This is a genomic window from Mesorhizobium sp. LSHC412B00, assembly GCF_000503035.1.
Lineage (GTDB): Bacteria > Pseudomonadota > Alphaproteobacteria > Rhizobiales > Rhizobiaceae > Mesorhizobium.
In genome coordinates this window covers 343,764-455,706 of record NZ_AYWB01000003.1, presented here as the reverse complement: position 1 = coordinate 455,706, position 111,943 = coordinate 343,764, and the positions used below count along the sequence as shown (strand labels likewise).

115 protein-coding genes, 1 tRNA gene and 1 pseudogene (1 of these 117 running past the window's edge) are annotated in these 111,943 nt (G+C 62.6%); 58 read left to right on the top strand and 59 right to left on the bottom strand.

All coding sequences use genetic code 11. The annotated features are described in order from the left end of the window. Positions 1–47: 47 nt before the first annotated feature. The 4 genes from X757_RS155970 to X757_RS155985 all read right to left on the bottom strand — a co-directional run bounded on the left by X757_RS155970 (position 48) and on the right by X757_RS155985 (position 3,102). On the bottom strand, positions 48–656 hold the full coding sequence (locus tag X757_RS155970; RefSeq protein WP_023691231.1) for a hypothetical protein: 609 nt from the start codon (positions 654–656) through the stop codon (positions 48–50). Between the two features lie 237 nt (positions 657–893). Then, entirely contained in the window at positions 894–1,544 is a 651-nt protein-coding gene (locus X757_RS155975) for an OmpA family lipoprotein (protein WP_023667470.1), read from the bottom strand. A gap of 151 nt (positions 1,545–1,695) precedes the next feature. Next, a complete protein-coding gene (locus X757_RS155980) occupies positions 1,696–2,064 on the bottom strand; it encodes a GFA family protein (protein WP_023667471.1) in 369 nt (122 codons plus the stop codon). Positions 2,065–2,211: 147 nt separating this feature from the next. Then, positions 2,212–3,102, bottom strand: coding sequence for a LysR family transcriptional regulator (locus tag X757_RS155985; protein ID WP_023681487.1), 891 nt, complete (start codon positions 3,100–3,102; stop codon positions 2,212–2,214). A gap of 103 nt (positions 3,103–3,205) precedes the next feature. On the opposite strand from X757_RS155985, the gene X757_RS155990 reads away from it, so the two are divergent. Further along, a complete protein-coding gene (locus tag X757_RS155990; RefSeq protein ID WP_023667473.1) occupies positions 3,206–4,075 on the top strand; it encodes an NmrA/HSCARG family protein in 870 nt (289 codons plus the stop codon). Between the two features lie 54 nt (positions 4,076–4,129). Here X757_RS155990 and X757_RS155995 read toward each other — a convergent pair whose 3' ends face one another. The 5 genes from X757_RS155995 to X757_RS156015 form a co-directional block, all read right to left on the bottom strand. Beyond that, complete coding sequence (locus tag X757_RS155995) at positions 4,130–4,525, bottom strand: hypothetical protein (RefSeq protein WP_023667474.1); 396 nt, start codon at positions 4,523–4,525, stop codon at positions 4,130–4,132. 288 nt (positions 4,526–4,813) lie between these two features. Next, positions 4,814–5,233 carry a GFA family protein gene (locus tag X757_RS156000; protein WP_023667475.1) on the bottom strand — a complete coding sequence of 140 codons (420 nt, stop codon included), beginning with the start codon at positions 5,231–5,233 and terminating at the stop codon, positions 4,814–4,816. A gap of 106 nt (positions 5,234–5,339) precedes the next feature. Further along, positions 5,340–6,471 (bottom strand): peptide chain release factor 2 gene (gene prfB, locus X757_RS156005; protein WP_155922402.1). Its coding sequence is split into 2 segments (ribosomal slippage): positions 5,340–6,404 and positions 6,406–6,471, totalling 1,131 coding nucleotides; the frame shifts between segments, so codons are not numbered across the junction. 130 nt (positions 6,472–6,601) lie between these two features. Continuing rightward, positions 6,602–9,058, bottom strand: a complete 2,457-nt coding sequence (locus X757_RS156010; protein WP_023725771.1) for a penicillin-binding protein 1A — start codon at positions 9,056–9,058, stop codon at positions 6,602–6,604. Positions 9,059–9,268: 210 nt separating this feature from the next. Then, positions 9,269–10,528: an N-acetylmuramoyl-L-alanine amidase gene (locus X757_RS156015; RefSeq protein ID WP_023725770.1), complete on the bottom strand. Its 1,260-nt coding sequence runs from the start codon at positions 10,526–10,528 to the stop codon at positions 9,269–9,271. A 647-nt stretch (positions 10,529–11,175) separates the two neighbouring features. Between X757_RS156015 and X757_RS156020 the strand changes: the two genes are divergently transcribed. Then, complete coding sequence (locus tag X757_RS156020; RefSeq protein WP_023691224.1) at positions 11,176–14,094, top strand: ribonuclease E/G; 2,919 nt, start codon at positions 11,176–11,178, stop codon at positions 14,092–14,094. 93 nt (positions 14,095–14,187) lie between these two features. Here the strand turns inward: X757_RS156020 and X757_RS156025 are convergent, their stop codons facing one another. Continuing rightward, the gene (locus X757_RS156025) at positions 14,188–15,117 is read right to left on the bottom strand and encodes a glutaminase (RefSeq protein ID WP_023691223.1); all 930 of its coding nucleotides are present in this window, start codon (positions 15,115–15,117) and stop codon (positions 14,188–14,190) included. After that, positions 15,104–16,276, bottom strand: a complete 1,173-nt coding sequence (locus tag X757_RS156030) for a pyridoxal phosphate-dependent aminotransferase (protein WP_023725769.1) — start codon at positions 16,274–16,276, stop codon at positions 15,104–15,106. The genes X757_RS156025 and X757_RS156030 overlap by 14 nt, the downstream gene beginning before the upstream one ends. A 152-nt stretch (positions 16,277–16,428) precedes the next feature. On the opposite strand from X757_RS156030, the gene X757_RS156035 reads away from it, so the two are divergent. From X757_RS156035 to aat, 6 genes are all read left to right on the top strand, one after another. Next, a complete protein-coding gene (locus tag X757_RS156035) occupies positions 16,429–17,841 on the top strand; it encodes a M48 family metalloprotease (protein ID WP_023725768.1) in 1,413 nt (470 codons plus the stop codon). 58 nt (positions 17,842–17,899) lie between these two features. Next, the gene (locus X757_RS156040) at positions 17,900–18,703 is read left to right on the top strand and encodes a DsbA family protein (protein WP_023667484.1); all 804 of its coding nucleotides are present in this window, start codon (positions 17,900–17,902) and stop codon (positions 18,701–18,703) included. A 150-nt stretch (positions 18,704–18,853) separates the two neighbouring features. Beyond that, the gene (aroQ, locus tag X757_RS156045; RefSeq protein ID WP_023667485.1) at positions 18,854–19,288 is read left to right on the top strand and encodes a type II 3-dehydroquinate dehydratase; all 435 of its coding nucleotides are present in this window, start codon (positions 18,854–18,856) and stop codon (positions 19,286–19,288) included. A gap of 26 nt (positions 19,289–19,314) precedes the next feature. Then, on the top strand, positions 19,315–19,779 hold the full coding sequence (gene accB, locus X757_RS156050) for an acetyl-CoA carboxylase biotin carboxyl carrier protein (RefSeq protein ID WP_023681496.1): 465 nt from the start codon (positions 19,315–19,317) through the stop codon (positions 19,777–19,779). A gap of 10 nt (positions 19,780–19,789) precedes the next feature. Then, a complete protein-coding gene (accC, locus tag X757_RS156055) occupies positions 19,790–21,133 on the top strand; it encodes an acetyl-CoA carboxylase biotin carboxylase subunit (RefSeq protein WP_023681497.1) in 1,344 nt (447 codons plus the stop codon). Between the two features lie 27 nt (positions 21,134–21,160). Next, positions 21,161–21,778 carry a leucyl/phenylalanyl-tRNA--protein transferase gene (aat, locus tag X757_RS156060; protein WP_023710574.1) on the top strand — a complete coding sequence of 206 codons (618 nt, stop codon included), beginning with the start codon at positions 21,161–21,163 and terminating at the stop codon, positions 21,776–21,778. Positions 21,779–21,820: 42 nt separating this feature from the next. Here the strand turns inward: aat and X757_RS156065 are convergent, their stop codons facing one another. The 3 genes from X757_RS156065 to X757_RS156075 form a co-directional block, all read right to left on the bottom strand. Continuing rightward, positions 21,821–22,204, bottom strand: coding sequence for a hypothetical protein (locus X757_RS156065; RefSeq protein ID WP_023667489.1), 384 nt, complete (start codon positions 22,202–22,204; stop codon positions 21,821–21,823). A 75-nt stretch (positions 22,205–22,279) separates the two neighbouring features. Continuing rightward, entirely contained in the window at positions 22,280–22,831 is a 552-nt protein-coding gene (locus X757_RS156070; RefSeq protein WP_023681499.1) for a DUF2155 domain-containing protein, read from the bottom strand. A gap of 115 nt (positions 22,832–22,946) precedes the next feature. After that, positions 22,947–23,345, bottom strand: a complete 399-nt coding sequence (locus tag X757_RS156075; RefSeq protein ID WP_023710575.1) for an NADH:ubiquinone oxidoreductase subunit NDUFA12 — start codon at positions 23,343–23,345, stop codon at positions 22,947–22,949. Between the two features lie 325 nt (positions 23,346–23,670). On the opposite strand from X757_RS156075, the gene panB reads away from it, so the two are divergent. From panB to X757_RS156095, 4 genes are all read left to right on the top strand, one after another. Then, complete coding sequence (gene panB / locus X757_RS156080; RefSeq protein ID WP_023725767.1) at positions 23,671–24,501, top strand: 3-methyl-2-oxobutanoate hydroxymethyltransferase; 831 nt, start codon at positions 23,671–23,673, stop codon at positions 24,499–24,501. An 11-nt stretch (positions 24,502–24,512) separates the two neighbouring features. After that, positions 24,513–25,370: a pantoate--beta-alanine ligase gene (panC, locus tag X757_RS156085; protein ID WP_023725766.1), complete on the top strand. Its 858-nt coding sequence runs from the start codon at positions 24,513–24,515 to the stop codon at positions 25,368–25,370. Positions 25,371–25,594: 224 nt separating this feature from the next. After that, entirely contained in the window at positions 25,595–26,755 is a 1,161-nt protein-coding gene (locus X757_RS156090; RefSeq protein WP_023725765.1) for a helix-turn-helix transcriptional regulator, read from the top strand. 182 nt (positions 26,756–26,937) lie between these two features. After that, positions 26,938–28,338, top strand: a complete 1,401-nt coding sequence (locus X757_RS156095; protein WP_023725764.1) for a glycosyltransferase family 39 protein — start codon at positions 26,938–26,940, stop codon at positions 28,336–28,338. Positions 28,339–28,354: 16 nt separating this feature from the next. Here the strand turns inward: X757_RS156095 and X757_RS01000000164660 are convergent. The 4 genes and pseudogenes from X757_RS01000000164660 to X757_RS156110 form a co-directional block, all read right to left on the bottom strand. Then, positions 28,355–28,911: pseudogene (locus X757_RS01000000164660) on the bottom strand (N-acetyltransferase family protein). Positions 28,912–28,915: 4 nt separating this feature from the next. Continuing rightward, a complete protein-coding gene (gene gatB / locus X757_RS156100; RefSeq protein WP_023725763.1) occupies positions 28,916–30,415 on the bottom strand; it encodes an Asp-tRNA(Asn)/Glu-tRNA(Gln) amidotransferase subunit GatB in 1,500 nt (499 codons plus the stop codon). A 202-nt stretch (positions 30,416–30,617) separates the two neighbouring features. Further along, the gene (locus X757_RS156105; protein WP_023667498.1) at positions 30,618–31,049 is read right to left on the bottom strand and encodes a CBS domain-containing protein; all 432 of its coding nucleotides are present in this window, start codon (positions 31,047–31,049) and stop codon (positions 30,618–30,620) included. A gap of 138 nt (positions 31,050–31,187) precedes the next feature. Then, complete coding sequence (locus X757_RS156110) at positions 31,188–31,955, bottom strand: rhomboid family intramembrane serine protease (RefSeq protein ID WP_023695379.1); 768 nt, start codon at positions 31,953–31,955, stop codon at positions 31,188–31,190. A gap of 403 nt (positions 31,956–32,358) precedes the next feature. Between X757_RS156110 and X757_RS156115 the strand changes: the two genes are divergently transcribed. From X757_RS156115 to X757_RS156125, 3 genes are all read left to right on the top strand, one after another. Further along, the gene (locus tag X757_RS156115) at positions 32,359–32,994 is read left to right on the top strand and encodes a PAS domain-containing protein (protein WP_023725762.1); all 636 of its coding nucleotides are present in this window, start codon (positions 32,359–32,361) and stop codon (positions 32,992–32,994) included. 124 nt (positions 32,995–33,118) lie between these two features. Continuing rightward, positions 33,119–33,736, top strand: a complete 618-nt coding sequence (locus X757_RS156120) for a PilZ domain-containing protein (protein ID WP_023667501.1) — start codon at positions 33,119–33,121, stop codon at positions 33,734–33,736. A gap of 287 nt (positions 33,737–34,023) precedes the next feature. Next, positions 34,024–34,632 carry a transglutaminase-like cysteine peptidase gene (locus X757_RS156125; protein ID WP_023695381.1) on the top strand — a complete coding sequence of 203 codons (609 nt, stop codon included), beginning with the start codon at positions 34,024–34,026 and terminating at the stop codon, positions 34,630–34,632. A 245-nt stretch (positions 34,633–34,877) separates the two neighbouring features. Here X757_RS156125 and X757_RS156130 read toward each other — a convergent pair whose 3' ends face one another. Both X757_RS156130 and X757_RS156135 read right to left on the bottom strand, forming a co-directional pair. Next, positions 34,878–35,405 carry a gamma carbonic anhydrase family protein gene (locus tag X757_RS156130; RefSeq protein WP_023725761.1) on the bottom strand — a complete coding sequence of 176 codons (528 nt, stop codon included), beginning with the start codon at positions 35,403–35,405 and terminating at the stop codon, positions 34,878–34,880. Positions 35,406–35,490: 85 nt separating this feature from the next. After that, positions 35,491–35,859, bottom strand: coding sequence for a hypothetical protein (locus tag X757_RS156135; RefSeq protein ID WP_023710584.1), 369 nt, complete (start codon positions 35,857–35,859; stop codon positions 35,491–35,493). A gap of 110 nt (positions 35,860–35,969) precedes the next feature. Here X757_RS156135 and X757_RS156140 point away from each other — a divergent pair, with 110 nt between their 5' ends. Beyond that, positions 35,970–36,695, top strand: a complete 726-nt coding sequence (locus tag X757_RS156140) for a hypothetical protein (RefSeq protein ID WP_023725760.1) — start codon at positions 35,970–35,972, stop codon at positions 36,693–36,695. Positions 36,696–37,129: 434 nt separating this feature from the next. Here X757_RS156140 and X757_RS156145 read toward each other — a convergent pair whose 3' ends face one another. Further along, positions 37,130–37,333 carry a DUF3126 family protein gene (locus X757_RS156145; RefSeq protein WP_006200852.1) on the bottom strand — a complete coding sequence of 68 codons (204 nt, stop codon included), beginning with the start codon at positions 37,331–37,333 and terminating at the stop codon, positions 37,130–37,132. A 255-nt stretch (positions 37,334–37,588) separates the two neighbouring features. Beyond that, positions 37,589–38,437 carry a serine O-acetyltransferase gene (gene cysE / locus X757_RS156150; RefSeq protein WP_023667506.1) on the bottom strand — a complete coding sequence of 283 codons (849 nt, stop codon included), beginning with the start codon at positions 38,435–38,437 and terminating at the stop codon, positions 37,589–37,591. Positions 38,438–38,570: 133 nt separating this feature from the next. Here cysE and X757_RS156155 point away from each other — a divergent pair, with 133 nt between their 5' ends. Then, positions 38,571–39,185 (top strand): hypothetical protein, encoded by a 615-nt coding sequence (locus X757_RS156155; RefSeq protein ID WP_023725759.1) that lies wholly within the window; start codon positions 38,571–38,573, stop codon positions 39,183–39,185. On the opposite strand, the gene X757_RS156160 is transcribed toward X757_RS156155, so the two are convergent. From X757_RS156160 to X757_RS0133645, 6 genes are all read right to left on the bottom strand, one after another. Next, a complete protein-coding gene (locus X757_RS156160) occupies positions 39,182–39,682 on the bottom strand; it encodes a GNAT family N-acetyltransferase (RefSeq protein WP_023725758.1) in 501 nt (166 codons plus the stop codon). The genes X757_RS156155 and X757_RS156160 overlap by 4 nt on opposite strands. 39 nt (positions 39,683–39,721) lie before the next feature. Further along, a complete protein-coding gene (locus X757_RS156165) occupies positions 39,722–40,036 on the bottom strand; it encodes a hypothetical protein (protein ID WP_023822943.1) in 315 nt (104 codons plus the stop codon). A gap of 70 nt (positions 40,037–40,106) precedes the next feature. Beyond that, positions 40,107–40,433 (bottom strand): hypothetical protein, encoded by a 327-nt coding sequence (locus tag X757_RS156170; protein WP_156933418.1) that lies wholly within the window; start codon positions 40,431–40,433, stop codon positions 40,107–40,109. Between the two features lie 101 nt (positions 40,434–40,534). Next, positions 40,535–41,302, bottom strand: coding sequence for an alpha/beta fold hydrolase (locus X757_RS156175; RefSeq protein ID WP_023725755.1), 768 nt, complete (start codon positions 41,300–41,302; stop codon positions 40,535–40,537). 10 nt (positions 41,303–41,312) lie between these two features. Beyond that, positions 41,313–41,885, bottom strand: a complete 573-nt coding sequence (locus X757_RS156180; RefSeq protein WP_023725754.1) for a DUF192 domain-containing protein — start codon at positions 41,883–41,885, stop codon at positions 41,313–41,315. A gap of 128 nt (positions 41,886–42,013) precedes the next feature. Next, positions 42,014–42,610 (bottom strand): cold-shock protein, encoded by a 597-nt coding sequence (locus tag X757_RS0133645; RefSeq protein ID WP_031201193.1) that lies wholly within the window; start codon positions 42,608–42,610, stop codon positions 42,014–42,016. Between the two features lie 357 nt (positions 42,611–42,967). On the opposite strand from X757_RS0133645, the gene X757_RS156185 reads away from it, so the two are divergent. Together X757_RS156185 and X757_RS156190 are read left to right on the top strand one after the other, a co-directional pair. Continuing rightward, a complete protein-coding gene (locus X757_RS156185; protein WP_023667513.1) occupies positions 42,968–43,408 on the top strand; it encodes a VOC family protein in 441 nt (146 codons plus the stop codon). Positions 43,409–43,541: 133 nt separating this feature from the next. Continuing rightward, positions 43,542–43,835, top strand: a complete 294-nt coding sequence (locus X757_RS156190) for a DUF2218 domain-containing protein (RefSeq protein WP_023681521.1) — start codon at positions 43,542–43,544, stop codon at positions 43,833–43,835. A gap of 105 nt (positions 43,836–43,940) precedes the next feature. Here the strand turns inward: X757_RS156190 and X757_RS156195 are convergent, their stop codons facing one another. Genes X757_RS156195 through ilvA form a run of 3 tightly spaced genes read right to left on the bottom strand, consistent with a single transcriptional unit; the run spans position 43,941 to position 46,099 of the window. Continuing rightward, entirely contained in the window at positions 43,941–44,240 is a 300-nt protein-coding gene (locus tag X757_RS156195) for an outer membrane protein (RefSeq protein WP_084629471.1), read from the bottom strand. A 27-nt stretch (positions 44,241–44,267) separates the two neighbouring features. After that, entirely contained in the window at positions 44,268–44,846 is a 579-nt protein-coding gene (locus X757_RS156200; RefSeq protein WP_023725752.1) for a DUF1697 domain-containing protein, read from the bottom strand. Continuing rightward, positions 44,843–46,099, bottom strand: coding sequence for a threonine ammonia-lyase IlvA (ilvA, locus tag X757_RS156205; RefSeq protein ID WP_023725751.1), 1,257 nt, complete (start codon positions 46,097–46,099; stop codon positions 44,843–44,845). The genes X757_RS156200 and ilvA overlap by 4 nt, the downstream gene beginning before the upstream one ends. Positions 46,100–46,223: 124 nt before the next feature. On the opposite strand from ilvA, the gene X757_RS156210 reads away from it, so the two are divergent. From X757_RS156210 to X757_RS156220, 3 genes are all read left to right on the top strand, one after another. Further along, on the top strand, positions 46,224–47,627 hold the full coding sequence (locus X757_RS156210; RefSeq protein WP_023725750.1) for an aminopeptidase P family N-terminal domain-containing protein: 1,404 nt from the start codon (positions 46,224–46,226) through the stop codon (positions 47,625–47,627). 100 nt (positions 47,628–47,727) lie between these two features. After that, positions 47,728–48,801: an alpha/beta hydrolase gene (locus tag X757_RS156215; RefSeq protein WP_023706608.1), complete on the top strand. Its 1,074-nt coding sequence runs from the start codon at positions 47,728–47,730 to the stop codon at positions 48,799–48,801. Between the two features lie 133 nt (positions 48,802–48,934). Next, positions 48,935–50,098 carry an alpha/beta hydrolase gene (locus tag X757_RS156220; protein ID WP_023725749.1) on the top strand — a complete coding sequence of 388 codons (1,164 nt, stop codon included), beginning with the start codon at positions 48,935–48,937 and terminating at the stop codon, positions 50,096–50,098. A gap of 22 nt (positions 50,099–50,120) precedes the next feature. On the opposite strand, the gene ade is transcribed toward X757_RS156220, so the two are convergent. Continuing rightward, the gene (ade, locus tag X757_RS156225; protein ID WP_023695398.1) at positions 50,121–51,932 is read right to left on the bottom strand and encodes an adenine deaminase; all 1,812 of its coding nucleotides are present in this window, start codon (positions 51,930–51,932) and stop codon (positions 50,121–50,123) included. 263 nt (positions 51,933–52,195) lie between these two features. Between ade and X757_RS156230 the strand changes: the two genes are divergently transcribed. The 5 genes from X757_RS156230 to X757_RS156250 all read left to right on the top strand — a co-directional run bounded on the left by X757_RS156230 (position 52,196) and on the right by X757_RS156250 (position 56,194). Then, positions 52,196–53,047 carry an alpha/beta fold hydrolase gene (locus tag X757_RS156230; protein WP_023725748.1) on the top strand — a complete coding sequence of 284 codons (852 nt, stop codon included), beginning with the start codon at positions 52,196–52,198 and terminating at the stop codon, positions 53,045–53,047. 129 nt (positions 53,048–53,176) lie between these two features. Further along, positions 53,177–53,839, top strand: a complete 663-nt coding sequence (locus tag X757_RS156235) for an outer membrane protein (RefSeq protein WP_023702493.1) — start codon at positions 53,177–53,179, stop codon at positions 53,837–53,839. 128 nt (positions 53,840–53,967) lie between these two features. Further along, positions 53,968–54,053, top strand: a tRNA-Leu gene (locus X757_RS156240). A 747-nt stretch (positions 54,054–54,800) separates the two neighbouring features. Then, positions 54,801–54,992, top strand: coding sequence for a hypothetical protein (locus X757_RS156245; protein WP_023667524.1), 192 nt, complete (start codon positions 54,801–54,803; stop codon positions 54,990–54,992). Positions 54,993–55,945: 953 nt separating this feature from the next. Then, positions 55,946–56,194, top strand: a complete 249-nt coding sequence (locus X757_RS156250; RefSeq protein ID WP_023691191.1) for a hypothetical protein — start codon at positions 55,946–55,948, stop codon at positions 56,192–56,194. Here the strand turns inward: X757_RS156250 and X757_RS156255 are convergent. Continuing rightward, the gene (locus X757_RS156255; RefSeq protein WP_023725747.1) at positions 56,191–57,054 is read right to left on the bottom strand and encodes an RNA ligase family protein; all 864 of its coding nucleotides are present in this window, start codon (positions 57,052–57,054) and stop codon (positions 56,191–56,193) included. The two genes, X757_RS156250 and X757_RS156255, sit on opposite strands and share 4 nt — an antisense overlap. 86 nt (positions 57,055–57,140) lie before the next feature. On the opposite strand from X757_RS156255, the gene X757_RS156260 reads away from it, so the two are divergent. Further along, entirely contained in the window at positions 57,141–57,362 is a 222-nt protein-coding gene (locus X757_RS156260) for a hypothetical protein (protein WP_023681532.1), read from the top strand. 724 nt (positions 57,363–58,086) lie between these two features. Next, positions 58,087–58,275 carry a hypothetical protein gene (locus X757_RS1000000167835; protein WP_023688348.1) on the top strand — a complete coding sequence of 63 codons (189 nt, stop codon included), beginning with the start codon at positions 58,087–58,089 and terminating at the stop codon, positions 58,273–58,275. A gap of 279 nt (positions 58,276–58,554) precedes the next feature. Here X757_RS1000000167835 and X757_RS156275 read toward each other — a convergent pair whose 3' ends face one another. Together X757_RS156275 and X757_RS156280 are read right to left on the bottom strand one after the other, a co-directional pair. After that, on the bottom strand, positions 58,555–59,526 hold the full coding sequence (locus X757_RS156275; protein WP_023725745.1) for an ATP-grasp fold amidoligase family protein: 972 nt from the start codon (positions 59,524–59,526) through the stop codon (positions 58,555–58,557). Between the two features lie 88 nt (positions 59,527–59,614). Further along, positions 59,615–60,193, bottom strand: coding sequence for an NUDIX domain-containing protein (locus X757_RS156280; protein ID WP_023725744.1), 579 nt, complete (start codon positions 60,191–60,193; stop codon positions 59,615–59,617). A 144-nt stretch (positions 60,194–60,337) separates the two neighbouring features. On the opposite strand from X757_RS156280, the gene X757_RS156285 reads away from it, so the two are divergent. From X757_RS156285 to X757_RS156300, 4 genes are all read left to right on the top strand, one after another. Further along, positions 60,338–61,435: an NADH:flavin oxidoreductase/NADH oxidase gene (locus X757_RS156285; RefSeq protein WP_023725743.1), complete on the top strand. Its 1,098-nt coding sequence runs from the start codon at positions 60,338–60,340 to the stop codon at positions 61,433–61,435. 124 nt (positions 61,436–61,559) lie between these two features. Further along, entirely contained in the window at positions 61,560–61,874 is a 315-nt protein-coding gene (locus X757_RS156290) for an SH3 domain-containing protein (protein ID WP_023701166.1), read from the top strand. An 84-nt stretch (positions 61,875–61,958) separates the two neighbouring features. Then, on the top strand, positions 61,959–62,237 hold the full coding sequence (locus X757_RS156295) for a DUF982 domain-containing protein (RefSeq protein WP_032891817.1): 279 nt from the start codon (positions 61,959–61,961) through the stop codon (positions 62,235–62,237). A gap of 59 nt (positions 62,238–62,296) precedes the next feature. Continuing rightward, positions 62,297–62,536 (top strand): DUF2188 domain-containing protein, encoded by a 240-nt coding sequence (locus X757_RS156300; RefSeq protein ID WP_023667535.1) that lies wholly within the window; start codon positions 62,297–62,299, stop codon positions 62,534–62,536. 119 nt (positions 62,537–62,655) lie between these two features. Here X757_RS156300 and X757_RS156305 read toward each other — a convergent pair whose 3' ends face one another. Both X757_RS156305 and X757_RS20950 read right to left on the bottom strand, forming a co-directional pair. Then, positions 62,656–62,928 (bottom strand): hypothetical protein, encoded by a 273-nt coding sequence (locus tag X757_RS156305; protein WP_023688343.1) that lies wholly within the window; start codon positions 62,926–62,928, stop codon positions 62,656–62,658. A 65-nt stretch (positions 62,929–62,993) separates the two neighbouring features. Beyond that, positions 62,994–63,995: an alpha/beta fold hydrolase gene (locus X757_RS20950; protein ID WP_050586824.1), complete on the bottom strand. Its 1,002-nt coding sequence runs from the start codon at positions 63,993–63,995 to the stop codon at positions 62,994–62,996. Between the two features lie 175 nt (positions 63,996–64,170). On the opposite strand from X757_RS20950, the gene X757_RS156310 reads away from it, so the two are divergent. The 7 genes from X757_RS156310 to X757_RS156340 all read left to right on the top strand — a co-directional run bounded on the left by X757_RS156310 (position 64,171) and on the right by X757_RS156340 (position 68,535). Further along, complete coding sequence (locus X757_RS156310; RefSeq protein WP_023681539.1) at positions 64,171–64,911, top strand: competence/damage-inducible protein A; 741 nt, start codon at positions 64,171–64,173, stop codon at positions 64,909–64,911. Positions 64,912–65,009: 98 nt separating this feature from the next. After that, complete coding sequence (locus tag X757_RS156315; RefSeq protein WP_023681540.1) at positions 65,010–65,843, top strand: universal stress protein; 834 nt, start codon at positions 65,010–65,012, stop codon at positions 65,841–65,843. Between the two features lie 86 nt (positions 65,844–65,929). After that, a complete protein-coding gene (gene gpt, locus X757_RS156320) occupies positions 65,930–66,430 on the top strand; it encodes a xanthine phosphoribosyltransferase (protein WP_023667540.1) in 501 nt (166 codons plus the stop codon). A gap of 206 nt (positions 66,431–66,636) precedes the next feature. Beyond that, positions 66,637–67,134 (top strand): NUDIX hydrolase, encoded by a 498-nt coding sequence (locus X757_RS156325; RefSeq protein WP_023667541.1) that lies wholly within the window; start codon positions 66,637–66,639, stop codon positions 67,132–67,134. A 185-nt stretch (positions 67,135–67,319) separates the two neighbouring features. Then, a complete protein-coding gene (locus tag X757_RS156330; RefSeq protein WP_023681541.1) occupies positions 67,320–67,640 on the top strand; it encodes a helix-turn-helix transcriptional regulator in 321 nt (106 codons plus the stop codon). Continuing rightward, on the top strand, positions 67,637–68,101 hold the full coding sequence (locus tag X757_RS156335) for an SRPBCC family protein (protein ID WP_023688339.1): 465 nt from the start codon (positions 67,637–67,639) through the stop codon (positions 68,099–68,101). The genes X757_RS156330 and X757_RS156335 overlap by 4 nt, the downstream gene beginning before the upstream one ends. A gap of 20 nt (positions 68,102–68,121) precedes the next feature. Then, a complete protein-coding gene (locus X757_RS156340) occupies positions 68,122–68,535 on the top strand; it encodes a GFA family protein (protein ID WP_023725741.1) in 414 nt (137 codons plus the stop codon). A 43-nt stretch (positions 68,536–68,578) separates the two neighbouring features. Here X757_RS156340 and X757_RS156345 read toward each other — a convergent pair whose 3' ends face one another. The 6 genes from X757_RS156345 to X757_RS156370 all read right to left on the bottom strand — a co-directional run bounded on the left by X757_RS156345 (position 68,579) and on the right by X757_RS156370 (position 75,644). After that, positions 68,579–70,396: an ABC transporter ATP-binding protein gene (locus tag X757_RS156345; RefSeq protein WP_023725740.1), complete on the bottom strand. Its 1,818-nt coding sequence runs from the start codon at positions 70,394–70,396 to the stop codon at positions 68,579–68,581. 389 nt (positions 70,397–70,785) lie between these two features. Next, the gene (locus X757_RS156350; RefSeq protein WP_023681545.1) at positions 70,786–71,196 is read right to left on the bottom strand and encodes a GNAT family N-acetyltransferase; all 411 of its coding nucleotides are present in this window, start codon (positions 71,194–71,196) and stop codon (positions 70,786–70,788) included. A 70-nt stretch (positions 71,197–71,266) separates the two neighbouring features. After that, positions 71,267–72,217, bottom strand: a complete 951-nt coding sequence (locus X757_RS156355) for a hypothetical protein (RefSeq protein ID WP_081731269.1) — start codon at positions 72,215–72,217, stop codon at positions 71,267–71,269. Between the two features lie 13 nt (positions 72,218–72,230). Then, entirely contained in the window at positions 72,231–73,115 is an 885-nt protein-coding gene (locus tag X757_RS156360; RefSeq protein WP_023695413.1) for an SPFH domain-containing protein, read from the bottom strand. A 34-nt stretch (positions 73,116–73,149) separates the two neighbouring features. Then, entirely contained in the window at positions 73,150–74,865 is a 1,716-nt protein-coding gene (locus tag X757_RS156365; RefSeq protein WP_023725738.1) for an NAD+ synthase, read from the bottom strand. A gap of 62 nt (positions 74,866–74,927) precedes the next feature. Next, positions 74,928–75,644 (bottom strand): DNA-3-methyladenine glycosylase I, encoded by a 717-nt coding sequence (locus X757_RS156370; protein ID WP_023695415.1) that lies wholly within the window; start codon positions 75,642–75,644, stop codon positions 74,928–74,930. A 91-nt stretch (positions 75,645–75,735) separates the two neighbouring features. Between X757_RS156370 and X757_RS156375 the strand changes: the two genes are divergently transcribed. Continuing rightward, entirely contained in the window at positions 75,736–76,299 is a 564-nt protein-coding gene (locus X757_RS156375; protein ID WP_023688332.1) for a DUF1003 domain-containing protein, read from the top strand. Then, positions 76,296–76,904, top strand: a complete 609-nt coding sequence (locus X757_RS156380) for a DedA family protein (RefSeq protein WP_023725737.1) — start codon at positions 76,296–76,298, stop codon at positions 76,902–76,904. Before X757_RS156375 ends, X757_RS156380 begins: the two co-directional genes overlap by 4 nt. A 3-nt stretch (positions 76,905–76,907) precedes the next feature. Here the strand turns inward: X757_RS156380 and X757_RS156385 are convergent, their stop codons facing one another. The 3 genes from X757_RS156385 to X757_RS156395 all read right to left on the bottom strand — a co-directional run bounded on the left by X757_RS156385 (position 76,908) and on the right by X757_RS156395 (position 78,393). Continuing rightward, positions 76,908–77,495, bottom strand: a complete 588-nt coding sequence (locus X757_RS156385) for a hemerythrin domain-containing protein (protein WP_023667553.1) — start codon at positions 77,493–77,495, stop codon at positions 76,908–76,910. 43 nt (positions 77,496–77,538) lie between these two features. Continuing rightward, positions 77,539–77,898 (bottom strand): diacylglycerol kinase, encoded by a 360-nt coding sequence (locus X757_RS156390; protein WP_023667554.1) that lies wholly within the window; start codon positions 77,896–77,898, stop codon positions 77,539–77,541. 75 nt (positions 77,899–77,973) lie between these two features. Further along, positions 77,974–78,393 (bottom strand): GFA family protein, encoded by a 420-nt coding sequence (locus X757_RS156395; RefSeq protein ID WP_023725736.1) that lies wholly within the window; start codon positions 78,391–78,393, stop codon positions 77,974–77,976. 338 nt (positions 78,394–78,731) lie between these two features. Here X757_RS156395 and X757_RS156400 point away from each other — a divergent pair, with 338 nt between their 5' ends. The 3 genes from X757_RS156400 to X757_RS156410 all read left to right on the top strand — a co-directional run bounded on the left by X757_RS156400 (position 78,732) and on the right by X757_RS156410 (position 81,036). Next, on the top strand, positions 78,732–79,802 hold the full coding sequence (locus X757_RS156400) for a diguanylate cyclase (protein ID WP_023681555.1): 1,071 nt from the start codon (positions 78,732–78,734) through the stop codon (positions 79,800–79,802). A gap of 105 nt (positions 79,803–79,907) precedes the next feature. Beyond that, positions 79,908–80,306, top strand: a complete 399-nt coding sequence (locus X757_RS156405) for an MbcA/ParS/Xre antitoxin family protein (protein ID WP_023701176.1) — start codon at positions 79,908–79,910, stop codon at positions 80,304–80,306. Then, positions 80,266–81,036, top strand: coding sequence for an RES family NAD+ phosphorylase (locus tag X757_RS156410; RefSeq protein WP_023725735.1), 771 nt, complete (start codon positions 80,266–80,268; stop codon positions 81,034–81,036). The genes X757_RS156405 and X757_RS156410 overlap by 41 nt, the downstream gene beginning before the upstream one ends. A 62-nt stretch (positions 81,037–81,098) precedes the next feature. Here the strand turns inward: X757_RS156410 and X757_RS156415 are convergent, their stop codons facing one another. From X757_RS156415 to X757_RS156425, 3 genes are all read right to left on the bottom strand, one after another. Continuing rightward, entirely contained in the window at positions 81,099–82,472 is a 1,374-nt protein-coding gene (locus X757_RS156415) for a class II 3-deoxy-7-phosphoheptulonate synthase (protein WP_023725734.1), read from the bottom strand. Between the two features lie 135 nt (positions 82,473–82,607). Further along, the gene (mfd, locus tag X757_RS156420; RefSeq protein WP_023725733.1) at positions 82,608–86,105 is read right to left on the bottom strand and encodes a transcription-repair coupling factor; all 3,498 of its coding nucleotides are present in this window, start codon (positions 86,103–86,105) and stop codon (positions 82,608–82,610) included. 10 nt (positions 86,106–86,115) lie between these two features. After that, positions 86,116–86,403: a succinate dehydrogenase assembly factor 2 gene (locus X757_RS156425; protein WP_023725732.1), complete on the bottom strand. Its 288-nt coding sequence runs from the start codon at positions 86,401–86,403 to the stop codon at positions 86,116–86,118. Between the two features lie 314 nt (positions 86,404–86,717). Here X757_RS156425 and recG point away from each other — a divergent pair, with 314 nt between their 5' ends. Next, positions 86,718–88,826 carry an ATP-dependent DNA helicase RecG gene (gene recG, locus X757_RS156430; RefSeq protein WP_023688323.1) on the top strand — a complete coding sequence of 703 codons (2,109 nt, stop codon included), beginning with the start codon at positions 86,718–86,720 and terminating at the stop codon, positions 88,824–88,826. Here recG and X757_RS156435 read toward each other — a convergent pair. The 4 genes from X757_RS156435 to X757_RS156450 all read right to left on the bottom strand — a co-directional run bounded on the left by X757_RS156435 (position 88,778) and on the right by X757_RS156450 (position 93,904). After that, complete coding sequence (locus X757_RS156435) at positions 88,778–89,548, bottom strand: DUF502 domain-containing protein (protein WP_031193123.1); 771 nt, start codon at positions 89,546–89,548, stop codon at positions 88,778–88,780. The genes recG and X757_RS156435 overlap by 49 nt on opposite strands. Before the next feature lie 92 nt (positions 89,549–89,640). Next, complete coding sequence (gene glmS, locus X757_RS156440) at positions 89,641–91,464, bottom strand: glutamine--fructose-6-phosphate transaminase (isomerizing) (RefSeq protein ID WP_023701181.1); 1,824 nt, start codon at positions 91,462–91,464, stop codon at positions 89,641–89,643. 194 nt (positions 91,465–91,658) lie between these two features. Continuing rightward, positions 91,659–93,032 carry a bifunctional UDP-N-acetylglucosamine diphosphorylase/glucosamine-1-phosphate N-acetyltransferase GlmU gene (gene glmU, locus X757_RS156445; RefSeq protein ID WP_023725731.1) on the bottom strand — a complete coding sequence of 458 codons (1,374 nt, stop codon included), beginning with the start codon at positions 93,030–93,032 and terminating at the stop codon, positions 91,659–91,661. Positions 93,033–93,154: 122 nt separating this feature from the next. Continuing rightward, positions 93,155–93,904, bottom strand: coding sequence for a cytochrome c biogenesis CcdA family protein (locus X757_RS156450; protein ID WP_023725730.1), 750 nt, complete (start codon positions 93,902–93,904; stop codon positions 93,155–93,157). Between the two features lie 217 nt (positions 93,905–94,121). On the opposite strand from X757_RS156450, the gene X757_RS156455 reads away from it, so the two are divergent. The 8 genes from X757_RS156455 to rpmG all read left to right on the top strand — a co-directional run bounded on the left by X757_RS156455 (position 94,122) and on the right by rpmG (position 103,386). Then, positions 94,122–94,499 (top strand): hypothetical protein, encoded by a 378-nt coding sequence (locus X757_RS156455; RefSeq protein ID WP_023725729.1) that lies wholly within the window; start codon positions 94,122–94,124, stop codon positions 94,497–94,499. 316 nt (positions 94,500–94,815) lie between these two features. Further along, complete coding sequence (gene topA / locus X757_RS156460) at positions 94,816–97,479, top strand: type I DNA topoisomerase (RefSeq protein ID WP_023725728.1); 2,664 nt, start codon at positions 94,816–94,818, stop codon at positions 97,477–97,479. Between the two features lie 4 nt (positions 97,480–97,483). Further along, a complete protein-coding gene (gene rnr, locus X757_RS156465; RefSeq protein WP_023725727.1) occupies positions 97,484–99,790 on the top strand; it encodes a ribonuclease R in 2,307 nt (768 codons plus the stop codon). Continuing rightward, the gene (locus X757_RS156470; RefSeq protein ID WP_031194788.1) at positions 99,790–100,242 is read left to right on the top strand and encodes a DUF983 domain-containing protein; all 453 of its coding nucleotides are present in this window, start codon (positions 99,790–99,792) and stop codon (positions 100,240–100,242) included. The genes rnr and X757_RS156470 overlap by 1 nt, the downstream gene beginning before the upstream one ends. Before the next feature lie 84 nt (positions 100,243–100,326). After that, positions 100,327–101,067 carry an NUDIX hydrolase gene (locus X757_RS156475; protein WP_023725726.1) on the top strand — a complete coding sequence of 247 codons (741 nt, stop codon included), beginning with the start codon at positions 100,327–100,329 and terminating at the stop codon, positions 101,065–101,067. 79 nt (positions 101,068–101,146) lie between these two features. Beyond that, positions 101,147–102,322, top strand: a complete 1,176-nt coding sequence (locus X757_RS156480) for an MFS transporter (RefSeq protein WP_023681570.1) — start codon at positions 101,147–101,149, stop codon at positions 102,320–102,322. 116 nt (positions 102,323–102,438) lie between these two features. Further along, positions 102,439–102,894 (top strand): hypothetical protein, encoded by a 456-nt coding sequence (locus X757_RS156485; protein WP_023681571.1) that lies wholly within the window; start codon positions 102,439–102,441, stop codon positions 102,892–102,894. A gap of 324 nt (positions 102,895–103,218) precedes the next feature. Beyond that, positions 103,219–103,386 (top strand): 50S ribosomal protein L33, encoded by a 168-nt coding sequence (gene rpmG / locus X757_RS156490; protein ID WP_006201775.1) that lies wholly within the window; start codon positions 103,219–103,221, stop codon positions 103,384–103,386. A 409-nt stretch (positions 103,387–103,795) separates the two neighbouring features. On the opposite strand, the gene X757_RS156495 is transcribed toward rpmG, so the two are convergent. Beyond that, positions 103,796–105,169, bottom strand: coding sequence for a PleD family two-component system response regulator (locus tag X757_RS156495; protein WP_023725725.1), 1,374 nt, complete (start codon positions 105,167–105,169; stop codon positions 103,796–103,798). Between the two features lie 33 nt (positions 105,170–105,202). Further along, the gene (locus tag X757_RS156500; RefSeq protein WP_023667574.1) at positions 105,203–105,574 is read right to left on the bottom strand and encodes a response regulator; all 372 of its coding nucleotides are present in this window, start codon (positions 105,572–105,574) and stop codon (positions 105,203–105,205) included. A 239-nt stretch (positions 105,575–105,813) separates the two neighbouring features. Between X757_RS156500 and X757_RS156505 the strand changes: the two genes are divergently transcribed. Together X757_RS156505 and X757_RS156510 are read left to right on the top strand one after the other, a co-directional pair. Continuing rightward, on the top strand, positions 105,814–106,113 hold the full coding sequence (locus X757_RS156505; protein ID WP_023688310.1) for a DUF3572 domain-containing protein: 300 nt from the start codon (positions 105,814–105,816) through the stop codon (positions 106,111–106,113). Beyond that, positions 106,110–106,763: a hypothetical protein gene (locus X757_RS156510; RefSeq protein ID WP_023681574.1), complete on the top strand. Its 654-nt coding sequence runs from the start codon at positions 106,110–106,112 to the stop codon at positions 106,761–106,763. The genes X757_RS156505 and X757_RS156510 overlap by 4 nt, the downstream gene beginning before the upstream one ends. A gap of 24 nt (positions 106,764–106,787) precedes the next feature. On the opposite strand, the gene X757_RS156515 is transcribed toward X757_RS156510, so the two are convergent. Both X757_RS156515 and X757_RS156520 read right to left on the bottom strand, forming a co-directional pair. Continuing rightward, the gene (locus X757_RS156515) at positions 106,788–108,275 is read right to left on the bottom strand and encodes a hypothetical protein (RefSeq protein WP_023725724.1); all 1,488 of its coding nucleotides are present in this window, start codon (positions 108,273–108,275) and stop codon (positions 106,788–106,790) included. 100 nt (positions 108,276–108,375) lie between these two features. Next, positions 108,376–108,951 carry a GNAT family N-acetyltransferase gene (locus X757_RS156520; protein ID WP_023725723.1) on the bottom strand — a complete coding sequence of 192 codons (576 nt, stop codon included), beginning with the start codon at positions 108,949–108,951 and terminating at the stop codon, positions 108,376–108,378. Positions 108,952–109,018: 67 nt separating this feature from the next. Here X757_RS156520 and X757_RS156525 point away from each other — a divergent pair, with 67 nt between their 5' ends. Further along, positions 109,019–110,347: a DNA polymerase IV gene (locus tag X757_RS156525; RefSeq protein ID WP_023725722.1), complete on the top strand. Its 1,329-nt coding sequence runs from the start codon at positions 109,019–109,021 to the stop codon at positions 110,345–110,347. Positions 110,348–110,353: 6 nt separating this feature from the next. Here the strand turns inward: X757_RS156525 and X757_RS156530 are convergent, their stop codons facing one another. After that, on the bottom strand, positions 110,354–110,860 hold the full coding sequence (locus tag X757_RS156530; RefSeq protein WP_023688308.1) for a hypothetical protein: 507 nt from the start codon (positions 110,858–110,860) through the stop codon (positions 110,354–110,356). Positions 110,861–111,041: 181 nt separating this feature from the next. On the opposite strand from X757_RS156530, the gene X757_RS156535 reads away from it, so the two are divergent. After that, the gene (locus X757_RS156535; RefSeq protein ID WP_023725721.1) at positions 111,042–111,923 is read left to right on the top strand and encodes a DMT family transporter; all 882 of its coding nucleotides are present in this window, start codon (positions 111,042–111,044) and stop codon (positions 111,921–111,923) included. Between the two features lie 7 nt (positions 111,924–111,930). On the opposite strand, the gene X757_RS156540 is transcribed toward X757_RS156535, so the two are convergent. Continuing rightward, on the bottom strand, positions 111,931–111,943 hold the 3' portion of the coding sequence (locus X757_RS156540) for a potassium channel family protein (RefSeq protein ID WP_023725720.1). Its footprint extends 791 nt past the window's final position; only the last 13 of its 804 coding nucleotides appear in the window; the start codon falls outside the window, past its right edge; the stop codon is at positions 111,931–111,933.

Genomic DNA, 111,943 nt, shown 5'->3' with positions numbered 1-111,943 from the left:
AGCCGGCCAGCTTGCACTCTTGGCACGCTCCTATCCTGGCCCGTCCGTCACATCGGGCCGGGCATCATCTTGGTCGGGTTTTCCAGCATCGGAAACTCTGCCTTGCTGCATTTCACGTTCGGGTTGGTCGGACTGAACATGCCGTTCGGATTGTCTCTGAACAGCCAGGCATGAAGGTCGTAGTGGACGAACTCCCTCGGAATGAGCGGATAGTGCCCTTCCATCGGTCCCATGAAGGTCTGGCCAAATAGTTTTGGAGGTTCCTTGGTGTCTGGCGTCAGGGGCACCAGCCATTCCACGCCAACCAATTTCAAGCCTTTCTTGGTCGGCTCGTAGATCAGCACATTGGGGCGCATCGGATCGAGTTTCTGACCGACACTCGGGACGTTGACGAAATGGATGCCCATAGCGCCCTTCGGATAGTCCATTGCGCCCTCGATCCTGTCCCCGCTGTAATAGACGCACCCGACAGTCGACAGATAAAGGTCGCGGACGGCGACCGTGTAGTCTTCATATTTGGCGAGCGATTTCTTCAACGCTTCGATGTCGGCTTTGTTGGCGTCCTCGGCTCGAGCCGTGGCCGCTGCGCACCAAGCGGAGACCAGACCTGTCAAAATGAGGACGCCGCAACGCCCAAGACGAGCTGTTCTTGTCATGCATTCCTCCCAGATTTCCTTATCTGGCCGTGCAGGACCGGGGCCGACTAAGTGACTGCATGGCCGTTTGTATCGCCCCATCCCCTCTGGAACCGCACCAATGCTAATCCCTTCCAAGGCCTCCGGAAAGGGATTATTAGAAATCTCTAATGCGTTAGACCTTTTGGCGGACCACAGGAGCCCAAAAAGAAAGCGGCCCCTTGCGGGGGCCGCCTTCGCATTTCGATGCCGAACAATTCAGGTCAGCGGCGAAAGCTGGATCTCGACGCGCCGGTTCTGCGCACGGCCGGCCGCCGTTCCGTTGGACGCGATCGGACGGGTCTTGCCGAATCCGGTGACGGCGAAGCGGCGCGAATCGACACCTTGGCCTGAGAGATAGTTGGCGACCGCCAATGCGCGGCGCTGCGACAGATCGAAATTGTGTTCGTCGCCACCGGTCGAATCGGTGTGGCCGAACACGTCGACCGTGGTCTGCTTGAACTTCTTCAGCACCAGCGCAACCGAGTTCAGCACCTGGTAGAAGCCGGGCTTCACCGCATCCTGGTCGACGTTGAAAGTAATGTCGGACGGCATGTTGAGGATGATCTGGTCGCCGGTGCGGGTGACGCTGACGCCGGTGCCTTCGAGCTGGCGGCGCAGTTCAGCCTCGTTCTGGTCCATGGTCGCGCCGATGGCGCCGCCGGCCAGCGCGCCGATACCGGCGCCGATCAGCGCGTTGCGGCGGTCATTGCCGCCGGCAAGCAGGCCGAGGCCCGCGCCCGCCAGGGCGCCAAGGCCGGCGCCGGCTGCGGTGTTCGAAACCTTCTGCTCCCCGGTGTACGGATCGGTCGTGGTGCAGGCACTCACCAGCACAGCCGTCGCAACGGCGACGAGCACAGTCTTTTTCATAAGGATCGTCCCTCTCCAAAGCGCGGCCTTTGCGGCTCGCGCATATAAGCCCTTCTCCGGTCTTGTAACATGAAATGCGGCGAAAAACCGAGCGGCGAAAGCGGCTTCTCCCCGCTCGCGCCACACTTCCGCTTCGGTGGCTGGTGCTGGCCTACCAGAGGTTCTTGCCGTCAATGACGACCACCTCGACCTTGTCGAGGTCGAAATCGTCGAACAGCCGCGAATTGACTGAGATCTTGGGATTGTCGAAGTCCGGTTTTCCGGTCGACCAGTCCGGCGTTTCGGTGAAGGTGCCGCAGCCGCAAATGGCGCAAAACCCGTGTTTGACGGTCTTCGATCCCCATTGATAGAAGGAAACGTTTTCCGGCGAGCTGGTGAGCTTGAATTGCGACGGAACGTAGTAAGCCCACAGCGAACCGCGCTTGGAGCAGAACGAGCAGGTGCATTGTGTTACCGTCTCGGGCGCCTGCGAAACCTCGAACGTCGTCGCCTTGCAATGACAGCTGGCCTTGATGGTCATGAAAAGCTTTCCTCTCCGTTGCCCGCCACCCATGCGGCAAGGCACCATAAAGGAAGGCTCCTGACAACTGTCTGTCAGCAGGCTCCGGTCGATCGAGCCGAGCGGCGCTCTGGCTGAAGCAGGCCCGTCGTCACCTCCCAATCGTCGTCACCTGCCGATATAGGCGGCCAGTTCGTCCGGCGTCCCGTTTGGGAAAGCCTGTTTCAGAAAATCCAGGAACGCCGACACGCGCGCGCTGAGCAGCCGCCGGGAGGGGTAGAGCGTCCATAGAGAAATTTCGGGGCCGTCAATATCCCCCCAATTCACCAGTGTGCCGTCAGCCAGGTCGTGGGCCACCAACGAAATGGGAAGCCGTCCTGCGCCGATGCCGGCTCGCACCGCATCCCGGACCATGATGAGCGTCGACAAGGCGAGGACCGGCTCGATTCTAAGTGTTGCCCGGCCACCTGGTGTCTTCACCTGCCATGTTTGCCGCTCGCCTGTCCCGCGCGCAACGCCAGGAGCGGCGAGCCCATCGGCCGGGCGAGGAAGGTCCGGGCTCGCCACAACGACCAGGCGGTCGCGGAGAAACGCCCGTCCGACCAGGCTTTCATCGGGATCCGGATTGACCCGGATTACCAGATCGTAGCCTTCCTCGATCATGTCGACATGCCGGTCTTCGGTGGTCACTTCAAGCCTCACCTCAGGATACCTCAGGGCAAATCCCGCGGCGATCCTCCCCATTGCAGTCTGCGAAAAATGCAAAGGCGCGCTGATCCGCAATCTGCCCTTGGGTCTCTGGCCGCCCGAGGCAATCGCCGATGCCGTCTCGTCCAGCTCGGCAAGCAACGCCCCCGTCCGCTCGAAGAGCGCCCGTCCTTCTTCGGTCAGCTTCAGGTTACGCGCACCCCGTTCGAACAGACGCAGATCGAGACTGCTTTCCAATTCGCCAACGCGCCGGGACAATGTTGCCTTGGGCCGGCCGGTGGACCTTGCCGCTTTGCCGAAGCCGCCATGGCGAGCCACGAGGTTAAAATCGGCAAGGGCTAAAAGATCCATGACTGTCCCACCAGTGAGACGACGTGTCTAAAATTGCCGTCTACTGGGCTCTTTGTGAGCCACACATATTGGGGCTGTCAAGCAACCCAACAGGAGAAATTCCATGACCATTCTCGTTACCGGCGCCACCGGCAATATCGGCCGCCAAGTCGTCGAACAGCTCGCCAAGCGCGGCGCCGATGTGCGTGCTCTCGTGCGCGATCCGTCGAAAACCAGTTTTCCGGCAGGCGTATCCGTCGTGCAAGGCGACTTTCTCGATGTCGATTCGCTGCGCAAAGCCATGTCTGGCGTTTCCACGCTGTTCCTCTTGAACGCCGTGGTGCCGGACGAATTCACCCAGGCTTTGATCGCCTTGAATGTCGCCCGATCGGCCGGCATCGAGCGGATCGTCTATCTCTCGGTGATCCACGCTGACGTCTATGTGAACGTGCCGCATTTCGCGGGCAAGTTCGGCGTGGAGCGAATGATCGAACAGATGGACTTCAAAGCTACGATCTTGCGCCCGGCCTACTTCATCCAGAACGATCTGACGGTCGAAGACGTCATCACCGGCTACGGCACCTACCCAATGCCGATCGGCCCCAAGGGTCTCGCCATGATCGATGCCCGCGATATCGCCGAGATCGCCGCTCTTGAGCTGCTGCGTCGCGAACGGTCCAAGGAGCCGCTTGCGTTCGAGAGGATCAACCTCGTCGGTCCGCAGACACTGACCGGGACGGACATTGCCGCAATCTGGTCAGACGTACTCGCCCGCCCGATCAGCTACAGCGGCGACAATACGGAGGGTTTTGAGCAAAATCTCAAGCAGTTCCTGCCCGCCTGGATGGCCTACGACATGCGCCTGATGGGCGAGCGTTTCTTTACCGACGGGATGCTGCCCGAGACCGGCGACGTCGAGCGCCTGACGGCACTTCTGGGTCGCCCACTGCGGCCGTATCGCGACTTCGCCTCAGCACTCGCTGCTTCCGTCTGACGCAAGCGCCTTCAGCACCAAGGCCGGCCTTCCGATGAGAACTGCCAACAGAACTCAGTAGGAACGCGGTGGCACGAACAGGCAGATCGTCTTGCCTGCGTCGAGGCCGGCCTGGTGCGCGCACCAGTGGAAATCGCCGTCGGGTGAGTCCTTGACCCGCTTGTCGCTCATCGGCACGACCTCCCCCGTTCCGGCGATGACATAGCCCTCCGGCTTTTCCAGCACCTCGCCGGTATGGGTGGTACGGCAGTCGTAGTTTGCGCAGCAGGCGAAGGGATAACTCCAGCCTTGCGGCTTCGCCGCCGTAGGCTTGGCGTCATGGGCGAAGGCGGGTGCGGTCAGCACCGCAGCAAGCATCGCGATTGCAAAGATCGGGGTCACGAACAAGGAAAACAGGAGTCGGCCAGCCGGTTGAACGGCTCTGGCCGATCGGAGAGTGGCAGCAGACATGGAAGCGTTCCTTTCAAACGAGCATCAAGCGTTTCGCTTGCCCGTTCCCGGAACGTGTCTTCCCAGTGGCCGGATCGTCAGGTCGCAGATATGCCGCGTCCGGCCATAAATGCTTTTTCTCTTCCAGCCCTCGGATGCTGGGCTGATTCCTAGGCTGGCGCAAGAAGTTGCTGCGCGAGGCCGCCACATCTACGCCGCTATCTGCAACCGCTGACGAGATCCAAGGCCAGGCTCAACTCCCGGCAGACGGGCATCGAAACAACGGGATTGGCCGAATGTGGTTCCAGCCTATACTTCGCCTGGACCGGCGACCACATGCCCTTCATATTGCGGCAAGTCGTCGGCGATGGTGAACCATGGCGCTTTGGAGCCGACGAAGATGTGCGCGGTCGGCCGGATCGTCGGATCGTCGACCAGCGTGCCCATGGCGACATGGACATAGGCGCCGTCGCGGACCAGCGAATACAGCAACGAGCCGCAGCGGCTGCAATGCGCATCGTGGCCGCTGTCATCGCCGAAATGGATGAGCCCGTGATGCCCTTCGGCAAGGGCAAGTTTCTCGCGCTCGATGCCGGCGAAGGGCTTGAAGGCGGAACCTGTGGTGCGCCGGCAGTTCGAACAATGGCAGATCGCGGCATAGACGAACTCGTCCGCCACTTCATACTGAACCGTGCCGCAAAAGCATTTGCCGGTGAGCCTGCGAGTCATGGTTCCTCCTTCGCTCCCCCGCCAAGGGATGTTCTTATTCAAGAAAGTGGCGGAAGCGCAGGTATCATCCATTCGCAGGCCGGCCTCAGCTGAATATGAACATATCCTAGTCGAGGTCGGCCACGGCTTCACCGGCACCGCCCTCGATGCGCTGCGACAACGAGGCTTCCATGAAGTCGTCGAGGTCGCCGTCGAGCACGCTCGACGGGCTGGTGCTCTCGACGCCGGTGCGCAGGTCCTTCACCAACTGGTAGGGCTGCAGCACATAGGAACGAATCTGGTGACCCCAGCCGATGTCGCTCTTCGACGCTTCTGTGGCATTGGCCACCGCTTCGCGCTTCTTCAGCTCTTCCTCGTAAAGGCGCGAGCGCAGCATTTCCCAGGCCTTCGCCTTGTTCTTGTGCTGCGAGCGTTCGGCCTGGCAGGCAACCGCGATGCCGGTGGCGATATGGGTGATGCGAACCGCCGAGTCCGTGGTGTTGACGTGCTGGCCGCCCGAACCGGATGAGCGGTAGGTGTCGATGCGTACATCCGATTCCGAGACGTCGATCTCGATCCTGTCATCGACGACCGGGTAGACCCAGACGCTGGAGAAGGACGTGTGGCGGCGCGCATTGCTGTCATAGGGTGAAATGCGGACCAGGCGATGAACGCCCGACTCGGTCTTCAGCCAGCCATAGGCATTGTGGCCCTTGATCAGGAGCGTGGCGGACTTGATGCCGGCCTCTTCGCCGTCATGGACTTCCAGCACTTCGACCTTGAAACGGCGACGCTCGGCCCAGCGCGTGTACATGCGCAGAAGCATCGAGGCCCAGTCCTGGCTCTCGGTGCCGCCGGCGCCGGCATGGACTTCGAGATAGGTGTCGTTGGCGTCGGCCTCGCCCGACAGCAGCGTCTCGACCTGGCGGGCCTTGGCCTCGCCCTGCATCGAGCGGAGGGCTGCTTCCGCCTCGGCGATCACGCTCTGGTCGCCCTCTTCCTCACCCAGTTCGATCAGGCCGATATTGTCTTCCAGCGCCTGAGTCAGGCTTTTGACGCCGGCGATCCCGTCTTCGAGGCCTTGGCGCTCGCGCATCAGCTTTTGCGCTTCCAGCGGATCATTCCAGAGGCTGGAATCCTCGGCGCGCACGTTCAGGTATTCAAGCCGCTTTATAGCCTGATCCCAGTCAAAGATGCCTCCTCAGCAGGGTGATCGCCTGCCTGATCTCGTCGACAATATTCTGCGTTTCCGCGCGCATGGCTGGTTGTTCTGTCCTGTTTTCGAAGTGGCGCTTGGGTCGGCGCGATACATAGGCACGGCATTGCTGCCTGTAAAGCGAAATGGGCCGGCTCAACAAGCCAGCCCATTCGACGTAAAAAATCAGGTCGTCAGTAGAGTCCGCCGCCGGGTGCCTGGATGGCTTCCGTTGCCTGCGGCGATAGCGGTCCGCCGGCGCCGTTGGACCCGTCGGCGCCCATGCCGATCACCCAATAGCTGTCGGCTGGGCCGGTGCCAGGCTTGAAGGCTTCGATGATGGTGCCGGGATCGCCCGACGCGGCACGCATGCCGGTCTTGCGGTTGATCGCGACCAGGTTCATGCCTTCCGGCACCTTGAAGTCGACATTCGGCGTGCCGTCCAGCGCAACGCGCATGAAGTCCTTGAAGATAGGTGCCGCCAGACCGCCGCCGGTGGCGCCATGGCCGAGACCGCGCGGCGTGTCGTAACCCATGTAAAGGCCGACGACGAGGTTCGGCGTATAGCCGATGAACCAGGCGTCCTTCTCGTCATTGGTCGTTCCGGTCTTGCCGGCGATGTGGCGGCCAAGCTCGGCGATGGTGGCGCCGGTACCGCGCTGGACGACGCCTTCCATCATCGAGGTGATCTGGTAGGCGGTCATCGGATCGAGCACCTGCTCGGAATTGTCGACCAGTTCCGGTTCGGGCTGGTTGTTCCATTCGGGCGCATTGCAACCTTCGCAGCCGCGCTCGTCCTGCTTGAACACGGTCTTGCCGTAGCGGTCCTGGATGCGGTCGATGAGCGAGGGTTTGATCGACTTGCCGCCATTGGCCATGATCGAATAGGCCGACACCATGCGCATCACCGTCGTCTCGCCGGAACCCAGCGCCATCGGCAGATACGGCGCCAGATGGTCGTAGACGCCGAAACGCTCGGCATATTCCACCACCAGCTTCATTCCCATGTCGTTGGCGAGCCGCACCGTCATCAAATTGCGCGACTTTTCGATACCGGAGCGCAAGGTCGCGGGGCCGGCCACCGTGCCGTCATAGTTCTTCGGCGTCCAGGTCGTGTTGCCGCTCTGGATGGTGATCGGTCCGTCCATGATAACCGAGGCCGGCGTATAGCCATTGTCGAGCGCGGCCGAATAGACGATCGGCTTGAAGGACGATCCCGGCTGGCGCATCGCCTGCGTGGCGCGATTGAACTCCGACTGCGCATAGGAGAAGCCGCCGACCATGGCCAGCACGCGGCCGGTATGTGGATCCATGGCGATCAAGCCGCCCTCCACTTCCGGCACCTGGCGCAACGTGTAGGCGGCTTCCGACCCTTCGTTCTTCTGCACGAAGATGACGTCGCCGGGCTGCAGTACATCGGCCGGAGACTTGGCCTTGACGGTCTTGCCATCGACCACATGGCGCATGGCAAAGCTCATGTCTTCCTTGCTGACGGCGCCTTCGATGCGTTCCTTGACGATATCGCCCGAAATCTGCCGCGTCGGCTGCAGGCCGATGGAAAGGCCGGTCGCCGAGCTGTCGAGCACGACGGCAAGCGACCATTCCGGCACGTCTTCCAGCCCCTTGACGTTGCCCAGCGCCACGCCCCAGTCGCCGGAAGCATCGATATGCGTCACCGGTCCGCGATAGCCGCGCAGCGTGTCGTATTTGAGCAAGCCGTTCTGCATCGACTTGCGGGCGATGAGCTGGATCTTCGGATCGAGTGTCGTGCGCACCGAAAGGCCGCCCTCATAGAGCGCGTTCTCGCCATAGCGCGAGATGATCTGGCGGCGCACTTCCTCGGTGAAATATTCGCCCGCAAACAGATAGGAGCCATTGCGGCGCGGAGTCACGCCGAGCGGCTCGGCCTTGGCCTTGTCGCCTTCCTCGCGCGTCACGTAGCCGTTCTCGACCATCTGGTCGATGACCCAGTTGCGGCGCTCGATGGCGCGGTCGGCATGCTTGAAGGGATGGTAGTTGTTGGGCCCCTTCGGCAGCGACGCCAGATAGGCGGCTTCCGCGACGGTGAGTTCGTTGACCGACTTGTCGAAATAGGTCAGTGCCGCGCCCGCAACGCCATAGGCGCCGAAACCGAAGAAGATTTCGTTGAGATAGAGCTCAAGGATGCGGTCCTTCGAATAAGCCTGCTCGATGCGGAAGGCCAGGATCATCTCCTTGATCTTGCGCTCGTAGGTCTGGTCCGAGGACAAGAGGAAGTTCTTCGCCACCTGCTGGGTGATGGTCGAGGCGCCGACCTGGCGCCTGCCCGAACCCAGATTCTGCAGGTTGACGTAGATGGCGCGGCCAAGCCCGGTGATGTCGATGCCGGGATGGTTGTAGAAATTCTTGTCCTCGGCCGACAGGAACGCCGCCTTGACCCGGTCCGGAACCGCCTGGATCGGCAGATAGAGCCGCCGTTCGCGCGCATATTCGGCCATCAGCGAGCCGTCGGAAGCATGGATGCGGGTCGTCACCGGCGGCTCGTACTTGGCCAGAACCTCGTAGTCGGGCAGGTCTTTCGATAGATGGCTGATGTATATCGCCACGCCCGCGGCGACGATAAGCGCCAGCGTCGTGCCGATACCAAAGAAATAGCCGATAAGACGAATCATGCCCGCTCCAGTCCGAGGTCCGGGAATTTCCTAGACGAAGCCTTTCGCGCAAGCCTTCGCAACTGTCCCGATCCGTGATGGAAAACCCATGTCGCCACCATGTGGGCAAAATACGGCAGTGCCCGGTTTCGGCATCCCCCACCGGAAATAAAAGCGCCTGGTGTTGTCCCCGTGCAACGCTGCCTCCGGTCGTGGGCGGCGGCGACCATCTCAGCCTCCGGTTCCCGTTCCCATCTTGGCGGAGGCAAACAGGGCGACGGCGTTGGTGATGCTCTGCGCCGCCTTGCCGCGCCAGTCGGCGTCGAGCAGTTGCGCCTCATCCTTGGCGTTCGAGAGATAGCCGAGTTCCACCAGCACCGACGGCACATCGGGCGCTTTCAGCACTTTGAAGCCGGCCGAACGCTGCGGATTGTTGATCAGGCCGACGCTGGTGGACAACTGGCCGACCAGAGTGTGGGCAAAGCTCATCGAGAAATTATGCGTCTCGCGGCGGATCAGGTCGATCAGTATGTCGGTGACTTCCTTGTTGTCGTCCTTGATCACCATGCCGGCGAACTGGTCGGAGAGGTTTTCACGGTCGGCAAGCGCCTGCGCTTGCGGATCGGACGCCTTGTCGGAGACGGTATAGACGGTGGCGCCTCTGATACCCTTGACGCTGATCGTGTCGGCATGGATCGAGATCAAAAGGTCAGCCTCGTGCTGCCGGGCGATGCGCACGCGGTCATCGAGCCGCAGGAACTCGTCGGTGTCGCGCGTCATGAACACGTCGTAGTTGCCGACGGTGGCGAGCTTGTCGCGCAATTCAGTGGCAAAGGCCAAGGTCACGTTCTTCTCGATGGTGCCGTTGAGGCCTTCGGCGCCACCGTCGATGCCGCCATGGCCGGGATCGATGACGATGGTGAAGCGATGCCCGGGATTGGAGATCGGCCCTGTGCCGACCCTGGAGCCCTTGTCGGTGGAGACGGTCGAGCCAGTGGTCAGCGCCTGGTTGGCAAGGGCTTCGTCGAACTCGCGGTCGGAGGCTGCCGACATGTCGATGGCGATGCGATAGCCTGCGCCGTCCTGGTTCTTGAGCACCTCGAGCTTGTCGACCGAGAACGGCCCCTTGCCGGTCAGGATCAGCCGCGATCCCTCGCCCTGATCGCCATAACGCACCGCTTTGACTAGGCCGCGGGCCTTGGCGTCCTTCGCGCCAATGGCGAATCGGGTGCGCGGCAGGTCCACGACCAGCCGGTTAGGGCCGCGCAGCAGGAACCATTTGATGTCGGGCTCGCGGTCGAAATCGATGACGATGCGCATCTTGGTTGCGTCGCCGGCCATCTTGTAGGCGGTGGCGCCGAGTGGCGCATCGGCGGCGCGTGAAACCGGCGCAAAAGCAAGGCAAAGCGCCAGCAGCAACAGCACACCGGCAGCGCGCAGGAAACGGCCTGCACGGCCATGGCCCTTGTCTGTGGTGCCCGCCAGTCCCATTTCTTGCAGTCGCTCCTGGTTTGGCGCCTTGCGCCCGCGTGGTTGGTCGAAATGCCGGTCAGGCCGCAGACTCGATTAACGATTGGTATCCAGAGAAGGTTAACCAAGCCTTTTCATTGAGGATTAAGGCCTGTGCTTCCGTTACGGCACTGCTTTTTGCCGGCATCCGAAATCGGGGTTGCCTTCCACCCCGTCAAATCATAAAAGCGATGGTGGATCACTGCAATCCTGGAACCGCTTCTCCCGCAGCTTCCTGCTACAGGTCAGATGAAAGGCGGCTCCTTTCGCTCCAGCGAAAAGGCTTCAGGTGATCGCGACGAATTTCGCAGGTGTGCGCCCGTGGCGGGGGAATCGCCTGCGTGAGGAAAACGGCCGGGTTTGTTCCCGTGCCGGCTCTGTATGAGCAAACAAGCTGGTCCGGTTCGTCCGGGCTTTGGTTCAAAAGGTTCTGCTGGTGACGATGGCTTCAAGCGCAATCATGGAAAGGTCCGCATCAAACCGCGCCATTGTGGCTGCGGGCGGCACCGCCATGGCGCTCAAGCGGCGTCCGGCGGACATTCAGACATCCGGCACCCACATCCCAGACACGCAGCAGCGGGCTTTGCCTCGCAAGCTGCGGCTGACGGCTGCCGGGAGGAAACGAAATAATGCCCAACAAAATGCTGATAGACGCCTCCCACCCGGAGGAAACACGCGTTGTCGTTATCCGCGGTAACCGTATTGAAGAATTCGACTTTGAATCTCAGGACAAGAAGCAGCTCAAAGGAAACATCTATCTCGCCCGCGTAACGCGTGTCGAACCTTCCCTCCAGGCAGCCTTTGTCGAATATGGCGGCAACCGTCACGGTTTCCTCGCCTTCAGTGAAATTCACCCCGACTATTACCAGATCCCGGTCGCCGATCGTCAGGCTTTGCTGCGCGCCGAAGCGCAGGAAGCCGAGGACGAGGAGAACGAGGACAATGACGGCGACGACCGCCAGAGTCGCGATCGCGGCCGGCGCGGCCGCCGGCGCGGCGGCAAGGGTCGTGAGCGCGGCGAACACAAGCGCGACGCCGGCGCCGATGATGAAAACGGCGAACATGGCGATGCCGGCAGCGATGCCGTCTCCGAAGCGCCTGCTTCCGAGCATGCCGCGGCCAATACCGCCGGGCATGACGATCATGCCGGGCATGGCGACAGCGAAGCCTCCGACGCCGAGACATCCGGGACCGAACCGTCGGAAGGCGGCCCGACATCGATCGCGGCAAGCGTCGAAGCGGATGTGATCTCCGAAGCTGTCCCTGCGGCGGAGCCGGGTGACGAAAGGTCGTCCAGCGAGGCAAGTGGCGAAGCCACCTCCGAGGACAATGATCGCGGCATGCTGGAAGAGGTGCAGTCCTCGCATCCGGACGACCACGAGATCGAATCCGTAGGCGCCGAGGATGCGCTGGAAGAGGTGCGCAGCCGCCGCAAGCCGGTGCGCCGCCAGTACAAGATTCAGGAAGTCATCAAGCGCCGGCAGATCCTGCTGGTGCAGGTGGTCAAGGAAGAGCGCGGCAACAAGGGCGCTGCACTCACCACCTATCTGTCGCTTGCCGGCCGCTATTCCGTGCTGATGCCCAACACCGCACGCGGCGGCGGCATTTCGCGCAAGATCACCAGTGCGGTCGACCGCAAGCGCCTCAAGGAGGTCGTTGCCGATCTCGAAGTGCCGCAGGGCATGGGCGTCATCCTGCGCACCGCCGGCGAAAGCCGCACCAAGGCGGAAATCAAGCGCGACTACGAATATCTGATGCGGCTTTGGGAAAACGTCCGCAATCTGACGCTGCAATCCACCGCCCCTGCCCTCGTCTATGAGGAAGGCAGCCTGATCAAGCGCTCGGTGCGCGACCTCTACAACAAGGATATTGACGAGATTCTTGTCTCCGGCGAGGAAGGCTACCGCGAGGCCAAGGATTTCATGCGCATGCTGATGCCGAGCCACGCCAAGGTGGTTCAGCCGTTCCGCGACACGACGCCGATCTTCGTGCGCAACGGGATCGAGGCGCAGCTCGACCGCATGCTGCAGCCGCAGGTGACGCTGAAGAGCGGCGGCTACATCATCATCAACCAGACCGAGGCGCTGGTCGCCATCGACGTCAATTCGGGCCGCTCCACCAAGGAGCACTCGATCGAGGACACCGCTCTCCACACCAACCTTGAAGCGGCGGAAGAAGTCGCCAGGCAATTAAGGCTGCGCGATCTCGCCGGCCTGATCGTCATCGACTTCATCGACATGGAGGAGAACCGCAACAACCGCTCCGTCGAGAAGCGGCTGAAGGATCACCTCAAGAACGACCGAGCCCGCATCCAAGTCGGCCGCATCTCGCATTTCGGCCTGATGGAGATGTCGCGCCAGCGCATCCGCGCCAGCGTGCTGGAATCAACCATGAAGCCGTGCCCTCATTGCGGCGGCACTGGCCATGTGCGCTCCGATTCGTCGGTGGCGCTGATGGTGGTGCGGGCGATCGAGGAATTCCTGCTCAAGGATTCGCGCAGCCACATCACGGTGCGGACCCCGGCGGCGACCGCTCTCTATGTGCTCAACCACAAGCGCGGCACGCTGGTGGAACTCGAAAGCCGCTTTGGCCTGACCATCACCGTCGAGGCCGATGATACGGTCGGTGTGCAGCACTACGCGATCTTCCGCGGCGCCATTGCCGAAAAGCCGGAAGGCTTTGTCGAAGCGCGAACCTTCCCGGCCTATGTCGAGCCGGAAGAGCCCGAGGACGAGATCGTCATCGAGGAGGAAGACGACGAGGTTGTGGTACAGGCCGAGCAGCCGCGCCAGGCGCAGCCGCAATCGCAGCAGCAGCAGCCGAGATCGGCTGAGGACGGCGAAGGCCGCGACCGCAAGCGTCGCAAGCGCCGCAGGCGGCGCGGCGGCAAGGATCGCGAACGCGAACATGGCGATCGCGAGCATGGCGCCGAAGGTGCTTCGGTTTCGGCGGCAAGCGACGACTTTGCCGCTGAACCAGGCGATGACGATGCAACACAGCAAGACGAAGCCCAGGTTGGCGCCGTCGAAACGGTGGAAGCATCAGATGACGCCCAGGGCAAGAAGCGCCGTCGCGGCAAGCGCGGCGGCAAGCGCAATCGTCGCGAAGACGGCACGGAGACCGAAGCCGGCGAAACCGCCTCGGTGGCCGAGGCCGCTGAAGTCGGAACGGCCGCAAGCGAGCCCGTAGCAGCCGTAGCGGTTGAAGAAGCGGCGGCTCCCGCCGCGGCGAACGACGACGCTCCAGCCGAAAAGCCGAAGAAGAAGCGCGCTTCAAGGGCAAAGAAGGCTGTGGTGGAAGTCGCCGATGAGACGGCGGCCGAGGCTGCACCGGAAGCTGCCGTCGAAGCTGCCGCCCCCGCTGCGGCCGATGCCGCCACGGAAACGACCGTCGACGACGAGCCCGCCAAGGCTCGCCCGTCACGGCGCAAAGCCGTGGCCGCGGATACCTCCGCGGTGCCGGTGGTTTCCTCCAGCGTTGCCGACGAGGCAAAGGCCGAGGAAAAGCCGAAGCGCGCCGGCTGGTGGCAGCGGAAGGGCTTTTTCTAAGCTATTCAGCCGATTAAGATTGGTTCCTGACAAAAATCCCGCGCCGTTCAAACCACGGCGCGGGGTTTTTGCATGCACGAATGACGGAAGGCGTCAGGGGGCGAAAATCGACCAGTTCATCATCCTGGCCAGTTTTTCCAAGGCGATCGACCCCAGCTTGGAATTGCCGTTGGCGTTCAAGCCCGGCGACCATACGGCGAGCGAAGCAACACCCGGCACGATCCCCAATATGCCACCGCCGACGCCGCTTTTGCCGGGAATGCCGACACGGAAGGCGAAATCGCCGGAACCGTCATAGTGGCCGCAGGTCAGCATCATGGCGCCGATGCGCCGCGCCCGCTCGGCAGACACCACGGAGTGCCCGGTTGCCGGGTTTCTGCCGCCATTGGCGAGGAAGCGGCCGGCCAGCGCCAATTGCCGGCAGCTCATTGCGATGGCGCAATGGTGGAAGTACACGCCCAGCGCCAGCTCCGGTGCATGGTTGAGATTGCCGAAGGATTTCATGTAGTTGGCAAGCGCGAAGTTGCGATAGCCGGTGGCGCGTTCGGAAGCCGCGACCTCGCGGTCGATGATGATGGTTTCGTCATCGGCAAGGAACTGGATGAAGCGCAGGATTTCGCCGATCGCCTCGCGCGGCTGGTGGCCGGCAAGCAGTATGTCGGACACGACGATGGCGCCGGCATTGATGAACGGATTGCGCGGAATGCCGTTCTCATGCTCGAGTTGCACGATCGAGTTGAACGGATTGCCTGACGGCTCGCGTCCGACACGCTGCCACAGCGCGTCGCCGACATTGCCGAGCGCCAACGTAAGCGTAAACACCTTGGAGATGGACTGGATCGAAAACGCCTGGTCGGCGTCGCCGGCGACCAGCACGCGGCCGTCATTGGTCACGGCGGCAATGCCGAATTTCTTCGGATCGACCTTGCCGAGCTGCGGAATGTAGGTGGCGACGTCACCGCAATCGGTGCGCTCGGCCATCTCGGCGGCGACATCGGCCAGCGCTTGTTCAAGATCCGGCATGCTCGTCCCCGCTTTTCAGCCAGCGCTCGATGCGCGCCATCGCCTCGACCATGTCGTCATGGCTGCCGGCATAGGAAAAGCGCATCGTGCGGTGGCCCTGAAGTGGATCGAAATCGCGGCCGGGCGTCGCCGCCACATGCGCCCCGGCCAGCATCTTGCGCGCAAAGGCCATGCTGTCATTGGTATGCCGGGTAACATCGCAGAAAGCGTAGAAGGCGCCGTCCATCGGCGCCGCCAAGGGAAATCCGAGTTCCGGCAGGCGCCGCATCAACAGCTCGCGGTTCCAGGCGTAGCGCGCCTTTACCGCTTCCAGCTCTTGCGTCGCCTTGAAGGCTTCGATCGCCGCGATCTGCGACAGTTCCGGCGGCGAGATGTAGAGGCTCTGGGCGATGCGCTCGATCGGCCTCACCAGAGCTTCCGGCAGCACCATCCAGCCGATGCGCCATCCGGTCATGCAATAATATTTCGAGAAGGAATTGATCACCGTCACGCCTGAGCCATGGGCCAGCGCCGTGGTGTCGGGCGCGGCATAGGCCAGCCGGTGATAAATTTCGTCCGATATCACCGCGATGCCGAGTTCTTCGGCTGTCCTCACCAGTGCCGACAACTCGTCGACGGGAATGACCGCACCTGTCGGATTGGCCGGGCTGGCGAACAACACGCCCTTCAGCGGTTTTTCCCGGTGCGCCGATTTCAAATGTTCGGCATGAAGATAGGCGTCGCTGCCGAGCTCGATCTCGACGATCTGGATACCGAGCGCGGCCATGATGTTGCGGTAGGCCGGATAGCCGGGTGCTGCGATGGCGACGCGGTCGCCGGGATCGAACATCGCCAGGAATGCCAGATTGAAGGCGGCCGACGATCCCGTGGTCACGGCGATCCGGTTCGGCGCGACATCGATCCCGTAATGGTCGCCACAATGCGTCGCGATCGCCTTACGCAGATCCGCCAGACCGAGTGTGTCGGTATAGCCGATGCGTCCGATCCTCAGCGCATTTGCGGCTGCTTCCCTCACGCCCACGGGCGCCGGATCGGATGGCTGGCCGACGGCCATGGAGACGACAGGCACGCCCGTCGCCTTCAGCCGGTTGGCTTCGGCCAGAATGTCCATGGCGTGAAACGGCTCGACTTCACCGCGGCGCGACAGCGAAACTACCATTTGACCTCAATCTTTCCGTCCGGCCCGCCGCTCAAAGCCATCAACCGGCGGCAGCGCCGCACAAATGCCCGATTGATGTGAGGATCACAAGTTCGCCTAGTTTCGGTGCCGTGACTTTTCATCGTTCGCGCGCTCGTTTACCAGTGGACCTCATGCTGAGCCGACCCAAATCAACGATGTCCAAATCTTCCATCGGGAAGACAGCGCGCGGCTTCGCGACGCTTTTGCTTGCCGCCGCCGTCGCTGTCACCGGCTCGGTGACGGCCTTCGCCCAGGCGGTGCCGGTCGTGCGCGATGCCGAGATCGAGGCGCTGGTGCGCGACTATGCGCGGCCGATCTTCAAGGCGGCCGGTCTTGCCAATGACGGTGTCGATATCGTTCTGGTCAACGATCAGAGCTTCAACGCCTTCGTCACCGGGCGCCGGCTGTTCATCAACACCGGCGCGCTGATGCAGGCAGAAACGCCCAACGAGATCATCGGCGTCATCGCCCATGAGGCCGGCCACATCGCAGGCGGCCATCAGCAGAAATTACGCGACCAGCTCGAGCGCGCCAAGACCATGGCCATCATCGCCACGCTGCTTGGCGCCGGCGCCATCGTTGCCGGCGCCACCACCAACAGCCGCGGCCTTGCCGGCGCCGGCATGGGCGTGGCCGCGGGCGGCGGCGAGATGGCGCAGCGCAGCATTCTTGCCTACCAGCGCACCGAAGAGTCGACCGCCGACCGCTCTGCCATCACCTATCTCAATGCCACCGGCCAGTCCGGCATGGGCATGCTGAAGACCTTCGCCCGCTTCCAGACCGCGCTGTCGCTGTCCGGCACGCAGGTCGATCCCTACCGCATCAGCCACCCGATGCCGCAGGAGCGCATCGCCAATCTCGAAGTGCTGGTCAAGCAGAGCCCCAATGTCGACAAGGTCGATCCGCCGGCACTGCAGCAGCGGCACGACATGATGCGCATCAAGATCGCCGCCTATATGGGCGGCCAGGCCGCGGCCACGCGGCTGATCCGCAAGGCCCCGGGCAGCCTCGCCTCGCGCTATGGCGAAGCGCAGATGGCCTATCTCTACGGCAATCTGGGCGCGGCGCTGACCAAGGCCAATGCACTGATCAAGGAACAGCCGAAGAACCCCTACTTCCAGGAAATGCGCGGCGACATACTGATGAAGGCCAACAAGCCCAAGGACGCCGCGGACGCCTATGCCAAGGCGGTCAGCCTCGATCCGGTGAGGTCGGGCCTGTTGCCCGTTTCTCTCGGCCAGGCGCTGATGGCCATCGGCACGCCCGATTCGCTGAAGAAGGCGGTGGTGCAGATCAACAACGGCCTCGGGCGCGACAAGGAAAACACGGTCGGATACCGCTATCTCGCCCAGGCCTATGGCGAGCTTGGCAACATTCCGGCGGCGGAACTCGCCACCGCCGAGGGCCATTTCTATTCCGGCGATTACACGAATGCGAAAATTTTCGCCATGCGCGCGCAAAAGGACTTGAAGCGTGGCGAACCCGGCTGGATTCGCGCGCAGGACATCATAAACTACAACCCTTCAGGCAAACTCAAGAAATGAACCTTCCGGTCGCCCGCGGCGACTAGGATAGACCGGAACCGGTAAAGAGGATGAGACGATGAACAAGGCAATATTGCTCGGCACGACGGGAGTGGCGGCTGCTCTTGCCATGCTCGCTTTCGGGTTCGTCGCCGGCAGTCCGCAGGTCGCCAAGGCCGGCACGGCGCAGACCGTGCAAACCGCCTCTGCCGACACCAAGATCGATCGCACTGAGGTCGAGGGCATTATCCGCGACTATCTCCTGAAGAACCCCGAAGTGCTGCTCGAAGTGCAGGAGGCGCTCGAGGCCAAGCAGAAGGAAGAGCAGCGCATAGCCAGCCTCGGCGTCATCGAGAAGGCCAAGTCCGAGATTTTCAACTCGACCTTCGACGGCGTCGTCGGCAATCCGAAGGGCAAGGTCACCATCGTCGAATTCTACGACTACAATTGCGGCTTCTGCAAACGCGCCATCGACGACATGCAGGCTCTGACAAAGGCCGATCCGGAACTGCGCTTCGTGCTCAAGGAATTCCCGATCCTCGGGCCGGATTCGCAAAAGGCCAGCGTCGTCTCGATGGCTTTCCACCTGATGCATCCGGAGAAATACGGCGAGTTCCACAACGCCCTGCTCGGCGGCCAGGGCCGCGCCACCGAGGCGGCGGCCATCAAGGTTGCGCTGTCGCTAGGCGCCGATGAGGCGAAATTGCGCGAGAAGATGAAGGATCCGACCATCACCGAGGCTTTCTCCAAGACCTTCGACCTCGCCAACAAGCTGGCCATCACCGGAACGCCTTCCTACGTGGTCGGCAATGAGGTGGTGTTCGGGGCGCTCGGCCAGGAAGTGCTGGCTGAAAAGATCGAGGCGGCGAAAGCCGCGCTCTGATCTTGCACGCGAGCCTATTTCTCACGGGCACATTTCCGCCTGTTGTGGACAGTGAAAGATCGCACTTGTGCTCTTTCCGCGGGCGGCTATGCCCATTATAGAAGGCCCTGCGCGCCGGCTTGAGGCCGGCGTCGGAAAAGGTCGGCATTTTTGAAAACGATTTTCGTCCTGAACGGCCCCAACCTGAACGCGCTCGGCAAGCGCGAGCCGGGCATCTATGGCGGCAAGACGCTTGCCGCGATCGCCGACGACTGCAAGCAGGCGGGCGCCGCGCTTGGCCTCGAGATTGATTTTCGCCAGTCGAACCATGAGGGCGACCTCGTCGACTGGATCCAGGAAGCCGGCGACAAGGCAGCCGGCATCGTCATCAATCCGGGTGCCTACAGCCACACCTCGATTGCCATTCACGACGCCATCCGCGCTGTCGCGCCGCTGCCCGTCGCCGAAGTTCACCTCTCCAACATCCACGCGCGGGAACCATTCCGCCACGTCTCCATGGTCGCGCCGGTCGCTGTCGGCATGATCTGCGGGTTCGGGCCGCTTGGCTACTCGCTGGCGCTGCAGGCGCTGGCGGCACGCCTATGACCGGCCCACAAACAGAAGGCTCGAAAATGTCGATAAAGAAGACCGGTGTTGACCAGCAACTGATCCGCGATCTGGCGGGCATACTGAACGACACCAATCTCACCGAGATCGAAGTCGAGCTCGGCGACCTGAAGGTGCGCGTATCGCGCCAGGCGCCGGCCGTCCACGCCATCGCCGCACCGCAGGCCGGTTATGCTCCGGCAGCGCAGCAGCCCGCGGCCGGCGCGGCTGCCGCACCAGCAGTGGCCGATCCGTCCAAGAACGCGGTCCCCTCGCCGATGGTCGGCACCGCCTATCTCGCGCCCTCGCCCGACGCCAAGGCCTTCATCGAAGTCGGCCAGAAGGTCAAGGAAGGCCAGACGCTGCTGATCATCGAAGCGATGAAGACGATGAACCAGATCCCTTCGCCGCGCGCCGGCACGGTGACGGCGATCCTGTTCGAGGACGGCCAGCCGGTCGAGTACGGCATGCCGCTCGTCGTGATCGAGTAGAGCGGGCCGGATGTTCCAGAAGATCCTCATCGCCAACCGCGGCGAAATCGCGCTTCGGGTGCTGCGCGCCTGCAAGGAACTCGGCATCCAGACCGTGGTCGTGCATTCGACCGCCGACGCTGACGCCATGCATGTCAGGCTCGCCGACGAAAGCGTGTGCATCGGTCCGCCGCCGTCGCGCGACAGCTATCTCAACATCCACCAGATCGTCGCAGCCTGCGAGATCACAGGCGCCGATGCCGTGCATCCGGGCTATGGCTTCCTGTCGGAAAACGCCAAGTTCGCCGACATTCTCGCCGCCCACAACATCACCTTCATCGGCCCGTCGGGCGACCACATCCGCATCATGGGCGACAAGATCGAGGCCAAGCGCACCGCAAAGCGGCTCGGCATTCCGGTTGTGCCGGGCTCCGACGGCGCCGTCACCGATCAAAAGGAAGCTAGGCGCATTGCCGCCGAGATCGGCTATCCCGTGATCATCAAGGCATCGGCAGGCGGTGGCGGGCGCGGTATGAAGGTCGCCCTTACCGAGGCTGACCTTGAGATCGCCTTGCAGACAGCGAGCACGGAAGCGGGAGCCGCCTTCGGCGACGATGCCGTCTACATCGAGAAATACCTGGAAAAGCCGCGCCACATCGAGGTGCAGGTATTCGGCGACGGCGCCGGCCGCGGCGTGCATTTCGGCGAGCGCGACTGTTCGCTGCAACGCCGCCACCAGAAAGTCTGGGAAGAGGCGCCCTCGCCGGCCCTCAACGCCGAGGAGCGCGCCCGCATCGGCAATATCTGTGCCAAGGCCATCGCCGACCTCGGCTACTCCGGCGCAGGCACCATCGAATTCCTGTACGAGAATGGCGAGTTCTACTTCATCGAGATGAACACGCGGCTGCAGGTCGAGCATCCGGTAACGGAGGCGATCACCGGCATCGATCTCGTCCACGAACAGATCCGCGTCGCCTCCGGCGGCGGGCTTTCGGTGCGCCAGGAGGACATCAAGTTCAACGGCCACGCCATAGAATGCCGCATTAATGCCGAGGACCCGCGCACCTTCACGCCTTCGCCCGGCACGATTACGCATTTCCATACGCCTGGCGGTCTCGGCATCCGCGTCGATTCCGGTGTCTATTCCGGCTACAAGATCCCGCCCTATTATGACAGCCTGATCGGCAAGCTGATCGTGCACGGCCGCAACCGCGTCGAATGCATGATGCGGCTGCGCCGGGCGCTCGACGAGTTCGTCGTCGACGGCATCAAGACGACGCTGCCGCTGTTTCGCGACCTGGTCGGCAATGCCGATATCGCCAATGGCGACTACGACATCCACTGGCTGGAAAAGTATCTGGCCAAAGAGGAATAGCGCCCGACTTGCCGCTATGATGCCGCGATGACCCGTCCTTACGCTCCCGGCTATCGCATTCCGACCGACCTGTTGCTCAAGGCCTATGCCTCGGGCGTCTTCCCGATGGCCGAGAGCGCTTCCGACCCGGAAGTGTTCTGGGTGCGGCCAGAGACGCGCGGCATCATACCGCTCGATGGCTTCCACACGCCGAAGAGCTTGCGGAAGACAATTCGCAAGCACCCGTTCGACATCCGCTTCGATTTCGATTTCGAGGCGACGATCGACGGCTGCGCCGAAAAGCGCGAGGAGCGCCGCTCGACCTGGATCAACGCGCCGATCCGCGAAGCCTATATCGAACTGCACCGTCTGGGGCACTGCCATTCGGTCGAGGCATGGCGCGAGGAACGGCTGGTCGGCGGCCTCTATGGCGTCTCGCTCGGTCGCGTGTTCTTCGGCGAAAGCATGTTCGCCCGGGAAACCGACGCGTCCAAGACCTGCCTGTATCATCTGGTCGAGCGGCTGAAGGCGCGCGGCTTTGCCCTGCTCGACACGCAATTCACCACTGAGCATCTCAAACGCTTCGGCGCGGTCGACGTGCCGCGCGTCAAATACGAGAAGATGTTGGCCGAGGCGCTGAAGGGCGAAGCCGTTTTTTATCCCTGATCGGAGACCGAGCGGCCGAGCCGGCTCGACCGGTGAAAGGGGTCAGCCCTTCGCGGTTTCCATCGGCGTCTGCGAATGGAACATCATCTTCCAGCCGTTGACACGATGAACATAGCCGGTGCTAACCAACGCGGCGTAGGGCTCGCCGTTTTCTCGTGTCGCATGAGCCTCATAGGTCAGCATGATAATGTCGCTGCCGGGCTCGATGATACCCTTGAGGTCGATCTGAAGGTCGCGCCAGCGGTTGGGCTTGGTCGCGGTCTTGGCCAGATCGGCATTGTCCATTGCCTGTGCCATCTCAGGAAATGCTACCAGGCATTCTGTGTCGACATTGGCGGCGTAGTAAGCTTCGTCGCCCGTCCAGAACCCCTTTTCGAGTTCGAGCAGGTCGTCTTTGCTGGCCGTGATCCGTTTGCTGTCCGACATCAGAATATCCTCCAAGCGCATAAATGCGTCATCGTCCATGGTCCAACGCATAGTTGCCACCACGGTTCCGGAGGATCAGTTGGTGTTGGTCGCGTCAGGTTCCGTAGGGTCCGGCTGTTCGGCGGCCGGAGCAGCGGCGGGCTTTGGCTTGGACGTGTCGACCTTGGGCGTCTCGGCATTGGCCGCGTCGGGCGGCGGCACATCCGACTTCTGCTTGCAGCCCTTTAGCCAGACGTCATAGACGGCGTGCTCGACGGCGTTTAGGCCGGGGCTCTCGGCGAACATCCAGCCGGTGAAGATGCGGCGGATCTTGCGGTCGAGCGTGATTTCGTCGACTTCGACGAAGGAATCGGTCTTCGGCTCTTCATTCTCCGGCCGCGAATAGCAGATGCGCGGCGTCACCTGCAAAGCGCCGAACTGCACGGTTTCGTCGATGTAGACATCGAAGGTGATGATACGGCCGGTGATCTTGTCGATGCCGGCAAATTCGGCGACCGGATTGGTGATGCGATCGGAGATTGCGGGTGCTGCCGCAGGCGCCTGCGCCGCGGCAAACGCTGTCGGGAACATGGCGACAGCGCCAATTGCCGCCAGTCCGGCCATCGATGTCAGGCTGAAAATGTTCATGCGGAGATACCGGTGGTTTGGGCCCGGGTGATTCTGTCACGCCCAAGGCTATTCGCCGTTGTCATATCAGCAAGCAGCTAAACGCCAATTGTGGCGACAAAGGACCGGCCGGCGGTCAAGAACCAGGCGTCCACGCATCGTAGTCGCCCGTCACCTGCGGACGGTGCTGATTGGTGAGCACGGAACCCTTCGGGCGATAAGCCGCCGGTGTTCCCGTGAGGTTCGGCTCATGCGCCTTTTCCCATTCGCGCGGCCGATAGTCGTCGCTTGGCGGCGCCACATCGACGCGGTGATGCATCCAGCCGTGCCAGCCCGGAGGGATCGCCGACGCCTCCGAATAATTGGCGTAGATGATCCAGCGGCGGGTGCGGCCTTCCGAATCGACGCCGCCTTCGTAGTAGACATTGCCGGCCCCATCCTGGCCGACCTTGTTGCCGTGGCGCCAGGTGTGAAAACGGGTTCCCAGCGTCTGGCGGTTCCACCAGGTGAAAAACTGCAGAAGGAAAGTTTTCATTCAGATCCTCGCGGGCGCGCGGCGGTGGCTGTTCCCTGCTTATGGCGTCAGGCCTTGGCGAAGGCAAGGGTTTTGCGGCGCCTGCGGCACTGACGGCATGCCGAAACGCTCGGTCATTGGCCGATCCATTTCGCACCTGCGAACCGACGCTTGCCAACCCGGCTGCGTCTTCCTAAAGCTCTCATCGCCCGGCGCTGCCGCATGACCCCGAAAATCGAAATCGATTTTCGGAAAGGATCATGCGCAAACCCAAGTGCTACAGCGTCCTTTGCGCGTCCACGGGACGCGCGGCGCTGTAGTCAACGCCGGCTGCGGGAGGTGAGGAATGGCCTTAGCTGTCGCCAGGATCAGTGCGGAGGCAATACGCGCCCGCAAGGGCGGCGTGCCGATCGTATGCCTTACCGCTTACACCTATCCCGTCGCCCGCCTGCTCGACGATCATGTCGACCTTCTCCTGGTCGGCGACAGCGTTGCCATGGTGCTGCATGGCCACAAGACCACGCTCGGCGCCTCGCTGGAGATGATGATCGCCCATGGCCAGGCCGTGATGCGCGGTTCATCAAAGGCCTGCGTGGTGGTCGATATGCCGGCCGGCAGCTACGAAACTTCGGCCGCGCAAGCCCTTGCCTCGGCGCGCCGCATCTCTGAGGAAACCGGCTGCCAGGCGGTGAAGCTGGAAGGCGGCGTCGAAGTCGCCCTCCAGATCGCGGCAATCGTCGCGGCCGGCATTCCAGTGATGGGCCATATCGGCTTGCAGCCGCAATCGGTGGAAAAGGACGGTGGCTACAAGATCAAGGGCCGCACGCCGGAGAATGTGGCCGCGCTCATGCGCGACGCCGACGCGGTCGAGAAAGCCGGCACGTTTTCGCTGGTCATCGAGGGCACGGTCGAGACCGTTGCCGCCGACCTCACCCGGCGCATTGCCATTCCCACCATTGGCATCGGCGCCAGCCGCGATTGCGACGGCCAGATCCTGGTCATCGACGACATGGTCGGCCTGACGGTCGACCGGGTGCCGAAATTCGTCAAGGAATACGCCGATTTGCGCAGCGCGGTCGCCGATGCCGCGGCGCGTTATGCGGCGGAGGTGCGCAGCCGCACCTTCCCCGGGCCGGGCCACGTCTTTTCAGCCGCGAGCGACAAGGACAAGGCATGAACCGGCCCCCCATCCGCCAGCCGCTCGTCGTCGACACCGTGCCCGGCCTTCGCGCGCAGATCCGCGAATGGCGGCGCGAAGGCCTGAGCGTCGCCATGGTGCCGACCATGGGCGCTTTGCATGACGGCCATATCTCGCTGGTCGGGGCTGCGCTCGCAACGGCCGATCGCTGCGTCGTCTCCATCTTCGTCAACCCGGCCCAGTTCGCCCCCACTGAAGATCTCGACAAGTATCCGCGGCAGCTGGCCCGCGATCTCGACCGGCTGACCGAGGCCGGCGCACAGCTTGCCTTCACGCCTACGGTTTCCGAAATGTATCCGGCAGGCTTTGCGACGAAGATTTCGGTCGGCGGCCCGTCTTCTGGCCTGGAATCGGATTTCAGGCCGACCTTCTTCGAGGGCGTCGTGACGGTCGTGGCCAAGCTCTTTCTGCAAGCCCTGCCCGACTACGCCATCTTCGGCGAAAAAGACTACCAGCAGCTTTGCGTCGTCCGAAAGCTCTGCCGCGATCTTGACCTTCCGGTGGAAATCGTCGGCGCGCCAACCGTGCGCGATGCGCATGGCCTGGCAATGTCGTCGCGCAACGCCTATCTCGACGCCGCCGAACTCGACGTCGCGCGACAGCTCAATGTCATCTTGCGCCAGACGGCGGCAGCGCTCGCGGCCGGTGCCGATGAAAACGGCGTGACCGGTAAAGCCACTGCCGCGCTTCTCGAGGCAGGCTTCGACAGCGTCGACTATGTCGCCGCGCGCGAGAGCCTGACGCTCACCTCGTGGCGGCGTGACGGCGATGGCCGCCTGCTTGCCGCGGCGTGGCTTGGCAGAACCAGGTTGATCGACAATGTGGAAGTTTCCTCATTTATTCCCTGAAAAATTCCAATTCCGTTCACTTTGATTTGTATCGCAGACCGGCCCGAGCGCTCTTAGACAACGGCTCATCAGGCACGTTCTGGCCAGCCCGTAAGCGCTCACAATACACCGAACGCCGCTGTGAGACGTTTCACAGACTTAACCAAGCCGGCTATGTTGTGTGCGACCTCAGGCGGATACAGTGTGTTACCTGCCACTACGCTGCAATACTTACGAGGCTCTACGTGTCTGTCCAAGCCAACATATTCGGTCGCGCCCTGCCGCAGATCGTCGAAGCGATTTACGATTCGATTGCCGATGTCGGCCGTTGGCCATCGACGCTCGAATCAATCTGCAAATTGGCGCTCGGCCGGCTTGCCATGCTGGCGGTCGTCGATACGGCGAGAAACTCGGCCCGGTTTTCGACTTCCTGCGGCGATCCGGTCCTGCTTGAGCCGCTGCAGCGCGACTACGCCTGCGAGGTGCCCTTCTTCAAGGCGGTGCCGAAGATGGAAATCGACATGCCGTTCACCGTCGATAGCGTCTACGCCCTGCAAGGCCCCGACGCCCGCCAGAACTGGCTCGAAAGCCGCATCGTGCGCGAGTGGGTGGAACCCAACCGTCTCGACGATTTCTTCTGGGTAGCGCTGATGAAGCAGCCGGCGCGCACCGGCACGCTGATGGTGGTTACCGACAAGGACAGGCCCCAGATTTCAGCCAGGGATATCGACCTGATGTCCACGCTCGCCCCCCATGTCCGGCGTGCGGTGACCATCGGCGACCTGTTCGAGGCCGAGCGGCGCAAGGCCGACATCTTTCGCTCGATCGTCGAGTGCCTCGATCATCCAGTGCTGATCGTTTCCGACGACATGCAGATCATTTTCGCCAATCCGGCAGCCGAAGCCCTGCTCACCGAAACCGCCTCAGTGTCCTCGGTGCGCGGCCAGCTGTCCTTCGCTTATGCCAACGCCAACACCGCCATCGGCCGCGCCGTCCAGCTCGGCACGCGCGACGAATTCGCGCTCGGACCGTCCGGCATCAACATTCCGCTGGTGAAGGCCATGTCTCCGGCGGTGGCGCATGTCATGCCTCTGGCGCGACGCGACATTTCGGCCCGCATATCGCCGCGCGCCGCCGCGGCCATTTTCATTGCCGCCGCCGGCGCCGCATCAGTGCCGGCGCTGGAAGCGATCGCTGCGCTGTTCGGACTGACCGCAGCGGAAAAGCGTGTCGCCGGCCATGTCGCCGCCGGGCTGACACGGCGTGAAATCGCGGCTGCCAGCGGCGTCTCGGACGGCACCGTCAAATCACAGCTGGCAACCATCTTCGACAAGACCGCCACCGGCGACCAGCGAGAGCTGGAACTCCTGATGCGCGAATTGACGCCGCCGCTGCGCTCGGCCTGAAGCCATACTCGGAGCCAATCGTCAAATTTTTCAACTATTTGCCGGTACGCAGGCGTAATCCACAATACCAAGCCGGCATCGTTGCAATTCGGCCAAAATCATGGTGCGGTTCTGCTCCGGTCCGGAGACGGTGCATCGTGCACGACCGGACGTGGAAACCATTTCCTGGGCGGTCCCCGAACTTGATACCGACACGAATTGAACGGCTGCTGCCTTACCTCTTCCTGCTGGCCCTGCTTTGCATCGCGCTCGCTTTCCGTCCGCTACTGCCGGTCGATGAGACGCGCTATCTCAGCGTCGCCTGGGAGATGTATCTCGGTGGACATGTCTTCGTACCGACGATGAACTTTGCGCCCTATCTGCAGAAGCCGCCGCTGTTGTTCTGGCTCATCGATCTCTCTTGGAACATCTTCGGTGTGAGCCGCGCGGCGGCGATGCTCGTCATCTTCGCCGCCTCGTCGCTGGTCATCTGGCTGACGACGCTTCTGGCCAAAACCCTGTTTCCCGAGCGCCCGGACATCGCCAGTCGCATCCCCTGGCTGGTGGCCGGCAGCACCGTCTTTGTCATCTATTCGACCCTGATCCTGTTCGACATGCTTTTGACGGCCTGTGTGGTCGCCGCACTGCTGGCGCTGCTGGCCTTCGCCAGGACCGGCAACCGGTGGCAGGCGGTGCTGGCGGGTCTGTTCATCGGGCTCGGCGTGCTGGCCAAAGGCCCGGTCGTGCTCATTCACATCGGCGCGCCCGTCCTGCTCTATCCTCTCTGGCGTGACCGGCGAGCCGGCCTTGCCCCTTTGCAGTTCTTTGCCGGAGCCGGCCTGGCAATTCTCGCCGCCCTTGTCCCGGTCGCCATATGGCTGGCGCCCGCGACCATCCTGACCAAGGGCAGTTTCGTCTACGATCTCGTGTGGAACCAGTCGGCAGGTCGGGTTACCGGAAGCCTGCACAATTCGCATGGCCGCCCATTTTACTTTTACCTGATGCTGTTGCCGCTCATGTTCGTGCCCTGGGCCTTTATCCCCCCGGTGTGGCGGCTGAAGCCGGCTGCCCGGATACGCAGCCTGATCGACACGAAATCCCCGGATATGCGTGCCCTGCGCCTGCTGTCGTTCTCGTTCATTGCGGTGCTGCTGGTCTTCAGTGCCATATCCGGCAAGCAGCCGCACTATGTCGTGCCGGCACTACCGTTCGCGACCATTCTGCTGGGCTACTTCATGGCCGAGATTTCAGTCGCCAGGCTGAGGGCTACGGCCTTTGTCATGCTTGCCCTTTTCGCCGTCGGCCACGCCGCCGCCTCGGCAACCGTGTTCAAACGCTACGATCTCGCGCCGCTGGCGAGCTTCATCGACGAACGAAAGGACGCCGACTGGGCCGTCGCTTACGACTATCAGGGCGAGGTCGGTTTCCTTGGGCGAATAGAAAAGCCGTTCGAGAACGCCGACAAGCCCGAGGAATGGCTTAAGTCTCACCCCGGCGGCTACGTCATCGAAAAGCAATCGAAAGATCCGGGCACATCCGAACAGATCGCCTTCCGGCAGCCGGTGGAACGCGGCTATCTGGTCGTGCTGAAAGGACAGCACTGAGCGTTTCGTCGGGCGCCTATCCCAGCGGTTTCTCGAAGATCAGCGCCGGCAACCCCGAACCGCCGCCGCAATCGGCGGTGCTGCCGACCGGCAAAAATCCCTTCGAACGGTAGAAGGCGATGGCCGGCACGTTGGCCTCTTCCACTTCGACGCGCAACCTGTTCGCCTCGGGAAAGCTGGCTTCGACCTCGTCCAGCAAGGCCTGGCCGATGCCTTGCCGCTGGCAGGCCGGCAGTACATAGAGCTGGTTCAGCAGCACGATCTTCGCATCCGTCGTNTGCCTTGCCGCTGGCAGGCCGGCAGTACATAGAGCTGGTTCAGCAGCACGATCTTCGCATCCGTCGTTGCGGCGGCAAAAGCCATGCCGCCGATACGCTTGCCGTCATCGGCGACCAGGAATTCCGAGTTCGGCCTTGTCAGCCGCGCCTTGAGCGAGGCGATCGAATGCCAGTCGTCGATAATTTCGATCACCCGCTGGGCGCCATAGATCGCGTCGTAGGTTGCGTGCCAGGTTTCGACCAGCAGCGCGCGGACAGCGGCAAGGTCACGTTCGCTGGCGGTGCGGACGAACATTGTTCTATTCGATACCGAGCTTGGCCTTGACCAGATCGTTGACCGCCTGCGGGTTGGCCTTGCCGCCGGTGGCTTTCATCACCTGGCCGACGAACCAGCCGGCCATGGTCGGCTTGGCGCGAGCCTGCTCGACCTTGTCGGGGTTGGCGGCGATGACTTCGTCGACCGCCTTCTCGATGGCGCCGGTGTCCGTGACCTGCTTCATGCCGCGGCTTTCGACCAGCTGGCGCGGATCGCCGCCCTCGTTCCAAACGATCTCGAACAGATCCTTGGCGATCTTGCCGGAGATGGTGCCTTCCTTGATCAGGTCGATCACGGCACCGAGCTGCTCCGGTGTTACAGGAGCATTTTCAATGTCCTTGCCGGCCTTGTTAAGCTGGCCGAGCAGGTCATTGATGACCCAGTTGGCGGCAAGCTTGCCGTCGCGGCCCGAGGCCACCTGCTCGAAATAGTCGGCGATCGGCTTTTCCGACACCAGGATCGAGGCGTCGTAGATCGACAGGCCAAGTGAGGAGATCAGGCGCGCCTTCTTGTCGTCGGGCAGTTCCGGCAACTCCTTGGCCAGCGCGTCGACATAGGCCTGGTCGAACTCCAGCGGCAAAAGGTCGGGATCGGGGAAGTAGCGGTAGTCATGCGCCTCTTCCTTGCTGCGCATCGAGCGCGTCTCGCCTTTGACGGCGTCGAACAGCCTGGTTTCCTGGTCGATCTTGCCGCCATCCTCGAGGATGGCGATCTGGCGGCGCGCCTCGAACTCGATGGCCTGGCCGATGAAGCGGATCGAGTTGACGTTCTTGATCTCACAGCGCGTACCGAATTCGCCGCCGGGCCTGCGAACGGAGACGTTGACGTCGGCGCGCATCGAACCTTCGTCCATGTTGCCGTCGCAAGTGCCGAGATAGCGCACGATGGTGCGCAGCTTGGTGACATACGCCTTGGCCTCGTCGGCGGAGCGCATGTCGGGCTTGGAGACAATCTCCATCAGCGCCACGCCGGAGCGGTTGAGATCGACATAGGACATGGTGGGATGCTGATCGTGCATCGACTTGCCGGCGTCCTGCTCCAGGTGCAGGCGCTCGATGCCGATCTCGATGTCCTCGAACTCGCCCTGCCGGTCGGGACCGACCGAAATGACGATCGTGCCTTCGCCGACGATCGGCTGCTTGAACTGCGATATCTGGTAACCCTGCGGCAGGTCGGGATAGAAATAGTTTTTCCGGTCGAACACCGACTTGTGGTTGATCTGCGCCTTCAATCCGAGGCCGGTGCGGATCGTCTGCTTGACGCATTCCTCATTGATGACCGGCAGCATGCCGGGCATGGCCGCGTCGACGAGGCTGACATTGGCGTTGGGCGCCGCGCCGAAAGTCGTCGACGCCCCGGAAAACAGCTTTGCTTCCGAGGTCACCTGCGCATGAACCTCGAGGCCGATGATGATCTCCCAATCGCCGGTAGCGCCGGGAATAAAACGTTTGGCATCGGGCGTGCGGGTATCGATAAGGGTCATGGTGGCCTGCGCTTTTGGCTCGCGAAAACTGCGATTTTCGCGAATTTGGGTATTGGTCTTCGCTAGTGCAAACCGCTTCGCGAGACAAGCGCCCAAAGCAGCGCAGAGCAGCGGGCTGGTCTTTTCAGCCCCTTTCGGCCGCTCGGCAACCGATAGAATGAACGCCGCCGGCCGGTATTCGGTCGGCGGTTTCTTCGTCAGGTCAGGCCGTTGCGATATAGGCCCTGATTTCGTCGGCCTCGCGCTCGACATCCTCGATGCGGCGCTTGACCACGTCGCCGATCGACACGATGCCGTCGAGCAGCCCATCCTTTTCCACCGGCAGATGGCGGAAACGGCCTTTGGTCATGATCTCCATCACCTCGTTGACCGTGTGGTTCTCGTTGCAGATCTTCACTTTCGGCGTCATCGCCGAGCGTACCGTTATATCAAGTGCGGCAGCGCCTTCCCTGGCGACGACCCGCACGATGTCACGCTCGGAAAGGATGCCGACGATCTTGCGATCGCCATTGGTGATGACCAGTGCACCGATCTTGTGGTCGGCCAGGATTCGAATGGCTTCGCTGAGCTTTACATTCGGCCCGAGCGTGAACACGTCATGGCCTTTTCTCTCGAGAATTGCCTTAACCGTCATGGCGTCCTCCTCCTCCTGCTTGGCTAGCCAGCTCCCGCCCTGACCGGCTTCACATAAGAGTGAACATCGTGCGCCGTGATCGGTTGCTTTTCAAGTGTGCCAGTGGGGTGTGCCAGTGGGCTGCGCCAATAGAGTGCGCTAGTCGGGGGTGCGCTGGTCGTCGGGGATCTCCCATTCAGGCGCCCGCCAGCGCCGGTCGAACCAGCGCAACCCGAAGAAGCCTGCGACGAGGCCGCCAATGTGCGCTTCCCAGGCGATCTGGCCGGGCTCTCCGAGCCCGAGACCGTAAAGGCCGGTGGCGAGATTGATGACCATCCAGGCGCCGAGAAAATTGACGACGCCGCGCATGCGCAAAACGATTGCGATCGGCAGCACGGGACCGGCAAAGGCCGCCCTGCCGGAGGAGCGGTCGGTACGGAACCCGAAGCGAGCCGCCGCACCCATCATGCCCGATATCGCCCCGGAAGCGCCGACCAGCGGTGCTTCGCCGTATGGATGGACCGCCCAGAACAGCACCACCGCGGCCAGCCCGGTGGCGGCGAAAAACAAGGCGAACCAGAACCAGCCGAGACGGTTGGCCAGCGGCGACCCGAAGGCGGCCAGCGCAACCATGTTGATGGCAATGTGGGCAACGCCGCCATGCATGAAGGCATAGGTGAAAGGACGGGTGAAGAGGAACCAGTCGAAACCGTATTGGCCGGTATAGAGGACCGGAATGAAGGCGCCGTCGGTGAGCAATGTTATCTGCTGCTCTTCGGTCAGCACATATTGCTGCAGCAGGAAGATGGCAACGCAGATGCCGATCACCGCCAGCACCACCGGTGGCAGGTTGAACACCGGCTCGCGGCGCGGCGGCGGCGCCTCCGCGGTCTGTTCGGTCTCCAAGGGGCCGGCCGGTTCGCTCATATGCTCTGATCCAGGGATTTGCGTGTAGTCGCGAGCATCTAGGCCATGCCCGGACAAATCACAAACTACGAATCACAACCGCGAATCACCAGGGGCGCGAATCAAAAAGAAGCCGTCCAAGGTTTCCCTTGAACGGCTGGTCGAGCCCCCTGCTCCCCTAAACTATTGACCGAAGTGCTGTTGGTCGTCGCGAAACGACCGCTTCTGGAGTGGTTTTGGTGTGCCATGGCAAGCCTGCGCGCGCAACGTAAACCACTTGTTAACCTTAACGCCCCCGACCCGTGAACAAGTCTTAACGACGCTGGCACGCATCCTGCTCCGGAACGCATGTAGGTCATCGGAGGGCGCCCTTTCTGTTCACCGATGGGACCATCAGACGGCAGAATGCGCGGAGTTTCATAGCATGAACCAGAACGGATCAATCGCGCTGTTCCATTATTGGAATCGCCTGCGTCATGGACGTCCTGCCCCAAAGCGTTCGGAAGTCGAACCAGCCGATATCAAGGCGCTTTTGGCCGACACCTTCATCCTGGAAAGGGATACGCGCGGCGAAGCGGTGTTCCGGCTTGCCGGCACCAGGCTTTGCGCCGGCTACGGCCGCGAGCTCAAGGGTTTTTCGTTCCCCTCGTTATGGCGCGAGAAGGACCAGCGGCTGGTGTCGCGCCTCATTCACGGCGTTTTCGAGCAGAAATCCGTGGTGTCGATCACTTATGAGGGGTTCAGCCGCAGCGGCCGGTCCAACCACTTCGAGTTGCTTGCGCTGCCGCTCGACGGCGGCGTCGAGAACCCGCGCTGCCTCGGCGTCATCAGCGCCGTGGAAAAGCCGTTCTGGCTGGGCGCCGACCCGATCACCGACGCGCTGATCGACGCCATCCGGGTCATCGATCCCGACAAGGAACCGATGTTCCTGAAAAACCGGCCGGAAATATCCGTTCCGTCGTTGGCTCCCGAACTCGAAGCGCCGGAGACCATCTCGGCGCTCGGTCGGTCGCGCCGTATCCGCCACCTCGTCGTGTTCGACGGCGGGCGCGAGCAATAGTCTCCAAGCCGGCGCTAATCTTAACTATCGGCGACCCACTTTTCTCCTTTGTTAACCTGCTTGGCTGTAGTTTTGGCCGAGATTCCACGCACGACGCGGGAATGCCAACGGGGTGTAGGCAGTCATGAGGTCAGCGGCGGTCGAATACGCGCCGTCCCGCGCCGAAAGGCGTAACTTTCAGCGCGTCCGGGTCAAGATCTACGGGCGCTTCATGCTGGAGGACCGCACCGAACACCCTTGCCAGGTCGTCGATATGTCACCGGGCAATGTCGCGTTGCGCACCGAGCGCGTCGGCATGCCGGGCGAAAAGATCATTGCCTATATCGATCATATCGGCCGCATCGAGGGCGTGGTGACGCGCACTTCGCAGGACGGCTTTGCCATGACCGTCATTGCCTCGGATCGCAAGAAGGACAAACTGGCCGCGCAGTTGACCTGGCTCGCCAACAAGCATGAACTCGACCTGCCGGAAGACCGCCGCCACGAACGCGTGGCGCCGCGCAACCCGACAAGCGTGCTGCAGCTCACCGATGGGCGCCAGTATCAGTGCCGCATCATCGACCTGTCGCTATCGGGCGCGGCGGTCGAGATCGACGTCAAGCCGGCGCTCGGCATCCAGGTGATGCTAGGCACCATGCGTGGCCAGGTGGTGCGTCATTTCGAGGATGGCGTCGCCATCGAATTCGCCGTCATCCAACGCCCGGAAACGCTCGATTCCGAGTTCAACGCCCCGCGCGCCTGAACGATCGGCAACAGGCAGCAAAAACGAACCGGCCCTGCGGCCGGTTTTTTGTTGCCGGCGTTCCGCCTGCCTCTGCAGCTTGTAGCGGCACGCAGCAAATCCACGGCTCCACCCGGAAATCCGCGCCCCGACACCGCGGTTTTACGCCGAGACCCTGAACGATTTTATACTCAAATAGATCAAATTTTACGCGTATTCTATTGAGGTTTTACTCAATGTCTACTTCGGGTTTTTGCGTCAAATAAATCCAACGCTGTCATTGTCTCCTCAAACGGGGAGACTGACGAATGGCAAAGACGTGGGGCAAGCTGTTGCTCTTGGCAATGGCGATGCAGCTTTCCGCTTGGGGAACGGCGCAAGCAGCAGGACCGGCCTACATGCACACTGGCGGCCGCACGACACAGCCGGTCGGTCACTACGAATTCTGCCAGAAGCTGCCGCAGGAATGCGCTCAGCGCACGCCGAAGCAGGCGCCCGTCGAACTGACGCGCAAGCTGTGGGCGGCGATCGTCGACGTCAACAATTCTGTCAACACCCGGATCGTGCCGCGCACCGATATGGAAATGTGGGGCAAGGAAGAGGTCTGGTCCTATCCCGACAGCGGCTTCGGCGACTGCGAGGACTATGCGCTGGAGAAGCGCCGCGAATTGATGGCGCTCGGCGTTCCCGCCGGCAATCTCTTGATGACCGTGGCGCGCCAACAAAATGGCGACGGCCACGCGGTGCTGACCGTGCGCACCAGCCTCGGCGAGTTCATCCTCGACAATCTGGAGTCCAAGGTGCTGTCCTGGACCGACACCGACTACACCTACCTGAAGCGCCAGTCCGACCAGAATTCCGGCGTGTGGGTGACGATCAATGACGGTCGCGCCGACGCGGTTGCCAGCGTTCGCTAGGACGCCATCACAGAGGTCAAGCACATCGAATAATGCGACGTGCCTAACGAGAAAGCCCGGTCGAGTCCCCACCCTCCCCGTCCCCAACGACCGGGTTTTAAGGAGCCGGCCCCGTCCCCGGGCCGGCTCCACCATTTCTGGACCATGATCGCGAACCGAAGGACCGCGGCAGCGAAAAGTGAGAACCGGTTTTTGCTGCGCTGACCTGCCGTTCGGAAAAGATCATCGTCAAACAGGAATAGAGTTCAGGCCTTCTTCAGCCCCACCTTGAAGCGCTTGCCGTTGGCGACATAGTGCGCGGCCGAGGCGCGCAGCCTGGCGACCGCGGCGTCGTCCAGCGTCCTGATCACCCGCGCGGGCGAGCCGACGATCAGGCAATTGTCGGGGAACTCCTTGCCTTCGGTGACCAGCGCGCCGGCGCCGACCAGGCAATTCTTGCCGATCCTGGCGCCGTTGAGCACGATGGCGCCCATGCCGATCAGGCTGTTGTCGCCGATCGTGCAGCCATGCAGCAAGGCGCGGTGGCCGATCGTGCAGCCCTGCCCGATCGTCAGGGGAAAACCGGGATCGGTGTGCATCACCGTGTGTTCCTGGACATTGCTGTCGGCGCCGATGACGATCGCCTCATTGTCACCGCGGATGACTGCGCCAAACCAGAAGCCGGCATTGCGACCGACGCTGATGTCGCCGATCAAGGTCGCATCGGGCGCGATCCAGTTGCTGTCGGGATCCTCGAAACGGGGCGCTTTTCCGTCGATTGCATAGGTCGGCATTTGCAGTCTCCGATTCGTCGCAGGCCGGGACAAACCCTAGAACAATCCGAGGAAAACCGCGTGCCGGTTTTCCCCCGCAATTGCCTCAAGGCAAATACCGCGCCAGCGATTCCACCAAAAGCTGAAGCGCACCAGGAGAGCCAATGCCCCAGGAGGCAATGGCGATCAGCACGATGCCCAGCGCCAGCGCCCAGGCGATCACCGTGCAGCCGCAGGACACCAGCATCAGCATCGAAATGCGGCCTTCGCGCCGCGCATCGAGCGCATCGTTGGCGAGCATGAACGGACCGGCGCAAGCGGTCGCGGCCAGCGAGCGCAGGATGTACGCCGGCGACACATAAGGCTCGGCAAAGGCAAGCCGGCGGCCCGCCGCCAGTTCCATCACGGACCCGGTAAGCCCGCAGGCAGTGAGGCCGACGGCAGAAGCGAAGAGAACGGGCAGCAGCAGGCTCATCTTTACCTTCCGTTTACCATGAGATCGCACAGTCGCGTCCAGCGCAGCAAGAGCCGTGCCACGGCATGTGTGCCGCCCAGGGACAGACGGCGGCGACTATGGGGATTGCGATGAAGCAGGCAGCGACCGCCGAAGAGTTCAACGTCGTCGATTCCGTGCTGATGAAGCGGGTGTTCTATGCCTTTGCCGCACTGGCGCTGCTGTCGCTGGCGATCAGCCTTGGCGGAAAATGGTTGGGCCGCTCGATCTCCATGGCCGGCTACACCGACGACACCACAGTCCACAAGGTGGTGATCGGCAACAATGTCATTGCCGTGCCGGCCAACGCCATCCGCTTCCTGCAGGCGCGGCGCGACGGCATCGCTTCGCGCCTCGACCTCTATCTGCGCTATCCCGAAATGGACGGCTACAGCGAAGCCGCCCGCGACGATTTCAACCACACGGGGGCCGCCAAAAACATCATCTTCCTGTCGTTCGAGCCGCAGATGATGTCGCGCGACATGAGCGGCCGTTTCGCGCCGATCTATAGCGCGCTGATCAGCCAGCCCGGCGCGCCCGGCCCCGGCGGCACGACGATTTACGGCTTTAGCGAAAAATCAGGCTATCTCAACGAGGTGCTTGCGGTCGCCGACCGGGCCGGCAAGGACCCGTTCGTCGTCCGCTGCCTGAGCGGACCGAGCGCCGAGGAATCGCTGGCGCCCTGCGAGCGGGACATCCAGGTCGGCGACAGCCTCAGCCTGACCTACCGCTTTCCCCGGGAGTTGCTGGGCAACTGGCCAGCGCTTGACGCCGCTATCGTCGCCGAGGCCACGCGCGTCCTGAAGACGGGGCGCTAGCCTGCCTCTGTTCGGGCGAAGCGAAGCGGCGCAGAAGTTTACGAACGTTGGCGGGACAGCACCCCCCTCTGTCCTGCCGGACATCTCCCCCGCAAGGGGGGAAATTACGCCCCCATCACTGCTTTCGCCAATTATCGAGGTTGCAGAAGAAGAGCCGAGGAACTGCCGATCTCCCCCCTTGCGGGGGAGATGTCCGGCAGGACAGAGGGGGGTGGGAAGGATCGCCGAGGCTTGCTCTTCATCTCCCCACTTCGTTGGAGATAGGCAACNGTCCTGAAGACGGGGCGCTAGCCTGCCTCTGTTCGGGCGAAGCGAAGCGGCGCAGAAGTTTACGAACGTTGGCAGGACAGAGGGGGGTGGGAAGGATCGCCGAGGCTTGCTCTTCATCTCCCCACTTCGTTGGAGATAGGCAACTCCGATCCCCAGTTCCGCGATCAGGCCAGATCGATGTCGAGGATCGCCATCGAGAAATTATAGTCGCCGTCGTCTTCGTCCTTGAAGACGATGCCGAGGAACTCGTCGCCGACATAGACCTCGGCCGAATCTTCCTTGCGCGGCCGCGCCTTCACCTCGAGTTTGGGATTCTGGAAGACGCGCTTGAAATAGGCGTCCAGCTTTCTGATTTCGTCCGGCTTCAAAAGTCTTCTCCGATCGTCGGGCTTGCTCGTTGGAACGCGCTTCTGGCACGTCGACAATGGCGATGTAAAGGCAAGCCGGCTGGATAGAACGCGAACCCTGGGGCCGGATGATTTCAGGTCGAATCCAAATCCGCCTCTAAATCAAGGAGGTAGAGCATGATGTCGTCCGAAAACCGCCTCACACTTTTCGGCATCATGCTCCAGGGGCAACGGCGCCGGCAACCGGACTCAGTCCGGCACGCCGGGTGTTGCAAATCAGATGTCGAAGCTGACGACCTGGTCCATCGATTGCGACGGCAAAAGCTGGTCCATCTGGCGCGAAGGCTGGTCGCAGCCGGTCTCGCCGACGACGCGGGCCGGTACGCCGGCAACCGTCTTGTTGTGCGGCACCGGCGACAGCACGACCGAGCCTGCCGCGATCTTCGAGCAATGGCCGATCTCGATATTGCCGAGAATCTTGGCGCCGGCGCCGATCAGTACGCCGTAACGGATCTTGGGGTGACGGTCGCCGCCGGCTTTGCCGGTGCCGCCCAGCGTCACGCCATGCAGGATCGACACATCGTCCTCGATCACCGCCGTCTCGCCGACGACGAGGCCGGTGGCGTGGTCGATGAAGATGCCCTTGCCGATGCGGGCGGCCGGGTTGATGTCGGTCTGGAACACCGAGGACGAGCGGCTCTGCAGATAGAGCGCGAAATCCTTGCGGCCCTGATTCCACAGCCAATGTGCCAGCCTGTGCGTCTGGATCGCATGGAAACCCTTGAAATAGAGCACCGGCATGATGAAGCGGTCGCAGGCCGGATCGCGGTCGTAATAGGCCTGGATGTCGACACGCACGATCGACGACCATTCCTTGTCGTCGGCCAGCATCGACTTGAACGTCTGGCGGATGAGGTCGGAGCCGATGTCCTGATGCGCGAGCCGCTCGGCGAGCCGATGGATGACAGCTTCCTCCAGGCTCTCCTGGTTGAGGATGGTCGAATAGAGGAACGCCGCCAGAAGCGGGTCGCGGTTGACCGCTTCCATCGCCTCGTCGCGGACCGAACGCCAGATCGGATCGACCGGCTGGACCATTGTGGGGCGGGAAATGCTGATGCTGTTCATCGACGTCTTGTCCTGCGTCCTGGCCGCTTGCCTATTCTCCGGCGGCACATATAAGCCAGATCATAGCACGATTGAACTCAATTTTCCTTAGTGCTCGGTGAAATGGATTTGGTTCACGGAAATTCAAGCCGCCATGGAAAACGAACCCTTGATCGACGCTCCGCTGAAACGCGCGCTCTCCGCGCTCTATCAAGCTCCGGATCGCCACTATCACAACCTCGCCCATATCGAGGCGTTGCTGGCGCTGGCGGACGAATATCGAGCATCGCTGCATGATTCCGGCGCCGTCGAAGCCGCAATCTGGTTCCATGACGCCATATATGACAGCCGCGCCAAGGACAACGAGGCCAGGAGTGCAGCACTTGCGCAGGACAAACTTGCCGCCCGCACCGATCCGGAGCGCCTCGGCCGCATCGCGGCGATGATCGTCGCCACTGCCACGCATGAACTGCCCAGCCTTCAACCACGGGGCCTTGCCGATGAGAACGCCCTCCACGACGCAGCGCTTTTCCTCGACATGGACCTGGCGATACTGGGTGCGTCAGCCGACGCTTTCGACGCCTATGAACAAGCGGTCCGACGCGAATATGGCTGGGTCGAGGAGCCTATGTGGCGCGCCGGCCGCGGCGCGATTCTCAAGACTTTCCTCGCGCGCCAGCATATTTTTCACACGCAGGAATTCCGCCACAGGTTCGAGCCCCAGGCCAGGCAAAACCTGGCGCGGTCTCTAGAAACGCTCAAATCCTAATCCGGAAATGTCCCCATGCGCTGCGCATAGGCTTTGAAACCGGCGCGCCTGTAGACCGATTGCGCGGCCGGATGGTCGTATGTGTCGGTATGAAGCCAGACCCTTTGCGGCGCCCGCGACCAGATGGCGCGAAGCGCCTGGTCGAGCAGGAACGGGCCGAGCCTGCGACCCTGGAAGGCGGGAACCAGCCCGAAATGAACCAGCTCGACCTCAGGCTGGCCGACGCCGTTGAATTCGCACAGGCCAGCGGCCTCGCCCTCGACGCGCAGCACATGGATATGTGTCGAGGGCAGCGCCAGCAGGCGCTCGAGGTCTTCCGCCGGCATGCGCAGCCGCTGGTCCCACTGCACCGGCTCGCCGACAGCGCGGTAGAGGTCGATGTAAGCGGCGCTGTCCAGCCTTTCCAGCGCCACCGTGGTCGCTGCTGCAGGGCTGACGCGTGCAGGCGCCAAATCGCGCGGGCGCATGTCCATATAGGTGACGAGAAGGTCAACCAAAGCGGCACCGCCTCCGGCTGCAAGCCAGACGAAGATCGATCACCTGAAGGCGCCAACGGACTTGGTCGCCGCCCAAACAAAGAACAGGCCGATCACCAACGACAGCCCGTTGAGGAGGATACCGACGATGCCGAGGACATGATTGTCGTTTGAACGTCCCAGTGCCATCAAGCCAAAAACCACGCCGGTGATGTGCGCCAGCGGCGCCGCAACGAGAAACACCACCAGAAAAACCCCGCCGAGGACGTTTTGAGCGGCCAGCGACGCCTCGCCTGGCATCAACGCCAGCGTGACCACCGCCGCAAAATCCATTGCGAACGCCAGCAGGGCCAGGATCACCGAGCGTTTGCCCAAGCTGCTCCGCCCCACCACGCCGGGCATTGCTATCGTGCTTCTTCCCCATCCGGCCATTACTCGTCCCCGATCAGGTGAAAGCGCCTATCGTCGATGCCATTGCCACAAGCAGCAGGAAGCCAACCGCCAGGGAGCCGCCGTTGAGCAGGATGCCGACGACCCCAAGCACGCGGCTATCGTTCGAACGCACCAGCGCCATCAGCCCGAAAATCAATCCGGCAATATGCGCCAACGGCCCTGCCAGCAGGAAAACCGCCATGAAGAAACCCGTGGCGATGTTCTGGGCACGCTCGGATGCGTGGGTCGGCAGCGCCACCATTGTGGTCAGCGCTATCACACCGGCACCGAAGGCGAGCAGCGCCAGGATGACGGAACGCTTGCCGAACTTGCTTGTCACGACGGGGCCCGGCAGAGCGTCGGCGCTTCTTCCCCATTGTGCCATTGTTTGCCACCCCTCGCCGGCCGCCCAATCCATATCGCCCGAAAATCGCTTACCGGTTAAAGCGGATTCTCGGCATAAAACTCCAAAACCCGCTGCTTGAAGGTCTTGTCGCCCACCGCCAGCATATGGTCACGGCCGTCGATGTGAAATGACTTGGCATTCGGCATCAGCGCGGCGAGCTCGTCGGGCGAGCCGCCGATATCGTCTGTCGTCCCGACCGCAATCAGCGTCGGTTGGGCGATGCGCGTCATGTCGTGTTCGCTGAGCAGTTCGCGCGACGTGGCGATGCAGGCAGCCAATGCCCGGCGGTCGCTGCGCGTCTGATCGGCAAAGGCGCGAAAGGAGCGACCGCGCGGATGGCTGGTGGCGGCCGGATCGTCGGCCAGCAGCGCCTCGGCGATCGGATCCCAGTCGCCGACGCCGTCGACCATGCCGATGCCGAGGCCGCCGAAGACCAGCGTCGCCACCTTGTCGGGATCGGACAGCGCCAGGAACGCCGCGATGCGCGCGCCCATCGAATAGCCCATGACATGCGCGCGGCCGATGCCGAGATGGTCGAGCAGGGCCGCCGCGTCCGAAGCCATTTTGGCCGGGGTGTAGTCGGCCTCGTCATAGCTTTTCGACGACGAGCCGTGGCCGCGATTGTCGAAGGCGATGGCGCGATAGCCGGCATCGTTCAGCGTCTTGAACCAGCCGGGCGATACCCAGTTGACATAGTGGCTGGAGGCAAAGCCGTGGATCATCAGCACCGGATCGCCCGCCCCCGACGCCGGCAGGCGGTCGAGGAAGGCGAAGTCGAACCCGTCATGGGAGAAGAATTGCATCGGGAGCGGCTCAGCCGGCGCCGGGCGTGGACGCGTTGCCCTTGTCCGATGGCGGCATGCCGGGGCCGTACACCGTGCCGACGGCCGGATGGCGCAGCAGATCGCCATGGTCGATGCCGTTTTTGGCGGCGGTGCCGGCCTTGAGCTCCAGCACGAAGCGCACTGGCACACCCGGCGAGATGACTGCATCGGACAATGGAGTGCCGTGCTTGACGGCCCGGACCTTGCCGTCCTGTCCAACAAAGATCAGGTCGAGCGGCATCGGCGTGTTGTGCATCCAGAAGCCGACCTGCTTCTGCATCTCGAAGACGAACAGCATGCCATGATTGTCGGCCATATCCTGGCGATACATCAGGCCGGCCTCGCGTTCCGAGTCGGTGTCGGCGACTTCGATCGAAAAGGATCTATCGCCGCCTTTCGTCGCCACGACCAAGGGTGTCGGATCGACGGGAAGGATCATCGCCTGACCGCCGGCGATCGTCTGCTGGGATGCGGTCGGCTGCCCGGAATAGAAGTAAGCGCCTGCGGCTACCGCAACGATGACGCAGAGCGCGCCCGCTGTCAGCCAGTTCCTGTACGCCATTGGAAATCCTCGACCAAAGACCATGATCCCTAAAAGTGGTCTCAGGTATTCGGATAAGATCGTGGTGAAACCAAGAAAAAGAGCCGTCCTGAATTGGTCGGCTGGAGTTCATCGTAAGGGCTCGCGTCCTAATGCGCGACCGGCAAGGTGCCCATATCGGGGTGAATCTCGGCAGCCATGAGGCCCTTGTCACCGCGTCCGAAACGCACCAGCACGACCTGTCCGGGCCTGAGCTCGGTGATGCCATAGCGGCGCAGCGTCTCCATATGGACGAAGATATCCTCGGTGCCCTCGCCGCGCGTCAGAAAGCCGAAACCCTTGGTGCGGTTGAACCACTTGACCAGCGCCCGCTCGAGCCCGCTTTCCGGCGTCACCGCCACATGGGTGCGCTGTTCCTGCATCTCAGCCGGATGGACCGCGGTGGTGGTGTCCATGGACAGCACCCGGAACGCCTGCAAACCACGGTCGCCATGCTTGACAAGGCACACGACACGCGCGCCCTCCAATGCCGTCTGAAAACCGTCCTTTCGAAGGCAGGTGACATGGAGGAGGATGTCGCCCGAAGAACCGTCATCGGGTAGTATGAAACCGTAGCCCTTGGCCACGTCGAACCATTTGATGGCGCCGGCGATTTCGACAAGGTCGGCGCTATCGCCGCCACTGTCGCGCTTCAGGGCGCCGTCAAGGTTCTCATCCCGCCTCGTGAAAGAGGCCTTATCCCCCATAAGAACGCCCCCTTTTTTCAAGAAAACCGCAAGTGATTCTTGACATTAGATTAACACCGCCGCTTCCGGGGTGTGCAAGACCTGCCGTGCCTTTTTTCACGGTTGAATACAGGAATAGCTGACTTGTTGTTTGCCGGCGTCGCTGCCGGCAGCAATGACGATCCATCAAGGCGGTCAACCGGTCGGCAATTTGCAAGGGATTTTGCCGAAATCGGCAACCACTTGTGTCCGGCGCTTTTGTCAGAGCAATCTGATTTTTCCAAAACCGGTGACCACTTTTCCAGTCCGATGCTCGTTGCCCTTCGGCGGGGTGGACCTTATGTTGCCTCGCAACCCAAACATCCCCGAGGAAATCCCATGCGCTACCTCCACACAATGGTCCGTGTCGCCGACGTCGATGTCTCGCTTGATTTCTACTGCAACAAGCTCGGCCTTAAGGAAGTGCGCCGCTACGAAAACGAGCAGGGCCGCTTCACGCTGATCTTCCTCGCCGCCTCCGAGGATGTAGAAAGCGGCATCACTGAGAAGGCGCCGCTGATCGAACTGACCTACAATTGGGATCCGGAGGAGTACAAGGGCGGCCGCAATTTCGGCCATCTCGCCTATGAGGTCGACGACATCTACGCCACCTGCCAGCATCTGATGGACAATGGCGTCATCATCAACCGGCCGCCGCGCGACGGCAACATGGCCTTCGTCAAGTCGCCGGACGGCATCTCCTTCGAACTGCTGCAGAAGGGCCCGGCCAAGCCCAAGGCCGAGCCGTGGGCATCGATGCCGAACACCGGCACCTGGTAGCGATCACGCCATCTTGAGCGAGGCGGCCGCGCCGACAAGCCGGCCGCCTTTGCCATTTCGACCAACGGCACCTATTTACCTGCCTGTCGCGCCAGCCAAGCAAAGCCAGTGCCTCATCCAGGAGAATTCGTTCATGCCGACCAGCCGTGCCGATGTCACCACCGCATATGCCAGCCGCTATTTGCAGCAGCTGTGCAAGCACTGGGCGCACAAATTTCCCGTCGAATTCGATCCGAACCACGGCACCATCGATCTGTCGCTCGGCCGCACGGTTCTCGATGCCGATGCGGCAGCGCTGCATATCACGGTGTCGACGGATGAAAGTGGATCGCTGGAGCGCATGGAGAGCGTCGTTGCCGATCACATCAAGCGCTTCGCCTTCCGCGAGGAGCTGACTTTCGAGTGGAAGCAGGCTCCGGCGACCTGATCTGCTGTCAGCCGCAACGCCGAACGCCGGAAGCTGCCAGCCCCGGACAACGTTATGGCGTCACTTGGTTGCGACGCCATCTGAATTGTCGGAACGACGGATCGATCAGAACTTGTAGTTCAGGCCGATCTTGATCGTATGGGCGTCGATCTTGTCGTTGCCCTCGATATCTGTCAAACGGACCTTGCCGAAGTCGAAGTACTGGTATTCCAGCTTCGTGGTCCATTTGTCGGCGAAGGCCCATTCGACACCGCCACCGATCGTATAGCCGAAGCGGCCTCCGCTCCTCGATGCGCTGCTGTCCGGGTCGGGCACCCCGTCAAAATCGAAAGTATCGCCATAACTCAATTTGTAGTGAGTCGCCGCCGCGCCGCCCTTGTTGTTTAGCCGAGACTTAATTAGCATTGCGACCGCAATGCAGATCTAAGCGATTCAAAGCGAACGCGCCATCTGCAGCAGCGCCAGCACCGAGCGCCAGTTGCGCGCGGTGCCGGGCACTTTCAGCACGCGCGGGATCAGCCCGGCGAACACCGATTTGCCGAGCCCGTCCGGCGCCTTGAGGTAGAGCACGTCGTCCCTGACCTCGAAGCTTTCCGGGCCGGTGCATTTTTCGGCAAGCCTGGCGATCTCGTCCGCCGTCGGCTGGCGCTCCAGCGTGTAGGCGTGAAGCTTGGTCGGATCGCCGGCGACTTCCGGATAAGGATTCTCCTTCACCAACCGTTCGAACCAGGAGAGATCGCGCACCATGATGCGCGAGTGAAAGCCCCATTTTTTCTCGAACGCCATTTCGATCTGTTTCGCCAGCGTGGCGGCGTCGCCCTTCTTGGTCCGGAACACGACATTGCCGCTCTGCACATAACTGGCGACATCGGTGAAGCCTAGCGCCTCGAATAACGCCCGCAACTCCGCCATCTGGACGATGCGGTTGCCGCCGACATTGATGCCGGAGAACAGTGCGACGAAGACCACCCTTCGCTCTTCGAGCTTCGGGTGGCAGGCTGTACCGCTCATATGATGAACCCGGCCAGGGTCTCGTTGTCGGTGATGTCCTGATAGTGCACGCCCTCGGCCTCGAAATTTGCCCTCAGCAGATCGAAGTTACGCCGGTCTTTGGTTTCGATGCCGATAAGCACAGAGCCGAAATTGCGTGCCGATTTCTTCAGATATTCGAAGCGGGCGATATCATCGTCGGGACCGAGCAGTTCGAGGAAGTCGCGCAGCGCGCCCGGCCGCTGCGGAAAGCGGATGATAAAATATTTCTTCAGCCCCTCGAAGCGCAGCGCCCGCTCCTTCACGTCGGGCAGCCGCTCGAAATCGAAATTGCCGCCCGACACCACCGCGACGATGGTCTTGCCGCGGATTTCCTTGCGCGAAAAATCCTTCAACGCGTCGATCGCCAAGGCACCGGCCGGCTCCAGCACCACACCTTCGATGTTGAGCATCTCGATCATGGTGGCGCAGAGCCGGTTCTCAGGGATCAGCCGCACCGCCTGAGCGGCGAACTCCTTGAGGTGGCGCAACGGCTCGCGGCCGATCTCGGCCACCGCCGCGCCGTCGACGAAATTGTCGACATTGGCGAGCCGGACGCGCTTGCCGCTGGCGAGGCTCTGATGCAGGCTCGGCGCACCGGCCGGTTCGCAAAAGACGTAGCGCGCGTCACGTTGCTGATCGGCGAAATAGTGCGTCACCCCCGCGGCCAGGCCACCGCCGCCGACCGGCAGCATGATGATGTCGGGCATGCGCGCGCCTGGCATCTGGCCGGCGATCTCATAGGCGACCGTCGCCTGCCCCTCGATAATGTCCTTGTGGTCGAAGGGCGGCACCATATGCGCGCCGGAACTTTCGGTGAATTCGAAGGCGGCGCGGTAGCAGTCGTCGAAGAAGTCGCCGACCAGCCTGATCTCGACGAAATCGCCGCCGAACAGCCGCGTCTTGTCGATCTTTTGCTGCGGCGTCGTCACCGGCATGAAGACCACGCCCTTCTTGCCGAAATGGCGGCAGACGAAGGCAAAGCCCTGCGCATGGTTGCCGGCCGAGGCGCAGACGAACAGCTCGGCCTCGTTGCCGGCGGCAAGCGCCTTGCGGAAAAAGTTGAAGGCGCCGCGGATCTTGTAGGAGCGCACCGGCGAAAGATCCTCGCGCTTCAACAGCACCCGAGCCCCCGTCTTCTTCGACAGATAGTCGTTTTCCTGCAGCGGCGTTTCGGGAAAGATCTCGCGGATCGCGGCTGCGGCGGTGGCGACACGGGAGGAGAAACTGTTCATGGCGCCGTCACCTCTGGATGGAATGGTTCGAAGGCGAAGCCTATTGCACAATTCGCCGTTTGCAGCCACCGATGCGGCGCGGCCGCTTTGACGCGCCAGCAGGAAATCCATTGGAGCCATCTTCATGCCTGTTTCGGCTGTCGCCCTGAAGACAGTAGACCTTCCTGAATTCGGCGAGCCAACAGTGATGCCGCTAGTTCAGCGGCGGACCTACGAAGCACGCATCGAGGCTCTGCTGGCGCGCGGCGCCAAGGCCGGGCTCGACGCCTTTGCCGTCTATGGCGACCGCGAGCACGCGGCCAATGTCGCCTATCTCAGTGGTTACGATCCGCGTTTCGAGGAGACGCTGCTGGTCATCGTTCCCGGCAGCCAGCCAAAGCTTCTCGTCGGCAATGAGGGTTGGGGCTATGCCGAAATCTGCGACGGGCCTTACGAGCGCGTCCTTTACCAGACCTTCTCGCTGCCGGCGCAGCCACGCGACCGCTCCGCCTCGCTTGCCGACACACTTGCCGCCTGCGGCCTGAAAGCCGGCCAGCAGATCGGCGCCATCGGCTGGAAGCCGTTCGGCCCCGGCGATGGCGGCTTTGGCGAGACGACGCTCGACCTGCCGTCCTTCATCGCCGATACGCTGCGCACACTGGCCGGCGACAGAGGCGCGGTGGTCAACGCCGCCAACCTGTTGATGAATCCATCCGACGGTCTACGCGCCATCAACGGGGCAGACCAATTGGCGTCCTTCGAATTCGCCGCGACCTTTTCCTCGCAGGGCCTGCGCAACGTGCTTGGGAATATCGAGCCCGGCATGAGCGAATTGCAGGCCGCGCGGCTGATGGGGATCAACGGCCTGCCCCTTTGCTGCCACCCGATGCTGTCCGCCGGCAGGCGTGCGCCCTACGGCTTGCCTAGCCCGCACCTCGACATCATCAAGCGCGGCGATCCCGTCACCATGGCGTACGGCATCCAGGGCTCGCTCAACGCCCGCGCCGGCTTCCTGGTCGAGAGCGCGGCCGAACTGCCGCGCGAGATCGACGACTATATCGACAAGCTGGTCGCGCCCTATTTCGCCGCCGTCGTCGACTGGTACGAGACCATCGGCATCGGGGCTGCCGGCGGAGCGCTTTGGAAAGCCGTGCATGACCGCATAGGGGACCCGTTCTTCGGCGTCTCGCTCAATCCCGGCCATCTCGTCCATATCGACGAATGGATGCATTCGCCGGTGTTTTCCGGCTCGGACATCAAACTGCGGTCCGGCATGGCGCTGCAGGTCGACATCATTCCGGCGACCGGAACCAGCTATTTCACCACCAACATCGAGGACGGTATCGCGCTTGCCGATGAGGCGTTGCGCGAGGAGATCGCGGCCCGCTATCCCGAGGCATGGCGCCGCATCGAGGCGCGCCGCGCCTTCATGGGCGATGTGCTCGGCATCAGGCTCAAGCCCGAGGTATTGCCCTTCTCCAACATCCCTGCGTTCCTGCCGCCATTCTGGCTTTCGCGCAACAGTGCGATGACCGTGGCTCGACGCTGACCACATTTCGGCTGGACACGACTTACTTCTGCCGCACTCTCACTGTCCGGGAGGTGCCGCGGGGGTATATGGGCCTTTTGGCCGGAGTGGAATTTTTGACGTGCGTTTGAAGACGATTTGCATTCTTGCACTTGCCCTGTTGATCGCCGGCTGCGGCGGCCGCAAAACCGAGGAACTGCTCGGCAGCGCCGTCATGTCCACGCCGGTGACCGAAATCTCGGGCAATCACTCGATCTTCATTGCCACCACACGCAAGAAATCCGACGATCCCAACAAAGTTTTCGACGGCGAACGCTCGGCGACGCTTAACTACGCCCGCGTCACCGTCACCGTTCCCGGCATCCACCAGACCGGCCAGATCGAGCGCCGCTCGCGCGGCAGGTCCAACGACCCAGCGAAGTACTTCATGGCCTCCGAGGTCGTCGGCTACGATGCGCAGCCGAAATTCTCCAGTGCGCTCAATGCCGACATTGCCGCGCGCGGCGGCCGCGTCATGGTCTTCGTGCATGGCTACAACACCGGCTTCGACGACGCGGTCTACCGCCTGACCCAGATCGTCCACGATTCCGGCTATCCCGGCACGCCGGTGCTGTTTTCCTGGGCATCCGGCGCCAGAACCACCGACTATGTCTATGACAAGGAAAGCGCCAGCGCCGCCCGCGATCAGTTGGAGGTGACATTGCGCATGCTGCAGCAGTCCGGCGCGCGGCGCATCGACATCGTCGCCCATTCGCTCGGAACCTGGGTGACCATGGAAACGCTGCGCCAGATGGCCATCACCGGCGACCGCGATCTCGGCGGCAAGCTCGGCGATGTCGTGCTGGCTTCTCCCGACATCGACGTCGACGTCTTCAAGAGCCAGATGCGCCGCTACGGCAAGCCGGACAAGCCGTTCATCCTGCTGCTCTCCGACGACGACCGGGCGCTGCGGCTCTCAGGCCTGATTGCCGGCTCGCGGCCACGCGTCGGCGACTACAAGGATGCCGCCGACCTCGCCGCTTATGGCGTCACCGTGGTCGACCTTTCCAAGGTCAAGGGAGGCGACAGCTTCAACCACACCAAGTTCGCCGACAATCCCGAACTGGTGAAGATGATCGGCCAGCGGCTGCGCGAGGATGACGGCTTTGCCAGCGACCAGACGGTGACCGACCGCATCAGCGCGCTCGGACAATAAGGCTGTCGCCTTGCGGCGACCGTCGCCGCGTGAGGTCGCGAATGCCGACCGGCCCGCTCACTTTCAACTGGACCGGACCGGTCTCTGCCTCTACGACATTGAAATCGGCGCCAATGCGCCAGCGGGAGCCCGCGTGAACGAGCGATGGAAGACTGTCCTGGTCCTTGCGTTCGCGCTCGCTGCCGCCGGCTGCGCCGGCCCGAACACCCATGACCTGTTGAACGAGACGACGGTTTCGGTGCCTGCCTCCGACATCGCGGCCACCCACGAAATCTTCGTCGCCACCACCCGCAAGCAGGCGACCAAGGACCCACGCCAGGTGTTCGATGGCGATCGCTCGCTGACCACCAGCTACGCCCGCGTCGACGTCACCGTGCCGAAGGTCCACCAGGTCGGCGCCATCGAGCGCGCCAAGGGCTCGGCCAATTCGAACCCGGCCAAGCAATTCACCGCCACCGACGTCGTGCGCTATGGCGACGCCTCGCAATTCGCCAAGGCCGTCGGTGCCAACATCACCATGAATGGCGACCGCGCGCTGGTCTTCGTCCACGGCTTCAACAACGGCTTCGACGATGGGGTCTACCGGCTGACGCAGATCGCCCACGACACCGAATATCCGGGTACGCCGATCCTGTTTTCGTGGGCTTCGAGCGGCAAGACCACGGGCTATATCTACGACAAGGACAGCGCCAACGCCGCGCGCGACGACCTCGAAGCGACGCTCAGGATGCTCGCCAAGACAAAGGTCAAGAGCATCGACATCATCGCGCATTCGATGGGAACCTGGGTGACGATGGAAGCGCTGCGCCAGCTCGCCATCACCGGCGACCGCGATCTCGACGGCAAGCTCGGCCGTGTCGTCCTGGCATCGCCCGATATCGATGTCGACGTCTTCAAGAAGCAGATGATCCGCTACGGCAAGCCCGACAGGCCGTTCGTCATCCTGCTTTCCGCCGACGACCGTGCTCTGAGACTGTCCAGCCTGCTATCCGGCGACAAGCCGCGCGTCGGCGACTACGGCAACGCCGCCGACATTGCCAGTTACGGCGTCGTTGTGGCCGACCTCAGCCAGATCAAGGGCGGCGACCGCCTGAACCACGCCAAATTCGCCGACAACCCGTTCCTGGTGCAATTGCTCGGCGACCGTCTGCGCGCTCCAGCCGGCCTGGCATCGGACGAACCCACGCAGGGCCAGATCGACAATCTCGGCCGAGGCCTCGGAAAGGCAGTCGGATCCGTCGCCGAGATCATCATCACCACGCCATTCAAGGTGCTGACCATCGCCACCGGCGGATGAGAGCCAAGCACCGGGGCTGATCTCAGATAAACAAACCTACCTTCTGGAACGTCGTCACGTCGATCAGGCCGACATCGGAAATCCTGAGTTCCGGGATGACGACCAGCGCCAACAGCGAGTGCTGCATGTAGGCGTTGTTGAGCGAGCAGCCCATCTTGCGCATTGCTTCGGTGAGTTTCTCGGCCTTGGCCGCCACGATTTCGGCGCGCTCGTCCGACATCAGCCCGGCGATCGGCATTTCGACAAGCGCCAGTTCCTTGCCCTTCGAAAACAGCACCACGCCCCCGCCGACCTCGCCCAGCCGGTTGACGGCCAGCGCCATGTCTTCCTTGTTGGTGCCGACGCAGATGATGTGGTGGGCATCATGCGCGACGCTCGACGCCATGGCGCAGTCGCCCATATAGCCGAAGCCGGAGACGAAGGCATTGGTGACGCCTCCGGTGCCGCGGTGGCGCTCGACCAGCGCGATCTGGCAGATGTCGTTGCGGCGGTCCATGGCGACCAGCCCGTCCTCGACCGGCAGGTCGGCCTCCAGCGCCCGCGTCGGCGCCTGGTTTTCGATCACGCCGATGACCCGCACCCGCACCTCGTTGGCGCCCTTGGGCGCCGCAATGTCGAAGTCGCCTGGCTTCAGCTTCTTGCCGAGCTTGACGGTGTTCTTCGCCGATTTGGGGTAATCATAGGCCGGAATGTCGATCTCGAGCTTGCCGCCCTTGGCCAGCCTGATACCGCGGCCATAGACCTCGTCGATGGTCATGGCGGCAAGATCGGAGACGATCAGCAGATCGGCGAGCCGTCCCGGCGCGATCGAGCCCAGTTCGCGCTCCAGCTTGAAATGCTGGGCGGTATTCAGCGTCGCCATCTGGATCGCCGTCACCGGCTTCAATCCCTGTTGGATGGCGTGGCGCACCACCCGGTCCATATGGCCTTCATGCACCAGCGTGCCGGAATGGCTGTCGTCGGTGCACAGGATGAAGTTGCGCGGGTCGAGACCGCTCTCGGTCACCGCCTTGATCTGCGAGGCAACATCGTACCAGGCCGAGCCCAGCCGCAGCATTGCCTTCATACCCTGGCGCACACGGGCGATTGCGTCCTCGGCGCGTGTGCCTTCATGGTCGTCCTCCGGCCCGCCGGCGACATAGCCATGGAACGGCAGGCCGAGATCGCGCGACGCATAGTGGCCGCCGACCGTCTTGCCCGCTCGCACCGTGGCGGCGATCTCGCCCGACATCACCGGATCGTTGGCCACGACACCGGGAAAATTCATCACTTCGCCGAGCCCGATGATGTTTTCCCAGGTCATCGCCTCGGTGACATCGGCGACCGTCAGTTCGGCCCCGGCATGCTCCAGACCCGGCGCCGACGGCACGCAGGACGGCATCTGGACGTGCACGTTGATCGGCATGGCGACGGCCTCGTCATGCATCAGCCGCACGCCGGGCAGGCCCAGCACGTTGGCGATCTCATGCGGATCGATGAACATCGAGGTGGTGCCGTGCGGGATCACGGCGCGGCAGAACTCGGTGACGGTCACCATGCCGCTCTCGACATGCATGTGCGCGTCGCACAGGCCGGGCACGAGATAGCGGCCGCCGGCGTCGACCACCTTGGTGCCCTGGCCGATGGCATGGCTGGCATTCGGCCCGCAATAGGCGAAGCGGCCGCCGGCAACGGCGATGTCGGTGCCGGCTATGATTTCGCCGGAGTGCACGTTCACCCAGCGGCCGTTGCGAATGACGAGATCGGCAGGCTTGCGCCCCGTCGCGACGTCGACCAGATGCGTCGCCATCTCGGTCCAGGGCTTGGGTTTCGTCGCCGACGGCTGCTTGGCCATGAAAGACTCCTGTTTGCCCGACTGTGCCAAGCCGGCAAGGTTTTGGCCAGCGATCACGGACGAAATCCGTCGATGAGAATTCGCCCGGGGCGGATGCGCCGCACCTGCTCACCCCCGAGGGCAGGCATCAGCGGTGCGGTCATTCAGTTTGGCTTGTGCCGCCACTTATGCTACCATTCTGGCTATGGTGCTGATTTGCGCCGACGACCCGCCGCGAGGCGGGTTTTTGTTGTGATGAGCCCGAAACCTCCTGAGGTGAAGTCATGATCCGGTTCCTGAAAGCACTCGCCTTCGTCACCCTGTTCCTGATCTCGGCCGGCTTTGTATCCGCCGAGGAACGTTGGCAGACCTTGCCGGAGCCGGCGGCGATGCCCAAACCGGATCAGAGCGGGTATGCGCCGGTCAACGGCATCCAGATGTACTATGCCGTTTTCGGCGCCGGTGATCCGATTCTCCTGATCCATGGCGGCCTTGGCCATGGCGACATCTGGGCAAGCCAGGTGGCGACGATGTCCAAGACGCACAAGGTGATCATTGCCGACAGCCGCGGCCATGGCCGTTCTACCCGCACCGAGCAAGCTTACGGCTATGACCTCATGGCGTCGGACTATCTTGCGCTGCTCGACTATCTCAAGATCGACAAGACCGCTCTTGTCGGCTGGAGCGACGGCGGCATTATCGGCATCGACATCGCGCTGCATCATCCGGAGCGGCTGACAAGGCTCTTTGCGCAGGCCGCCAACGTCACCACCGATGGCGTCGATCCGGGTGTGCTGACCAACAAGACCTTTGCCGCCTATATCGACCGCTCGGGACGCGACTACAAGAAACTGTCGAAGACTCCCGACCAGTACGATGCCTTCGTGGCGCAGATCAGCCACATGTGGGAGTCGGAGCCGGCCTGGACCAAGGAACAGCTCGGCAAGATAACCACGCCGACTGCGATCGTTGCCGGCGACCATGACGAGGCGATCAAGCGCGAACACACCGAATACATGGCCTCCGTCATTCCGGGCGCCAAGCTCATCATCCTGCCCAACGCCAGCCATTTCGCCATGCTGCAGGCGCCGGACGAATATAGCAAGGCGGCGCTGGACTTCATCGACGCCAAATAGCGCCCCCCAAGATAGAGCACCCAGCGCAGCAACGGGTGCTTCCGATTGTTGAACAATGGGTTCCGTTTTGCGGCGAATAGGATTACCTTCCGGCAAGGCGCCTTCTGAACAGCCTTTTCGGAGAACTCGATGCGGTGTCTGACGATTGCCAGTGCCGGATTTCTGATCGCTCTGGCCGCGCCGGCATTCGCCGCCGACCCGATGGCGGTGCCGATGACCGAACCAGGCTTCGACTGGACCGGCTACTATGCCGGCCTGCAGGCCGGCTACGGCTGGGGCCAGTCCGACATATCAGTGACGGAAGGCGCGCCGTTTTCCATCTCGCCCGATATTGACGGCGGTTTCGTCGGGGGCCATGTCGCCGGCCTGTGGCAGTTCGATCAGGCGGTGCTCGGCGCCGAGGCGGAGCTCAATTATTCCGCCGTCGACGGTACGGCGGTATCAGGCCTTGGAAGCACATTCCGCACGGACATCAAGTGGTTCGGATCTGTAAACGCCAAAGCGGGCTTCGCCATGGACCGCGTGCTGGTCTACGGCGTCGGCGGCGTCGCCTTTGCCGGCATCGAAACGTCGCAAGTCGCGGGCGCGTCGTTCGCCGGCACACGCACGAATATCGGCTGGACCTTGGGCGCCGGCGTTGACTATGCGCTGACCGACAAATTCATCGTCGGCGCGCAATATCGCTATTACGATTTCGGCTCCGAGCACTATGACGTGGCGGAACCCTTCAACGATCGCGATCAGGATGTGAAGCTGAACGCGGTCGGTATCAATCTCAGCTACAAATTCTGAGCCTTCTCGGCGACTGAGATTTTGGCAATAACCAACTGTTTTGCCATCACGAACCACCTTTCATGAGTCCGACACTCGGCAAAAGATGGCTTGACGGGTTTTCGCTGGCGTCTGAAAAGGGCTGGCCTGCGGACGTGGCGGAATTGGTAGACGCAAGGGACTTAAAATCCCTCGATCTCTGATCGTACGGGTTCGATTCCCGTCGTCCGCACCATTTGAAATGCTTAGGATTTGTTCTGTAAGAACTCACTGGCTACCATAGAAAAGGCTGACGCGGGTAGCAACTGAAGAGGTTTAACACTCTTGCTGGAATACCTGCTGCAACACTCCTGTCGGTAGCGACCGACCGCGCGGGCCAGGTCAAGGCACTCCCTTAGGAGCCGGCTGGGGCCGCAGCGGCCTTAACCCGGTGGGCATGCTCCGTCGCGATTTTAAGAAGAGTTGCGGCCGTTTCCTGTGGCGTCCAACCTTGCGCTTCTGACGCAGTCACCAAGGCCGCAAACGCGGCTTCTAATGCGACTTCACAGTTCACCCCACGGTCTGGGCTATCCTCTGGCAATATCGGGGGTTCGACGGATTGGGACATGGTGACTTCTTTCAAAGGGGAAAGCCCGCCGCCCCAGCCTTTTGCCACTTGAAAATTTCAGCAAAGGATCATTCCAGCTATCAGCAGCGTGATTAGAACTGACAACGGCACGGCCAGAAGACCGACCAACTCAACATTTCTTGTGTTTTGTCGCTTGTCCATCTTCGTCGCCCGCATGTCGTTGGCTTTGGCATCTTGCCGTCAACGTGCAGCTGTTGGAACCAACCACAAGTGCCGCTGATCGGAGATTCAGTCGGTGCTGCATATTAGCAACACATTGTGGAACGATCGGGCGGCATCAGCCAATTGCTTTTGAATGCGCTTGCACTTGCTTCGTACGATTCCGTACAGTTTCCCCCATAGGGGAGGCGGCCGATGGACCATGACGAGGAAGGCTACAGCATTGACGCCTTCGATTTCGATGTGGTGTGCGAGACCTTCAGGAGATCCGTTCGGGAGTTGAACCTGGCTGAAGAGCATTGGGTAGACCACGCGAAGGCGCTGCTACGGGAATTCACCGACAGCGCACCTGATGACGACATGATTAGCCGGATCGTCGGGCGCTAGTGGCCTATACAGCGGTAGTTGGTTAGAATCGTACCCCGGTCCTGCCACGGAAACCTTTTCCAAGGTTTGCCGCGTCATAGAGGCATCACAGAAGCTCCTGGAACAGATTGCCCAGCGCGGAGGGCCCTATAACGAAAAAGCTCGCCACCGTGAGGCAGCGGGCAGTTTTGGGAGAAACAGAAATGGGAACAATGGACCCCCGAATTGCCAACGGGCCATCGCCAATGCCGTCAGAGAGCCCTGCCTGGACGTGTGGCGTCCTGTCCGGCCCTCGCCATTGATTTCGTCGGCAAGCTTGTCTTTGGCCTCGTGATAGGTCTTGAAGTTGGCATCGGGATGGCAATCGCCGGCTGCCAAGGAGGCCGGCCGCTGGCCGACCCATCAGTTAGGCGTCCGTAGCCAGAGCGTTATAAAGCAGCAAACACGCCAGGATAGGAACGGCGCTGCCTAGCAGCTGGTCTGCCGTGAGGCCGGAAAAATAGACAAGATGAAACGTCACCATCGCTCTACCAATCACGGTTCGGAACACTGCCGAATTAACCGTTAGCCGACGCTAATGTTCCGCTCTGGACTCACTACCGCTTTGGAAGAATCCTGCCGCAGCGATCAGCGCCCCGCCCGACCTTGATCTCAACGTCGGTGCCACAAGGCTTTCCTTCGTTCGCATGGTTCGCAGAGATTAGCACGATCGCATACTCTCATCTCATCCGGCGTCGTCTCCCTCACAAAGCAGCGCCGGTAAGGCTCGGCGACCTTCTTGTTTGTCCCGTGTGCCAAAGGAGGTCGCCGGGCCTGCCGTTGCTCATCTTTGCTGGTGGTTGCTCCTGATGGCTGCGCGTGGCGCCGTCGCCCTACTGCTACCTGCGGGGTAAGGCCGGCGAGCCCTCTTGTCAGGCAGTCCGGCATGTAGGATTATAGTCCTCGTTGCGGCGACCCCCCAATGGAGAGCGCCAATGGCCAGAACCAAACCTTCGGAACAACTTTCCCGGGCTGAAATCGAGCGCTTCCTGGCGGCAGCCGAAGCGCTGCACAAGAGCATCGTCGGGCCGCTCCTGGCGTACCACGGCGAGCACTACCAAGCTCTACGTAAGGTCCATGGACCCCTGTTGAAGTCGATCGAGACCATCACCGGCCAGAAGGCGAAGTTCATCCAGTGGAACGGGACAGGACCGGCACAGCCCCGGGACAAGCCTCCGGGCTAAGTCTCCTCCCGGAAATCCAGCAGCTTGGCATGGCGAAGCTTCTCCTCGCCCTTTAGGAACCGCACGCGGCCGACCAGGCCCGGCTTTAGCCATTCGGCCTTGTCACTCTTGAGCCCTTTCGGCGCCGGCCCGCCAATCTTGCCTTGCACGCGGTCCCATAGGCGCTGGCGCTTGTCCGCCTTGAAGGTGACGAAGGCGCCGCCGGCATAGTGGCCTTTGTCGGCCATCAGCACCATGGCAGGCTTGCCGGCCTCGCGCTGCACGCCGATGATGTCCATCTCCTTTTCGGCATAGCACTTGATCTTGCGCCAGTTCGTCGTCGGACCCGACCGATACTTGCTGCCCTTCCGCTTTGAAACGATACCTTCAAGCCCAGCCTGGTCGACCAGATGAAAGACGGCGTCGCCAGTGCCCGGCATCGCTTCGCTGAACTGGATTCGGCCGCCGTCCGGGATCAACGCCCGGAGGATCTCGCGACGGTCTTCCACCGGCGTGTTCCGCAAGTCATGCCCGTTCAGGTGCAAGAGGTCGAATGCTAGCAGATACAGATCGCGCGACGGCTTGCGGCTGGTCGCGGCTGATTGATGCGCATGGAAGTCGGATAGGCCAGCCTCATTGATCGTAATGGTCTCGCCGTCGATGATGAAGTCTTTCGCCTCGATCGCTTCCGCCTCACCGGCAAGTTGGATGTAGCGGCCCGTCCAATCATAACCGTTCTTGGTGATCAGCCGAATCCCGTCATCATCCTTGATGACCTGGGTGCGGTAGCCATCGAATTTGATCTCATGAATCCATTCATCGCCCATCGGCGGCGTGTCGACCAGTTCGGGTTCCATGGGCTTGTTGAATTTCAGACGCATGCACTGACTCGCAGAACTGCGACTTCAATTAGCTAGCGCTAAATTAGTTCCGGAACATTTTAGACGAATTGGATGTTTGAAGGGCTATGAAGATCGAAGCCGACCAATGCCGGGCAGCGCTGACGCTCATCCGGCGCACAATGGAAGAGCACTGTCCTCCTGGCGTGCTGCCGAGCGAAGAGATGGTCAATGGGCTCTATGGTCCGGAACTGATCCATGAGGCGGAAGCCATTGCCGCCGGCATCGTCGCAACCATTGACCAGCTGCAATTGCCCGTGATGAAACCGCCGTCCCCTAGTATCAAATAGAGACCGACACAGGGAAGGTCGCTTGGCCGCGCGATCGTGGGCTCGCAACGACCGGCGAGGCGATGCCGGCCTCACCAAGGGTTACAGCCCCTCGACCAGCAGCGAAGGCGGCTCGCGGCAGTGCAACGCCCGAAGTGTTTCGAGACGACGATGGCCACCGAGCGTAGCCAGCGCGCGTCGTGCTGCACAAGGACCGAGGCAGCGGCACGGCCGCCCGGGTTACTCCAAAGGCGGCTCTTCGCTCTGTGGAGCCAAAACGGTGATATCCATCCTGGCGATTGTCGATGCGGCGCGCCCCTGGGCGCCAGAATCCGTGTCGCCACTTTCTGCCGCCATTGCCTTGGCGCGATGTCCTACGCTGTCTGCGCTTTTGCCTGGCGCAAATCCTTCGCCCGGTTCTGTCTTTGCGGGTTTCGGTCGAGTTTCAGCTGCCTGCCGATGTTGGTTTCCAATCGCCGAGACCATTGATACCTCCCCTTGATGAGGCCGCGACTGTACCTGTCAAGGCTGTAGCGAGGCTGATCACTTAAGTGGTCGGGTTGCGCCCGCTCGTAGTGGCCCTCCGATCACTGGGCTCTCGATGCCTTGGCGCTCGCGGACGTCTGGTCGGGTGGGAAGTTCAAACTCAGCCGCCCTTTGCGGCACCGGCTTCGCCCGACAACTAGGAACGATTTCGGCCGCCATGTGTTACGCAATCATGAATCTCGCGGATCCCGGATCAACAATGGCAACCGATCTTTTCACGATGCAACTCGCTGATGCTCAGCAGCGCATCAAACAGACCGAGTTCGCGCTGGTACTCAGCGAGAAAATGGTGGCTGAGAACCTCGCTTTATCCAGCAGGATACGATCGGCGAGGCGGCGTGTCCTGAAGGCCGGAAGGCCTCTGGCGACAGTCGACTCAACAAGCTGAAAGAGTTCTTCAAATGATCTCGACCCAGTCCGGACGTGGGAGAGCTTGCCGGTAACCTTAGCGGTAATCGGCCGAGTCGCAGCAGGAAGCGCGCCGAAAACTTGCTCGACGAAGACTGCGGCGTCGCTATGAACGCTACGGCTCAGTTGAGGCAGCACTTCGAAATCACGGCTATTGACCTGCTGAGCTATCAGTTTCCCTCGATCTCTAATGGTATGGGTTCTCCGCACCACCCTTCGCTCTTCGAGCTTCGGGTAGCACGCCACCAAGGCAGCCATCTCAAACGTCGAGATAGCCGGCGGCGACCAGCGTTGCCTTATATCGTTTGGCAAATCGGCTGGGCAAACGACTGAGGTAAGCTGACGCGCCAATATCCCAATGCGCGCCCAGTTCGCGGTCGAAGGCAGCCGGATCGAATTGCAGCAAGCCGCTGCGTGGGTAGACCGTGAATTCTCCGAAGATCGGCTCCCCCTCCTCCTCGTAGAAATCGACACGCACCATGTCGAACTCGCTGCCGAGCGCCTCGGCTGCCTCGATCATCCGCGCCAGGCTCTTGGGAGGGGGAATTTCCAGGCTCGAGTCGATCGCGCCCTGGACGATGTTCAGCGGGCGCCAATCGCGATCCAGGTGGGCGGTATTCTTGACCGTGGAACGGAAGGCGACGACGACAATGTAGGCCACGCGGCCAGCCAGCACACAGAATTTGTAGTCGACCGGGTCATAGCCCTGGTCCTTGCCCACAAGCGCTTCGACGAAAACCCGCCGCTCTATGTGCGCATAGCTGCGCTCCAGCTTGCGGGCGCCATAGGTTTGGCCAAGGTATCCCGTCATCTCGGCAATGATCGCCTCCCGGTCGGCGTTGGCCGGATCGCGAACGATGACATTCATGGCGCAACCGTGGTTGCATTTGACGGCGTAGGGGATTTTCAGGTCATCGAAGGGGATCTGGCGCGGATCGTCGCCCTGCCACAGCACCTCCGGGATGGCGAGCCCGGGAAGCCGCTCCCTGACGATTTCCTTGGACTTGAGCTTGTCGAGAAGGCCGATAAAGCGAGGATCGTCATCGAAAATCTTGCGCCAGTGGACCTTTTCCGTGAACCTCACCGGGGCTGCAAAATTCGGCAGATGCCGCATTCGCTCAAGGAAACGCTGGGTCAACCGGCGATAGCGGACAAGCAGCGCGGCGTTCAGCAACAGGAGAGATGCCCGCGCGCTGTTTCGCTTCAGCCATGCCTTTGCGCCACGCGCCATTCCGGTGTCCTTGCAACTTGCGCAACTTCATCCGCGAAGTGGACGGCCACCCTGCCCGCAGCAGTGAGGCACGTCGAGCTTCGCCGAGCTAGCCCTTCATCGGGTACAGTTTCAAATGCTGGATCAGGATGATCGTCTTGGCATCGATGATGCGGCCGTCTGAAATGCCGGCCAGCGCTTCATCAAGCTGCATTTCCAGAACCTCGATGTCCTCGCCCTCGTCGGCCGCGCCGCCGCCGGCCGAGATGCGGTCGGCGGGTGAATAGCGCGCCACGAAGAACCACAGCCGTTCGGTGACGCTGCCCGGGCTCATATAGGGGGAAAACAGCCGCTCGATGTTCTGTAGGCGATAGCCGAGCTCTTCCTCGGCCTCCTTGAGGATGGCGGTTTCGGGATCGTTTTTGTCGAGCAGGCCGGCGCAGGCCTCGATCAGCGGTTCGCGGTGGCCGGTGACGTAGGCGGGGTAGCGGAACTGCCGCACCAGAAGCACCGTCTGACGCTCGGGATCGAAAGGCAGGATCACCGCGCCGTCGCCACGATCGTAGGTCTGGCGAATCTGCGTCTCCCACTGCCCGTCGCGCCGACGGTAATCGAGAACAGTCTTCTTCAGGACCGCCCAGTCGTCGGACAGGACTTCCTCCGAGCGGATGCGGATACGATCTTCCATGATGAGCTCCAAGCTGTCGGCGCCATGGCGTAACCGCGAACGGTTTTGCGCGCAACCGGAACGGCGAAGCTTTCACCGCCTCGTGTCTGGTGCCGGCAACTGCCATCGCCTAAATAGCTGCAGTCCCTCTCCGGAGTTTTTTTGATGACCGCAGCGCTTTTCCAGCCGATCGCCCTCGATGGCCTGACCTTTCCGAATCGTATCGCGGTGGCGCCGATGTGCCAGTATTCCGCCGAAGATGGCTCGGCCAGCGACTGGCATCTCTATCACTGGATGAACTTGGCGATGTCGGGCGCCGGCATGGTCACCGTCGAGATGACCGACGTCGAACGGCGCGGCCGCATCACCCATGGCTGCCTCGGCCTCTATTCCGACGACAACGAGGCGGCCGCCCGGCGCACGCTGGATGCAGCGAGGCGCGTCGCCGCGCCGGAAACGAAATTCGGCATTCAGCTTGCCCATGCCGGCCGCAAGGCCTCCAACCGAAAGCCCTGGGAAGGCGGCGGCCCATTGCAGCCGGGCGAGGATCCCTGGCAGACCGTCTCGGCCTCGGCCATCGCCTATGACACCGGCTGGAATGTGCCGCATGCGCTGGAGGAGGATGAAATCCTGCAGCTTGTCGAGCGCTTCACTCAAGCCGCGAGGCGGGCCGAGCGCGCCGGCTTCGACTTCCTCGAGTTGCACGCCGCGCACGGCTATCTGATCTTTCAGTTCCTGTCGCCGCTTTCCAACCAGCGCACCGACCGCTGGGGCGGCTCGCTGCAAAACCGCATGCGTTTCCTCATCGAGATCGCCAAATCGGTGAGGAAGGCAGTTCCAAACCTGATGCTTGGCGCCCGCCTGTCGGTGAAGGACTGGGTCGATGGCGGCTTCGAGGTCGAAGAGGCGATCGAGGTGGCCAAAGCCTTGAAGGCGCTTGATGTTGCCTATATCTGCTGTTCGAGCGGCGGCAATTCGCCGTTGCAGAAGCTGCCGACCGGCGCCGGCTATCAGGTGCATCTGGCCGAAGCGGTGCGCAAGGGCGCCGGCATCCCGACACGGGCTGTCGGCCTGATCGACGATCCCTCGCAGGCAGAGGCGATCGTCGCCGACGGCCGCGCCGACATAGTCGCGCTGGCCCGCGCCTTCCTCGCCGATCCGCGCTGGGGCTGGCGCGCCGCCGCCACCTTCAGCGAGAAAATCCATCCCGCGCCACAGCTCGCCCGCTCGGTGACGACGATGCAGCATTGGACGAAGGGCTGAACAGGCAGCGCCGACGGATGCGCCAAACGCATCTGCTGGACAGATTGCCGCAGCTTCGCGTTAATCCGCCCGCTATAGTCCCTGGGGGCAGGCCGCCTTGGCGGCCGGATTGGGAGCAAAGTCCATGGCATCAAGGGCAATCTATCCGGCGGCAGCCGCTCTGGTGGTCGCACTGTCGTTCGCCGCGTCGTCTCCGGTCGGCGCGCAATATTGCGAAGGCACGGTGCACGGCCTGTCCAGGCACTACGATCTGGATACCGGCAGCGGGTTTCTCGCCGTGCGCGTACGGCCGAACTCGTCGTCGCGCATGATCGGGCAATTGTTCAACGGCGACCACACGGAGATTTTCGACCGCCGCGGCAACTGGTACCAGGTCGAAATCGGCGGACGGACCGGCTGGGCCAACGCCCACTGGCTGCGCAACGACTGCGGTTACTGAGACCAACGATTGCGGTTGGTGAGACGTTTGGGCGCAGGCTGACGGCCACTTTTGCAACCATATTGGCTGCTTTGCGTTGCGGCCATCATGGATAACAAACCTTTTGAAACCCCGGTCGTGGTCGAACTCGGCCATGTCGGCAAATATCGCCAGATCCGCAGCACCCAGGAAGCGGCGGAGTGTCTGATGACGGTGTGGCCGCTCAATCGCGGCCCGCGCCATCGTGATGCTCTCGACACTTGCCTCAAAGTGCTGGAAGGTTATCGTTCGACGGCCGATGCACGCAGGGCTTTGATCGAAGCGGCCAAGGAATCGGAAGTGCTGGTTCCCGAAGACCGGCTGCCAGACGCCAAGTTGCATTGAAGCCCAAATTGCAATGAAAAACGGGCCGCATTGAGCGGACGGACGAACCGGAGGATTCCATGGCGAAGCTGACTTACAAGATCGTCGAGCATGACGGGGGCTGGGCCTACAAGGTCGGTTCGACATTCTCGGAGACATTCCCGACCCACCAGGATGCGCTGCGCGCCGCCGAGATCGCCTCGGCCGAACAGCAGATCGCCGGCGCCACGGACGGCATCCAGTATGAGGATGCCGAAGGCAAGTGGCACGACGAACTGGCCGACGGCCGCGACCGGCCGCAGACCGAAGTTTCCGACTGATCCTTGCCCCTCAGCTTTCGCTGCCGGCCATGGATGCTCGCCTAAGCAATTCCCTTGGGAATTGCGTGTCAAAACAAACAGGCGGGACATCCTGCCGGTCAGTCGAAGCCGCGGCTTGATCACTTGCCGCAATATTGATCGTTCACGTTGGGCCTCACATTTCCATAGGGTCCTGACGGGTCGGAGGCGCACGGCCCCGTAGCGCCGCCATAGCCTTGGCTGCCGTCGGCATTGATGCTGCCGGTGGTGCTCTGGTCGACGGTCGATGACTGCTCGTTCCCGAACGGCCACCAGCTGTGATGGTTGGAATACGTGCTGTCCGATGACTGCGCCATCGCCGATGTGGCAAGACCGATCGTCAGCACGGATGCTGCAAAAACTTTCCTGTACATTGAATTACTCCGTATCCGCCGCCTTGGGTGCGACACGGGGTAAAACCGGATATCAGCCGAATGGTTCAGTGAAATTGTTGTGAGGCTGTGGTGAGGTCTTGGCCGGCGAATGTCCGCTCGGCAATGCGCTTGATGAAGGCGATGACGCGGTCCGGCTCGACGAATTGCGGCATGTGGCCGAGGCCTTCGACCGTCTCGAAATCGAGCCCTTCGATCCTGTCCTTCATCGGCTCCCCATGTATGCGCATGGCGATGACGCGATCGGCTGTCCCGAAGAAAATGCCGGCCGGCATGGCGATCTCTTCATAGCGCTCTTCGATGCGGCCAAGATCCTGTTCGACCGCTACGAAATCGGTGGAGGTTGCATGGAAATGGCTTGGCCTCAGCCCGAGCCATCCGCCGCCATCGATCATGTAGTCGGCGGGAACGGCCTGCGGCGCGAAGATGAACTCCAGTGTCTGCCGCGCATATCTGAGGCTTGTCGGTATCGCGACGGTGTAGGCCATGATCCAGCGCCAAAGCCGCGAACGGATATAGAGCAGGCCCGCTTTCTCGCGGGCGCCGGCTTCCAGATGCGTCAGCGGCGCCAGCAAAGCGATGCCGGAAATCGCGCCGGGATGCTCCAAGGCCAGGGTCAGCGCGACGGCGCCCCCCAGCGAGTGCCCGACCACGAGCGGCCTTTCCAGCCCGAGTGTTTCGATGAAGCGCCTGATGATCTCGACCTGTTCAGGCAGACGGCCGGTGGCTCCTCGCGCGCGAACAGAATAGCCCGATCCCGGCCGGTCGAGTGCAATGAGGCGGTAGCCAGGGCCAAAGCGCTCAAACAGCGTGTGGCGAAACTGGTGGAGTTGCGCGCCAAGTCCGTGCACGAACAGGATCGGCCGTCCCTCGCCCGTTTCGACATAATGGATGCGGCTGCCGTCGATCTCGACGAAGTTTCCGCTGGCCGGCACCAGCCTTTCGGCCTTGGCGGCAATCCAGAGCGTAGCGGCCACCAGACAGGCCACGATGACGAGAGCCAGCACGGACAGGCCGGCGACAAGCCAAAGCAGAATCGATACCAGCATGTTTTCACCCGGGAAGCGGACCGGCGCGCACCATCACCCACTGACGAACGCTCGGCAAGGCAGATGGCGGCTTGTGTCGGCATTGCCGCCAGTTCGATGGCGCGCTATCTCAGGCGACCTTCTTTCTGCCTCAGGCGACCTTGTCTGCCAACGGGCCTGTTTGCCGGAGCCTTCCATGCCTGAAATCGTCACTGCCGCCATGCTTGTCATCGGCGACGAGATTCTGTCCGGCCGCACCAAGGATAAAAATATCGGCCACCTCGCCGACATCATGACGGCCATCGGCATCGACCTGAAGGAAGTGCGCATCGTTCCCGACGAGGAGGACGAGATTGTCGCTGCGGTGAATGCCGTACGCGCCCGCTACACCTATGTCTTTACCACCGGTGGCATCGGCCCGACGCATGACGACATCACCGCCGATTCCGTTTCCAAGGCTTTTGGGGTGCCGTGCGAATACGACGCCAAGGCCTATGCCATGCTGGGCGAGAGCTATGCCGCGCGCGGCATCGAATACACCGAGGCCCGCAAGCGCATGGCGCGCATGCCGCGCGGCGCCGACCATATCGACAATCCGGTCTCCGTCGCGCCCGGCTTTCGCATCGGCAACGTCCATGTCATGGCCGGCGTGCCGGCGATTTTCCAGGCCATGCTCGACAATGTCGTGCCGACGCTGAAGGCCGGCACCAAGATGCTGTCGGCCACCGTCCATTGCCCGTTCGGCGAAGGCCTGATCGGCGGTCCCCTGGGCGACATCCAGAAGGCGCATCCCGACACCATCATCGGCTCCTATCCGAAATATGGCGACGGCAAATTCTGGACGGAGCTGGTGGTCCGCGCCCGCAGCCAGGAGGCGCTGGATTCGGCACGCAAGGACGTCGAGGCGATGGTGGCCGGCTTCACCGCCGCCAATTGACCCTGGGTTCGCGGACCATCGCCGGGCCGGAACCAAGCACCGCACTCCCACGTTTTCCCTCGGGCGCAGCACGCGCTGGCAGATTTGAGGGATTTCGCATGCGCTTCAAGACCATCGTCGCCATATTGCAGAACGAACAGGACGCCGAACGCGTGCTCGACTGCGCCATCCCGCTTGCCGACCGGTTCGAGAGCCATCTCATCGGCATCCATGCCGAAGCGCTGCCCGTTCCCTACACCTCGGCAACCGGCTTCCCCGACACTGAGTTCCTGCAGGTCTCCGCCGACATGAACCGCGAGCGCGCCGAGAAATTGCAGGCGCTTTTCGTTGGGCGGATCGAGAATTCCGGCCTTTCCTTCGAATGGCGCAGCCTCGAGAGCTTTTCCGGCGACAGCGCGCTGACGGGTATTTCCAGCGTGCGCGCCGCCGATCTGATTATTGCCGCGCAGCGCGAGACCGGGGGCGACACGAGCGCCGATGTCGACACGCTGGTTTACGATGCCGGCCGGCCAGTGCTGGTGGTGCCGCATGAGGGGCCGTTGGTCACCACATTCAAACATGTGCTGCTGGCCTGGAACGGCAGCAAGGAGGCGGCGCGTGCCGCCTTCGACGCGCTGCCCTTCATCATCGAGGCCGAAAAGACCGACATTCTGGTCATCGATCCGCCGGATACGCTGGATGACAACCCGGAAGCCGCCGGCGCCGAGATCGCCGCGGCACTCTCCAGGCATGGCGCAACGGTCAGCGTGTCGGTGCAGAAATCGGGTAATGCTTCGGTCGATGACGTCATCCAGACCCGGATCGCCGAGACCGGAGCCGACCTTCTGGTGCTCGGCGCCTACAGCCATTCCTGGCTGCGTCAGCTTTTGTTCGGCGGCGTCACGCGCACCGTGTTGCGCAGCGTGCCGGTTGCGGCCTTTTTGTCGCGGTAACTCCACAGCTGGCCCCGCCCTTGCCAATGCCCTGACTTTCCAGTTAATTCCGCGCGCATTCCACAATGTTGCGCGCGGAGTGCAGAATGTCCCTTCCCGAAAAAGCCTTTCCGGTCTCCTGGGACCAGTTCCACCGCGATGCCCGGGCGCTCGCCTGGCGGCTTGCCGGCGCCAACAAGGGTCAGTGGAAGGCCATCGTCTGCATCACCCGTGGGGGCCTGGTTCCCGCTGCCATCATCTCACGCGAACTCGGCATACGCGTCATCGAGACGGTCTGCGTCGCCTCCTATCACGACTACACCAGCCAGGGGCAATTGCAGGTGCTGAAGGAGATCACGCCGGCGCTGCTCGCCGATGATGGCGCGGGCGTGTTGATCATCGACGACCTCACAGACACCGGCAAGACGGCAGGCATCGTGCGCGCCATGATGCCCAAGGCGCATTTCGCCACCGTCTACGCCAAGCCGAAAGGCCGGCCGCTGGTCGACACCTTCATCACCGAAGTCAGCCAGGACACCTGGATCTACTTTCCCTGGGACATGGGTTTCACCTACCAGAAGCCGATCGCCGACGATCACGCCGGCTGATTCGCGCCAGCCCCATTTCTGCCCAGACGGCCAAACCCGCCCCGTCTGCTATGAAAACAGACACTGGAAGGCACATTATTCTGTCGAATCGACGCCTGTTGGCGGATTGGACGGTTGGTGTGATGTTTTTTACTTTTAAGACTTACACTTGTCGGTAAGATTCATACGGCGGCTAACGATTCTGAGGGCTGGGGTAGCTTTCACTGATGCTGACGACACCGGCGACACACGACCATCTGGCTGAAAGGGTCCGCAAGCTCTTCGGCACTTCGCCTTGTCGCCTGCAGGTTGCCGCTTTGCCATGGCGCAATAACGAAGACGGCGTCGAGATCATGCTGATCACCAGCCGAGACACCGGGCGTTGGGTGCTGCCGAAGGGCTGGCCCGAGGCCAGGGAGCCGCTCTGCGAGGCAGCGGCGCGCGAGGCGGGCGAGGAAGCCGGATTGCGTGGCAAGATTTCGCTTTTCGAGGCCGGTCGTTACTTCTACGCCAAGGCCCTCGCGTCCGGCGAGGAAGTCCCTTGCGAAGTGCTGGTGTTTCCGCTGCAGGTCGAGCACGTTGCCGACCGCTGGAAGGAAAAGCGCGCGCGCACCCGCAAATGGGTCAATGGGGCCGAGGCCGTACGCATGGTCAACGAGCCGGACCTCTGCCAGATCATCGCCCATTTCTGCGCCGATCCCGACAAGTTCGTCGTTAGAGCCTAGCTCACAGCCACCGCTGCATAGTCCTGCGCGCCCGCACCGGTTCTTGCCCCGATTCCGGGCTCGGTGCTTCGCTCCGCGCGCCAGCAATCCGACACTATAAATCCCTCCCCTTCAGGCCAAGCTTAGCCACAGCTTGACATGCAGGCATTTACCTGCATATTGTGTCTTCAAGATGAGTGAGACCGATGGACGCCGACAAGGTTTTCAAAGCGCTGGGCGACCCGACCCGCAGAATGCTGCTCGATCTTCTGTGTGAGAAGAACGGCCAGACGCTCGGCGAGCTTTGCGAAAATCTCGACATGGCGAGGCAATCCGCCACGCAGCACATCGATCTGCTGGAAGCGGCCAATCTGATCAGCACGGTCAAGCGTGGCCGCGAGAAGCTGCATTTCATCAACCCCGTGCCGCTGCACGAAGTCTACGAGCGGTGGGTGCGAAAATTCGAACGGCAGCGGCTGAGCCTGCTGCACGACCTGAAACAAGAACTCGAAGGAGACGACCAATGACCCGGGAAACCACCAGTTTTGTCTACGTGACCTACATCAGATCGACGCCACAAAAGGTGTTCGAAGCCATCACCAGGCCCGATATCGCCAAGCGCTACTGGGGCCACGAAAACGTCTCCGACTGGAAGCCCGGCTCGAAATGGGAACACATCCGCGCCAATGACGAACGGACCGTCGAACTCGTTGGCAAGGTCGTCGAAATCTCGCCGCCAACCCGGCTGGTCATGAGCTGGGCCAACGCCTCGCAGGCCGACGATCCGACCAAGCACAGCCAGGTGACGTTCGCCATCGAGGAATACGACACCATGGTCAAGCTGACCGTCAGCCATGACGAGCTCGAAGCCGGCAGCGGCATGGCCAAGGGCATCAGCCAGGGTTGGCCGGCCGTGCTGTCCAGCATGAAATCCTTCCTCGAAACCGGCACGGGCATCGACCTGTTCGCCAAGCCGAAATCGGCCTGAAGCAACCGCGGAGAACGATGATGACCAAGCACTTTACCGGCGGCTGCGCCTGCGGCGCGATCCGCTATGAGGCCAGCGGCGAGCCGATCTTTCAGAACCACTGCCAATGCCTCGATTGCCAAAAGCGCAGCGGTACTGGCCATTGTTCCTATGTGACCTTCGGCCGGCGCGCTGACGTAAAGATCACCGGCGAGCCGAGCACGTGGCGGATGATCGCCGACAGCGGCAATGAAAAAGCCCAGGCCTTTTGCCCGACCTGCGGCACGCCGGTCTACGTAACGTTCGTCGCCATGCCGGAGGTGACGGCTATCCAGGCCACGAGCCTCGATGATCCCGGCCAGTTCGACCCGCAGGCGGTCACCTACACCGTGCGCGGCCACGCCTGGGACACGATCGACCCAGCGCTTCAGCCATTCGAGCGAATGCCTGGATGAACCAGGCAGAGCCCTATCCCTCGGATAGGGCTCTGCGTTCAGCTCAGATCACCAGGCCCTTGGTCAGTTCCAGCGCCTGCCGCTCGAACAGGCGGCGGTAGATGCCGCCCTTCAGCCGGATCAGCTCGTCATGCGAGCCTTCCTCGACGATCTTGCCACGGTCGAACACGAGCAGCCTGTCCAGCGCTCGCACCGTCGACAGACGGTGCGCGATGACCAGCGTCGTGCGGCCAACCATCAGCCGCTCCATCGCCTGCTGGATCAGTACTTCCGATTCCGAATCGAGGCTCGATGTCGCCTCGTCCAGGATCAGGATGCGCGCATCCGCCAGGAAGGCGCGTGCGATCGCCACCCGCTGGCGCTCGCCGCCCGACAGTTTCACGCCGCGTTCACCGACCAGCGTGCCGTAGCCCTTCGGCAGGCTGGTGATGAAGTCGTGCGCGCTGGCGAGCTTGGCGGCATGCTCGATCTCGGCCTGCGTGGCGTCCGGACGGGCATAGGCGATGTTTTCCGCCAGCGAGCGGTGGAACAGGATGGGCTCCTGCTGGACGATGGCAATCTGCGCGCGCAGCGACGCCTGTGCAACCTGGGAGATGTCTTGGCCATCGACCAGGATCCTGCCGCCGCTGACATTATAGAGACGCTGGATCAGCTTCACGAAGGTCGTCTTGCCCGAGCCGGAATGGCCGACCAGTCCGACCCGCTCGCCCGCCGCTATCTCCACCGAAAAATCGCGGTAGAGCGGCAGGCGATGGCTGCCATAGTGGAAGCCATAGTGGAAGGTGACGTTATCGAAGGCGATGTGGCCATGCGTGATCCGGATCGGCTTGGCGCCGGGCCGGTCCTCGATGCCGAGCGGTTGCGACTGGAAATCGACCAGTTCCTCCATGTCGTTGACCGAACGCTGCAAATTGCGGATATGCGTGCCGATGTCCCTGAGGTAGCCCTGCAGCACGAAGAACGAGGTCAGCACGAAGGCGACATCGCCCGCACTTGCCTGGCCCCAGGCCCACAGCATCAGCGACAGGCCGATTACTGCCGTCCGCAGCACCAGCAACATGGCGCCTTGCGTCGTGCCGTTGATGGTGCCGCGCACCCAGGTGCGGCTGGTCCGCGCGCGCCATTTGGCGACGACCTTGGCAAGACGCGTCTCCTCGCGCGTCTCGGCACCGAAACCCTTGACCACGGCATTGCAGCTCACCGCATCGGCAAGCGAGCCGCCAAGCCGCGTATCCCAGCTGTTGGCGAGCCGTGCCGCGGGCGCGACATAGCCGAGCGACAGCAGCGCCGTCACCGTGATGAACAGCAGCGAGCCGACTGCCACGACCAGCCCCATCAGTGGCCAGAACCAGCCGAGCAGCAACGTCGAGCCGACCAGCATGGCGACCGACGGCAACAACGCAATCAGGATGGTGTCATTGAGCAGGTCGAGAGCCCACATGCCGCGCGTGACCTTGCGCACCGTCGATCCGGCAAAGCTATTGGCGTGCCAGTCGGTTGAGAAGCGTTGCACGCGATGGAACGCGTCGGCGGCGATGTCGGCCATCATCTTCAGCGTCAGCTCGACAATGCCCATGAAAGCCAGGTTGCGCAGCACCACGCCGGTCATCGCCAAAGCGATGAGCGCGAAGAACGCCGCCATTGCCGCATTCCACGCGACATCGTCAGCCAACGCACTGCTGGCGACGGCGTCGACCAGCCGGCCGGAATAGAGCGGCGTCAACACGTCCGCTATGGTCGACAGCAGGAAGCTGCCCATGATCAGCGAAAGCCGCCACGGCTGGCGCCGCCAGTGGCTGAGCGTGAAGCCAAGAACGCTGCGAAAGGCGCTTGCACGCAGATCGATTCGAAAACGAGCCATGATGTCATCCGGGCGCAAATCTGCCCGGTCCCGGTAAGGTCTGAAAATTGAAAACCGCGCTGGGCAATTCGCCCGGGGCTGCGGAGGTTCGGCATGGGTGGCGGCGCGCCCCGGGTTGTCGGGTGGCGACCGGCATCGGCAGAAGCCTGTACTCGACCCGGCATCGGTGCGAAGGGCAAACCTTCGCCGGACGCCAGGTGAGACCTAGGCTTCGCGGCCTCGCATTACCATGTGAAATACTGCCATTCAGACCTCCCGCAAGACACTTGCGGAGCGGTCCTTATAGAGACGCCATGAAGGATCGCCAAGGCCGGGCACGTGGCAAAGCGTAACTGGTCCAACCAGTGAGGTTATTTTGCAACAACAGCGGGTCAACCCCTCGCTATGCCTCATTCCGGGTTGCGATCGAGGCGCATGTAGCGGCCGTCGGTCGATGCCTTGAAGCCCAGCTTCTCATAAAGGCCATGCGCGTCACTGGTCGACAGGCTCCAGTGCGAGACCGTGTTGAGTTCAGGGTGGTTGATGAGCGCCCGCACCAGTTGCGTGCCAATGCCTTGGCCGCGATGCTGCGGCCAGATGATGATGTCGGCGAGATAGGCAAACACCGTACGGTCGGTGATGGCCCGGCCAAAACCGACTTGGTTCCTATCGATATAGGCCGCGGTGCAGAACGAGTTGCCAAAGGCGCGGCGATGAAAGTCATCGCTGCGGCCGGCGCCCCAATAACTCGCCATCAACAGATCGGAGGTCGCCCGGAAATCGATCCGTGACATGTCGAAGCTGATTTCACAGTCGGGCATGGTGCCTCGCAAAGAATGGAGGGCGGCCGAATTCAGTCCGGCCGGTGATTTGGCTGCCCACGTGGCGCGCTTATGGCACCACGAGATAGGCCTTCTGGTCGGCGATCGCGATGGTCACGTGGGTGCCGGAATTGAACTCGACGAAATCGAGCTCCATCCCGTCGCTGAAGATGACGCCGCCCCTGCTCTGCCGCGAAGAAACCACCAGCGGCCGGTCGCGGGTGATGACGCCATGCACAAGCGACACGCCGGTCGTGTTGCTCGGAAACGGTTCGCGCACCGAAAAGAACAGCTGTTCGGCTTCGCGGTCATAGCCTTGCGGCGGCACGGTCGGCACGGAGTTGTCACCATAGGCCGCGGCCAGTCCCGCGGCGCCCGCCATCACCGAGCGCAGCCAGCCGGTAGAGCCGGCGCCCGTGGAGATGATAATGCCGCTCGACGACTGGCGCTCGGTCCTGCCGCCATAGGTCAATTCGTAGCGCGCCGAGACATGCGTCGAGGCGCCAACGAACAGATCGTTGAAGGCGATCAGCCGGCGTCCGTCATTGGAGCGCGCTTCGGCCATCACCACCGCCTGGCGCTTCGCCTTGCCGGCGATCGTCAGGCCGAGGACCTTTTCGGTATCGTCGGCATTCCACGGCAGCAACACGCCGTCGAAAAGCGCCGGGTCCGGGTTGATGCCGATCAGCGGCTGGTACGGGAGGTACTTCGCGGTGTTGGACACCAGCCCGTCCTGACCGAGCGCGATCACCGCGTCGGAGCCGAATTCGAACTGCGGTACCAGTTCGCGGTCGAGCCGCAACTGTTTGAGGCCTTGGGGAAGCGAACCCATCACCCGGTCGAGCGCCTGGTGATAGACGTCATGCGCCGCCTTGACCGGGTCGAAATCCATGCCGGCCTGCCGGAGATAAAAGCGCGCCTGTCCCTGCGTGTTGAAGCGCGTCGTCAGCTCCTCCAGCTCGGTCTTGCGGGTGACGACGATCACCCGGTCGATCGGCCTGCCGCTCTGGTCGCTTGCCACCCGTGCTTGCCTTTCAGGACCCGGCTTTCGGCGTGGAAAGCTGGCTGAGCGCGCTGGTGAGCATGTCAGGCGTGATCGACAGATTGCCGACCGAACCGCCCTTTTCCGCCCAGGCCTTGAAGGCCATCGCCGTCAGCACGTGGGCGGGCGCCGACGAATAGACGGTCAGTTCCAGCTGCTGCGCCTTGGCTTCCGCCTCGGCAAGCGTCAGCTTGTTGCGCGCTTCGGTGTCGACCAGCAGCTTGTTGCGTTCGGCAAGCTCGATTTCGGTCGCCAGTTCGCTCTGCTTGATCTCGCGCTCCTTCTCCACGCCCCAGGCACGGCGCCCATAGATCGCGGCATCGGCCTGGCGCTGCAGCGCCTCGCGATATTCGGTCTGGAGCGCCTTGCGGATCTCCGGCGTCGGCTGGACCGAGGTGATGTGGACCTCCTCGATCGACAGGCCGGCGGTTGCCGCAATCGGATCGTTGCGCAGGAGTTCGGCGAGATTGCCGCCGAGCTTGGTCACCTCGGCCAGCGCCTGCTCCAGCGTCATGCTCGAAACCACCGCGCGGGCGCGGCTCTGTATCGCCAGCACCAGGCGCTCGGCGATCTTCTCCCGGCCGTCGCCGACGACGTCGGCACGGCTGAGCTTGGCGCTGAAATCAAAACCTTCGGCTGCCTTGAGTGGATCGATGATGCGGTAGCTGACCGACCCCTGGATTGCCAGATCCTGGAAATTCGCCGTCGTCTCGGTGAAGATGAAGGGGTTATCGAGCGACGTCACCGGCACCATCGCTATCGTGGTGCCGAACGTGCCGTACCAGAAGGAGATGCCGCGCCCCTGCTCCCTGATCTTGCCGTTCTTGAAGCGCAGGATGTGATACTCAGGCGTTCCCTTGAAATAGCTGATAAACATGCGCCCCCCAAGGTTCATCAATTTAATCAGATGTTTAGCCGCGATCCCTGAAACGGTTGGTGATGGGATAGCGGCGGTCGCGTCCAAAATTCTTACGGGTGATCTTCACACCCGGCGCCGCTTGCCGGCGTTTGTACTCGGCAATGTAGAGCAAATGTTCGACGCGCGTCACCGTCGCCCGATCGTGGCCGCGCGCGACGATGTCGTCGACGCCCATTTCGTTCTCGACCAGGCATTCCAGAATGTCGTCCAGCACCGGATAGGGCGGCAGCGAATCCTGGTCGGTCTGGTTCTCGCGCAATTCCGCCGACGGCGCCTTGTCGATGATATTCCTGGGGATCACCTCGCCTGAGGGACCGAGCGCGCCCGGCGGCACATGGCTGTTGCGCCAGCGCGACAGCGCATAGACCTGCATCTTGTAGAGGTCTTTTATCGGGTTGAAGCCGCCATTCATGTCGCCATAAAGCGTGGCGTAGCCCACCGACATCTCGCTCTTGTTGCCCGTGGTGACGACCATCGAGCCGAACTTGTTGGAAATCGCCATCAGGATCGTGCCGCGCGCGCGGCTCTGCAAATTTTCCTCGGTAATGCCTTCCTTGGTGCCCTCGAAAAGCTGCGTCAGCGTATGCAGAAAACCCTCGACCGGTTCGAAGATCGGCACGATGTCATAGCGGCAGCCAAGCGCACGGGCGCAATCCTCGGCATCCTTCAGCGAATCCTCCGAGGTATAGCGGTAGGGCATCATCACCGCCCGCAGCCGCTCCTCGCCAAGTGCGTCGACGGCAAGGGCCGCGCAGATCGCCGAATCGATGCCGCCGGAGAGACCCAGCACCACGTTCTTGAAGCCGTTCTTGTTGACGTAGTCGCGCAGGCCGAGCATGCAGGCGCGGTAGTCCGCCTCCTCGCGCTCGGGGATTTTCGACATCGGCCCTTCCGAGCAGACCCAGCCGTCGAACTCTTCTGCGTTTTGCGCGCCTGCGGCGACGCGGTTGCGCTTCCAGGTGGTGACGTCGACAGTTTCCTCGAACTGGCTCATCTGGAAGGCAAGCGTCTTGTCGGCGCCTATGGCAAAAGAGGCGCCGTCGAAGATCAGCTCATCCTGGCCGCCGATCTGATTGGCATAGATCATCGGCAAACCGGTCTCGATGACCTGGCGGATAACGACCTGATGGCGCACGTCCATCTTGGCGCGGTAGTAGGGCGAGCCGTTCGGCACCAGCAGGATTTCCGCGCCGCTTTCGGCCAGGGTTTCACAGATGCCGACGTCGCCCCAGATGTCCTCGCAGATCGGAATTCCGATGCGCACACCGCGGAAATTGACGGGTCCCTGAGCCTCGGGGCCGGCCTGAAAGACGCGCTTCTCGTCGAACTCGCCATAGTTTGGCAAATCGAGCTTGTAGCGCTCGGCGAGGATCTTGCCGCCATCGGCGATGATGATCGAATTGTGGGTGCCGCTCTTGCGCTTCAGCGGCGTGCCGATGATGACGCCCGGCCCGCCATCGGCGGTATCTCCGGCGAAGTCTTGCGCGGCCTTCTCGCAAACCTTGAGGAAGGCCGGCTTCAGCACCAGGTCCTCCGGCGGGTAACCGGCAAGGAAAAGCTCGGTGTAGAGCACGATGTCGGCGCCCTGGCGGGCGGCATCGGCCCTCGCCTCGCGCGCCTTGGCAAGGTTGCCGGCGACATCGCCGACCGTCGGGTTGAGCTGGGCAACGGCGATGCGCAGAATATCGGGTGCGGTCTTCTGGGTCATGCCTGCGGTTTAGCGCGGCAAATTTGCCCGGGCAATGGCGTTCGTTTGGACCAATTCGGTGATCAGTCATCGCCCATATATTCCCGCAGCGATTGCGGCGAATGGTTCTCTCCGATCGACATCGCCAGAATGCGCGAGATGTGCCGGCGCGGCAGGCCGGTTTCCTGCGCCCATTTGTTGATCTGCGCCTGAATCCTGTCGAGATCCCTCTTCGACGTCGGACTTTCGGCGATGTCGAGGCCGGCGTCACGCAAAGCCGCGACCATATCGGCCGAGATGACGAAGGCGTCCCATTGCAGCCAACGCAGGAAATACTGGCCGGTGTTGCCGCCAAGCCGGCTGCCATGCTTGCCGAGATACGCCATCAGCCCGACCTGGTCGTCGTCAGGCCACTCCGCGAGGAATTTGCCGAAACCGCCATGTTCCTTCGACACACGCTCAACGAAGGCGGCGTTGTCGCGGACGGATTTGATCTTCTGCGGGTTGCGCACAATGCGTTGATCAGCCGTCAGGTCATGCCAGAAGTCATCAGGTTGAAACAACAGCCGTTTCGGCTCGAAATGGAGAAAGGCTTCCTCGAAGCCCGGCCATTTCTGTTCGATGACGCGCCAGACGAAGCCGGCGGCAAACACCCGCTCGGCCATCGTCGACAGGATGCGATCGTCCGTAATGTCGGCAACAGCAGCATTGTCAGGCGCCGGCCCGAGCAGCGAGGTCAGCACGGCGTCGCCGCCTTTGCGTTTTGCAGCACGGGCGCGAATCTTCGCGAAATCGGGCATCCTGCATCCTCGCGCCGCGCTTTTGACGAAACGCCATCTTCCTATATGCAAACGAGGCTGCCAAGCCGATGCTTTTCCTATGGAGACATCCATGCACAAGACCGTGCCAGAACTGGCCAACCGCTGGCTGAGGCGAACGCCGGAGGGCCTCAGCGAGCTCGAGCGGCGGGTGTTGCAGAGCACTGTCGACCGCAAGCCCATCTCGCAGGATATCAACGACAGCCTCACCGGCCTTCAGGGCGCCGGCGACCGGATCGCCGATGCCATTGCCCGCATCGGCGGCTCGTGGACGTTCATCCTGTCCTTCATTGCTTTCCTGGTGCTGTGGATCGGCGCCAATTGGTGGCTGCTCGGGCGAGACTCATTCGACCCCTACCCCTTCATCTTCCTCAATCTCGTGCTGTCGATGATCGCCGCCCTGCAGGCGCCGGTGATCATGATGTCGCAGAACCGCCAGGCCGCACGCGACCGCATCGACGCCGCGCATGACTATGAGGTCAACCTCAAGGCCGAGATCGAGATCATGGCTCTGCATGAAAAGCTGGACGAACTGCGCCACAGCCAGATCATCGGCGTGCGCGAGGACATCGCGCGCCTGGCCGAACAGGTGAACCGCATAGACGAAAAAGTGTCGGGCCGGCAAACCTCTCAATGACCGGGATCGTCCATCACCTCATCGAGCAATATGGGTTGATCGCGGTTTTCCTGGGCTGTGTCGCCGAAGGCGAAAGTGCGGCCATCCTCGGCGGCTTCTTCGCCCATCAGCATGTCTTCATCCTCTGGAAGGCTTTCCTCACGGCCGCCATTGGCGCCTTCGTCGGCGACACGTTTTTCTTCATTCTCGGCCGCAGCTTTGCCGACCATCCCAGGGTGCTGAAACTGAAGGCGAGGCCCGGCTTCAACCACGCCTACCGTCTCGTCTCGTCCCATCCCAACATATTCGTCCTATCCAACCGCTACATCTATGGCCTGCGCCTGGTCGGCGGCATCGCGGCCGGTTTCGCCAGCATTTCGGTAGCGCGCTTCGTTATCCTCAACGCGGTGTCGTCGCTGGTCTGGGCGGCTTTGTTCTGCGGCATCGGCTACGTCTCCGGCCTCGGCGCCGAGCAGATGATAGGCAAGGCACTGCTCCATCACGAACGGCTGCTGATCGCGCTTGCCATAGGTCTGGGTGTCGCCATCCTTGCCTGGCTCATCGCCCGCACCGTCGCCGGCAAGGAGCGCGCCAAGGACGCCCGCGACAGCGAAACCATATCGTAAGGTTCAGTCGTCGTCCTCGACCAGAGCCCGGTCGCCGCGATCGAGGATCAGCGGGATGATGAGATCTTCCTCGTCGGCCAGATGCCGCTTCAGCATGGCGATCAGCCGGCTGTTCTCGTCCGCATAGGCGTCGGCGGCGAAGCGTTGCCTGTCCTCGCTCTCCTCGAGCGTGCGGATGAAGGCGTTCGCCGTCTCGGCGTTGCGCTCCAGCCCCTCATGAATGGTGTGATGGTCGGCATCGAGGATTTCGAAGCCGCGCTTCAGGCGCGGCTCCGCCTTGGCGAAAGCCGGGAAATATTGGTAGTCCTCGACATTGTGGTGGCCGTCGAGATTGCCGAGAAAGTGGTTCAGCCGCGGCGCGAACCAGCGCGCGAAATCCGGCGCCGTCAGCCTGCCTTCGCGATAGTCGCCAATGCCGTTGGTGAGCATGCCGCCCAGCTCTCGGAACATGTCGTGCCGCTGCAGCCACATGTTTGCCATGCCGTGGATGTTGGCGTGGCCCTGCCATGTCTCGCGCGGATATTTTTCCGCCAGCCAGCGCAGGTCTTCCGGCAGGCCGGCTCTTTCAAGCAGCAGAAAATTGGCTTCCACGACGTCAGTCTCCTTTGGTGACTAACATATGGGAGCGTTCAGATCAGATCGGTAGTCCCGTGATGCGCTCGATGAGGGCGATTCCCCAGACGCCGGCGACGATAACAACCGAAATCAGCACCGCCAGCGAGCCGCAGTCCTTGGCGAGCTGGATGTCGACGTTGAACTCGCGACTGAAGGCATCGCAGGCTGCCTCGATGCCGGTGTTCAGCACTTCGACCATGATGAGCAGCAGCACCGCGCCGATCAACAGCGCGTAGCCGCGCCACGAGACCGAGACGAACCAGCCGAGCGGCAGCGCCAGCACCAGCAGCATCAGTTCCTGCTGAAATGCCCTTTCGCTGGCGGCGAGCTTGCGAAAGGCTCGCACAGAATTGAAGTAAGCACCGATCAGCCGCTGCATGCCGCATCCCCTTCGAATCACCGGCAGGGGATATCGCAATGGCTGGATCAAGGGAATAAGGCAGCCGCCGCAAAATCACTCCTCCGCAACCTTGATCGTCGGCGTCGACTTCTCGAACTGCGGCAGTCCATCGTCGATCGTATAGTAATCGCCCTTGTCGCCGACAAAGATGTGGCATTGGCCTTCGAGCCCGGTCGGGTTGTCGAACGATCCGGCCAGAACTGAGACATACGCATTCTGACCCGGCTTCCAGAACAGCACCGAGCCGCAGATCTTGCAAAAGCCGCGCTTGGCAAAGGAAGACGATTCGTACCAGCTGATGTTGTCGGCGCCGGTTATCGTGATGTCGCCGTCGGCGACGTTGGTCGCGGCGTAAAAATGCCCGCTCTGCTTGCGGCACTGCGAACAGTGGCAATAAATGACGCCGCGCAACGGCCCTCGCGTCTGGAAACGCACGGCTCCACACAGGCAAGATCCGCTGTGGTTGTTGCTCATCCCTACCTCCACCAGCCATCGTCCACGGCTTCGCCGCTGGCCGAGAGGATTTCAGTTTTGCCGCAGCCGGGCACCGGCAAATGCGACATGGGGTGGGCGTGTTCGGACCTGACCTCAGGATCTTTGCAAACCATTTCTGCAGCCTGCGGTAGAACGGACGCGTTACCTGGCGGCACATTAAGGAAACTTTAGCGCCGGCGCATCTATGGTCGTTGCCAAGCGAATGTCGCGATTGGGGACGTGTCTTTCGCAGGATGATCCGAAATACGGCTGGCACTCTCCGGTCGGCGGCATCTCGCACGGTCTGCGATGGTTCCCAGAGGCAGAGTGAACAGAACATGCAGCCGGCAGCCGTCCAGACCGACCGAAACAGCGACATTGCAACAGCCGTTGTGGCGACCATGCGTCAGCTCGGCGTGCTTGGCCTGCCGCGCAATTACGAAATCTTCTACGAAGCACTGAAAGGCACCAATCGCGAACTCGGCCTGGCCGTCGTCGCGCTGGGCAACCAGCCGACGCAGGACGATCTCGACCGCATCGGCCGCGCTTTCTTTGCCCAGCATCACGGTCCCGGCATTGTCGAGCAGGCGCGCGACGTGCTGGCCAGGGAACTCGAGGACATCGCCTTGCTGCTGCGCAGCGAACGTAGCCATATCGAGAAATACGGCAAGATCCTCGATGAGACATCGAGTGGCCTCGCCAACCGCAGCCTGCTTTCGCAGGATCTGCTGCAGAAGGTCGCCAGCGCCATGGCGGCGGCCACCAACTCGACCCTCGACCACGGCAAGCAGGTTGCAACCACGCTGAGCGACAAGACGGCGGAACTGGAGAGCGTCAAGTCGAAGCTTGAGGAGTACAAGCGGCTCGCCGACACCGACCCCTTGACGCATATCTGGAACCGCCGCGCCTTCGACAAGCAAATCACGGCGATTTACACCTCCAACAAGGGGATCCTGTTCAACGCCCTGATCCTTGCCGACATCGACCATTTCAAGGGTGTCAACGATCGCTACGGCCACCCGGTCGGCGACAAGATCATCCAGATCGTCGCTGAAATCTTCCAGACCAGCATCCGTGAAGACATGTTCGTTGCCCGCACCGGCGGCGAGGAATTCGCGCTGATCGTCGAGGGCGCCAGCGAGGATACCACTTACGAGATCGCCGAACGCATCCGCGTGCTGATCGAACAGACGCCGTTCACCAGCAGCCAGACCGGCGCCAATTACGGCACGGTGACCGTTTCCATGGGCATCTGCATGGCTTCCGAAGCGGAAAGCCCGGAGGATCTTTACACCAAGGCGGACCGGGCGCTCTACCGCTCCAAGGTTGGCGGGCGCAACCGCGTCACCCGGCACTCGACAATGGCCGGCCGCACCGGCAAGAACTGGCTGCTCTACAAGAAAGACTGACGCTTCGGCGTGCAGCCAATTCCCGGGCACAGGCAAATTTATCGGATCCCGCCTCTTTCCATATGAATTTCCGTGGACTATATTTTCCATGGAAAGAGAGAGGCCATGTCTGTTACACCACCCAATGCTGCCGCCCCTGATCTGACCGCGAAGGCGGCCGAAAACGCGGTTCTGACCAAGGCCACGCTGCGCGCCGCCGAACTCTTGGATATAACCGCCAGGGTGCTTGCGTCGATCATCGGCGTCTCGGAAGCCACGGTTTCACGCATGCGCAGGCAGGAATTCCTGCTGGAGCGCGGCACCAAGCCGTTCGAACTCGCGGTGCTGTTCGTGCGGCTGTTCCGTTCGCTCGATGCCATTGTCGGCGGTGACGAGACGATAGCCCGGGCATGGCTGAAGAACGCCAACACGGCTTTCGATGGCAGCCCGCTTGAAAAGATCCTCACTATTACCGGGCTTGTCGATGTCATTGCCTATCTGGACTCCCGACGCGCTCTCGTCTGAAGCCGTCCGGCTCGACGGCAAATACTGGCGCATGGTCGAGGCGCAGCACCGCGTCTCGACGCTGAAGATCGTCGACACGCTGGACGAACAGGCGCTGCTCGAGGATCTGATCGAGGAGACCAAGCCGCAAATCCCCATGGAATGCCGGCATCTCCACTATCTCCTGGCGACGCCCTTCCGCTACGGCTCGATCTATCCCTACGGCTCGCGCTTCCGCCGCGCTGGCCGCACCCTGGGTGTCTACTATGCCGCGGAGACGATCATGACGGCGGTCGCCGAAATGGCCTTCTACCGCTTGTTGTTCTTCGCCGATTCGCCCGACACGCCATGGCCGCACGACGCCGCCGAATACACCGCCTTCGCCGCCGCGATCCGTACCGACAAGGCCATCGACCTGACGCGGCCGCCGCTCGACCGCGACCGGGCCCATTGGACGCATCCGACCGACTATGCCGCCAGCCAGGCGATTGCCGATGTCGCGCGTGAGGCTGGGCTGGAGGCGATCCGTTACCGTTCGGCGCGCGACCCGAAGGGCGTCAATGTGGCGCTGCTGACATGCCGCGGCTTTACCAAGGCCAAGCCGCTGGAGCCGCATACCTGGCGCATCCGGCTCGGCGCGTTCGGCGTCCAGGCCATCTCAGAATTTCCGGAGAAGCGGATCGAGTTTTCCAGAACCGCCTTTGCCAACGATCCCCGGCTCAACGGATTGCGCTGGGAACGCGGGCGTTGATCTAAACGAAAAAGCGCCGGATTTCTCCGGCGCTTATCATTTCAGTTTCTGAAAACAGGCTCTCAGCCGTTCACGGCCTGCTTGTGCTGGATCGGATGGGTCTTCTTCAAGAGGTCGGACACCAGGAACGCCAGCTCGATCGCCTGGTCGGCGTTGAGGCGCGGGTCGCAATGGGTGTGGTAGCGATCCTGCAGTTCCTCTGCGGTGATGGCGCGGGCGCCGCCGGTGCATTCGGTAACATTCTTGCCGGTCATTTCGACATGGATGCCGCCGGGATGCGTGCCTTCGGCGCGATGCACCTCGAAGAAGGTCTGGACTTCCTTGAGGATGCGGTCGAACGGGCGCGTCTTGTAGCCGGCAGCCTCGATCGTATTGCCGTGCATCGGGTCGGACGACCACACGACGCTGCGACCTTCCTTCTGCACCGCGCGCACCAGCTTCGGCAGATGGTCGGCGACCTTGTCGGAGCCGAAGCGGGCGATCAGCGTCAGCCGGCCCGGCTCGTTCTCCGGATTGAGCAGGTCGATGAGCTCCAGCAGGCCGTCAGTCGTCAGCGACGGGCCGCATTTGAGGCCGAGCGGGTTCTTGATGCCGCGGCAATATTCGACATGCGCATGGTCGGGCTGTCGGGTGCGGTCGCCGATCCAGATCATGTGGCCCGACGTTGCGTACCAGTCGCCGGAGGTCGAATCGACGCGGGTCAGCGCCTCTTCATAGCCGAGCAGCAGCGCCTCGTGACTGGTGTAAAAGTCGGTCTCGCGCAGCGCGTAGTTGGTCTCCGAGGTGATGCCGACGGCCTTCATGAAGTCCATCGTCTCGGTGATGCGGTTGGCGAGCATGCCATACTTCTCGCCTTGCGGGCTGTCGGAGACGAAGCCCAGCATCCAGCGATGCACATTCTCCAGGCTGGCGTAGCCGCCTTGGGCGAAGGCACGCAGCAGGTTAAGGGTCGCCGCCGACTGGCGGTAGGCCATTTCCTGGCGGGCCGGGTCGGGAATACGCGACTTGGGGTCGAACTCGATGCCGTTGATGATGTCGCCACGGTAGCTTGGCAGCGTCACCTCGCCCTTGGTCTCATTGTCAGACGAGCGCGGCTTGGCGAACTGGCCGGCGACACGGCCGACCTTCACCACCGGCTGCGCGCCGGCAAAGGTCAGCACCACCGACATCTGCAGGAAGACGCGGAAGAAGTCGCGGATGTTGTCGGCGCCATGTTCGGCGAAACTCTCGGCGCAATCACCGCCCTGCAGAAGGAATGCGTCGCCGGCAGCGACAGCCGCAAGCTGCTTCTTCAGCTTGCGCGCCTCACCGGCAAAAACCAGCGGCGGAAAGGTGGCGAGCTGGGCTTCCGTGCTCTTCAGCGCGGCAAGGTCCGGATAGGCAGGAACCTGCTTGATCGGCTTCGCTCTCCAAGAATTCGGCGACCATTTCGTCATCGCTGCACCCAAACGCCTTTTCCAGCAGGCTTTTGCCCGCCATTCCCGCCCCACATGGGGATCGCGGCTCCATACACGAAGCCGATTTCCTATTCTAGACCGGAATTCAAGCGCTGGCGAATGGTAGCCGGCGGGCTATGCGGCCTTCTCCACCAGCCGCGCCAACTGCGTCATGACGACAGCCGAGCCCGCCAGACGCTTCTCGGCTGTCGGCCAGTCGCGGATGAAGACCACGCTGTGGTCGGCCCTGATCTTGGCCAGCGAGCCCTGTTCGCCCATATATTTGACCAGCCCGACCGGGTTGGAAAACTCGCGCTTGCGGAAGTGGATGACAACGCCCTTGGGGCCGGCATCGAGCTTTTCGACATTGGCCCTCCGGCAGAGTGCCTTGATGAAGACGATCTTGAGCAGATGCTTCACTTCCTCCGGCAGCGGGCCGAAGCGGTCGATCAGCTCGGCGCCGAAAGCATCGATCTCCTCGGTGTTTTCGAGATCGCCAAGGCGGCGGTAGAGCGCCAGCCTGAGCTGCAGGTCCGGCACATAGCTCTCCGGGATCATGACAGCCGTGCCGACGGCGATCTGCGGCGACCAGCCGCCATCCTGAACCTCGCCGGAATCCTTCACCTCGGCCACCGCCTCTTCCAGCATCTGCTGGTAAAGCTCGAAGCCGACCTCCTTGATGTGTCCGGATTGTTCTTCGCCGAGTAGATTGCCGGCGCCCCTGATGTCGAGGTCGTGGCTGGCGAGCTGGAACCCGGCGCCAAGCGTGTCCAGCGACTGCAGCACCTTCAGCCGGCGCTCGGCCGTGTCGGTGAGCTTGCGGTTGGCCGGCAGCGTGAACAACGCATATGCCCGCACCTTGGAACGGCCGACGCGGCCGCGCAGCTGGTAGAGCTGCGACAGGCCGAACATATCGGCGCGATGGATGATCAGCGTGTTGGCGGTCGGAATGTCGAGCCCGGATTCGACGATGGTGGTCGACAACAGCACGTCGTACTGGCCGTCATAGAAGGCGTTCATGATGTCGTCGAGTTCGCCCGGCGGCATCTGGCCATGGGCCACCGCCACCTTCAGCTCGGGGACGGATTCGCGCAGGAAATCATGGATTTCGGCGAGATCGCTGATGCGCGGAACGACATAGAAGGAATGGCCGCCGCGGTAGCGTTCGCGCAGCAGCGTCTCGCGGATGACCAGCGGGTCGAAAGGCGAGATGAAGGTGCGCACCGCCATGCGGTCGACCGGCGGCGTGGCGATCAGCGACAGTTCGCGCACGCCGGTCAAGGCAAGCTGCAGCGTGCGCGGGATCGGCGTCGCCGACAGCGTCAGCACATGGACGTCGGTCTTGAGGTCCTTCAGCCGTTCCTTGTGCTTGACTCCAAAATGCTGCTCCTCGTCGATGATCAGCAGGCCGAGATTCTTGAACGAGATCGCCGACCCGAGCAGTGCATGGGTGCCGATGACGATGTCGACCTGCCCCTCGGCGATGGCTTTCTTGGTTTCCGCCAGTTCCTTGGCGCCGACCAGCCGCGAGGCCTGGCCGACGCGGATCGGCAGGCCGGAGAAGCGCTGCGAAAAAGTCTTGAAATGCTGGCGCGACAACAGCGTCGTCGGCACCACGACCGCGACCTGGAACCCTTCCATCGCCGCGATGAAGGCGGCGCGCAACGCCACTTCGGTCTTGCCGAAGCCGACATCGCCGCAGATCAGCCGGTCCATCGGCTTGCCGGCGCCGAGATCGTCCACGACGGCATCGATCGCGCCCTGCTGGTCGTCGGTCTCCTCATAGGGAAAGCGCGCCGAGAATTCGCCGTAAAGCCCTTCCGCCGGCACCATGGGCGGCGCGGTACGCATCTGGCGCTCGGCGGCAATGCGGATCAACTGTCCGGCCATGTCGAGCAGGCGCTTCTTCAGCCGCGCCTTGCGCGACTGCCAGGCGCCGCCGCCGAGCTTGTCCAGCGTCGCCTCGGCTGTGTCAGAGCCGTAGCGCGACAGAAGCTCGATGTTTTCCACCGGCAGGAACAGCCGGTCGTCGCCGGCATAGTGGATTTCCAGGCAATCATGCGGCGCACCGACCGCCTCGATGGTGCGCAGGCCGATGAAACGGCCAATGCCGTGATCAGCATGGACGACGATGTCGCCCGCCGACAACGACGACGCCTCGGCGATGAAATCCGACGCGCGCTTCTTGCGCTTCGAGCGCCGGATCAGCCGGTCGCCCAGAATATCCTGTTCGGCGACGACGACCAGTTGTTCGGTCTCGAAGCCGGATTCCAGCGGCAGCACCGCAAGCGCCGCCTGGCCCGGCTCGAGTTTTTCCGCCTCGGCCAACGTCGCCACCGGCACCAGATTGCCGAGATGATGCTCGGCCAGGATCTGGCCAAGCCGGTCGAGCGAGCCTTCGGTCCAGCCGGCGACGATGACCCGCCGGCGTGCCGCGCGCTCGTCGGCAATATGCTTCACCACGACGTCGAAGACGTTGGCGTTGGGGTCGGCACGTTCCTCGGCGAAGCTGCGGCCGTGGCGCGAACCGCCATGGAACACCTTTTTGGCCCCGACATCGGGCGCGTCGAAGGCGGTGAAGTCGATGGCTTCGCGCGGACCGAGGGACGCTACGAGGTTTTCCGGTGAGAGATAGAGCAGGTCCGGCGCCACCGGCTTGTAGGGCACGGCGTCCTTCAAGGCGGCGTCGGCCTGTTTGCGGCGCGCTTCGTAGTGGTCGAGGATCAGCGTGTGACGCTCAGCCAGCGCTTCGTGCGCCAGATGGTCGAAGATGACAGGCGCATCCGGCAGATAATCAAACACTGTCTCCAGCCGCTCGTAGAACAGCGGCAGCCAGTGCTCCATGCCGGCAAAGCGCCGCCCTTCGCTCACCGCCGCATAAAGGCCGTCGTCGCGCTGCGGCGCGCCAAAGGCTTCGATATAGGAGCGCCGGAAGCGGCTGATGGTTTCGGGGGTCAGCGCCACTTCACTCATCGCCTGCAGCGCCATCGACTTGCGCTGGCCGGTGGTGCGCTGCGTGGCGGCGTCGAAGACGCGGATCGATTCCAGCGTGTCGCCGAAGAAATCGAGCCGCAGTGCTTCCGTCCAGCCGGGTGCGTAGAGGTCGAGGATGCCGCCGCGCACGGCGAATTCGCCGATACCGCGCACCGTCGGCACCCGCTCGAAGCCGGAAATCTCCAGCCGGGACACCAGCGCGTTCATGTCGATCTGGTTGCCGGGCTTTGCGTGGAAAGTCTGCGCTTCGACCAGATCGGCCGGCGGAATGCGCTGCAGCAGCGCATTGGCAGTGGTCAGGATGACCGCGCGATGCGGCTTTTTTGCCAGCGCGATCATCGCCGTCAGGGCGTCGAGCCGCTTGGCAGCGGCATCGGAGCCTGGCGAAACGCGGTCATAGGGCAGGCAATCCCAGGCCGGCAACTCCAGCACCGGCAGGCCGGGGGCGGCAAAGGTCAGCGCCTCGATGATCGACGGCAGGCGCTGGCCGTCGCGCGCCACGAACAGCACCGGTTTGTCAGGCGCAATCTCATGGATCGCCTGCACCAGCGCAAAGGCTTCGTAGCCATCGGCAACGCCGTCGACGATGAACTGGCCGGCACGGCCTTTCGGCAGACCGATTTTGGGAATGAGGCTCATGGTTGCACGTTTAAAATGTCATGGTCCGGCGCGATGCCAGGATCTTTTGCAGGACGGCACAGTCGATATTCCTGTGAACCGGGCGTTCGCCGGTGACCATGGGCAGGAATTCGGTGTCGGGGATGTCGAGCAGCCTTTCATATTGGTCGATTTCATCGCCGGTCAAGGCGCCGATCTCGTTGTCGGCAAACGTACCGAGGATAAGGTCCATCTCGCGCATCCCGCGATGCCAGGAGCGGAACAACAGCTTGCGGCGCCTGATATCCAGCCCCTCGCTTGATCGTTTCGTCCCGGTCATCGTGCCGCATCCTTGCTTGGTGCGGCGCATATAGCGTGGATAGAGGGCGGTGTCAGCCTTGCAACGCACGGGTGGGCGGCTAAACATCCCGGGTGTGAAGAACACTCCTGACAACGCTGGTGCCGGACACCGCCCGCACTTCACCCTCCCCCTTGTGGGGAGGGTCGGCGAGCACGCTTCGCAAAGCGAAGCGAGTGAGACGGGGTGGGGGTGCGGCGCTGACCTACCGACTTCCTCGAAAGTTAGACGCGTACCTACCCCCACCCCGCTCCGCTTCGCGGATCGACCCTCCCCACAGGGGGGAGGGTAAAGGCATGCGCCCCTCCCTCCTCGACCCTCTCTTCGTCCCCATCACTTCGCTTGCCGGCGTCGGCCCCAAGGTTGGCGCTCTGATCGAGAAGGTGGTGGCGGCCGATCTCGGCGAACGGCCGGCGCGCGCGGGCGACCTGTTGTTCGTGCTGCCGCACACCGTCATCGACCGTCGCAATCGTCCCGGCATCGCGCTTGCGCCGGCCGGCGCCATCGTCACGCTCGACGTGCGCATCGACCGCCACCAGCCGCCGCCGCGCGGCAACCGGTCGGTGCCTTACCGCGTCTATGCCCATGACGACACCGGCGAGATCGGCCTGATCTTCTTCCACGCCCATGCCGCCTATCTCGAAAAGGCGATGCCGGTGGGCGAGCATGTCGTCGTCTCCGGCCGCATGGAGTGGTTCAACGGCCGCCCGACCATGGTCCATCCCGACCATATCGCCCTGGTGAGCGAGGCGGAAACACTGCCGCTGGTCGAACCGGTCTATCCGCTGACCGCCGGCCTGTCGGGCAAGGTGCTGCGCCGCGCCATCGGCCAGGCGCTCGGCCGGCTGCCGGAATTGCCGGAATGGCAGGACGGCGCCTTCATGCGCAAGCAGACTTTCCCCGCCTTCGCCGACGCGCTCGCCCGCATCCACTATCCCGCGGACCCGATCGATGTCGCCATCGAGGGGGTGGCATGGCGCCGCCTTGCCTATGACGAGCTTCTCGCCGGCCAGGTCTCGCTGGCATTGGTGCGGGCAAAAGTGCGCCGGCTGTCGGGCCGGCCGCTCATCGGCGACGGTCGCATCGTCGAGAAACTGCGCGCAGCCCTGCCCTATTCATTGACCGGCAGCCAGGAATTCGCGCTTGCCGAAATCAATGCCGATCTGGCCGACCCCGAGCGCATGCTGCGCCTGCTGCAAGGCGATGTCGGGTCCGGCAAGACGGTGGTGGCGCTGCTGGCCATGGGGCGCGCAGTCGAGGCCGGCGGCCAGGCGGCCTTGATGGCGCCGACCGAAATCCTGGCGCGCCAGCATCTGGCGACAATCACGCCGCTGGCCGAACAGGCCGGCCTGCGCGTCGCTATCCTGACCGGCCGCGAAAAGGGCCGCGAACGCACTGAAACGCTATCAGGTCTCGCCAGCGGCGAGATCGACATCGTCGTCGGCACCCATGCGCTGTTCCAGGAAACGGTGACCTATCACGACCTCGTCTTTGCCGTGGTCGACGAGCAACACCGCTTCGGCGTCCACCAGCGGCTTGCCATCACCGCCAAGGGCGACGCCCCCGACATGCTGGTGATGACGGCGACGCCGATCCCGCGCACTCTGGTGCTGACCGCCTTCGGCGACATGGACGTCTCCAAGCTGACGGAAAAACCGATCGGCCGCCAGCCGATCCGCACCGTAACGCTGCCGCTGGAACGGCTGGACGAACTGGTCGGGCGCATGCTGGATGCCGTTGCCGACGGCCAGAAGATCTACTGGATCTGCCCGCTGGTCGAGGAATCCGAAGAGATCAAGCTGATGTCGGCCGAGGACCGTTTTGCCTCGCTGCAGCCCTTGTTCGGCGATCGCATCGGCCTCGTCCACGGCCGCATGAAGGGGGCTGAAAAAGACGAGGCGATGCGCGCCTTCAAGGCCGGCGAAACCCGCATCCTGATCGCCACCACCGTCATCGAGGTCGGCGTCGACGTGCCGGACGCTACGATCATGGTCATCGAGCATGCCGAACGTTTTGGTCTCGCGCAACTGCACCAGCTGCGCGGCCGCGTCGGGCGCGGCGACAAGCCTTCTTCCTGCGTGCTGCTCTACAAGGACCCGCTCGGCGAGACGGCAAAACGCCGGCTGTCGGTGATGCGCGAGACCGAGGACGGTTTCCTGATCGCCGAAGAGGATCTGAAGCTGCGCGGCGAAGGCGAATTGCTCGGCACCCGCCAGTCCGGCACGCCGGGCTTCCAGGTGGCGCGCATCGAGGTGCACGCCGACTTGCTCGAAGCAGCCCGCGACGATGCAAGGCTGATCCTGTCGCGCGACCCGGAACTACAGTCTGAGCGCGGCGAGGCGCTGCGCCTGCTGCTCTATTTGTTCGGCCGCGACGAGGCCGTACGGCTCTTGCGCGCCGGCTGAGCGCCCTCGGCGATCAGCCCGCCAAGCGGCGGGTTGGCGAGATCTCCGTCGATCGGCTGGCCGTTCATAGTCACCATTTTCGGCTTGACTTCGGGCGCCACCAGCCCGGCCGAGACGATCAGCCTGGCGCCGTCCTCGATCGTCATGTCGAGCAGCACGATGTCGGATTTCGGCACGTACATCAGGAAACCGGTGGTAGGGTTCGGCGTGCACGGCATGAACACGGCGATCATCGGGTCGCCTGCATGGTCGAGCTTCTGGTTGATCTCGGTTTCCTTCTCGCTGGCGACGAAGACCAGCGACCAGACGCCTTTTCGCGGATATTCGACCAGCCCGACCTGGCGGAACATATCGCCCTTGTTCGACAGCACCGTCTGGAAAATCTGCTTCAGCGAACCGTAGATGCCGCGCACCAGCGGCATACGGCCAAGCAGCCGTTCGCCGAAATTGACGATGGCGCGACCGACGATGTTGGCGGTCATGAAGCCGATCAGCGTGATCAGCACGAGCGCCACGATCAGGCCGAAGCCGGGCACCGGAAACGGCAAATAGGTGTCGGGGCTGTAGCGCGCCGGAATGTACGGCTTCACCCAGGAATCGACCCAGCCGACGAACGACCAGGCGATATAGGCGGTGATCGCCAGCGGCGCGCAGACGATAAAGCCTGTGAGGAAATAGTTCCTCAGCCGGGTCATGCCTGAAGTTCTGGGAGCATCGGACATGGTTCACCGGGGACGCGGGTTGCAGCGCCACACTAGTGAAGCGGACGGCGCTTTGGAACTGCGAAGTTTTTTAGACCCCCGATGAGCGCCGACTACTCCACCGTCACCGATTTCGCCAGGTTGCGCGGCTGGTCGACGTCCGTCCCCATGAACACGGCGGCGTAGTAGGCCAGCATCTGGATCGGCAGCGCATAGATGATCGGCGAGATGATTTCCGGCACGTCGGGCAGGATGATCGTCTCCATCGTCTTGACGCTGACCTGCGCCGCGCCCTTGGCGTCGGTGATCAGGATGATCTTGCCGCCGCGCGCCGCCACTTCCTGCATGTTCGACACGGTTTTTTCGAAGATGCGATCATGCGGCGCGATGACGATGACCGGCATGTTCTCGTCGATCAGCGCGATCGGCCCGTGCTTCAGTTCGCCCGCGGCATAACCCTCGGCATGGATGTAAGAGATTTCCTTGAGTTTCAGCGCGCCTTCCATGGCCAGCGGGAAATTGGTGTCGCGTCCGAGATAGAGCACGTCCTTGTAGCGCGAGATTTCGCGCGCGATGCGCTCGATCTGCTCTTCGAGCTTCAGTACCTGGTTGGCGTAGCGAGGCGCCTCCGAAAGAGCGCGCACCAGCGTCTTTTCCTCATCCTTCGAGATCGTGCCGCGCGCCACACCCGCACGCACCGCCAGCGAGGCCAGCACCGAAAGCTGGCAGGTGAAAGCCTTGGTCGAGGCGACGCCGATCTCCGGCCCGGCCAGCGTCGGCAGCACGACGTCGGATTCGCGCGCCATGGTCGATTCGCGCACATTGACGATGGCGCCGATCTTCATGCCCGCCTTGCGGCAATAGCGCAGCGAGGCCAGCGTGTCGGCGGTTTCGCCGGACTGCGAGATGAAGAAGGCGGCATCATCCGCCGATAACGGCATTTCGCGGTAGCGGAATTCCGAGGCGACATCGATGTCGACCGGCAGCCGCGCATAGCGCTCGAACCAGTATTTGCTGATCAGGCCGGCTAGATAGGCGGTGCCGCAGGCCGAGATCGCCAGCCGGCCGATCTTGGCAAAGTCGAACGGCAGTTCCAGCGGCTTCGACACGCCAGAGACGAAATCGACATAGTGCGCCAGCGTATGCGAGATCACTTCCGGCTGTTCATGGATTTCCTTTTCCATGAAATGGCGGCGGTTGCCCTTGTCGACCATGAAGCTGGTCGACAGTGATTGCTGGCGCTTGCGGGCAACCTCTTTGCCGTCGATGTCGAAGATGGTGACGCCATCGCGGCGCACCACCGCCCAGTCGCCGTCTTCGAGGTAGGTGATGGAATTGGTGAACGGCGCCAGCGCGATGGCGTCGGAGCCCAGAAACATCTCGCCATCGCCATGGCCGACGGCCAGCGGAGGGCCATTGCGGGCGCCGACGATGAGGTCCTCGTCGCCGGTGAACATGATGGCCAGAGCAAAGGCGCCTTCCAGTCGCTTCAGCGCCTGATGCGCCGCCTCGATCGGCTTCAACCCCTTGGCGAGTTCGCGCGCCACCAGATGCGCTACGACCTCGGTGTCGGTCTGCGACGAGAAGGAATAGCCGTCGCGGATCAGCTCATCGCGCAACTCGGCGAAATTCTCGATGATGCCGTTGTGAACGATGGCGACGCCGTTGGAAAAATGCGGATGGGCGTTGGTCTCGTTGGGCACGCCATGGGTCGCCCATCGCGTGTGGCCGATGCCGATGGTGCCGTCGAGCGGTTCTTCCTTCAGCCGGCGTTCGAGGTTGATGAGCTTGCCTTCGGCGCGGCGGCGGCCGAGCGCACCTTTCTCGACGGTGGCGACTCCGGCGGAGTCATAGCCACGATATTCAAGCCGCTTCAAAGCATCGACAATGAGCGGCGCGACTTGGCTCTGGCCGACAATTCCGACGATACCGCACATGCGCCTGCCCCCGATTCACCTGGAAAACCAGTCCCGATGGAAAACCAGCGTTATCTAGGGATTGCCGGCCCGCCGCGAAAGTCACTTTGCATTTCGTCTGGTGTAACGGAACGCTTCTCAACCCGATGCACCATGACACACCGCTCTTGCAATCCGGTTACCGCAATTCCTCGGTTGTTCAATTGCTTCGGCGGTTAATGGTCGGTGCCGGCCTTTTTCTTCGCCGCCGCGGCCGAGGCAAAGCGCTCGCGCAATTCCTTGCCTTTCCCGGGAATGGTCTTCTGGCGGGCGCGGCCGAAGGCCAGCGCATCGTCCGGCACGCTTTCGGTGATGACGCTGCCCGAGGCGATGTAGCCACCCTTGCCGATGGAAACCGGCGCCACCAGCGACGAGTTCGAGCCGACAAAGGCACCCTCGCCGATATCGGTGAAGAACTTTGAATAACCATCATAGTTGCAGGTGATGGTGCCGGCGCCGATATTGGCCCCCGCGCCCACACGGGCATCGCCGATATAGGTCAGATGATTGACCTTGGCGCCCTCCTCGATGACCGCCTGCTTGACCTCGCAGAAATTGCCGACCTTGGCCTTTTGCCTCAGATCGGCGCCAGGCCTGAGCCGCGCGAACGGACCGACGTCGCAATTGGAGGCGATGGTGGCGCCCTCTATGTGGCTGAAAGCGTGTATCTTGGCCCCGGTTGCAATTTTCACGCCCGGGCCGAACCAGACATTGGGCTCGACGATCGTGTCGGCGCCGATTTCGGTGTCGTGCGAGAAATACACGGTCTCCGGCGCGATCAGCGTTACGCCCGACAGCATCGCCTCGTGCCGGCGACGCGTCTGCCAGATGTCTTCCGCCTGCGCCAGTTCGGCTCGGTTGTTGATGCCTAGCGCACTCTCGAAGCTGGTTTCGGTGGCAACGACATCTACGCCCTGCGCGCTGGCGATCTCGACGATGTCGGTGAGATAGAACTCGCCCTTGGCGTTCTTGTTGCCGACCTTGTCGAGCAGTTCGAGCGCATGAGCGCCGGCCACCGCCATCATGCCGGCATTGCAGAAGCCGATCTTCTTTTCCTCGGCGGAGCAGTCCTTCTCTTCGCGGATGGCAGTCAGCTTGCCGCCCTTTTCGATCAGCCGGCCATAGCCGGCCGGGCTGAGCGGACGGAAACCGATCACCACGACGGCCGCGCCATCGGCAAGCTTTCGCCGTGCGGTCACCAGGGCTTCAGCATCGATCAGCGGAGTGTCGCCGAACATCACGAGAATGTCGTCATAACCCCTTGATATTGCACCGCGTGCGGCCAGCACGGCATGCGCGGTGCCGAGCCGCTTCTCCTGCACGAACGTCTCGGCCTTGGGCGCGAATTTCGCCGCCGCCTTGCGCATATCATCGGCGCCATGGCCGATCACCAGCGCCTGGCTGCGGGCGCCGGCGGCCTCGGCCGCTTTCACCACATGGGCGACCATCGGCAGTCCGGCGATCTGGTGCAGCACCTTCGGCATCGCGCTCTTCATGCGCGTGCCTTCACCGGCGGCGAGAATGACGGACAAGCAGGATCTCTGGCTCATGGAAGGACAACCGTATGAATGGGATCAGGAATCGCAGAGTGGTAGCATCTGGCGCCATGCTGCACCAATGGGGTTAAATTCCGGTGAGGTGATGAGGCAGTTCACTCTCGATCAGCGGATCTCTACCCCAGCCGGCCCAGCAGCGGAAAGGTCTCCAGCAGCCAATAGGACACCGTCTGCACGCCGCCGGTGAGGAAGAACACCCCGGCGACGACCAGCAGCGCGCCGATCGCCTTTTCGACGCGGCCGAGATGGACGCGGAATTTGCCGAGGAAGCGCATGAAGGCGCCGGAGAACAGGGCAGCAATCAGGAACGGAATGCCGAGGCCAAGCGAATAGGCGGCAAGCAGAAGAGCGCCCTCGCCCACCGTCTCGCGGCCGCCGGCCAAGGTCAGGATCGGCCCCAGCACCGGGCCGATGCACGGCGTCCAGCCAAAGGCGAAGGCCAGCCCCATGACATAGGCGGCGACCATGCTGGCGGGCTTGCCCTGCGACTGGAAGCGCGCCTCGCGCGACAAAAGCGGGATGCGCAGGATGCCGAGGAAATTCAGCCCCATCAGGATGATCAGCACCCCGGCAGCCATCGCCAGCGGCTCCTGCCAGACGCGCAGCCAGTGGCCGATGGTCGAGGCGCCGGCGCCAAGCGCCACGAACACGGTGGAGAAACCGAGTACGAAGGCGAGCGAGGAATAGATGAGCGCGCCGCGGGCGCCGGCCTTGGCCGTGACGCCGGCATCGTCACCGCGAAAATCGTCGACCGACACGCCGGCCATGTAGCAGAGATAGGGAGGCACCAGCGGCAGCACGCAAGGCGACAGGAACGAGATCGCCCCCGCTCCGACCGCGCTGACATAGCCGACGTCCAATGGCATTCCAGAACTCCAGATTCCCTGGCGCCGATATAGCGGTGCAAACCCGTGTTCGCCAATCACCATCGTGTGGCATTTGGCTACAGATACGGTCCGGCGGACGAATTGTTGGCGGCCAATCCCAAGTTGACCAAGCCGGGGAAGAAATGTCCCTCGCCGAGCGTTCACAGAGCGAAGCCGCGATTTCTGCGCGCTTCGTCGGATCACCAGGGAGATTTCCATGAAAACGATCACCGTCGGCCTGGCCGCCCTTCTGCTCAGCACCGCCGCATCCTTCGCCGCCGAAGCGTGGAAGGAAGCCGAAGTCGGTGGCACCAAGATCTACACCGATGCCAATGGCATGACGCTCTATACCTATGACAAGGACGAGAAGGGCAAGACCAACTGCTACGACAAATGCGCCACCAACTGGCCGCCGCTGAAGGCCGAGGACGGCGCTAAGGCGGACGACGAATGGACCATCGTCGACCGCACCGACGGCACCAAGATGTGGGCCTATGACGGCAAGCCGGTCTACACCTTCATCAAGGACAAGAAGGCCGGTGACATCACGGGCGACGGCGTCGGCGAAGTCTGGCACATCGTCAAGGCCGACTGATCGTCCGAACCTCTATCCCGCACCCCATCGGCGGGACTCGGCTGGCCGCCGGCTCCAAGCGACCCGGCGACCAGTTCGGCATTTACGCGCAGCACGAACTGGTCGCGGCGCCTTTCCCGGTGGCTCGAAACACGAACCGTCCCAGACAAAAATTTTGTGATCTTCTCCATACACTCTAAGAGTGTATTGCGGCACACGCCTCCGCATTTTGGCCGCTTGCCCTTGACCGATCGCAAAAGCGCGGCCATGTGAGCGACCAATTGAATGCGTCACGCAGCGGAATTCTTCTGCCGCCCCACAGCTGATATGAGACCTCATGGACGTCGTCGTCGTCGAATCGCCGGCCAAGGCAAAGACAATCAACAAGTATCTCGGCAAGAACTTCAAGGTTCTGGCCTCGTTCGGCCATGTCCGCGATCTGCCGGCCAAGGATGGTTCGGTGCGTCCCGACGAGGATTTCGCCATGTCCTGGGCGGTCGACACCGCGTCCGGAAAGCGTCTCACCGACATAGCCAACGCGGTCAAGGATGCCGATGGCCTGATCCTCGCCACCGATCCGGATCGCGAGGGCGAAGCCATTTCCTGGCACGTGCTGGAGGTGCTCAAGCAGAAGCGCGTGTTGAAGGACAAGCCGGTCAGCCGCGTCGTCTTCAATGCCATCACCAAGTCGTCGGTGCTGGAAGCGATGGCCAATCCGCGCCAGATCGATGCGCCATTGGTCGATGCCTATCTGGCTCGCCGCGCACTCGATTATCTCGTCGGCTTCACGCTGTCGCCGGTGCTGTGGCGCAAATTGCCGGGCGCCCGTTCCGCCGGCCGCGTCCAGTCGGTGGCGCTGCGCCTGGTCTGCGACCGCGAATCCGAAATCGAACGTTTCGTCCGCGAGGAATACTGGCAGATCGCTGCCCTCCTCGGCACGCCACGTAACGACAGCTTCGAGGCGCGGCTGACCGCGTTCGAGCGCAAGAAGCTGCAGAAGCTCGACATCGCCAGCAAGGCGCAGGCCGACGATATCAAGGGCATGCTCGAAGGCGCGACCTTCAAGGCTCTGTCGGTGGAAGCCAAGCCGACGCGGCGCAATCCTGGCCCGCCCTTCACCACTTCGACGCTGCAGCAGGCGGCATCGTCGGGCCTCGGCTTTTCGGCGACGCGCACCATGCAAGTGGCGCAGCGCCTCTATGAAGGCATGGAGATCGGCGGCGAGACCACCGGCCTGATCACCTATATGCGAACCGACGGCGTGCAGATGGCGCCGGAGGCGATCGACGCCGCCCGCGACACCATCGCCAAGGAATTCGGCCCAAGATACCTCCCGGAAAAGCCGCGCCAGTACACAGCCAAGGCCAAGAATGCCCAGGAAGCGCACGAGGCGGTCCGCCCGACCGATTTCATGCGCACGCCGGCTTCGGTCAGGCAGTATCTCGATTCCGACCAGCTGCGGCTTTACGAATTGATCTGGAAGCGCGCCATCGCCAGCCAGATGCAGTCGGCCGAGATCGAGCGTACCACGGTCGAAATCGAGGCGGTCAATGGCGCTCGCACCGCGGAGCTTCGCGCCGTCGGTTCCGTCGTTCGCTTCGACGGCTTCATCGCCGCCTACACCGACCAGAAGGACGACGACGCCGAAGACGAGGAAAACCGTCGTCTGCCCGAGATCCGTGCCGGCGAGCAGCTGGCCCGTCAGGCGATCAATGCCACCCAGCACACCACCGAGCCGCCGCCGCGCTACTCCGAGGCGTCGCTGATCAAGAAGCTGGAAGAGCTCGGCATCGGCCGTCCGTCGACCTACACCGCGATCCTGAAGACGTTGGAAGACCGTGACTACGTCACCATCGACAAGCGCCGGCTGGTGCCGCAGGCCAAGGGCCGGCTGCTGTCGGCTTTCCTCGAAAGCTTCTTCGAGCGCTATGTCGAATATGACTTCACGGCCTCACTCGAGGAAAAACTTGACGAGATTTCCGACGGCAAGCTCGCCTGGAAGGACGTGCTGCGCGACTTCTGGAAAGATTTTTCCGGCGCCGTCGCCGACATCAAGGAACTGCGCGTCACCGACGTGCTCGATGCGCTGAACGAGGAACTGGCGCCGCTGGTGTTCCCCGCGCGGGAGGATGGCTCGAATCCCCGCATTTGCCCAAAATGCGGCTCCGGCAATCTGTCGCTGAAACTCGGCAAGTTCGGCGCCTTCGTCGGCTGCTCCAATTATCCGGAATGTTCCTTTACCCGCCAGCTCGGCGATGCCGCCAACCCGAATGGCGAGAATGGCGGCGGCGAGGACGGCACCAAGGTGCTCGGCAACGATCCCTACACGGCAGAGGAAATCACGCTGCGCTCAGGCCGCTTCGGTCCTTATATCCAGCGCGGCGACGGCAAGGAAGCCAAGCGGTCCAGCCTGCCCAAGGGCTGGACGCCCGACTCGATCGACCATGAAAAGGCCTTGGCGCTGCTGTCGCTGCCGCGCGATATCGGCAAGCATCCTGAATCCGGCAAGATGATCTCCGCCGGGCTTGGCCGCTATGGTCCATTCGTTTTGCATGATGGCACCTATGCCAATGTCGACAGCATAGAGGATGTGTTCTCGATCGGCCTCAACCGCGCTGTCACCGTGATCGCCGAGAAGCAGCTGAAGGGCAAGGGCGGCCGCAATGGCGGCACTGCGGCGGCGCTGAAGGAACTCGGCGACCATCCCGATGGCGGCGGCAAGATCGTCGTGCGCGATGGCAAATACGGGCCCTATGTCAACTACGGCAAGGTCAACGCGACACTGCCCAAGGGCAAGGATCCGCAGTCGGTGACCGTCGAGGACGCGGTGGCGCTGATTGCCGAGAAGGAAGCCAAAGGCGGCGGCAAGAAGCCGTTCCGCAAGGCGGCAGCCGCCCGGGCCCCCACAGCCAAGAAAACCACTGCCAAAACAACCACTGGCAAGAAAACCACAGCCAAGAAGTCGGCGACCAAGAAGCCGGCGGCGAAGAAAAAGGGATAGCAGCGTGGCGCGCAGGATCACCGGTAGAAGCCACGGCGATCCGCGCACCGCCGACACGAGGGCCAAAGTCAAGGACGACTACAGGCCCTCGCGTGACGAAATCCTGCGCTACATCGCCGAGAACCCCGACCGCGCGGGAAAACGCGACATCGCAAAGGCGTTTGCCTTGCGCGGCGACGACCGCATCTGGCTGAAGGACATTCTGCGCGACCTGCAGGACGAAGGCATCCTGACCAAGGAGCGCAAGCGGCTGGCCCGTGTCGGCGCCCTGCCCCATGTCGCCGTGCTCGACATTTTCGGCCGCGACGGCGACGGTATTCTGCTGGCGCATCCGGCGGAGGCCGTCGGCACCGGCGAACCGCCGGTGATCTCGATCCGCGTCTCCCGCGGCGGCAATGGCCCGCAGCCTGGCATTGGCGACCGTGTGCTGGCCAAGACCTTCCCGACCGACGAGGCGACCGGGCCTGCCTATACGGGCCGCGTAATGAAGATTTTCGAGAAGCGGACAGATGCCGTGCTGGGCGTCTTCCGGATCCTGAGGGACGGCACCTTCCGCATCGAGCCGGTCGAACGTCGCCAGCCCGAACTGATCGTCGACAAGGAATTCCAGAACGGCGCCAGGAACGGCGACCTTGTCGAGGTCGAGCCCGCGCGGGCCTCCCGGTATGGTTTGCCGCGCGCAAAAGTGCTGGCGGTGCTGGGCTCGCTGACCAGCGAAAAGGCGGTCTCGATGATCGCCATCCACGCGCACGACATTCCGCATATCTTCCCGGCCGACGTCATCGCCGAATCCGAGGCGGTAAAACCGGCGACGCTTGCTCACCGCGAGGACTGGCGCGACCTGCCGCTGGTGACCATCGACCCGGCCGACGCCAAGGACCATGACGACGCCGTCTTCGCCACGCCCGACCTCGACGAGAAGAACCCGGGCGGCGTGATCGCCACGGTGGCGATCGCCGATGTCGGGGCCTATGTCGGCTATGGCACCGCACTCGATCGCGAGGCGCTGAAACGCGGCAATTCTGTCTATTTCCCCGACCGCGTCGTGCCGATGCTGCCAGAGCGCATCTCCAACGACCTGTGCTCGCTGCGCGAAGGCCAGGACCGTCCCGCGCTTGCCGTGCGCATGATTTTTGCCGCCGATGGCCGCAAGCTGCGTCACACCTTCCACCGCGTCATGATGAAATCGGCGGCAAAGCTCGCCTATCCGCAGGCCCAGGCCGCGATAGACGGCCTTCCTGACGACAAGACCGGCCCGATCCTCGACACGGTGCTGAAGCCGCTGTGGGACGCCTACGCCATCCTCAAGCGCGGCCGCGATGGCCGCCAGCCGCTCGAGCTTGATCTGCCGGAGCGCAAGATCCTGCTCAAGCCGGACGGCACCGTCGACCGCGTCATCATCCCGGAGCGGCTCGACGCCCACAAGCTGATCGAAGAATTCATGATCCAGGCCAATGTCGCCGCCGCCGAAACGCTGGAAGCGAAGAAGCAGGCGCTGGTCTACCGCGTCCACGATGCGCCGTCGCTGGCCAAGCAGGAATCGCTGCGCGAGTTCCTGCAGACGCTCGGCCTGTCGCTGGCGCGTGGCGCGCAGATGCGGCCCGCCCAGTTCAACGGCATTCTCGAGCGCGTGCGTGGCGCCGACAATGAGGGGCTGGTCAACGAAGTGGTGCTGCGCTCGCAGAGTCAGGCCGAATATTCGCCCAAGAACATCGGCCATTTCGGCCTCAACCTGAAGCGCTACGCGCATTTCACCTCGCCGATCCGCCGCTATGCCGATCTGATCGTGCATCGCGGGCTGATTGCCGCACTTGGGCTCGGCCCCGGCGGGTTGACGCAGGACGAAGAGACGCGGCTGGAAGACGTCGCGGTGCTGATCTCCGGCACCGAGCGCCGCGCCATGGCGGCCGAGCGCGACACCGTCGACCGGCTGATCGCTGCCTACCTCGCCGAGCGCATCGACGACCGCTTCGACGCCCGCATTTCGGGCGTCACCAAATCGGGACTATTTGTCCAATTGCCGCAGTTTGGCGCAGATGGCTTCATCCCGGTGTCAAGTCTGGATGGCGATTACTATATATATGACGAAACCGCGCGATCGCTGTTCGGAGAACGCACCGGCAAGGGCTATCAGCTTGCCGACCGCGTCGAGGTTCGCCTGATCGAGGTGGCGCCTATGGCCGGGGCGATGCGTTTCGAGATGCTGACCGACCCGAAGCCCCTGCCCGGCTCCAAACGGTCGTTTCACAAGGCAAAAGGCCGCGCCCGCGCGTCGCAATCGCGCCCGGGGTCGCGCGGCAGGAGACGATAATGGCAAGCGAAATGGGAATCCAGAAGCAGGTTTTCGGCGGCGAACATCATTCGGGCCGAGTCGCCCGCCCGCTGTGGACGGCGATGAAGCGCGGCGCCCTTGGCCGCTGCCCGCATTGCGGCGAAGGCAGGTTGTTCGCCGGCTTCACCAAGAGCGTCGACAAATGCGCCGTGTGCGGTGAGGAGTTCCACCACCACCGCGCCGATGACCTGCCCGCTTATCTCGTCATCGTCATCGTCGGCCACATCGTTCTCGGCGCCTTCATGGGCGTCGAGGCGACGTCGACGCTCTCCATGTGGCAGCACATCGCCATTTGGGTGCCGTTGACGATCGTGCTGTCGGTCGCTCTGCTGCAACCGGTCAAGGGCGCCGTCATCGGACTGCAATGGGCGCTCTATATGCACGGCTTCGGCGGCGAAAAAGACGGCACGGAGCCGCATCCCGGAACCTAGTTGCGTCAGGGCAATGTCGCCTGGCGCAACACGCCGCGTGAAAGGCCACTTTCGTTTGCCAGAAGTTTCCGCTAGGTCCTGCGCATGGAAGGTATGACCAAGGCGGAAGTCAGCAGGATGGACCGTGGCGCGGCCGCCCACAGCAGCCAGTCCATACGTCCGCGCGATGCAGCCACCCTGATCCTGCTCGACCGCGAGGGCGACGAGATTCTGGTGCTGATGGGCCGGCGCCATGCAGGCCACGCCTTCATGCCCGGCAAGTTCGTCTTTCCCGGCGGCCGCACCGATTCGGCCGACAGCCGCATTGCCGTTGCCACCCCATTGCTTCCGGAGGAAGAAGCCAGGCTGACCGCCGGCGTCGGCCGCATCAGCCCGTCGCGGGCCCGTGCCATCGCGCTCTCGGCCATCCGCGAGACCTATGAGGAAGCCGGCCTGCTCATCGGCCGCAAAGGCTCTTTCGCAACCGACAAACGCGACTGGCAGGGCTTTGTCGAGCACGGCGTCCAGCCTTCGCTGGCGCCGCTGCGCTTCATCGCCCGCGCCATCACCCCGCCCAATCGCGTGCGTCGTTTCGACACCCGCTTCTTCACCGCCTGGCGCAGCGATGTCGCCGTGGAACTGCCGGGTGGCGGCCCGACCAATGAGCTGGAAGAACTGGTCTGGCTGCCGCTCGCCAAGGCCAGAGAGGCCGATATCCCCGACATCACCCGAACGATCTTGCAGGAACTGGAGACGCGGCTTGCCGACGATCCGCGCCTGCGACCGGGTGGGTCCGTGCCGTTCTACCGGCTTGTCCGCAACCGCTTCGTTCGCGAAATTCTTTAGAGCAATTCCAGGAAAAGTGTGACGCGGTTTTCCGTCCGGAATTGCGCAATATCAAACAGACAGAGTATTCAGGCATCCCATGACGGTCGATACCCAGCAAGAGGGCGACGAGCGCGTACATTGGCTACCGATGATCGCCGCGATCTCGTCGATCAGCGTCGTCGGCATCGCCATAGGCCTCGGCATGCCGCTGCTCAGCGTTATTCTCGAGAGCCGCGGCCACTCGGCATCGATGATCGGCCTCAACACCGCGGTCGCCGGCCTCGCCTCGATCGCCGGCGCCCCGCTGGCCACGCCGCTGGCGATGCGCTTCGGCGTCGCCTGGACGATGATCGCCATGATCGCCGCCGGCGCGCTCGCCTTTGTCGGCTTCCACTTCGCGCCGGACTTCTGGATGTGGTTCCCACTACGCGTCGTGCTGCACATCGCGCTGACGGTGCTGTTCATCCTGTCGGAATTCTGGATCAGCACCTCGGCGCCGCCGCGCCGGCGCGGCCTGGTGCTCGGCATCTACGCCACAGTGCTGTCGCTCGGCTTCGCCGCCGGGCCATGGATCTTCGCCCATATCGGCAGCACCGGCTTCTTGCCGTTTGGCGTCATCATCGTCCTGGTCGCGCTGGCCGCAATCCCGGTGCTGGCCGCACGGAATGAAAGTCCCACAATCGTGGTTGACGGCGAAACCAGCAACTTCCTGCGCTACATCTGGCTGGTGCCGACAGCGACCGCCGCCGTGCTGGTGTTCGGCGCCGTCGAGACCGGCGGCTTTGCGCTGTTCCCCGTCTATGGCAACCGCATCGGCTATTCCGAGGCGGATGCAGCCCTCCTGCTCACCATGATCGGCCTCGGCAACGTGCTGTTGCAGATCCCTATCGGCATGATCAGCGACCGCGTCTCAGACCGCCGCTATCTGCTTTTGGCCTGTGCCACGGTCGGACTTGCCGGCACCATCTTCATGCCGTTCTTCGCCGGCAATTGGCACCTGATGGCGGCGCTTCTGTTTGTCTGGGGCGGCGTGGTGGCCGCCATGTACACGATCGGCCTTGCCCATCTGGGCTCGCAGCTCTCCGGCCATGAACTGGCCTCGGCCAATGCCGCCTTCGTGCTCTGCTACGGCGTCGGCATGGTGCTTGGCCCGCAGGCGATCGGCATCGGCATGGATGCCTTCGGGCCCTCCGGCTTCGGCTGGTCGCTCGGCCTGTTCTTTGCCGCCTATATCGCCTTGGTCAGCGCCAGGCTGGTCCGCAAGATCTGGTAGCCTGTCCGTCGCCAGCCTGCGCAATCCTGACGGGATGTCGCCGCTGCTGACAGAACCGTGTCAGGAGACCTCAGCTAAAAGGGTGTCCCAAAAAACCCGAGTTTGAGGATACGGCGATGATCGACAGCGGCTTTGAAACCACATCTCTGCGCATGACGCTTCTGCTGCTTGTCAGCTTCCAGGCCCCGGCAGCCGATGTCGACCGCATCATGGACGCCGTGGTCGCGATCGCGCCGCTGGCGATGGGAAAATACGATCGCAACGCCTATCAAACGGCGCACGGCATCGAACGCTACCGGCCGCTGGAAGGTGCAGCCGCCGGCGTCGAAACCGAACTGCGCCGCCGCCCCGGCACCGTCGAGGTCTCGTTCGAGTTGCCCGACGACCAGGCGCTCGCCGCCCGCGTCGTCGAGGCGATTTTCCAGGCGCATTCCTACCAGGAGCCGGTGATCCGCATCCAGCCAATCCTCGCCAGCCGCTCCAAGGGCCTGGACGACCGCGCCAATCCGAATCGCCGGTGGAACACCACCGGGGACTGGAAGAAAGCGCTTCCAGTTAAGGAAGAAGCCTAGAAATCCGGCCCCGCAGAGGGCGAGCAACAGCGACCTTACCTTCTCTCCTTGTGGGGTGAGAAGCGGCCTCGTAGCGGACGAAAAGCCAATTGCTTGGCTTTTCAAGATTCGAACGCCCTGAGCCTCAGCCTCCATCGGGCCGATGATAAAGCCGGACAACTCATGTGCTACCTAATCCGGACAACTCATGTGCTTACGACACAGGCAAGGCGTCGGGCTTGACTTTCCGGGCACGTTCTTTATGTGTCGCGCCAAGTTTCCCGCGTCCGGGTGTTTTCCCCCGCTCCAGCGGCCAAAACCCCACGAACATAACGGACTGATACAATGGCCAAAGCCGCAAACATCAAGATCAAGCTTCTGTCGACCGCCGACACCGGTTTCTTCTACGTGACCAGCAAGAACAGCCGTACCAAGACCGACAAGCTGTCGTTCCGCAAATACGACCCGGTCGCCAAGAAGCATGTCGAGTTCAAGGAAACCAAGATCAAGTAATCTGGTTTTTATACGCTCTGTCAAAAGCGCCGCCCCTTGGGGCGGCGTTTTTGATTCAAGGCCCCGAAAAGCCAGAACCCTCCGCTGTTTGGCGCGAAGTGCTCATCTCATTTTTTGGCAAAAAAGGGGGCCGGTCGGCGTATGGCAGCGGTACGAGGAGGCCACTATGTGCCAGCGCCGGCCGGCCGACCCCACGGACCCAGGAGATGCGGCGGACCTGAGCATCATGGGGTATTCGGCGAAGCGATGCGGCTGTCTACCCTCGTGCCCGCATCGCCCTTGTTCTTGCACCGCACATTTGCGCAACAATGTTTGAAAATCAATAGTTTCTTAACCAAGCCTGCCGAATCGCTTGGATTAAGGTAAATTCCTAACCCTGTCCGATTGACTGCATAATCGGTGGTCTAGCCTACGCTGCCTTGGCGACGACCCGGTTGCGGCCGCCACTTTTGGCTTCGTAGAGCGCCACGTCGGCACGTTTCATCAACGCCGCGACCGTGTCCGCGCCCTTCAGAACCGATGACACGCCGACGCTGACCGTGACTTCGATCGCCTTGCCTTCAGGGCCGATGGCAAAGGGCAGCTGGGCGATTTCAGCGCGAATGCGCTCGGCAACCTTCTCCGCCACCGCGCCGTCCGTGTCCGGCATCACAACGACGAATTCCTCGCCGCCGAAGCGGCAGGCAAGGTCGATGCCCCTGACGTTCTTGCGCAGCCGCCTTGCGAACTCGCGCAGCACATCGTCGCCGCCATCATGGCCATGCGAGTCATTGACGGTCTTGAAGCGGTCCAGATCGGTGATCATCACCGACAGAGGCCGCCGCCGCGCCACGGCGCGGTCGAACAGCGTCTGCAAATGGCTGTCGAGGTAGCGGCGGTTGTGCAGCCCGGTCAATGCGTCGGTCACCGCCATCTCGATGGTCTGGGTGACACTGGCGCGCAGCTGGTCGTTGTAGCGCTTGCGGCGCACCTGCGTGCGCAGCCGCGCCGTCAGCTCCTGCTGGTCGATCGGCCGCATCAGATAGTCGTTGATGCCGAGCTCGAGCCCGCGAATGATGCGCCCCTCCTCGCCTCCATCGGCAATCAGGATGATCGGCAGGAAGCGGGTGCGGTCGAGCGAACGAAATTGCGAACACAACCGCAGCGGATCGAAATCGGCAAAACCGGTCGAGATCAGCACGCACTCATAGGGCGCCTCGGCGGCTTGGAAGAAGCCGGCATGCGGATCGGTCGCAATGTCGAGCTCGGCGCTGCCGCGCAGCATTTTCTGGATGCGCTCAACCGACGATTTGCGCTCGTCGATCAATAGCACCTTCGGCGTGGCGTCCTCCGACGCGAAGCTGCGGCTCAACAGCGCCTCGATGCCGATGTTGCGGGTGGTCGATGCGCGCAGCCGCAGCTCGTCGGTCAGCGACTTCAGCCTGACCAGGCTCTTCACCCGCGTCATCAGCTGCAGATCGTTGACCGGCTTGGTGAGAAAGTCGTCGGCGCCTGCCTCGAGGCCGCGCACCCGGTCGGCAACGTGGCCCAGCGCGGTCACCATGACCACCGGTATATGCGCGGTCGCCGGATCGCTTTTCAGCCGCTTGCAGACCTCGAACCCGTCCATGCCGGGCATCATCACGTCGAGCAGCACGACATCGACCTTGCCGTTTTCGCAGGTCTCGATCGCGTCCGGCCCGTTGGAGGCCGTCAGCACCTCGAAATATTCGGCCAGCAGCCGAACCTCGAGAAGTTTGACATTGGCAGGGATGTCGTCGACGACGAGGATCCGCGCGGTCATGTCACAAGGCTCCGGCTGGAATGGGTGAAGGCATCAGGCATCACCGAGATAAGATTTGATGGTCTCGATGAAACGCGGCACCGAGATCGGCTTGGAGATGTAGGCCTCGCAACCGCCCTGGCGAATGCGTTCCTCGTCGCCCTTCATGGCGAAGGCGGTGACGGCGATGACCGGAATGGAATGGAGGTCGTCGTCCTCCTTCAGCCATTTCGTCACTTCCAGCCCCGACACTTCGGGCAGCTGGATGTCCATCAGGATCAGGTCGGGCCTGTGCTGGCGCGCCAGATCGAGCGCCTCGAGCCCGTTGCGCGTGCGAACCGTCTCGTAACCGCTGGCTTCGATGAGGTCGCGAAAGAGCTTCATATTGAGCTCGTTGTCCTCGACGATCATGACCTTCTTAGGCATCGATTTCCCGTCCCGGCCAAGCTTCTGCCCGAAGCCCTGCCGCCATGCGCCCTTGTCGAAGCACACCAACCCCTCGCCCACTCTTAAGGCAATATGATTGACGAAACGGAAACCCGAAGCGGCAAAAGCCATTCGGATTCCACCTCGAAAACCACATTGGACCGGGGCTGTGGCTTGCCGCAGGCGACGCTTGCGATTACTGCGGAAAAGAGACTCATTTCCGCAACGAGAAAGTAGTGATGGCAAACGCAGCGTCAATGCGCGAGGAAGCGGAAACAATTGCCGTGAAGGCACTGGGCTTCGTCGCCGCCGACCCCGAACTCCTGCCGCGCTTCCTGGCCATCACCGGCATCGAGGCGTCCGCCATCCGCCGCGCCGCGGCCGAACCGGGATTCCTTGCCGGCGTGCTGCAGTTCATCCTCGCCCACGAGCCGACCTTGCTGCGCTTTGCCGAGGAAACCGACACTCCGCCGGCCTCAGTCGGCAAGGCGTTGCGCGCGCTGCCTCTTGGCGGCGACGACCATGAGCATTCGATATGAGCGACGATCCCGAGACGGCACGCCAGATCGCCGAACTTGCAGCCGACGACCGGCCTCTGCTGATCCTCGATGTCGACGATGTCGTGCTCGAATTCATCCGGCCGTTTCCGCATTTCCTGAAATCGCGCGGCTTCGGCCTGACCCTGGCCTCCTTCCGTCTCACCGGCAACATTGCCGAAACGGCGAGCGGCCGGCTGATCGAACAGCCGGAGGTGACGGCACTTCTCGGAGATTTCTTCGATACGCAGGCCGACTGGCAGAGCGTTACCGACGGTGCCGAACAAGCGCTTGCCAGCCTCAGCGACCGCGTCGAGATCGTCCTTTTGACCGCCATGCCGCACCGGCATCGCGCCGCCCGCCGCGCCCATCTCGATGCGCTCGGTCTGCCCTATCCGCTATTGACCACCGAAATGGCCAAGGGACCCGCGGTGGCCAAATTGCGTGGTAGCAGAGGCCGGCCGGTAGCCTTTGTCGACGACCAGCCCGCCAACCTCATCTCGGCACGCAACTCGGTTGCCGACGCCCATCTCTTCCACCTGATGGCCGACAATTCGCTGCGCGCCTTCCTGCCGCCGGTGCCGGACGACATCATCTCCGTCGAGGACTGGCACGAGGCCGCGCCGAAGATCGCGAGCGCGCTGGGGCTCTGAGTTAGTCGCCTCTGAGTCCAGCGCTCAGGGCTTCGTTGCTGTCCCAGGGCTCGCATCCTGATCGGTGTTGTCTTCCACGACCGGATCAGGCCCCTTCAGCATGGCGCCGTTGACCGTCACCGACCCATCATGCCTGGCGTTGATCACCCATTCGATACGGCCGTCCGGCAGCGTCTTGGCGAATCCCTTAATCGCAAGCGCCCCTGTGAAAGCCTGCGAGGCCTCCGGGTCAGATTTAGCCGCCGCCTGCAAGGTTTCAACGATCTTGTCGTAGCCGGTTACGTCGACGGTCACGCTCGCATCCGGCTTCTTGCCGGGGAACGTCATTTCGCCCTCCATGGCGACCTCGATGTCGCCGTTCTTCACCGTGCTGTGCCCGAGAACGAATTTTGGTATCTTGGCCAGGAAATTGGCGGAAATCTCGTCGCCGAAATCTGGCGGCAGCGGTGGATCCTTGCTGAAATCGAGGGTGTCGATGGTTTTCCTGGCCATACTGTCGAGATCGAGTTTGGCGCCGCCGAAATTCAGGTCGAGATCCGTCGGCAGCAACGCAACGGTCCAACTGGGCAGCATCTGCTGCGGTATTGTCAGGCCGGAAACCTTGAATGCGTAGCTGATCTTGCCGTCCTTGGTGATGCCGTCCATGCCGACAACGGTGTTCAGCTGCGCCGCGCCGAAATTGCCGGCATATGTTTCAATGGCAAGGTTTTTGAATGCGTAGGTCCCATCGATCCGTTCCCATAGCGGCAGCGCACCGAGCAGAAGCGTTTTGAACTCTGCTTGATCGGCCTTCAGCCGGGCCTCGTCCTCATGGGCGACGGCGAACGCCAAAAGATCCAGAAGCGGCTTGGTCTGAATGGCCTTAGCGGTCACGTTCACAGCGAGCTCCGGTGCCCGGAGCGCTGCGATTGACCGGTCATCGATTTTGACCGTTTCGACGAAGTCCGCCATCGCCTGTGTGAAATTAAGATCGACGCCGCCGTTGGCCGACTTCCTGGCGTCAAATTTGGAAGAGCCCAGCCCCACGCTCAAATCGGTCAATTGACTGACTTGGCGCGACGTCATCGTCATGCCCGCAATCGAACTGGTGCCGCTGGTAAATGCCGCCAGTTCCGGGTCATAGACGCCCGTGAACTTGCCATCCTTGACAACGATTTGCCCGGTGTTCAGGCCATTTGGGCCATTTACCTCGATGGACCCAGTCGTAGAGAAATCCGAGGCGACATCCCAGCCTCCGTCGCTGCGCGGTTTGACCCGCAGCGTGACGGGCGGGAAATCGAACCGCTTCAGATCCTGCTTCGGCATCTTGGCCACAAGCGCCATCACATCGAAGGTGATCTTGTAGGCACCCTCCTCGGCTGAGATCTTCAAAATGCCTTCATTGAGCGCCTGTTTGCCGACATAGCGAGAGAGCTCATCGGAAAGTTGCTTGGCACCTTGGGCATCGACAGCCTGGCCAAAGGCAGGAGCGCTGAGGGCGAGAAGGAAAGCAAGCGGCAAGACACGGTTCACAAAATTCTCCATTTGACCAAAAAGGAACGCTTCGTTCGTCTGCTATGAAACCAACCTACAGCTTCCACAGGACATCAACAAACGCCGACGGGTAATTAGACTACAACACCAGCCGCATCAGCGGCCGTCCGGCCTTGCGTTCGACAAGCCGCTCGAAGCCGGCCTTTTCAAACACACGCGACGAGCCGACGAACAGCCCGATCGAACGCGAATCGCGCGACACGTCGATCGGACACGCCTCGACCAGCCGCGCCTTGTTCTGGCGGGCAAAAGCGATGCCGCCCTCGACCAGGCGGTGGCTGACGCCCCGGCCGCGCGCGCTGGCGCGGATGAAGAAGCAGGAGATGGCCCAGACGCCGGGATCTACGGCGTCGGTTGGATCGACCGGCGCCGAGCCCCTGCCCCGATTGTTCCATTCGGGCACGTCGGCGCGCGGGCCGATCTGCATCCAGCCGACCGCTATGCCGTCCTCGAAAGCCAAAAGCCCCGGCGGCGGCCCTGCGTCGATGCGCGCCTTGATATGATCCTTGTTGCGCTGTTTGTCGCTGGCCCGCCGGACCGCCGGCGCCATCCGGAAATGCGTGCACCAGCACCCGTAACAGGCGCCCTGCTTGCCGAAAAGATCCTCGAAATCCGCCCATAGGTCAGGCGCCAGCGGCGCTATGGTGGTGCTCATGAGTTCTCTCCCGGCTAACCGCTTGTGGCGGCTTCCGTCCTGACGTACCATTGCATCTGTTCTCTTTATGTTCGCAGCGATGGCGGCCCCTGTCAACAATCCCGAGCACGGTTTTTGCCGCGACTGCCTGACCCTTCAGCGCAGCGATACCAGGCGCTGTGAGCATTGCGGCAGCCCTCGACTCACCCGCCATCCCGAGCTCTACCAGCTGCATCTGGCGCATATCGATTGCGACGCCTTCTATGCGGCGATCGAAAAGCGCGACAATCCGGCGCTGAAGGACAAGCCGCTGATCATCGGCGGCGGCAAGCGCGGCGTCGTCTCCACCGCCTGCTACATCGCCCGCATCAAGGGGGTACGCTCGGCAATGCCGATGTTCAAGGCGCTCGAAGCCTGTCCGGAAGCGGTCGTCATCCCGCCCAATATGGAGAAATACGTCCGCGTCGGCCGCGATGTCCGCGCCTTGATGCAGGCGCTCACGCCGCTGGTCGAACCGCTCTCCATCGATGAGGCGTTTCTCGACCTTGCCGGCACCGAGCGCCTGCACGGCATGCCGCCGGCGGTGGTGCTGGCGCGCTTTGCGCAGACCGTCGAAAAGGAAATCGGCATCACCGTTTCGGCCGGCCTTTCCTACTGCAAGTTCCTGGCCAAGGTTGCCTCCGATTTCCGCAAGCCGCGCGGCTTTTCGGTGATCGGCGAAGCCGAGGCGCTGGGTTTCCTGGCCGAACAGCCAGTGACGCTGATCTGGGGCGTAGGCAAGGCTTTTGCCGCAACGCTCGAACGCGACGGCATCCGCAGCATCGCCCAGTTGCAGCGCATGGAGCGCGCCGATCTTATGCGCCGCTATGGCGTGATGGGCACCCGGCTCTACCATCTCTCGCGCGGCCAGGACGACCGCCGTGTCGATCCCGACCAGGATGCGAAAAGTGTGTCGGCCGAAACCACTTTCGACACCGACATAGCTGAAATGGGCGAACTGGTTCCAGTGCTGAGGGGATTGTCGGAAAAGGTCTCGGCGCGGCTGAAGAAGTCAGGCATTGCCGGGCGCACCGTGGTGCTGAAGCTGAAGACGCAGGATTTCAAGCTGCGTACCCGCAACCGCCAGCTCGGCGACCCGACCCGGCTGGCCGACCGCATTTTCCAGACCGGGCTCGAGCTGTTGCGCAAGGAGGCGGACGGGACAAAGTACCGGCTGCTTGGCATCGGTGTCAGCGATCTCTCGGATGACGAGAAGGCCGATCCGCCCGATCTCGTCGACGTCGGCTCGCGCAAGCGCGCCATGGCCGAAAGCGCCATCGATACGCTGCGCGACAAGTTCGGCAAGAAGGCGGTGGAAACCGGCTACACCTTCGGTAAAGGCCGCAACCCCAACCCGCCGGAGCCGATCGAGGAGTGAGACGGCTTAGATACGCTTGAGATCGATGCGGCTCGTCACCACGTTCTTGCCGGTTTTCGGATCGACGTCGGTAACGGTCAACCGCATTCCGTCGCCGCTGGTTTTCTCCACCGTCAACCGCGCCTTGCGATCGCCATTGACCTCCGCCGCCCAGCGAATGCCGAGACTGATCGCGTTCCCGGAACGGCTGCCGGCGAGCTGTGCCGGCCCGGTGCGCGACCCGACATAGACGCCAGTATACTTCGCCCCGCGGGCCTTCAGATTGGCGCTGATGGCGCGCGTCACCACGACAAGACCACGGCAATTGCCGTCAAGCGACAATGAACTCGAGGTCGCGTCGGAATTGAAGGTGCAGGACACATTCACCGTCGGTGCGTCGGTGGTGACCTTGACTGTCCCCTTGCCGGAGAAATTCCCTTGCAAGGAGCTGAGAAAATTCGCCTCGTCGGCATCGGCCGTGGCGCTTGCAGTTAGCAGGCAGCCGGCTAGCAGAAACCGCGCGAATGATTTCATCGGAATCTCTCCCCCGTTGATGTTGAAGAACGATGCGTCCAGCAATTGGCCAATACCGGAACCAACGCCTGCCGTTGCGTCAGGTTCCACTTCCGGCATGGCTGTTTTTGCAACGGTCTGGCCCAGTCGAATGCGTCGCCTATCGGTTGCGATAGAAGTCCCGGCTTGCGACATAGCGCCTATGGCACCTTCCCCATCGATCCCGAAAGCCGCGTTCTGGATGGCGCTGTCGATCGCCTCGTTTCTGGCGATGTCAGTCGCTGGCCGCGCAACCACCGCCGAGCTCAACGTCTTCCAGGTGCTGGAACTGCGCTCGGTGATCGGCTTCTTCATTCTGTTGCCGCTGGTGACGATGAGCGGCGGATTCGCCGCAATGCGCACGCAGCGCCCGTTGGCCCATATCGCTCGCAATGTCATCCACTATACGGGCCAGGCGGCATGGCTCTATGCGCTGACGCTGATCCCGCTTGCGGTGCTCATATCGATCGAATTCACCACGCCGATCTGGACCGCGATCCTGGCGGTGGCGTTTCTTGGCGAAAGGCTCTCCCGCCCGAAAATTGCGGCGGTCGTGCTTGGCCTGATCGGCGTGGTGGTCATCGTTCGCCCCGGCGTCGGCTCCATGGATCCGGGTCACCTCGTCGTTCTCGGCGCGGCCGTGTGCTTTGGCGTATCGGTGGTGTTGGTCAAGTCGCTGACCCGCACGGACAGTGTCGTGCGCATCATCTTCTGGATGCTGATCATCCAGTCGGTGGTCGGCCTGATCCCGGCGCTTTATGAATGGCGCAACCCACCGCTCGAACTCTGGCCATGGATCCTGCTGATTGCCTTCACCGGCATGTCGTCGCATTTCTGCATGGCGCGTGCCCTCACCTATGCCGACGCTACGGTGATTTCACCGATGGATTTCCTGCGCGTGCCACTGTCGGCGCTGATCGGCTGGCTGCTCTACAGCGAACAGATCGACATCTTTACAGCCGGCGGCGCCCTGCTGATCCTGATGGGCAACCTGCTCAACCTGCAGCGCAAGGCGCCAAAGCCGGCCGAGGTCGCGGCCTCGTAGCGGTCGGTCAATTCCCCTCA

Excerpts from the sequence above, each read along its gene's own strand:
- X757_RS155970 (WP_023691231.1), bottom strand. The coding sequence starts at position 656 with ATGACAAGAACAGCTCGTCTTGGGCGTTGCGGCGTCCTCATTTTGACA.
- X757_RS155975 (WP_023667470.1), bottom strand. The coding sequence starts at position 1,544 with ATGAAAAAGACTGTGCTCGTCGCCGTTGCGACGGCTGTGCTGGTGAGT.
- X757_RS155980 (WP_023667471.1), bottom strand. The coding sequence starts at position 2,064 with ATGACCATCAAGGCCAGCTGTCATTGCAAGGCGACGACGTTCGAGGTT.
- X757_RS155985 (WP_023681487.1), bottom strand. The coding sequence starts at position 3,102 with ATGGATCTTTTAGCCCTTGCCGATTTTAACCTCGTGGCTCGCCATGGC.
- X757_RS155990 (WP_023667473.1), top strand. The coding sequence starts at position 3,206 with ATGACCATTCTCGTTACCGGCGCCACCGGCAATATCGGCCGCCAAGTC.
- X757_RS155995 (WP_023667474.1), bottom strand. The coding sequence starts at position 4,525 with ATGTCTGCTGCCACTCTCCGATCGGCCAGAGCCGTTCAACCGGCTGGC.
- X757_RS156000 (WP_023667475.1), bottom strand. The coding sequence starts at position 5,233 with ATGACTCGCAGGCTCACCGGCAAATGCTTTTGCGGCACGGTTCAGTAT.
- X757_RS156010 (WP_023725771.1), bottom strand. The coding sequence starts at position 9,058 with ATGATTCGTCTTATCGGCTATTTCTTTGGTATCGGCACGACGCTGGCG.
- X757_RS156015 (WP_023725770.1), bottom strand. The coding sequence starts at position 10,528 with ATGGGACTGGCGGGCACCACAGACAAGGGCCATGGCCGTGCAGGCCGT.
- X757_RS156020 (WP_023691224.1), top strand. The coding sequence starts at position 11,176 with ATGCCCAACAAAATGCTGATAGACGCCTCCCACCCGGAGGAAACACGC.
- X757_RS156025 (WP_023691223.1), bottom strand. The coding sequence starts at position 15,117 with ATGCCGGATCTTGAACAAGCGCTGGCCGATGTCGCCGCCGAGATGGCC.
- X757_RS156030 (WP_023725769.1), bottom strand. The coding sequence starts at position 16,276 with ATGGTAGTTTCGCTGTCGCGCCGCGGTGAAGTCGAGCCGTTTCACGCC.
- X757_RS156035 (WP_023725768.1), top strand. The coding sequence starts at position 16,429 with ATGCTGAGCCGACCCAAATCAACGATGTCCAAATCTTCCATCGGGAAG.
- X757_RS156040 (WP_023667484.1), top strand. The coding sequence starts at position 17,900 with ATGAACAAGGCAATATTGCTCGGCACGACGGGAGTGGCGGCTGCTCTT.
- accB (WP_023681496.1), top strand. The coding sequence starts at position 19,315 with ATGTCGATAAAGAAGACCGGTGTTGACCAGCAACTGATCCGCGATCTG.
- accC (WP_023681497.1), top strand. The coding sequence starts at position 19,790 with ATGTTCCAGAAGATCCTCATCGCCAACCGCGGCGAAATCGCGCTTCGG.
- aat (WP_023710574.1), top strand. The coding sequence starts at position 21,161 with ATGACCCGTCCTTACGCTCCCGGCTATCGCATTCCGACCGACCTGTTG.
- X757_RS156065 (WP_023667489.1), bottom strand. The coding sequence starts at position 22,204 with ATGTCGGACAGCAAACGGATCACGGCCAGCAAAGACGACCTGCTCGAA.
- X757_RS156070 (WP_023681499.1), bottom strand. The coding sequence starts at position 22,831 with ATGAACATTTTCAGCCTGACATCGATGGCCGGACTGGCGGCAATTGGC.
- X757_RS156075 (WP_023710575.1), bottom strand. The coding sequence starts at position 23,345 with ATGAAAACTTTCCTTCTGCAGTTTTTCACCTGGTGGAACCGCCAGACG.
- panB (WP_023725767.1), top strand. The coding sequence starts at position 23,671 with ATGGCCTTAGCTGTCGCCAGGATCAGTGCGGAGGCAATACGCGCCCGC.
- gatB (WP_023725763.1), bottom strand. The coding sequence starts at position 30,415 with ATGACCCTTATCGATACCCGCACGCCCGATGCCAAACGTTTTATTCCC.
- X757_RS156105 (WP_023667498.1), bottom strand. The coding sequence starts at position 31,049 with ATGACGGTTAAGGCAATTCTCGAGAGAAAAGGCCATGACGTGTTCACG.
- X757_RS156110 (WP_023695379.1), bottom strand. The coding sequence starts at position 31,955 with ATGAGCGAACCGGCCGGCCCCTTGGAGACCGAACAGACCGCGGAGGCG.
- X757_RS156115 (WP_023725762.1), top strand. The coding sequence starts at position 32,359 with ATGAACCAGAACGGATCAATCGCGCTGTTCCATTATTGGAATCGCCTG.
- X757_RS156120 (WP_023667501.1), top strand. The coding sequence starts at position 33,119 with ATGAGGTCAGCGGCGGTCGAATACGCGCCGTCCCGCGCCGAAAGGCGT.
- X757_RS156125 (WP_023695381.1), top strand. The coding sequence starts at position 34,024 with ATGGCAAAGACGTGGGGCAAGCTGTTGCTCTTGGCAATGGCGATGCAG.
- X757_RS156130 (WP_023725761.1), bottom strand. The coding sequence starts at position 35,405 with ATGCCGACCTATGCAATCGACGGAAAAGCGCCCCGTTTCGAGGATCCC.
- X757_RS156135 (WP_023710584.1), bottom strand. The coding sequence starts at position 35,859 with ATGAGCCTGCTGCTGCCCGTTCTCTTCGCTTCTGCCGTCGGCCTCACT.
- X757_RS156140 (WP_023725760.1), top strand. The coding sequence starts at position 35,970 with ATGAAGCAGGCAGCGACCGCCGAAGAGTTCAACGTCGTCGATTCCGTG.
- cysE (WP_023667506.1), bottom strand. The coding sequence starts at position 38,437 with ATGAACAGCATCAGCATTTCCCGCCCCACAATGGTCCAGCCGGTCGAT.
- X757_RS156155 (WP_023725759.1), top strand. The coding sequence starts at position 38,571 with ATGGAAAACGAACCCTTGATCGACGCTCCGCTGAAACGCGCGCTCTCC.
- X757_RS156175 (WP_023725755.1), bottom strand. The coding sequence starts at position 41,302 with ATGCAATTCTTCTCCCATGACGGGTTCGACTTCGCCTTCCTCGACCGC.
- X757_RS156180 (WP_023725754.1), bottom strand. The coding sequence starts at position 41,885 with ATGGCGTACAGGAACTGGCTGACAGCGGGCGCGCTCTGCGTCATCGTT.
- X757_RS0133645 (WP_031201193.1), bottom strand. The coding sequence starts at position 42,610 with ATGGGGGATAAGGCCTCTTTCACGAGGCGGGATGAGAACCTTGACGGC.
- X757_RS156185 (WP_023667513.1), top strand. The coding sequence starts at position 42,968 with ATGCGCTACCTCCACACAATGGTCCGTGTCGCCGACGTCGATGTCTCG.
- X757_RS156190 (WP_023681521.1), top strand. The coding sequence starts at position 43,542 with ATGCCGACCAGCCGTGCCGATGTCACCACCGCATATGCCAGCCGCTAT.
- X757_RS156195 (WP_084629471.1), bottom strand. The coding sequence starts at position 44,240 with ATGCTAATTAAGTCTCGGCTAAACAACAAGGGCGGCGCGGCGGCGACT.
- X757_RS156200 (WP_023725752.1), bottom strand. The coding sequence starts at position 44,846 with ATGAGCGGTACAGCCTGCCACCCGAAGCTCGAAGAGCGAAGGGTGGTC.
- ilvA (WP_023725751.1), bottom strand. The coding sequence starts at position 46,099 with ATGAACAGTTTCTCCTCCCGTGTCGCCACCGCCGCAGCCGCGATCCGC.
- X757_RS156210 (WP_023725750.1), top strand. The coding sequence starts at position 46,224 with ATGCCTGTTTCGGCTGTCGCCCTGAAGACAGTAGACCTTCCTGAATTC.
- ade (WP_023695398.1), bottom strand. The coding sequence starts at position 51,932 with ATGGCCAAGCAGCCGTCGGCGACGAAACCCAAGCCCTGGACCGAGATG.
- X757_RS156230 (WP_023725748.1), top strand. The coding sequence starts at position 52,196 with ATGATCCGGTTCCTGAAAGCACTCGCCTTCGTCACCCTGTTCCTGATC.
- X757_RS156235 (WP_023702493.1), top strand. The coding sequence starts at position 53,177 with ATGCGGTGTCTGACGATTGCCAGTGCCGGATTTCTGATCGCTCTGGCC.
- X757_RS156245 (WP_023667524.1), top strand. The coding sequence starts at position 54,801 with ATGGACCATGACGAGGAAGGCTACAGCATTGACGCCTTCGATTTCGAT.
- X757_RS156250 (WP_023691191.1), top strand. The coding sequence starts at position 55,946 with ATGGCCAGAACCAAACCTTCGGAACAACTTTCCCGGGCTGAAATCGAG.
- X757_RS156255 (WP_023725747.1), bottom strand. The coding sequence starts at position 57,054 with ATGCGTCTGAAATTCAACAAGCCCATGGAACCCGAACTGGTCGACACG.
- X757_RS156260 (WP_023681532.1), top strand. The coding sequence starts at position 57,141 with ATGAAGATCGAAGCCGACCAATGCCGGGCAGCGCTGACGCTCATCCGG.
- X757_RS1000000167835 (WP_023688348.1), top strand. The coding sequence starts at position 58,087 with ATGGCAACCGATCTTTTCACGATGCAACTCGCTGATGCTCAGCAGCGC.
- X757_RS156275 (WP_023725745.1), bottom strand. The coding sequence starts at position 59,526 with ATGGCGCGTGGCGCAAAGGCATGGCTGAAGCGAAACAGCGCGCGGGCA.
- X757_RS156280 (WP_023725744.1), bottom strand. The coding sequence starts at position 60,193 with ATGGAAGATCGTATCCGCATCCGCTCGGAGGAAGTCCTGTCCGACGAC.
- X757_RS156285 (WP_023725743.1), top strand. The coding sequence starts at position 60,338 with ATGACCGCAGCGCTTTTCCAGCCGATCGCCCTCGATGGCCTGACCTTT.
- X757_RS156290 (WP_023701166.1), top strand. The coding sequence starts at position 61,560 with ATGGCATCAAGGGCAATCTATCCGGCGGCAGCCGCTCTGGTGGTCGCA.
- X757_RS156300 (WP_023667535.1), top strand. The coding sequence starts at position 62,297 with ATGGCGAAGCTGACTTACAAGATCGTCGAGCATGACGGGGGCTGGGCC.
- X757_RS156305 (WP_023688343.1), bottom strand. The coding sequence starts at position 62,928 with ATGTACAGGAAAGTTTTTGCAGCATCCGTGCTGACGATCGGTCTTGCC.
- X757_RS20950 (WP_050586824.1), bottom strand. The coding sequence starts at position 63,995 with ATGCTGGTATCGATTCTGCTTTGGCTTGTCGCCGGCCTGTCCGTGCTG.
- X757_RS156310 (WP_023681539.1), top strand. The coding sequence starts at position 64,171 with ATGCCTGAAATCGTCACTGCCGCCATGCTTGTCATCGGCGACGAGATT.
- X757_RS156315 (WP_023681540.1), top strand. The coding sequence starts at position 65,010 with ATGCGCTTCAAGACCATCGTCGCCATATTGCAGAACGAACAGGACGCC.
- gpt (WP_023667540.1), top strand. The coding sequence starts at position 65,930 with ATGTCCCTTCCCGAAAAAGCCTTTCCGGTCTCCTGGGACCAGTTCCAC.
- X757_RS156325 (WP_023667541.1), top strand. The coding sequence starts at position 66,637 with ATGCTGACGACACCGGCGACACACGACCATCTGGCTGAAAGGGTCCGC.
- X757_RS156330 (WP_023681541.1), top strand. The coding sequence starts at position 67,320 with ATGGACGCCGACAAGGTTTTCAAAGCGCTGGGCGACCCGACCCGCAGA.
- X757_RS156335 (WP_023688339.1), top strand. The coding sequence starts at position 67,637 with ATGACCCGGGAAACCACCAGTTTTGTCTACGTGACCTACATCAGATCG.
- X757_RS156340 (WP_023725741.1), top strand. The coding sequence starts at position 68,122 with ATGACCAAGCACTTTACCGGCGGCTGCGCCTGCGGCGCGATCCGCTAT.
- X757_RS156345 (WP_023725740.1), bottom strand. The coding sequence starts at position 70,396 with ATGGCTCGTTTTCGAATCGATCTGCGTGCAAGCGCCTTTCGCAGCGTT.
- X757_RS156350 (WP_023681545.1), bottom strand. The coding sequence starts at position 71,196 with ATGCCCGACTGTGAAATCAGCTTCGACATGTCACGGATCGATTTCCGG.
- X757_RS156360 (WP_023695413.1), bottom strand. The coding sequence starts at position 73,115 with ATGTTTATCAGCTATTTCAAGGGAACGCCTGAGTATCACATCCTGCGC.
- X757_RS156365 (WP_023725738.1), bottom strand. The coding sequence starts at position 74,865 with ATGACCCAGAAGACCGCACCCGATATTCTGCGCATCGCCGTTGCCCAG.
- X757_RS156370 (WP_023695415.1), bottom strand. The coding sequence starts at position 75,644 with ATGCCCGATTTCGCGAAGATTCGCGCCCGTGCTGCAAAACGCAAAGGC.
- X757_RS156375 (WP_023688332.1), top strand. The coding sequence starts at position 75,736 with ATGCACAAGACCGTGCCAGAACTGGCCAACCGCTGGCTGAGGCGAACG.
- X757_RS156380 (WP_023725737.1), top strand. The coding sequence starts at position 76,296 with ATGACCGGGATCGTCCATCACCTCATCGAGCAATATGGGTTGATCGCG.
- X757_RS156390 (WP_023667554.1), bottom strand. The coding sequence starts at position 77,898 with ATGCAGCGGCTGATCGGTGCTTACTTCAATTCTGTGCGAGCCTTTCGC.
- X757_RS156395 (WP_023725736.1), bottom strand. The coding sequence starts at position 78,393 with ATGAGCAACAACCACAGCGGATCTTGCCTGTGTGGAGCCGTGCGTTTC.
- X757_RS156400 (WP_023681555.1), top strand. The coding sequence starts at position 78,732 with ATGCAGCCGGCAGCCGTCCAGACCGACCGAAACAGCGACATTGCAACA.
- X757_RS156405 (WP_023701176.1), top strand. The coding sequence starts at position 79,908 with ATGTCTGTTACACCACCCAATGCTGCCGCCCCTGATCTGACCGCGAAG.
- X757_RS156410 (WP_023725735.1), top strand. The coding sequence starts at position 80,266 with ATGTCATTGCCTATCTGGACTCCCGACGCGCTCTCGTCTGAAGCCGTC.
- X757_RS156415 (WP_023725734.1), bottom strand. The coding sequence starts at position 82,472 with ATGACGAAATGGTCGCCGAATTCTTGGAGAGCGAAGCCGATCAAGCAG.
- mfd (WP_023725733.1), bottom strand. The coding sequence starts at position 86,105 with ATGAGCCTCATTCCCAAAATCGGTCTGCCGAAAGGCCGTGCCGGCCAG.
- X757_RS156425 (WP_023725732.1), bottom strand. The coding sequence starts at position 86,403 with ATGACCGGGACGAAACGATCAAGCGAGGGGCTGGATATCAGGCGCCGC.
- recG (WP_023688323.1), top strand. The coding sequence starts at position 86,718 with ATGCGCCCCTCCCTCCTCGACCCTCTCTTCGTCCCCATCACTTCGCTT.
- X757_RS156435 (WP_031193123.1), bottom strand. The coding sequence starts at position 89,548 with ATGTCCGATGCTCCCAGAACTTCAGGCATGACCCGGCTGAGGAACTAT.
- glmS (WP_023701181.1), bottom strand. The coding sequence starts at position 91,464 with ATGTGCGGTATCGTCGGAATTGTCGGCCAGAGCCAAGTCGCGCCGCTC.
- glmU (WP_023725731.1), bottom strand. The coding sequence starts at position 93,032 with ATGAGCCAGAGATCCTGCTTGTCCGTCATTCTCGCCGCCGGTGAAGGC.
- X757_RS156450 (WP_023725730.1), bottom strand. The coding sequence starts at position 93,904 with ATGCCATTGGACGTCGGCTATGTCAGCGCGGTCGGAGCGGGGGCGATC.
- X757_RS156455 (WP_023725729.1), top strand. The coding sequence starts at position 94,122 with ATGAAAACGATCACCGTCGGCCTGGCCGCCCTTCTGCTCAGCACCGCC.
- topA (WP_023725728.1), top strand. The coding sequence starts at position 94,816 with ATGGACGTCGTCGTCGTCGAATCGCCGGCCAAGGCAAAGACAATCAAC.
- X757_RS156470 (WP_031194788.1), top strand. The coding sequence starts at position 99,790 with ATGGCAAGCGAAATGGGAATCCAGAAGCAGGTTTTCGGCGGCGAACAT.
- X757_RS156475 (WP_023725726.1), top strand. The coding sequence starts at position 100,327 with ATGGAAGGTATGACCAAGGCGGAAGTCAGCAGGATGGACCGTGGCGCG.
- X757_RS156480 (WP_023681570.1), top strand. The coding sequence starts at position 101,147 with ATGACGGTCGATACCCAGCAAGAGGGCGACGAGCGCGTACATTGGCTA.
- X757_RS156485 (WP_023681571.1), top strand. The coding sequence starts at position 102,439 with ATGATCGACAGCGGCTTTGAAACCACATCTCTGCGCATGACGCTTCTG.
- rpmG (WP_006201775.1), top strand. The coding sequence starts at position 103,219 with ATGGCCAAAGCCGCAAACATCAAGATCAAGCTTCTGTCGACCGCCGAC.
- X757_RS156495 (WP_023725725.1), bottom strand. The coding sequence starts at position 105,169 with ATGACCGCGCGGATCCTCGTCGTCGACGACATCCCTGCCAATGTCAAA.
- X757_RS156500 (WP_023667574.1), bottom strand. The coding sequence starts at position 105,574 with ATGCCTAAGAAGGTCATGATCGTCGAGGACAACGAGCTCAATATGAAG.
- X757_RS156505 (WP_023688310.1), top strand. The coding sequence starts at position 105,814 with ATGGCAAACGCAGCGTCAATGCGCGAGGAAGCGGAAACAATTGCCGTG.
- X757_RS156510 (WP_023681574.1), top strand. The coding sequence starts at position 106,110 with ATGAGCGACGATCCCGAGACGGCACGCCAGATCGCCGAACTTGCAGCC.
- X757_RS156520 (WP_023725723.1), bottom strand. The coding sequence starts at position 108,951 with ATGAGCACCACCATAGCGCCGCTGGCGCCTGACCTATGGGCGGATTTC.
- X757_RS156525 (WP_023725722.1), top strand. The coding sequence starts at position 109,019 with ATGTTCGCAGCGATGGCGGCCCCTGTCAACAATCCCGAGCACGGTTTT.
- X757_RS156530 (WP_023688308.1), bottom strand. The coding sequence starts at position 110,860 with ATGAAATCATTCGCGCGGTTTCTGCTAGCCGGCTGCCTGCTAACTGCA.
- X757_RS156535 (WP_023725721.1), top strand. The coding sequence starts at position 111,042 with ATGGCACCTTCCCCATCGATCCCGAAAGCCGCGTTCTGGATGGCGCTG.